Here is a 115,343-nt window from a genome sequence, read left to right as displayed (position 1 = left end):
AATTGCCTGCAATAGTACACCGGCAACCGATAAAGCAGCTCCGGCAAAGATCGCAACAATGATTCTTGGAAAACGCAAATCCTTAATCGCAGCCATATCCGCATTATCGGCATTGAAGAAATTCGTTATAAAGTCGATAAATGACATCTGTATACTGCCTGTTGTCGCTGCATAAATAATTGTCATAACAAGCAATACAGTGACAGCGATAAAGCTTATAATTTTTTTTGTCACAGAAAACATCCTTTATATGATGAAAAGCAAAACCTCCCTCAAGACTTTGCTTTTCCAACATTATTATTGAGATAGTGAAACTTCAATCAGTGGAGCAAATAATTTACTACCCGTTAATTAGGGATAAAATATTTCTACTAACTGATTGAGTGCTTCCGGTACATTCAATGCTGCTGTCGTACCAAATAGTTCTTCCTCTAAATCATATACTTGTCCATTTTTCACGGCATTAAAATGTTTCCAAACATCATTTTTTGCAAATTCCTCGTCAAACATTTTAATTACCTCATCCGGCATACCGTGCGATAAACGTAAAATGATATCAGGGTTCGATGAATATAAATGCTCTGTATTGGATGGCAAATATTCAGCATCCTGTCCAGCCATGACATTCTCCCCGCCTGCAAGACGTACTAAATCTCCCGCATAGGAATTTTCGGTCGCCACTAAATAACTGCCTGGTACACCTAGTAAAATGAGTACCCTCGGCTTCTCTTCATTATTTGCTGCAACCTCTACCGCATCAATTTCAGCCTGTAGCTCATCATTTAAAGCCTTTGCCTCGTCCACACGGCTGTAACGTTCGCCAAGTGCTGTAATTTCACCCATCATTGATTCAATACTTGTTAAATCAACAAAATCGACCGGAATTTTCAATTGTTCAAATTTATCCTTTAAATCGTATTCCAATGTTGAAACAGACAATACTTCAGTTGGATTGAGCGATTTGATTATTTCCGCATCCGGATCCATTGCATTCCCGATATTCGGCAGATCATCAAAACGAGCAGGCAAATCCTTTACCGTATCCGGAATTGCGACAGCATCAAGATTAAGTCTATCTAATATTTGTGCAATAACAACCGTTCCCGCAATAATGCGATGCTCCTCTTCAACTGCCGAAGCCTGTTCTGATGAAGTATTGTCATCGCCGGTATTGGATGACTCTGCTTTCTGTTCACTATTTCCGCATCCCGCAAGTACCGCGATACTCAGCGTGAGACCGATTAACCACTTCTTCATTTCCTTTTCCTCCTAGCTGTTTAAACTGAAGTAAAATTTCATCACATCCAGGATGGAAGTTTAGTTCAATTTAAGCGTAGCATCTCCACTTTCCTTACTTAAAAATAAGATTGGGGCTGTATTAAAAGCCGCAGCTTTCAACACAACCCTACCTAAACTCATATTAGCTAACGGCTATTTGTAATAAGCCATTTACGTTTCATTGAATTATTTCTTTAGACCATCAACAACTGTTAACGTATTGTTTAAGATTTTTGCCATTTGAGAGCGTGTTAATTTGTTTTCCGGATTGAATTTCCCTTCAAAACCAGAGATAATACCTAATTTATTTAATTCAGAAATTGCTTTTGATGCTTCAACTTCTTTTGGCATATCAGAGAATTTTGCTGCTTCTCCAGATGCTTTATAGCCGTTTTTCTCTAATAGACGGTAAATCATTAACGCCGCTTGTTTACGAGTTATATCTTGTCCAGGTGCAAATGTAGTAGCTGTTTTACCGTTAATAATACCGTAACCGTTTAATGCATTGATTGCTGTTTTTGTTTCAGCATCATATTTTGCGATATCAGAGAAATTCGCTTTTGCTGGTACATCCAATTTTAATGCACGGTTTAGCATTAATGCGAATTGAGAGCGTTTCAAGTTGTTTCCAGGGTTGAACTTGTCTGCAGCTTTGAAAATCCCTTTGTTATAAAGGTTAATGATTGCATCTTTGTTACCGTTGTTTGCGATATCTTTAAATGGAACAGTTGTTGAGATCTTATCGCTAAACTTCATTTGGAAGTCATGTGCAGTTTCATATAATACATTCCCATTAAGAACTACTTTTAAATCTGCTGTTGCTGTATAGATTTTTTCTAAATCTTTAACTGATAACGTGTAGATTTTTACTGTATTATTGCCAACTTTTTCTTCTGACTTTAATGCAACTGTTGCGCCCTCAACATCGAAGCCTAATAAGTGTTGACCTTCAGGGAATGTTAATTCTACATCATAGCCACCTTCAGTTGTTGTCACTGTTACCTCATCGTCTAAATATTTATTGTGCATAATAGACAATTCCTGAGATCCGTTCTTTAATGCTGTAACATCCATTTTTACAGATTCAACAGGCGCAGGTTTTACTTCAGCTTTTGGTAACTCCAGGTCAGCTGTTTCGATAGCGAAACCAAAGTCATACCATTTATCCATCTTCGCTGCAGGAACAACAACATGTACACCTGCTTCATGTAATTCACTAATTGAAGGAATTTCTACTGTATAAACGCCATCTTTTTCAGTTGCTTCTTTACCCGCAATTTTAAATCCAGCTACCATTTCTTTTGAAGTTGCCGCTACAGATACTTCTACAGAATATTTACCGTCTTTTACGATTAATTTCGCTTTAGGTGTGAAGTGGTTTGTAATTGCTTTGTAGTTACCTACTTTTTCTGAATTATATGCATCCCAAACAATATCGTAAGTACCATCCGCTACTGAATCGAAAGTTTTGCCTGGTGTATAAACTTTCTCTTCTTTCACTTCTTCAACCGGCTTTGTTGTTTCCGTTACTTCTTTAATTGATTTTGCATCAGGTGTTAATGTAACTTTATAATCAACTGGATCTTTGCCAACGAAAGGAATTGTCATATTAAGAGTAGCTTCTACAGGAGCATAATCTGCAGTTACTGGAATATTGATGTGCTTTTTCCCGTTATATTCAGCCATTGCAGGTTGTCCTGCTACTGTTACGCTATTTACCATTGCTAATACCGCATCTGATAATTCAATATTGATAAATTGCTGACCATTACGTTCAACTAACTTGCCTGTAGTTGGAATAAAACCTTTTAGTGCTTCATCCGCGTCAACTTTAAAGTCAATTGTTTTTGATGCTGTCGATGTTGCTGCATCCGTTGCCTTTGTTTCTGTAGTCGTGTCAGCAGATACTGCCATTGCTGGTACGATTGCTGATGTAGCAAGCAATGATGCTAATACTGCTTTAGTTGCTTTTGATTTGTTAGCCATTCTTTATTTCCCCTGTCTGTTTATATAGTTTTTGTTTTCTTTGTGCGAATGAATACAACGGCTGCTATGATAAATAAAATAACTGCCATTAACGGTAATTCATCGCTCGTCTCTGGATTTTCTACTACCTCAGAATCTTCAGCTTGCTTCGTTTCAGATGCAATTTCTTCATCTGATTTTGTAGAATCATCTGTCTCTGTAGTTTCTGTTGTCGCTTGCTGTTCGGATGAATCTGTATTCTGCTTTTCAGTTGATGGTGCTGGTGTATTTGAAGAAGTATTACTTCCTGACGACTTTGTCGGTGTTTCCTTAGGTGCTGGAGTTGTTTTTGCAGGTTCCTGCTTTACCGTTTCTTTAGGTTCCTCGATTTTTGCTTCAGGTAACCCCCCGCTATTAAATACAAAATCTACGCTATAGCTATGATGGTAATCGATATCATCAATGTCGATTTTCATCGCTACTGTCACTAAATTTGCATTGGAAACAGAAAATTGCACTGTACGGTGGTCTGAGGATTCATTTGAGCTGATTACTTTCGCTCCGCCTGGAGGATTAAACTGTGTCACCCAACTGCTGTTTTTAATCGTAATCTGCATTGTCATTTTTCCGTTGTTTACGATTAACTTGGCTGGCTTTAAAAAATAGTCATTTGCCATTGAAGCCGAATTGCTCCCGGGTTTATTTACTTGATAACTAACATCATATGTACCATCAGCAATTGCTGCAGATGAATTATTCGGTAAAGTAAACGCTACCAAAAAAAGAGCAGCAAAAAATATGAAGAAACCTTTTCTCACACTATTTCTCCTCCTTTTCTATATAATATCAAAGTTTCTAATAGAGAATATTTCTCAATTCCACTATATAGCATGCCATAAAAATGGTTGATTCTCAAATGGCAACATTCCCCTTTTCCATTAAATTTCGGCCAATCCTTTAAAAATTCATGAATTTGTCGCAATTACAGCTTGACTCTTTTTCATAGAAGTTCAGTTATTTACAGAAAAGGGGAATAATCTACAAGTACTCGTATTTTCCGACCTATCGATTACTTATTTTTATACTAAAAAGTTGTTTATGAGGAATACTAGGAAGGTTGGAGTCTTCTTCAAAAAATTAGTTAAATAAAGTATAATAGGGAGTATAATTAAAATAATTTCTAGGGGTTACGTTATGATTTTAGATAAAAAGAATGCACAAAAATTTGCTTATGAATATATACGAGAACGAATTTTAAACGGGACCTATAGTGGTGGCATGAAACTTGTGGAAGAACGCCTGGCAGATGAAATTGGCGTTAGTCGAACACCGATTCGGGAAGCAATTAAAACACTTGAACAGGAAGGTTTGATTAAAAAAAAGCAAGTTGTTAATCCGACTGTTCAAGATTTAATATACCTATATGACATACGTATATTACTTGAAGGTTTTTCCGCAAAAAGAGCAGCAAAGTATATGACTCCAGATAAGATTAAAGAGCTTGAAAGTACTATCACGAAATCCCGCAGTTCATTTCTCGAAGGGCAGTCAAAAGAAATGTACAATTCTAACCAGCATTTTCACGAATTAATTATTAATGAATGCCAAAACCCGCTGATTATTGAAAAATTAGAAGAAGCTCGTACGATTTTTCACTTGTTTAGTTTAAGGTTCGATCTATATAGTCGACCGAATATTATTGAAGAGCATGAAGAAATTTACAATGCAATTAAAGACAAAAATGAAGAACTTGCCGGCGAACTGATGGCCAACCATTTACAAAAAGATATGAATTTTACACTGGAATATATCGGTAGACGAGGTCAATATTAAGTTCAATTATATAATTGATGTCCGAACATAAACTTTTGGAATCGTCTATTCCATAACATATAAAAAGGCACTAATTCTTCCAACCGGGAATTAGTGCTAAAATGTTATGGGATTCAATTGTTTTCAATCGTTCTTACTACATCTAATACTTCATCGAACTGATTAATTACATAATCAGCTTTTGAATCTTCTTTGTAAGACGGATCTTTTATCCATACGCTAATCATCCCAACGTCATTTGAAGCTTGAACATCATTTATTAAATGATCACCAACGTAAATTGCTTCATTTGGAAGTACATTCAGTATATCCAATGCATAATTGAATATATTTGCATCGGGTTTTCTCATCCCTACTTCATCCGATACAACGATGCAGTCAAATAGCGAATCAATACCAAGCTTAATAACATTATTACGCTGATAACCAACACGGCCGTTAGTTACTAGACCTAAGAGGTATCCTTGTTCCTTTAGTTTTTTTAAAACCATCTCGATATCCGGAAAACCAACTGCGAATTTTTGGAAGTTATCTTCATACTCTTTTACGAGCTCTTCCATTGAATAGGGTAAGTTCCATTCTTTTATTAATGTTGAATAGACAACATCTTTCCAAACATATCCCTGTGCATCGAGTTCAATGAATCGATCAATGAAGGGCTGCTTCTGAATATTTTCTAATTGAAACAAACGCTCATACTGCTCATGAATATAGTTATTTAACGCTGTATCCCGATCCATTATTGTTCGATCGAAGTCAAATAAAATTGCTTTTATCATATTATCTAGTTTCTCCTTTTAAGTAGGAAATCTTAATCTTGTATTCCTGCTTTAATCCAACTGCCTACTTGAATCGTTCTCCGTGCTTGATATTCAACTGCTGCTTTTGCATCCTCAATGATCTGGCCATCTTTTCCTACCGTTACACTTGTACCGAACGGATTACCACCTGCCGTAAAAACACTTGGATCCGTATAACCTGGAGTTGCTACAATTACACCCCAGTGATACATTGTTGTGTAAATTTGCAATAATGTTTGTTCCTGACCACCATGCACATTTTGTGCAGAAGTCATTGCACTTGCTACTTTGTTAGCCAATTTCCCATTGTACCAAAGCCCGCCTGCTGTATCGATAAATTGTTTAACTTGACCCGGCACATTTCCAAAACGTGTAGGGATGCTAAATATAAATGCATCTGCCCATACTAAGTCGCTTAATTGTACTTCTGGCACATCTTTCGATTTTTCCATAAACGCTTTCCATGCCGGATTTGAATTAATTGCTTCTTGTGGAGCTGTTTCCTGAATTCTTAATAATTTCACATCTGCACCGGCTTCAATTGCAGCAGCTTCGGCCCACTTCGCCATTTGATAATTAGTCCCTGTTGAACTGTAATAAATAATAGCAAGTTTCACTGGATTTTCTTCCTTTACTTTTCCTTTAAAAAACATATATTACTTCCCTCCAATCCAACAATAAGCGACTTCTAATCAAAGAAATCGCTTATTAATCTACCCTATTTAGTTAAGTACAACCAACATTATGAATTAAAATATATAAATAATTATTTTCTTATTGCTTGTACTGCCGCCCGAATTCCTAATAAGTAGCTCTCTTCACCAAAACCGGAAATTTGACCTGTCACAATATCAGCGAATACTGATTTTTCACGGAAGCTCTCACGTGCATGAATATTTGACATGTGCATTTCAACGATTGGGCCTGTAAAAATAGCTAAAGCATCTCGAATTGCATAGCTATAGTGAGTCCATGCACCTGCATTCAGAACAATGCCGTCAACACCTGCCAGGAACGCTTCGTGAATTTTTTCTACGAATTCACCTTCATGATTCGTTTGAAAAGTTTCTACTTCTACATTTAATTCTTTTGCCAGTTCTTGAATGTTGTTGTTAATTTGATCTAAAGTAATTGTGCCATAATGTTCAGGATCACGTTTACCGAACATGTTGTGGTTAACACCATGTAACATTAATATTTTTGTCATCATCCATACTCCTTAAAATAAATTGTTATATAGAATATAGTGTTTTAGTATTTGTAAACATTTCATTATCCATACCGTATATAAAGGAGCGTGTGATATGAATATATAATAATATTGAAATTATTTATGTTCACCAAACATAATTTCTTTAATTTCCTCAATTGGCATATCTTCGCCAGTGAATAATTTAAAGCCTAAAGCACCTTGCCATAACATCATACCAAGACCGTTGATTACTGTACAACCTGCCTCTTCAGCTTGAGTTAATAATTTTGATTTTTGCGGGTTATAAACTACGTCAGTCACAACTAAATCTTTACGTAACACATCTAACGTTTCATCCACAATCGATAAATGATCAAGCGGTTTCATACCAAGGCTTGTACCGTTCGCTAAAATAGCAGATTCAGCAACTTCACGACGGAATGCTTCTTTATCTTCCAATGGGAAAATGTTCGCTTTTACGCCAAACTCTTTCATTTCATTGTTAATGTAGTTCACATTTTCTTCTGCTTGTCCGAAGAATTGGTCGTTACGTGCGAAAATTGAAATTTCACGGATACCTGATTGAGCAAATTGAATAGCGATAGGAGTTGCAGCGCCACCAGAACCCACAAGGGTAACTTTTTGACCTTTAAGCTCTACACCATGCTCGATTAAGTTGCGGATATAACCAAGACCGTCCGTGTTGTAACCGATTAATTTACCATCGCGGTTAACTACAGTGTTAGATGCACGAGAATATTTAGCTGAATCATCTAATTCATCTAGATAATCAAGAACTTTCATTTTGTTAGGCATCGATACGTTGAAGCCTGCTACACCTGCCGCTTTGAAACCTTTAACTGTTTCTTCTAATTCTTCGTTCCCTACTTCAAATGCAAGGTAAGCATAGTTTAAACCTTTTAATGAATAACCTAAGTTATGCATACGTGGTGATAGGCTATGGCCAATCGGTGTTGCAAGTAATCCTACTAATTTTGTTTTACCGTCGATTTTTTTCTCATTTACATTTGTCATTCGAAACGCTCCTTTTATTGTATAAATTCAGATGCTTTATTTCACTGTTGCTTTGTCTGTTTACCAAAGACTTTATTTAAACGACTTAGTACATAAACCGCTAAAATAACACTAATTACAGCAATCACAATATCAAAGACAAGTGTCATCGAAATACCAACTGAGTCTACAAGTGCACTAGTAATAATTGGTACTAAAATGAATGCTGAACTTGCAGCGATATTAACGTACGCTGAGAACGTTGCTTTATTTTTGGGGAAAAGCTTCATCATAACACTTAACGCTAATTGGAAAATACCCGATGTGAATAGACCAAGTAGGAATGTACTTACTAATACAAGACCGTATGATTCCACAACAAATAGTGAAAGCATCGCTACGATAGCGCCAATTGGATAAATAATCGCGACCATAATTGGTGAAATATATTTATCTAACACAACTGCAAGCAATAATACCGATACAAGTGCGCCGATACTGAAGTAAGACAGTAATTGAACTGCCTGGCTGGACTCTAAACCAATGAAATCTGTACCCAGTTTAGGTAACCATGTTTGCCAAACAACGAATAACGCCGTTGAAGTGAAACCAATTAAAATAATGGCTAAACCTTCACCAAAGATTTTTGGCTCTTGTTTAAAGTTTGTTTCAACTGTTTCTTCACCTTTTTCATCTTTAGCTGGTGCAGCTTTATGATCAGGGAATGGCATGAACATTAAGTAAATACCGCTAACTAAATATAGAGCACCTAGGCCAAAGAATGCCCAGCCCCAGAAAATATCATTAGCAATTAATACAGCTAAAATAAATGGTAATAATGTAGCACCGATTGAAACAGATGCTTTTACTAAAACGTTAGCTGAACTTGCTTTTTTCGGGAAGGATTCTGTCAACGCAGGATATGTCCCTGAATCAAGTAGTGAGTTCGCAATACCTGCAGAAATTGCAAAAATGAATGCGATTACATAACTTGTCGTTGTTGGAATACCAATTAAGAATACTAAATATAGGAAACAAGCCGTGATAATAACTGGCTTACGACCTAAGCCATCCGAAAGACGTCCTACGAAGAATAATGCCCCTAATTTACCGATACCAATAGCTGATACAAGTAAACTGATTTGTGCAATCGTTACGCCATATCGATCAGATAAGTTGTCCATGTTTGAAGCGATAATAATATTAATCATCCCAAGCATGAAATAGTTAAGATACATCCCAAGAGATGTTTTAAGAAACGGGTTTTTCATGTTTTCACTCCTCAATATTTGTGCTGGATCTAATATATTCCTAATTCATATATCTCGAATACGAGAGATTTTAGAGTGTTCTCCTCGTATTTCAAGAAGAATCTAATGCACAACTTTAATTTTTTTGTATTTTATAAAAATGTAGGTAGCAAGCAAAATACTCACTAGAGCGAGAGCGAAATCAAATACAAATACAGATGTAATATTAACGTACTCTCTTAATAATCCTGTTCCGTAGGGAATCACCATAAAAGCTACACTTGCTGCTGCACTGACGTACGCCACACTTGTTCCTTTGTTTTCAGGGAATAGCTCAACCATAACAGTCATTGCTAGTTGGAATATTCCAGACATAAATAAACCTAAGAAGAAGATTAGAAAAGCGGTTAAACCTTGAGTCGAATTTGTTAAAAAGAGAACTAGAAAAACTGCTGCCATAAACGGATATATGATCATCGCTGTAACCGGTTTAATCCAACGGTTAAGAAAAACAGTTAATAGGATTACGGATAGTAAGCCGCCAGCACTAAAAAAACTTATCAGACTCACTGCTTCAATCTCTCCATAACCTAGGACTTCTATGGCATAAGTTGGCATCCAAGTTTGTACAATCATTGAAAGAGATATAGAGGTAAAGCCAAATAAAATCAAGGCTGCTCCTTCTTTCATGAATTTCGGCTTAATAGAAAATTGTACTTTCACTGCAGAATAATCGACCAAATAATGATCGTATTCATCTTCTTTATTTTTTGGAAATGCAGATTTAAGAACAATAAATGCCACACCTAAAAATAATGCTGCTGGTACAAAGAATGCGTATCCAAAAAATAAATCCTTTGCAATAAATAAGGCAATCATCATAGGGAGAAGTATTGCGCCTATTGATACAAAGGCTTTGATTAATACAGTAGCGCTACCTGCCCGCTTAGGAAAAGCCTCATTTAATGCCGGATATGATCCCGAGTCTAATAATGAGTTACATGTCCCTGCGATAAATGCAAGCCCTATTGCAATAGAAAATGAATTTGTAAGGGGCATTCCAACTAAAAAAACAACGTAAAGAACCGCTGCAACCAGTATTAATGGTTTTCTCCCGTAGCGATCAGAAAGTTTCCCTGAAATATTGACAGTTAATAGATGTCCAATACCAATTACGGAAATTAGTAAACTAATATCTGTCCGGTCAACATGCATTTGTTCAGTTAGAAAGCCCATATTAGATGCTAGAATAATATTCACCATTCCAAGTAATAAATAGCTCATGTAAATGCCTGTACCCATTTTTAAATATGGATTTTTCATCTTTTACCTCTCTTACATATTTTCAGGATATTTATTAAAAAGTCGCTGCTAATAGAGTGATTGAAATCATCCCCAGTATTTACCTGAATATGAAAAGTTAATCTTACTAATCGGCTTCTCTTTATTATTTTATTTCTTATAGATTTTATACTTTTGATTCGAATAGCTATTACCAACCAGCTTCCTCTGGAACAACTTCATATTATCACTTTGTATACATTTTTGTCAATTTTGTATACAAAATAAGATAATTCTGTTTTTTTCCTATCTATACTGCCCTTTATAATATAAAAAAGTCCCGAATATTAATGTAAATCTAGTAGTAGTAATTGATGGGGCGTGTATATGTTCCACTTTATAAACTTCATGCTCAAACACGAAAAGCGCCCCCCCTTTTCAGGGAAGCGCTTTTCACATATTCTGCGACTATTTAATTTAACCTTAACTTTGCAGCATTTTACTGCTTTGCCGGTACAAACCCTGCATCCTTGGCATCTTCTTCTGTACAGAACATTTCCTCTGCTACAGTATTCTCAAAATCACGCTGTCCTGGCATATGGTAAATCTTATTACCTTTGGAATTTATATTTCCTTTAATTTCACAACTTGTGTCATTTTCTGGCATGTTCAATCTATCTTCATCTACAGTAGATTTTTTTTCATCGTTTACCGCAGCATAATATACCTCTTTATCGTAGCCTCGATTCGTTACATAATCCTCAACAGACCAAATGCCGATTGCATTATGTTGGGCTGTTTTTTGAATGGATTTAAACCAGTCGACATGTTTCGTATTTGGATCATAAATATAAGCTACCCTTACAAGTCCGTTTTCTAATAATTGTTCTTGAACGCTAATGCCATCTTTCGTATAAATATAGGCTAGCAAACGTTTGTATTTATCCCGGTACGTTACATCAAATTCGACATAAACAGAATCTTGTCCAGCTAATAACTGCTTTAGAAACTCTTTTGCTTCAGGTCCAAACGGTTGTTCACCTAATGTTTCATGATTTGTTTCCGGGGCGTCTATAAGAAGCAGACGTACTTTTTCTGAACTGCCGTTATATTTAATCCGTATTGTATCACCGTCAATGATGTCCTGCAGTTCGTACTCTTCGAAATCGCTTATATCATATTTTGTTGCAGTCTCTTTCGAAGAAGCTGCAATTCCTTGAATTGTATTGGTTTCACTAGTAGTAGCTGTATTCGTTTCCTCTGTACATCCACTTACTAGTAGTGCAGAAAAAAACAAAGCCATAATTATCTTTTTCAAATCTCTATCCTGCTTTCTTAACCTGCTATAAAATAAACTACGGCGGTTCAATTCATACTGTAGTCTTAACTAAATATTAAATATAGTACAACGGCTAAAATAATCGTCCCACTCGTAATCAATGTTTTAATATCTTTGTCACTCATCTTCTGTACCTCTCTTCTATTACTTATAATCCATTTTATCATTATTGAACACATAAAAAAATCTTCAGCATAAAAAACCGAAGATTGTAATTTTTTATTAAATTACTTCTTTTAGATTTCTTTATTTGCCTTTGGGTTCGGCCCCAGCACGATCGGTGGGATATCTGCAAATGTTCCTCCTTCTTCTTCCAGATCACGCATTCGGTGTGCCAGGCGAGATGCTGCACAAGCCGCGATACTTCCAACTAGATCGTCTAGAAATGTATTTACCGATTCGCCCGCTTTTGTATCAAGCTTTTCAATGATTCCAATTTTTTGCTTATCCAAATGACCGAAAGTTGTTACGGCAATACTTCCATACGTAAATACTGACCCCAATGCCAATGTTTCATCAACGCCAAACAGCCCTTCATCAGCCTCGATAATTGCTTGTAGCGGTGCCGACAGCATTCTTTTCTCTGCCAGTTCATCAAGCTCAATTCCGACTAGCACAGCATGTTGCACTTCACGTTTATTTAATACACGAACAACCGATTGAATGCAGTGTTCGATCGTTAAACCTTCATTATATGGTGACTGCATCGTAAACACGATTTCAGCAATATCTTCAATTGTTACATGACGACGTTCCAACGCGTTATAAGTAGCTTTTGTCACTTCGTCAGAGTGTACGCGAATATTTTTATTATGCATAAGAAATCCTCACTTCTATTTATTTTAAGTATTTATTTCTCGTCTTCTTTCTATATATTACACCTTTATTTTCCTATATGATACAATTTTACATACATCAAAATACAGGGGTGACAACATTGGAGAGAGGCACAGTAAAAGACGTTGCTTTTTTTAGCAATGCATTAAACGAGGAGCTGGAGTTATTAATTTATATTCCAGCAAATTATTCCCCATTATATGAATATAACATTCTAATTGCGTCCGATGGTAAAGATTACTTTCAGCTAGGAGGCATTCCGCGCCTTGCTGATGAACTGATTGATGGCTATCTAATCGAAAATACAATCATTGTTGGTGTGCCATACAAAAATTACGAAGATCGTAAGCGAAAGTATACACCAGCAGGGGATCAATTTGAAGCGTATATGCGGTTTTTGGCACATGAGCTCGTGCCTTATTTGGATGACGAATTTTCAACTACACAAGTTGGCGGCGGACGTGCATTAATAGGTGATTCTATGGCTGCAACCATTTCATTAATGACTGCAATCCATTATCCAAATATTTTCGGGAAAGCCATTTTACAATCACCTTATGTAGATGAGCTTGTATTGCAGGGAGTTAAGGTTGCGAAAAACGTCGATATTCTTACGTTGTACCATATTATCGGTCTACAGGAAGATCAGGTTTCATTAAAGGACGGCACGGTCAAAGATCTCTTAACACCGAACCGGGAGCTGCATCAACTGTTCGTTCAACATGGTATTGATACATTCTATGAAGAATTCAATGGAAATCATACATGGACTTATTGGAAACCTGATTTAAAACGTGCACTAATTGAAATTTTCGGATAATACGGTATGTTGGAAATGTTTATTCACAAATTTTTCTGTTATACTTATAACAATTACGCCTTGGTGTGGCTGTATCTAGATTTTTGTTAGTATAAATAGTTGTATAAAATCTATGCCATTTACAGGACGTCTTACCTTCATTTAGCACGGTGCTAAATGATATTATAAAATTTTTAGGGGGTAATGAATTTGAAATATGGTATTGTTGCTTTTCCATCTAAAAAATTACAAGATTTAGCGAACACTTATCGCAAACGCTACGACCCGCACTATGCTTTAATCACACCTCATATTACGCTCAAAGATGCGTTTGATGCGGATGAAGCTGAAATCGGAGAAATCTCCAAGCATTTGCAGGAAGTGGCATCAAGGTTTGCACCTTTACAAATTCACGCCTCACGAATCAGTTCATTTTATCCAACGACGAATGCCATTTACTTCCGTGTTGAGCCAACACCACAATTGGAAAATATTCAAAAGTCAATTCAGGAAAAAATTAATTTTGGTGCGCCAAAGCATGTGTTTGTGCCACATATTACAATTGCACAAAAAATGAGCGCTTCCGAGCATGATGATATTCACGGCCAGTTGCGTATGGTTGGAGTAGATGAAAAAGATTCGATCGATCGTTTCCACTTGCTTTACCAATTGGAAGACGGCTCATGGACAACCTATGAAACATACAAATTGACTGGAGCTGAGTAATACGTGTTTGAAGTAAAACTAGTTACAACCGACGAAGACCGCGAACGTGCATTTGAACTACGTAAAGAAGTATTCGTCAAAGAGCAAGGGGTTCCACTGAGTTTGGAATTAGATGAATACGATGAAACAGCCACTCATTTTTTAGTAAATGAAGGTGAAAATTCAATTGCTACAGCACGTCTTCGGGAAGTCGAACCGAAAGTCGGAAAAGTTGAGCGCGTTTGCGTATTGAACAATTATCGCGGTAAACGACTTGGCGCATTAATTATGGAAGCTGTTGAACAATATGCAAAAAAAGCTGCGTTTGAAAAGCTTAAGTTGAATGCCCAAAGCTATGCAATTCCTTTCTATGAAAAGCTGGACTACACTGTCACTTCTCCGGAATTTATGGATGCAGGGATTCCACATCGCGCTATGGAAAAGAAAATCTAATTCTTTAAAACTCATAAAAGGAGAAAAACATCCATTTTCCGCCGGAGAAAATGGATGTTTTTCGTATTATTACGCCACTTTTAACGTTCCGATTTACTTCATCATTTTCTCGATTTTTGAAAAATCCAAAGATTTACCGTCTTGAATGATTGATTGGACAATTTTGTCTTCGAGTTCACTCGTAATCGGTTTATTTGCAAGGCGGCTCACCTTTTTCACGATTTTCCGAACTTGTTTTTCATCCGAGAAATCTGCATACGTCAATGCATTGGCAAGAGTCATAATTTCATCGAAATCAACGCCGGTTTTGCGCTCCACTTTTTTAAAAAACGAACGATCCATACTGTTTGCTTACCTCCCTTAAATAAATACGCTACCAACGATGATAAGTAAAATAAATAGTACAACGATCAATACGAATGTACTACTGTTATTACCCCCGCCATAGCCTGAGGAACCATAATCGCAACCACCTTGTTGCCAACCTTGTTGCTGCCAACCATATCCAGACATACTTATACCCCCCTTTCTATTTTGTAGTGTATGCAAACACTCAAAAAAAAGGAGGGTATTCGTCTAATCTACTTTTCCTTTAGGCTTAAATATTACTGCCGCGATAAAGCCAAACAATATTGCTGCGCTAATTCCGGAGCTCGTCACCTCGAACATACCTGTCAACAGACCAATCCAGCCATGTTTTTCAACTTCAACCATTGCACCATGTGTCAATGAGTTCCCAAACGAAGTAATCGGAATTGTCGCACCGGCCCCAGCGAAACTTATTAAGGGTTCATATAAATTAAGTCCATCTAAAATTGCGCCTACTACTACTAAAATGGACAATGTATGACCAGGTGTCAGCTTTCCTACATCCAATAATAACTGACCAATTACACAAATTAATCCACCTACGACAAATGCCACTAAAAATGTAAAGCCGATTGTAATCACCCCATCCCGATTTCAATTGCATGTGCTGTGCACGGAATTGACTCACCTTGTTGAAAAGAAAGCGGCGATAAAAGTGCTCCTGTCGCCACCAATAATACGCGTTTGTAACGACCAGTTTTAAATTGTTCCATCATATAGCCGCTATAGACTGCTGCAGAACAACCTGCCCCACTCGCTCCTGCCAAAAATGCTGTATCTTCTCCGTAAAATTCAGCCCCGGCATCACGGAATCTTGATAAATCTTCTTTTTTTACACCACTTTGGGCAAACATCGCAATTAAAATTTTTAAACCAATTTTTCCTAAATCACCAGTCATAATGACATCGTAATCCTGAACCGTTTGTGAACGCTTTTTTAAATGTGCCTGAATCGTATCAAATGCTGCTGGTGCCATTGCTCCACCCATATGAAATGGATCTGTTGCTCCGTAATCAATTACTTTTCCGATTGTTGCGGCTTCTACATACGGAAGCTTCGGCTGATGTTTGCCAACCAATACAAATCCTGCTGCTGTTACGGTCCACTGAGCAGTTGCAGGCTTTTGACCTCCATAATCTACCGGATAGCGAAACTGGCGCTCGACCGAGTTGTGCTGGCTAGATGCACCGGCAATGGAAAACTCACTTGCACCCAGTTCTGTCAATAATGAAGCAATAACTATAGAAGAAACCGATGTTGCACAGGCAGAAAATAGACCGATAAACGAAATCGCCAGTTCCCGTGCGGCAAAGTTTGTAGGCGTCATTTGATTAACTAAATCCCCGCCCAATAAATAATCAACATCCAAATTGTTTAAGTTCGACTTTTTCAAAATGGTTTGACATGCTTCAGAAATAAGCATGGCATTTCCTTTCTCATTCGAAACTTTTTGCCACCGTTCGTCGGTCGATATTTTGTCAAAATACGTTTGAAAGACACTCCGCTTTTCCAAAGGTCCTACTACAACACCAGAAGAAAGAATGGATGGCTTTGACTTAAAAACTATTACCACGAAACGACACCTACCGATACCAGAATTAATTTAACCAATGTCACAAAAAAGGCCGAAACGACCCCAAACAAAATAACCGCACCTGCAAGTTTGAACATATTACTGCCGACACCTAATACAAATCCTTCCGATTTCCCTTCAATAGCTGAAGAAACAACAGCATTACCGAACCCCGTTACGGGAACGGCACTACCAGCTCCGGCAAATTGGCCAAGTTTTCGATATAGTCCGAACCCTGTCAGGAGCATGGCGAGAAATACCATTGTTGCCACTGTTGGATTGCCTACAGTTTTTTCCGTAAAATCAAAAAACATCATATAAAAAAAGGAAATTGCTTGTCCTACACAACAAATAATACCGCCAACAACAAATGCTTTTAGACAATTAATGGCAAGAGGTGTTTTCGGTGAAATTTGTTCTTTTAACGTATTGTATTGTTGCTCTTTCAAGTTACGTTTCCTCCTTAGCAAGCTTTTTAAGCTCATGCAATTCTTTCAGCATTTTTTTCTGGTTATTTTCCTCCATTAATTTGGTCGATTCCCAGAACATTTTAAAATCTGATGAAACGTTGACTTTACTATCGGAAAATTTATCTTCCAACTTTTTTTTCCAATCTTTTTCAATTTTTTCGCGATTCCATTTTTTAAATGGTTTTAATTGCATAGCGACAAATAATTCATCTTCAAATACTAAAAGATTAGCCTGTTCTATTGCATCATCTTCTTTTAAAAGCTTTTCTACTTCCTGCTGATTTTGTACATTATCTGTCATTGAATACGTTGCAACTTTCTCTCGGTCATTGCAGCCTGCAAGAATAAAAAGCAAACTCAATGCCATGAATGCCTTCCGCATAATAGTCCCCCTTTTGTCCATTTTTCTCCAAGTATAACCGTCCGTATTTTGAATTATTCATCTTGCATAGAAGTTTGGGGAAACCTGTTCATTCGCCCGATTCCTTTGACAACCGATTCATATTATTAGTAAGAGTTAAGAATACCGGAGGTGAAAAATTATGGGTTGTGGAAGAGGTAATAATGATGTAGGTGGAGCAGGTGAACATCATCACTCACGTGGTTGTGTCTGTGAGGTTGTTCGTGCAATTTTAGAAATTCAAAATGCAGCAGTACAGGATGAATGTAACCGTTGTACAACAAACTGTTTCTTAGAGCCGCTTGGTGGAATCGTTAGCCCGGCGCGATCAAATGTTGACACACGTGTATTTACATTATTAAACAAGGATGGATCACCATTCTTCGCTACATTCAATACACCAAATGGCTCTTGTCATTGTGTATCAATTTATTTCCGTGTTGAAGATGTATTTGATGGCTGCTGTGCAACACTACGTGTTCTTGTACCGCAAGATGACAATGGGCATACAGTTGATTTACTGAACGACTACGGAACTGCTATTGATTTCCGTCAAGTATGTAAAGTAACACAATTTGAAGCTTCAGATAGCTGTATCACAGTTGATTTAGATTGCTTCTGTGCTGTTCAATGTATCGATGACGTAGACCTTGGCATTTGTGACTAATTCACAGGAAAAATACATCTCGCGCATATAGCGCGAGATGGTGTATTTTCTATGAAACGTACTAAAAAAGAGGAGCCATTAACGTGGCTCCTCTTTTTTATAAAGTATGATGAATTAACACAATCTCATTAGCTTTAATCCAGCGTTTCGTATCATAGCAATTCAACAATACTTGACTACCACTGATTTTATCGATTGATCCGTGTATTTTTTCGCCAGATTTCAAAATAAACACCAACACCCTTGGCTCTTTCGTCGGCTTCGAAAAATAATGGAGCTGTCGGGCAATAAGCGCATTTTCTATTTTTTCAGTTGCAGGACGTACATATATTGATGTACTTTCTTCTTCTACTTCGACCCGCTTTTCTTGTATATAAACAGGACTTGCAATAAAAAGTAATGGGTGAATTTCCACATTCCACATCCTTTTTCATACAATATGCAAAGTCTTTTCAAATCGTTCCTTACAGAATCCGGCTAATAAACGTCGTTGCAAGGCCAAGATAAATAATAATACTTGTAACGTCATTCAATGTTGTGATAAAAGGTCCTGATGCGACGGCAGGGTCAACACCCAGCTTATGCATTAAAATCGGAATGAACGATCCAGCAAGTGTTGCGACAATAATCGAACAGCAAATCGCTGCGCCGACGAGCAGTCCGATCATTAATGTACCTTTCCAGAAGAAAATGATTCCGACAACAATAGCACCACTTACAATTCCCATAATAAGTCCTGTACTTAATTCCCGAACGATCAGCCTGAATTTACTTTTCCCGCCAATATCCCCTGTCGCAATCCCTCGAACCGCTACAGCCAATGCCTGGGTTCCACTATTACCGGATGTACCGGAAATTAAAGGTATAAATGTTGCTAGCAAGGCGACTTTATCGAGCGTTGCTTCAAAAATCCCCATAAGTCCTGATGTCAGCATTCCTAAGAACAGTAAAATAATGAGCCATGGCAAACGCTTGCCCGCTGCTCGTAAAGGACCCGCGTCATTATCATCCATATCTGCAATACCTGCCAGCTTGGAATAGTCGTCCTCTGCTTCTTCTTCAATAACGTCGATAATATCATCGACTGTAATAATCCCTTGAAGCTCACGGTTCTCGTTAACAACTGGAATTGCCAATAAGTCATAGTCCTTTATTAAGTTTGCGACATTTTCCTGGTCATCCGTTACTTTTACCGATACGACACGTTCGCTCATAATGTCGCGAATATATAAATCGCCTTCAGCAACAATCAGTTCCCTTAAAGACATGACACCGAGTAGTCGATGTGCCTGATCCACGACAAAAATATAGTAAATCGTTTCAGCTGTTTGGGCTTCCTGACGCAGTACACGCATTGCCTCACGAACCGTTGCACTTTCTACGACCGACACATATTCCGTCGTCATAATGGCGCCGGCAGTATATTCTTCATAGCCTAAAAGCTCATTAATTTCATCGACTGTTTCTTCATCCATCATTTCCAGGTAATTTTCCCGTTGCTCGGTATCCAATTCATTCAGAATATCTACCGCATTATCGGTATACATGAAGCCGAACATGGCTGCACCGTATGATGGATCCATCTCATCTAAGTAAGTTTTATATTCATCATCTTCAATTTCAGTTGTTTCAAAAATGATCGCCATTTCTTGAGGAGACAAGTAACGATAAATAATCTGTCGTATGTCCGGGCCCACCTCTTCATAAAACTGTGCTTGATCATATGGATGGAGTACTAGGAAATGTTCACGGAACGACTCGATATTTTCTTCATCAAGCAGCATTCGCAAAAACGCTTCATCGTACTGGACTTCATCATTTTTTTCCTCTATCATGCTTGCCCCCTCCTTTCAACATTTCATAACGAGTTATTTTATGATTAATTCATATCTCTCGTCAAGGCTAATTACGTTTTATCATTATTTTTTTGTATATACAAAAATTGACCAATGACTAACACAAATTCCTTCTCAACAGTATATTCCCATTTTCCCCAAAAATAAAAGATGCCAATGAAATCTTGGCATCTTACATTAGTAAATCAATGTAGAAATCTCTTCTGGCAACTTGCTTTCAAAGTGCACTCTTTCTTTCGTTAACGGATGTTCAAATTCAATGTAGCGGCAATGGAGTGCCTGACGATCAATGAATGTATGAGTACCCCCATATAATTCATCCCCCACTAATGGGTGGCCAATATAAGCCATATGAACACGTATTTGATGGGTTCTTCCAGTATGAAGCTTCAGACGAATATGTGTCATGTTATTTTTACGAGTCAGCACAGTCACATCCGTATGTGCGAATTGCCCGTCTGGCCGGACTTCACGTTCAATAATGCTCGTATCTTTCCGTCCAATCGGAGCGATGATGGATTGCTGATCTTGTACAATGATGCCTTCTGCAACTGCTTCATATTCGCGGTGAATTTGTCCCTTTTTTTGCTGTTCACTCATTAAATGATGGATATGACGGTGCTTCGCTATAAGCATCAATCCGGACGTATCACGGTCAAGCCTTGTCACAATATGAACAGTTGAAGCATGCTGCTGCTGTTCAAAATAGCCATATACAAGGTTTGCAAGCGTATTATTGGGGTGTTCCCGGGAAGGAATTGAGCTCATAAAGGCCGGTTTGTCGACAAGAAGCACTGCCTCATCTTCGTACACAACCGCTAATTCTCCTTGTACGGGAATCAGCCCTTCACTTGCTTCTTCTACCGGGAAAACAATCGTCACATCATCGCCTTCTGCCAGCCGATGCCGTACATTTCTTTCTTCGCCGTTAACCAAAATTGCCCCACCATCAAATTTGATAGCAGTCAATGCACGCTTTGAAATGCCCCATTGAGCAATTGCATCACGCAAAAGCTCTTGATCAACCTTATTCGTAAATTGTAATTGAAATCGTTTATCCATATACCCTCATTCTATTCATTTGAGATAAATGAATCGTGCACACGTTCCCAAAACGGGAATGGTCTGAAACGTGCAAACCGCACTTTTTCATTTGCCACATTAAAAGTAATCGATTTTACATCGGTTTCCGTCATGCTAATATGATCGACCGTCATATTAAATTGCTGCTCATGTACGGGTTTTAATACACAGTTATGGTGTGCCGGCAATACTAAAGAAGATCCGACCGTCCGGAAAACGCGGTTATTGATCGATGCCATTTCTGTTATTTGCAAGGCCTGCAATGTCGGATGAATAATCGCGCCGCCTAATGCTTTATTGTATGCTGTACTGCCTGACGGTGTTGAAATACATAAACCGTCTCCACGGAAACGCTCAAAATGCTCACCGTTCAGTTCCACATCCATCACAAGCGTTACGTCCGGTGATTTAATCGTTGCTTCATTCAGCGCAAGAAACGTACTGGAGTCGGAATGCAGGCGATGAACCTGAACTTCCAATAACGGGTATTCCACGACATTGTATTCCTTTTTGGCAATCGATAATACTAACTTTTCTAGCTCTGAAGGTTTCCAATCGGCATAAAAGCCTAAGTGTCCTGTGTGGATGCCGACAAAAGCTGTTTTATCCAAACGGTGCAAATAGCGGTGGAACGCATGCAATAATGTCCCATCGCCACCAATCGAAAGAACAATTTCCGGCTCTTGTTCATCAAATTGTAAACCGAAATCAATTAAATAAGATTTTGCGAGCTCCATCAATTCATTTGATTGGTCATCTCTGCGTGATTGTATTGAAAACTTCATTAGTTGTCACGCTCCTCTTTGTCAGTTGACTTATGGATAGCTGTATTCGTTGCTTCTTTTATTTCACTGAAATATGCCTGCGCCTCTTGAATTTCACTTCTAATTGAGGACATTTCCTCATCTAAACGAAATGCTGCTTCGGCTGCGCTTTGCAATCGATTTTTTATTTCTTCCGGGAAAATCCCTTTATACTTGTAGTTCATGGAATGCTCAATTGATGCCCAGAAGTTCATCGCCAATGTACGAATTTGAATTTCTGCCACGACAACGATGCGACCTTGAATCGTTTCTACCGGATATTCAATAATCATATGGTGTGAGCGATAGCCGCTCGGTTTACTATGTGTAATGTAATCTTTTTCCTCGATCACTTTCATATCATTACGCTGACGGATTAGCTCGGTTACTGTTGCAATATCATCAACGAACTGACACATAATCCGTACACCGGCGATATCTTGCAATTCATTTCCTAAACGCGCAGTCGGTTCGAATGGTAGCTCTTTATCAAGCGATTTGTCATATATACTAGCAAGTGGTTTTACACGACCTGTAACAAATTCAATCGGCGAATTGGCACTCATAATACCAAATTGCGAACGCATCCCTTTTAATTTAATTTTAAGTTCATCCACAGCTTGTCGATATGGACTCAAAAATACTTCCCACTGCCCCAATTTAAAAACCCCCCAACTAGAAATAGTTCATTTCTGTCACACTATTTCATCAACACGTTGTTTCAAACAATTATACTTCTTGTGAACGAGAAATACACATTTCACACCTAAATCGCGTGAAATGATTCTTTTTCTTGTAATAATTAAGTTAAATGCTATTTATTTAAGAATTCGGCAAATGCCTTTTCGATATTTTCAACAAATTGATCTCCATAGTTGCTGTTGCCTTCAATATTATAAAGTAATCCTTGTAATTCATCAGCAAATTGTTGTAGCGGCAGCAAACCGTCTTCCACTTTCAAGTATGCTTTCTGCTCTGCCAATAACAGCTGTAATAGTTGCGCCCATACACTTTTTGAAAAGCTTAAATAACTGTATGCCTCATTTTCTTCTATGATATATAGAAACGCCTCATTATCCGAATCGACGATAACTTGCCCTGTCGATTGCAATTGGCTAAGTTGTTTCTTTTCATTTAAAATAAAATAGATTTCATTATGTACTACTTCAACATGTTCAATTATATATACGTTTCGCAATGAATTAATCTCCTTTTTCTTTTCATAACCGGAAAATGTCCGATAATAAAATTGATGATTCATCTACCCTTCACATTTTACCATAGGACACTCGATTGGTGCAGAAACGTTTGACTTCTTTAAGCCGTTGAATTTAATTGAAAACTATTAACAAAAAGGACGATGACAATGACACAGCAAATTGAAATAGAATTTAAGAATATGCTAACAAAACGACAGTATGAACAGCTTCTTGAAGCATTCTCCATAAAAAACGAACAAATTATTCGCCAGGTTAACCATTACTTTGATACAAAAGAAAACGATTTAAAACAAATTCACAGTGCTCTTCGAATTCGTGTCGTGAAAGATTCGATTGAATTTACGTTAAAAGAAAAAGCTTCCAAGCACCAGCATTTAGAAACGACAGATTACTTAACAAGTGAGGAAGCAGATCGTATGCTGGCCGGTGAAGGAGTGCCCCCGTATTCTGTAAACGAAAGACTGGCGCTATTTAATATTCCGGTAGGGGAGCTGCACTGTTACGGATCATTGACGACCGACCGGGTAGAAATCCCATACAAAGGCGGTTTGCTCGTGTTTGACCATTCTTTCTATTTGCACTGCGACGATTATGAGGTAGAATATGAGACACATGATGAAGCAGTAGGAAAAGAAATTTTCTCTGAATTTTTAGCACATCATGCAATTGAGCCACAGCCTGCGCAAAAGAAAATTGTGCGCTTTATGATGGCTTTAAACAATCAGAAAGGCTAGGTGCTGTGATGGATATTTCATCGATGAGAACATTGCTTGAACTTCAGGCAATTCAAAATTTAAATACATCCAATCAGTCAAGCTCAAGTGTATTGTCATCATCTACGTCGACTTTATTTTCCGATTTAATGAGCGACATTTTAGACGGACAATCATTATCTAGTTCGCTAAATGGCCTAGGTGATGTGAGCACTTTCCAACAGTTAACGGATTCCGACCAAACTTCTAATTCACAGCAGCAAAAATCGGCTGCTCAAAACTATATCGCATCCTTTTTATTGAACAATTCTACAAACTTAACAAATTTACCGGGGACATTCAATACCCTTTCGGCAAGTAGTGAAACACCCACAATTGAACAGTATATGACGGATTTCACAAGAAAGACCGACGTAGTAAATTTCTTTGCCGGTGCTGAGACTTATGAAGCAGAAATTGCTGCTGCCGCAAAGAAATACAATTTACCCGAAAAACTGATTACTTCCGTTATTAAACAAGAGTCGAATTTCAATGCTTCTGCAACAAGTGCTGCCGGTGCATCCGGTTTAATGCAGCTCATGCCTGCAACAGCACGGTATTTAGGAGTTTCTGACCGCTTTGATCCTGCCCAAAATATTATGGGTGGTGCAAAATATTTACGCCAAATGCTCGACCAGTTCGATAATAATGTGGAAACAGCCCTTGCTGCGTACAATGCAGGTCCTGGAAATGTTAAAAAATATGGTGGCATTCCGCCTTTCCAAGAAACTCAAAATTATGTTAAAAAAATAATGAACTATATGAGTGTTTAATTTTTTACTGGAACCAGTGAAAATCGGAAGGCGAAAGCAAAAAGGAATTTTGAGATGAAATTGTAAATGCTCCTGAAATGCTCTAATTTGGATTTGCTGGAAAATTGATGTGGACACCTATTAAATCAACAATTCCAACATACTTTTAATAGAAGTGAAATGCCCTTCAAATTTTTTGGCAGGGCACTTTATTTGTTAAAATGGCCCTACGTTGCTAGAATGATTGTATCGCCTAAATGAAATTTACATTACTTACATGACATTCATATTTCATATACTGGCAAAGAAAGACACAAAGGAGTATAACTAATGAATCGAAAATATACGATTCCTTATGAGGAACTCGGTGCTGAAAAGCTTTCTGAATTAATTAACGCGTTCTACTCTCGAGTGGCGAAGCATCCTTTATTAATTCCTATTTTTCCTGAAGATCTGACGGAAACAATTCGTAAACAAATACAATTCCAAACGCAGTATCTTGGGGGGCCTAACCTTTTCTCTGAAGAACATGGTCATCCAATGATGCGTGCTAGACATATGCATTTTAAAATTACACCCGATCGTGCCCAGGCATGGCTTGAATGTATGGCAGAGGCGATGGACGAAGTGGGCTTGGACGGGAAATTCCGTGAAGTTTACTATAAGCGTCTCGTAATGACTGCTCACCATATGGTCAACGCCCCAAATGATGAGGAGGGATTTGAGTGAATAATATCCAACTTTTACAGCAACCTGTTGCACCATCCACATGTAATAAACCGATTGAGCTTTATATTTTTATTGACCCCCTTTGCGAAAAAGCATTATCTCTTCAAACGACAATGCGTAAACTGCAAGTAGAATATGGTCATTACTTTACATGTCGATATGTCCTTAGTACGGAACTCTCTGCTCTCAACAGCATGACGAGCCGGATGAAAGGCTGTGTTTCCGGAGCGGAATTGGATATTACACATCCAGCATTACCTTCAATTGCAATTAAAGCGGCTGAACTTCAAGGAAAGCGAGCAGGTTTCCGCTATTTAAACAAAGTTCAAGAAGTAGCGACACTTAATACACGCAATATCAATTCCCATGCGACGTTAATTGAAATCGCCCAGCAAGTTAACCTGGATATGGATGAGTTCGTGTCCGACTTTGGTTCAAAAGAAGCAGCTCGTGCCTTCCAATGTGATTTATACTTAACACGTGAAATGGAAGTTGAAGAAATTCCAAGCATCGTATTTTTCAATGAATGCATTGAAGATGAAGGCCTGAAAGTGAGCGGTTCTTATAATTATGAAGTTTACGAGCATATTTTAGCAGAATTGCTTGGGGAAGAATTAATTCGCCAACCGGTTCCCGCATTAGACGAGTTATTCGATCGATTCAGCACCTTAACAACAGCTGAAGTAGCCGAAATCTACTCAATCAATGAACAACTGGCAGAACGTGAATTAAAGAAACGCATGCTTCAGCAAAAAGTAGAACGCATCATGACTGACGAAATTACACTTTGGCGTGCAAAAGAACGCACGACCTACTAAATAATTTATAAAACGCACTTATACAATATTTTGACCAGCTATGCATTCATGCAGGGCTGGTTTTTTGTTTTCCGGAAGTTGTGCGAAGAAGGAATAAGGTAAGTGAATTCTTTTAGGGTTGTAAGAATAGATATAGGTAAATTTGCCCCTGTGCTCGTTTATACGGCTGCGAATAGAGAACTTGCTAGCATCAGTTAGGGAGAGTATAAAAGCTGTTGTGAGGGATTCAGAAGCGTTTTTGGATGAAGTACAGTAGCGCTTGTTTTATTCGCCGTTCGGATTGGAAAAGTGGCATTTTTTAGGATTAAATTAGAACGTTTGCCTTGGAATGTGGAAAGTTTCGATTGAGATGAGGAACACTTGCCTGATTAAGTAGAACGTTCTCTCTTTATTAGCCAATTCAATTGGGAAAGTAGATTCTTTTGAGGTGAAAGTTGAATATTTCCCCTCGTATGTAGAGACTTTTCATTGAAATGTGGAACACTGGTCTGATTAAGTAGAACTCCCTTTCCCCTTTAACCCGAGAGCACGAATTAGAAGAACAAAACAAAAGAGGCGCCTTATTCTCGAGAAATAAGACGCCTCTTTTTCACAAAGGGGATGGGAGAAATGTTCACGTTCAAACAAAGGGGTGTATGTTTGTTATGTGATTTATTTCACGAGTATTACTCTATCATGGAATAATATTTCTTGCAATGTATCTTTCACAATTTCACAAATTCGTCATATAGTAAGCGTTTCCATTCAAAGAAAAGTGGTTTAAAACTAAATGTCATAAATCTGTAGTCAACTCCCCGCTTCAAACGCCGATATATCAACATTTCCCAACACTTCCCCCTAAATATCAACTACAATGTTTTTCCATCAAATTCATTATCAAATAAGTAAATTTCCATTTTTTCAAGCAAAAAACGCACCTGAAACAGATGCGTTTTCACAAACTATTAATTATTTAATAATAATTTTTCAAGCTCTTCTAGCTTCTCTTCGAATACTTGACATGCCAATGCAATCGGTTCCGGAGATTCCATATCTACACCCGCAGCTTTTAATACTTCGATTGGGAAGTCCGAGCAGCCTGCTTTTAGGAAGTTATTAATATAACGCTCAACTGCCGGTTCGCCTTCTTCTAAAATTTGTTTAGATAATGCTGTTGCCGCTGATTGACCTGTTGCATATTGATATACGTAATAGTTGTAGTAGAAGTGTGGAATACGTGCCCATTCCAGACCAATTTCCTCGTCAACTGTCATTGCATCACCAAAGTATTGTTTGTTTAGATCGTAATAAATCGATGTTAATTTTTCCGATGTAATCGATTCGCCTTTTGCATCCAATTCATGAATCATATGCTCAAACTCAGCGAACATTGTTTGACGGAATACCGTACCGCGGAAACCATCCAGCCATTGATTTAATAAATAGATTTTCTGCTTATCATCATCTAATGTTTTCATTAAGTGATCAAATAATAGTTCTTCGTTACATGTTGAAGCTACTTCTGCAACGAAAATCGAGTAATCTGAATATTGATATGGCTGGTTGGCACGTGAATAATAACTGTGCATCGAGTGGCCGAATTCATGTGCCAATGTATAAAGGTTATTCACATTATTTTGCCAGTTCATTAAGACATACGGATTTGTACCGAACGTTCCCGAAGAATAGGCACCGCTGCGTTTCCCTTTGTTTTCTAGCACGTCTACCCAACGGCTTTGCAAACCTTTTTCGACGATTTCCTGATATTCTTTACCAAGTGGCGCGAAGCTTTCTACCATCGTTTTCTTCGCTTCGTCATATGTTACTTCCATTTTGACTTCTTTAACAAGCGGCGTAAATAAATCGTACATATGCAGCTCATCTACACCAAGGACTTTTTTGCGAAGCTCTACATAACGGTGTAATGCCGGTAAGTAATCATGGATTGTTGAAACAAGCTGGTCATACACTTTTTCAGGAATGAAGTTATTGCTAAGTGCTGCATGACGAGCAGAATTGTAATTACGAACTTTTGCATTTGCATTATGTGCCTTTACATTACCCGCTAATGTAGTCGCAAATGTATTTTTATATTGACCGTAAGTTTTGTAAACGGCTTTAAATGCTGCCTCGCGTACTTCGCGATTGTCGCTTTCAAGCATTGTAATGTAGTTACCGTGCGTAATTTGTACTTCTTCGCCGTCTTCCCCTTTAATTTTCGGGAATTCTAAATCAGCATTGTTTAATGCGCTGAACGTTTTGCCGGCTGTCGATGTCACTTCCGAAAATTGTGCAAGTAATTCTTCTTTTTCAGCTGATAGGATATGAGGACGGCCTAAGTTAAGTTCTTTTAAGCTTTGTTCATATAATGAAAGTGGTTCATAGCTTTCCACATAGCTGTTTAATGTTGCTTCATCCAAAGCTAAAATTTCAGGCGTAATAAATGACCACGCTGCCCCTACGTTTGTAAGAACAGAACGCACACGACCATCCAGATCCTGATATTTACTGTTCGTAGTATCCTGGTCATGTTTTAAATGTGAATATACGTACAATTTGTGTAAACGCTCATATAATGCATCGCTAAATTGTAAAGTGTTGTATAAGCTTTCCGCACTATCCGCTACTTTTCCTTTATAATTTGAAGCTTGTTTTGATAATTGCTCAACTTCCTTCAGTTCAGCTTCCCACGCTTCATCCGATTCAAAGATTGATGTTAAATCCCATGTTAATTGCTCCGGTACTTCTTCACGCGTTAAAATTTGCTTTGCCATTTATTTGCCTCCTACTATTCCGATATTCGAAATTATAAATCTATTTAAACAATTTCAACATCCAATTGCAACCAATTCGTCGTATAGAACATTAAAAAGTTGTTCTTCGGCTATATTTTCATCCAGTTGCTCAATTTTAAGATGTCTTAAAATTGTTAAATAATGTTCCACCGCTGTTTTCCGCTCATTCGTCAGCTCCAATTGACTCCATTTGAAAAAGTAAGGAATCGCTTTCACATTCATCGTTTTAGGTGTGAGCGCATGGGCGTTCATAAAATGAAAAAGCCCTACTTGCCATTCTATACAGAATCGGTTAAAAGCATGCGTATTGCAGACAGGAATCCCTAAAAAAATCGGTAAATTCGTCATAATTAGCCTTAATTCATAAATGGCTCGAAAAAATCGATCGTTAACCCCTTTTTTACTCAATAGTAGACGGTGACGGATATAGTACTCCCGATAACTCCTGTGTTTTTTTAGAAGCAGATGAAATTGTGATTTCGATATTTTCTCTGGAACTAAAAGCGGAAAACGTTGTTGGCTGAGGGGCAATGGCTTAACGACAGTGAAATACTGCAATTTATGAAGATGGATTAAATTGCTTATATAGTAGAAAGTTTTACTTTTCTCATCGTAGGTGATGAGGTATTTCTGCTTTTTATACTGTTTCATAAACTGCGCGTTTGTATGATTAATTGAAATTTTTACGATACCGGGACTTTTGAATTTTTCGGGAGTGTGCAATATCCAGATCGGTGTGATTTCAGCATTTAAATAGCCGGTTGTACGCAGTTGAAAAGATGGATGCGCGATTGGGCTGCATTGAAACTCAATAGCATATTGGCGATCATTAAATGCGATGAGAAGATCTGGTCTTTGTTGAAGCTGGGGTAAATACGGTTCAAGAACGGGACGTAGCTGAAGGCTTGTAAAAAGTTGAAAGAGGTGTTGTTTCCCGAGGAGATGCGCGGCAGATTCCCCTTCTGAAAACAAAGAATCGCATTCACTATTTTTTTGATGGGCAAAGTGCGGGATTTTTATTTGACCAGCCTTTAACAGAAGCTGTTCTTTACATAGAGGACAAAAAAAGGATTGCTGCTTTTTTAATCTTTGTAACTCATCCGGCGGCAGTTTCGACATTAAATAGAATAATTGCTGTTGTTTCGTCAAAGCGACCAGCATTCTCTCCCCCCTTTTTTATCCATCTTAATGAACTGAACATCCAATTTCAACTTATAAATAGTAACTATTGGAAACTGGTTTTTTCAAAGGATTTCTACTTTTATTGATTGCCGTTCCCTTTTATAGACGAACTTTCCACTTTTCCGTCACAAGGTTCTACTTTCTCGATGCTCTGTTCTGCTTCACACGCACTATATTCCAGTTTCCTCAACCATTATTCTACTTTTGCCCCTCTATATTCTACTTCCCTCAACCAGATATCCCTCAGCACAAACACAAAAAAGCCACCTGAAATCAGGTGGCTTTCGTACTCTGCTGTCCTAATCAAAATACGTAATGATTGTTTCGAAGCAGTCTTCAGCAATGATTGTTTCCCCGTACTCTTCAAGTCGGTGCGCTGTAATTTTGGAAGCAGCTAAATACTCAGTACATAAAGCGATGATATTTCTCGCTTCCTCGCTTTCCAAATCTTTTAAATCTACATATAAATAGTAATAATCTTCCCATTTATACAACACAGACTCTATTCCTAATGGTGCTGCGCGTTTTGCAAGAGGTACTAGTTCGTCAATATCTTTAAATCGGAATCGGGCATTTTCAAGCGATTGTTCTTCTTCTTTTGCAGCTTTGCCAATCGCATTGAAGATCGATTCTTCCATTTCATTTAATTGATCTGATATATGAAGGTCATCTTCAAAGTTGCCTGTCATTGAAGAAGTTTCGGAGTCATTACCTACAGACGCGCGTGTAACAACGACTTCCAATCCACTTTCTGAAGCGTTAATATGAATCCAAATTGGACCATCTAAATCGAAATAATCATCTGTATTTATTTCACCAATGATATCCCAGAAAAGCTCTTCACCTTTTGCGCGATTGTACCATATTTCTTCGCGAGTATAACCGCGGTCCTCGATATCACTATACGTAATAAATAATTTTAGCGTATTTTCATTAATGCGTTCGATGTCCATTAGACCTCAACCCCCTTCACAGTCATTGTATAGAACGTCGCTTTATTTCCAAGTGGCATACAATATGGCGTTCTATTGCATCGGAACTGAGATACTTTTAAATATTAGAAGTATCTATAACTCTATTGTATGATGGAATCGATTAAAATGAAAAGGAAAAACATTATTCAGCATAAATTATTTGAATAATTGAAATTGTATTGCACCACTCCATTTAAATCAAGTAATTAAGGTGTCTTTCTAATATGTTCTAAAATAAAAAAAAGATGCTACAATTGCACAATATGCATCCGTAACATCATGAGCGGTCTATTTAGTTAACCATGCGTTGGGCTTCTTGCAACTGGTATGCTCGTACTTTACGAGGCAGGAATCGACGAATTTCATCTTCGTTATAACCGACTTGCAGACGTTTTTCATCTAAAATAATCGGACGGCGTAATAATCCTGGATATTCCTGAATAAGCTCATATAATCGCTGTAATGGCAATGTTTCAACATCAACATTCAACTTTTGGAAAATTTTCGAACGCGTCGAGATAATTTCATCGGTACCATCTTCTGTCATTCGTAAAATCTCTTTGATTTCACTAATTGTAAGTGGCTCGGAAAAAATGTTGCGTTCTGTATATGGGATATCATGTTCCTCTAACCATGCTTTTGCTTTTCGACATGAAGTACAACTTGGTGAAGTAAATAATGTTACTAACATTGGCTCACTCCCTCTCTAATTGATTTCAATTCAATTGCTAGATGTTGCTTCCTTTTATGAAGAAGCACAAATGTATAAATAAAACTCAATTTAGAATTAATTTAATTTAAGATTCTGTTCCCATTATACATGAATAACCCATGTTTGAATATACAATGTCAACAAATAATTCAACTTACGTAATAAATTTTATTACGTATTTCTCTCTAATAAGCACACTTTCTAGAATTTTGCGCCATATTAAAATTTACCCATAAAATAGTAAAATAAAACGTACTGATTTTTAAAGTTTTTTCTCATTTATTAAATTGTAATTGAGAAAAAAGTCAGATAATATCATGCCATTTCTTAAAATATAATTATCTATTTACTACTATTTCCATTTTCGCTTTGTTTTATTCCTATTTCTTTAAATAAAACAATTGCTTTCTTTTCAATACTTACGTTATAATCCATTCAAGATTATGAAAAACGATGACGAAGAGTAGTACATTTAATTTGAATGCCTAGAGAGTCTGTGGTTGGTGCAAACAGATCATTCGTTAAATGGAATGGACTTCCGAGTTAGCTTGATGAACGTTTCTATTAGTAGTCCAGCTCGTCGCCTTCACGTTACGAAGTAAAGTGGCCAATTGAGGCAAGCTGGGTGGTACCGCGGATTTTAACATCATTCGTCCCTTCTATTTTCGAATAGAGGACGCATGATGTTTTTTTATTTTCATTTGATTTTTAAGGAGGAACACCCAATGAAAACCATCTTTTCAGGTGTACAACCAACAGGAACAATTACTTTAGGGAATTATATCGGTGCGATTAAACAATTCCCCGCTTTACAGGAAAACAACAACGCAATTTATTGCATCGTGGATCAGCACGCAATTACTGTGCCACAGGACCGCCTTGAGTTACGAAAAAATATTCGCTCATTGGCAGCAATGTATATCGCATGTGGCATTGATCCGAAAAAATCGATTTTATTTATTCAGTCAGAAGTCCCTGCCCATGCCCAAGCAGGCTGGATGCTTCAATGTGTCGCTTCAATCGGAGAATTAGAGCGCATGACACAGTTTAAAGACAAATCGACAGGTAAAGAATCCGTTTCTGCCGCACTTTTAACATACCCGCCGTTGATGGCTGCCGATATCCTTCTGTACAATACAGACATCGTACCAGTTGGTGAAGACCAAAAGCAGCATATTGAATTAACACGCGATTTAGCTGAACGTTTCAATAAGCGCTACAATGATGTATTAACGATTCCTGATATTCAATTGCCGAAAGAAGGCGCTCGTATCAAGTCATTGCAGGAGCCAACGAAAAAAATGTCAAAATCCGATACAAATTCAAAAGCTACGATTCGCCTGCTTGATACAGCAAAAGAAATCGAAAAGAAAATCAAATCCGCTGTAACAGATTCTGAGGGAATCGTTAAATTTGATATTGAAAACAAACCGGGTGTATCGAACTTGCTTATTATTGAATCTGCACTATCCGGTACAGCGATTGCAGATTTAGAAGCAAAGTATGAAGGCAAAGGCTATGGTGATTTTAAAGCTGGAGTAGCGCAGGCTGTTATTGACCATTTAACACCAATTCAAGAACGCTATTATGCACTGATTGACTCACCGGAACTTGATGAAATTTTGGATGAGGGTGCAGTAAAAGCGAATGCCATTGCCTCTAAAACACTCAAGAAAATGGAGAACGCGATGGGCTTAGGCCGTAAACGACGCTAATCATCCCACCAATAGCAACAATCAGCAGATACAACTCTGCTCCATGTACAATGTACAGTAATACAGCATGCCATGAATAGCCGAGCGTGCGGTAATTCAAGTATAGAATCATATTACTGATCGACATGACACTGAGCCCATAAAAAAATAAAAATAGTACGAAGCGTGTCAAAACACCATCCTTCGTACAACTATACGAAAAACGAACGTGCGATAGAAGAAGCACGTTCGTTTTTTGTCATTTATTAATCTGTATATTTTTTGAATAATAAACAAGCATTATGTCCGCCAAAGCCCAGTGAATTGCTTAACGCATATTCAACTTCCGCTTTTCGTGCGGCATTTGGTACATAGTCCAGGTCACATTCCGGATCCGGATCCTGTAAATTCATTGTCGGCGGCAAAATACCTTCCTTCAATGCAAGTACCGTAAAGATTGCCTCAATCCCGCCTGCTGCACCTAATAAATGGCCTGTCATACTTTTCGTTGAACTCATCGCCAATTTATAGGCATGGTCACCAAAAACAGTTTTGACTGCCTGTGTTTCAAATAAGTCATTATATGGTGTACTCGTACCGTGGGCATTAATATAACCAACGCGGTCAGGAGATACTTGTGCATCATCGATCGCCATTTGCATCGCACGTGCTGCACCTTCACCGTTTGGAGCCGGTGCTGTAATATGGTGGGCATCCCCTGTTGAACCATAACCAACGACTTCTCCGTAAATTTTAGCACCGCGCGCTTTCGCATGTTCATATTCTTCTAAAATTAAAATCCCTGCACCTTCACCTATAACGAAGCCGTCACGGTTTTTATCAAATGGACGTGATGCAGTAGCCGTGTCCGGATTTAACGATAACGCTGTGTTTGCACTGAAGCCTGCAACCGCCATTGTTACGATCGGCGCCTCTGCTCCACCCGTAATCATCACATCAGCGTCTCCACGTTCAATTACTTTAAACGCGTCACCAATCGAGTTAGTTCCCGATGCACAAGCCGTTACGGAACAAGAGTTGACCCCTTTTGCCCCAAGATAAATCGATACTTGACCTGAAGCCATATCTGGAATCATCATTGGTACGAAAAACGGGCTTACACGTCGAACACCGCGTTCCTGGAAAGTTAAAAACTGCTGCTCATGCGTTTCCATTCCGCCGATTCCTGACCCGATCCATACACCTACGCGTGGCGCCATTTCCTCTGAAATAGTCAAGTTGGCATCTTTTGCAGCCATCATTGAAGCAGCGATCGCATAATGTGTAAAGCGGTCCATTTTGCGTGCTTCCTTCTTTTCAATATATTCTTCTATATTAAAGTCTTTTACTTCTGCCGCTACAGACACAGTAAACTTACTCGTATCAATTCGTGTTAATGGTCCAATACCAGACTTGCCTGCAATTACATTTTCCCAGGCTTGCTCTGCACTGTTTCCTACTGGCGTAACTGCACCGATTCCTGTAACAACAACTCTTCTTTTCTCCATTATTTAACACCCTTTTCTAAGTTAAGTTCTTTCCTCTATTTAAAGGTTAATTTCCATTTCAGTCGAACGCTTTCCAAAGGGAAAAATATTGTACCATTCCCCCAGGAGCCCAAGTTTTTATTTACCCCACTTTAATGCGAGCGCTCCCCATGTAAGCCCACCGCCGAAACCGACTAAAACAACGATATCATCATCTTTGATTTTACCAGACTCCAAATCTTCTACAATCGAAATTCCGATTGAAGCAGCAGATGTATTGCCGTATTTTTGGATTGTTTTCGACATTTTTTCCTCTGGCAAGTCAAGACGCTCTCTTGCGGCTTCCATAATGCGGATGTTTGCCTGATGCGGCACTAAATAATCGACATCTTCCTTTGTCATGCCTGCCTTTTCAATGACATTTACAGCCGATTCGCCCATTTGACGAACCGCAAATTTAAATACTTCACGACCATTCATCGCAATGTGATTTTTAGGATTTAAATAAAGATGCTTTCCGCCTGTTCCGTCAGCTCCTAGTTCGAAAGCCAGAATACCGCGCCCTTCCGAAACTTTTCCGAGAACGGCCGCACTTGCACCATCTCCAAAAAGGACAGCCGTGTTGCGATCATCCCAATCCACAATTTTCGACAGTTTTTCAACACCTACTACTAACACATATTCATAACTATTACTCTCAATAAATTGTTTAGCAATAGCCGTTCCATAAATAAATCCTGAGCATGCAGCGGACACATCCATTGCGCCACATCCCGATATTCCAAGTCGCTCTTGAATCTGACAAGCTACACTCGGGAAATTCTGATCCTGTGTAACGGTTGCCACTACGATTAAACCGATTTGATCTGGCGTAATACCTGCGTTTTCAATCGCTTGCACTGCTGCTTTATATGCTAAATCCGATGTTTCTTCATTCTCAGCGATAAAACGGTTTTCAATACCTGTACGAGAACGAATCCACTCATCTGATGTATCTAAAACATTTTCAAAATCCTTATTTGGTATAGCTTTTTCCGGAACATATTTCCCCATCCCTATAATACCGGCATTCATATAATAGCCCCCTTGTTTTCTCGTGAATCAAAAAATATAACTAATTATTAGTAGTTGGTACTAATTATAGAGCATAATTATTTTGAACACAATTAAAATTTCTGGAAAACGAGGAATTGGACATTTATTCTTGTTTTTCTCCCCATTAAATTGGCTATAATAACTGAGAAACATCGTAGAGAAATTGAAATGCGGATGGACGTTTATTACGTTTAAATTTTTTAATGAAACAATTGTTAAAAACGAACATTGTTAACGAAACAAATTCGAGCTAATCTTCTCTATTTTCCTGTTAATTACTACTTAAAAAAGCGATAAAAACAGGCATTTATGACAACTTGAAGAATAATTTGATTCGCCCTTTTAATTTCATGAAGGCTTGTGGTATGATATTGAAGATGTAATTTCACAATAACGTTATAAATAAGTTCAATGAGGTGAATTTGATGCAATATATCATTACGTTCTTTTGGTCATTCTTATTAGTTTCAATGCTAAACTATGTAGTAAGTTCTGTATTAAGTGTAGATTTTAACTTCATGAATGGCGTAATCGTATCATTAGTATTCAGCGTATTAGTTATTATTATCGCTGCAATCATTCCAAACGAATCAACTCCAGAAGCAGAAGCAGAGCATCATTAATAGATAACAAGGGGCTGTCCGGTAAAATTACTGGACAGCCCCTTGTTATTTACTGCCCTATTTGTTACGGCGCTTATCAACCTCATTTTTTATTAGAACGCTTCTATACAATATTAGAAGTTACATACTTGATATTAGAAAAGTTGGCTTGTTTATTTGAACAGTAGGACCTCTTATTAGAACAACCGACATTTATATTAGAACTTCCGGCTTTTATTAGAACTTCTTCATTTTTATTAGAACTTCAGTCAGCCTTATTAGCACATTAGGACATAGCTGCTTCAATTTCTTCTAAGATTAAGTTGAGTCATATTAATTTCTCCGAATGTTTTGGTCGCACAATACATTTATCCGAGAATTGATATGACTTTTCACTTTTACTCAATTATATATACATATCCCTCGCATACAAAAAAGAGGGTGGGACATAACCCAAAAATTGATTTCCATTTCGGGACGCTTTCCGCGGGCGTGGCCTGAGCCTGTAGTCTCAGGCGTCACGCTATTCCCGCAGGAGTCGCCCTCCATTCCAATCAATTTTATAAAATATCCGTTTCTTAATAAGGTTTTTCTCCTTAGCTTATGAAATTTCTACTTCTGTCCCAGCCCCTTTCTTCACCCTTAATTTGAATTTATAACCAGCTCTTCATTTTCCAATGCAATTGACAATGTTCCACCTGCTGCGACTTCTCCTTTTAACAATTCACGAGCAACAATCGTCTCTAAATGGCGTTGGACAAAGCGTTTTAATGGACGTGCACCGAATTGCGGATCGATCCCATGCTTCACAATCCAGTCGACCACTTCAGCATCCACAGACAATGTAATTTCCTGTTCGGCAACTCTGTCTTGAAGCTGCTTTACATATTTCCAAGCAATCTTATGGAAGTGCTCGTTCGATAAGGCATGGAACATAATAATATCATCCATACGGTTTAGCAGCTCTGGCTTAAAGTGTTGGCGTAATGCCGTTTGGACAAGCTGTTCTGATTCTTCTGATCCTTCCAGTAAAAACTGCGAGCCGATATTCGATGTCAAAATAATGACGGTATTCGTAAAGTTGACGATCCGTCCTTGGCTATCAGTAATGCGGCCATCATCCAGCACTTGCAGTAAAATATTCGCGACATCCGGATGCGCCTTCTCGATTTCATCCAAGAGTACAACGGAATACGGGTTGCGGCGTACCGCTTCTGTCAGCTGACCGCCTTCTTCATAGCCAATATAGCCTGGAGGTGCTCCGACGAGTCGTGACACAGAATGTTTCTCCATATACTCGCTCATATCAATTCGGATGAAATGATCTTCTGAATCGAATAATTGTGCGGCCAATGCTTTTGCCAATTCGGTTTTTCCGACACCAGTTGGCCCTAGGAACAGGAAGCTTCCGATCGGTTTATTCGGGTCTTTAATACCTGAACGTGCACGCCATACTGCTTCTGTTACATAAGTTACCGCATCGTCCTGACCGACTACCCGTTCATGCAGCGTATCTTTTAAACGGAGCAGCTTTTCGCGTTCACCTTCAACAAGCTTCGTTACCGGAATACCTGTCCAGCGTGAAATGATTTTAGCAATTTCCTCTTCCGTCACTTCTTCACGCAGCATGCGGTTACCTTCCGACTGTTTCAGCTGCTGTTCCAGCTCGGAGATTTCCTTTTCAAGCTGTGGAATTTTACTGTATTGGAGCTCACTTGCCCGCGCTAAATTATTGCCTGAAATAAATAAGTCATCGCGTTCGGCCTCCATTTTTTTCAGTTCATCTTTTTTATCGCGCACGATTTGCAAGCCGTTTTTTTCAAGCTCCCACTGTTCTTTCATCAATTTAATCGAAGTTTCCAATGTATCAATTTCATCAGTAATTATTTCAAGGCGCTTTTTGCTCGCGTCATCTTTTTCTTTTTTCAAAGCCTGCTGCTCAATTTTAAGCTGTGTAAGACGGCGCGTTAACTGATCCAGTTCCTGTGGCATTGAATCGATTTCAATACGGATCATTGCACATGCCTCATCAACGAGATCAATCGCCTTATCCGGTAAAAAGCGGTCTGTAATATAGCGGTTTGCCAGCTGGGCCGCTGCAATAATTGCGCGGTCATGAATGCGTACGCCACGATGATGTTCTTCAAATCGATCTTTTATACCGCGTAAAATGGATACCGTATCTTCAATAGAAGGTTCCCGCACCATTACTTGCTGGAAGCGGCGTTCCAATGCAGGATCTTTTTCGATATACATGCGGTACTCGTCCAATGTTGTTGCTCCAATACAATGCAGTTCACCGCGTGCAAGCATTGGTTTCAGCATATTTCCTGCATCCATTGCTCCGTCCGTTTTCCCTGCACCGACAATTGTATGAATCTCATCGATGAATAAAATGATGCGTCCTTCTGATTCTTTCACTTGTTTTAATACAGATTTCAGTCGCTCTTCAAACTGTCCGCGATACGATGCCCCGGCAATGAGCGCACTCATATCCAGTTCATAAAGCTCCGCATCTTTCAATCCTTCAGGTACATCCCGTCTCACGATACGCTGTGCCAATCCTTCGACGATTGCTGTTTTACCAACACCTGGTTCACCGATGAGGACCGGATTGTTTTTTGTTTTACGTGACAGAATACGAATGACGTTTCGGATTTCTTCATCTCGTCCGATAACCGGATCCATCTTACCTTTTTTTACTTGTTCAATTAAATTACGTCCAAATTGTTCTAATGGCGGACGATTATCTTGAGTTTGATTAAATTGCATACAGTGCACCCTTTCATTTAGTTTGACCTTTTTTGATTAATTCAATTATAAGTCAAAATTGGTCAAACAACAAATAATTACACCCGGATTCCTTCGCATATATGTTCGTAAAAAAAATCGATCACTTTGCCTTTATGCAAAATGACCGAATTTCTACTGATTTATTTACTTTTATTAACGAATACCTAATGCCATTTTTGCATAACGGGACATATTGTCTTTAGACCATGCCGGTTGCCAAACGATGTCAACTTTTACTTCTTTTACTTCCGGTAATTCACTAAGTGCAGTTGTTACTTGGTCAACAATTACCGGAGCAAGCGGACAGCCCATTGATGTTAATGTCATTGTAACAATTGCTAAGCCCTCGTCTGTTAAATCCACTTCATATACTAAACCTAAGTTGACGATATCAATGCCTAACTCAGGGTCAATTACGTTTTCCAATGCACCTAACATACTTTCTTTCATATCGTGATCAATTGCCATTTTTAAATTTCCCCTTTCGCCATGGTGTTATTGTTAATCATAGCAGAACGTATGGTTTATGCCAAACATTGCGCCATAAATTGCGTGACTTGCAAAATCCCATTTCTCGATACGGCATGGCCTGCTTTTTGTTCTGCCAAATAAGTAATATGTTTTGCTTTTTTTTCTTTTTCTAGTTGTTCAACATAATCTCGGCTCATATGATAAGGAACGACCGTATCGCGCTCACCATGCCAGAAAATAATTGGTTTGTTTGCCCATAGATCCTCATGCAGTTCCATATCGAATTTTTGCAGCATTTGAATCAGACCAGTTTGCTGTTCTTCAGACAATGGGAAGGTTACGCCCTTTTGCTTTAATTCCTCTACTTGATGAAGAGCCAGTTTCGTATAGCTTGTCGTTCCCATGCAAATACCTGCCGTTTCAATCCATGGATAGATTGCTAAACAGCCTGATGTGACGATTCCGCCCATTGAAGTGCCGGCAATCCCAACTTTGCTCCCAGCTAAGTTTTTCAGCTTCAATTCTTCATAAATAGTATGTACTTCTTCCACCGACTTTAATACAATTTTCCAGAAGTTAAAGTTCATCTGATCTTCCGTCAATTGATTCGAGCGCTCACCATGCAATAATGCATCCGGTAGTATAACGCGTACACCTTGCTGCACAAACTGATAAGCGTAATGTAAATTATGTTCCTTTGCGCTCAAAAACCCATGAAGAAAAATAACGACCGGTGTTTGCTCATCCATCGTTTCATCATATACATGCAGTAGTGGAATGGACTTCCATTGTTCTTTATTAACTATCAAATTACTCACCTCTTTGTTTACATTAGCAAAAATTGGTCAATGTTTCAAAACTTTGACGAATGCTAAATTTGCACGTTACAATTATACCCAGGCTAAAGGAGGCTTACTCTTATGAACGAACATTTAATTGTATTAGATTTAGACGGCACTTTATTGACGGACGAGAAAAAGATTTCTTTGCTGACAAAGGAAACGTTGTTGAAAGCAAAGGAAGCCGGTCATCAGGTGATGATTGCGACAGGACGTCCGTATCGTGCGAGTCAGCTTTATTATCAGGAGTTGAGTTTAACAACCCCGATTGTCAATTTTAACGGAGCCCTCATCCACCACCCTAAAAATCCGATGTGGAAAGCGATTCATACAACAGTCGATTTAAGCGTAGTCCACGATGTTGTAGAATCTGTTCATAAATATGAATACGACAACTTAATCGCCGAAGTAATGGATGATGTATATCTTCATCGTGAAGATGAAGGTGTGCTTCAGTTGCTGCATATGGGTAACCCCAATATTTTAACAGGCGATCTGAAAAATACATTAAAGGAAGACCCGACAAGTTTACTCATTCAAGCCGACGATGTTAATACACCGATTATCCGCAAGCATTTGCAGGATGTCCACGCTGAGCTGATTGAGCATCGACGTTGGGGGGCGCCTTTCCCAATTATCGAAATTGTCCATAAAGGGTTAAGTAAAGCGGTAGGGATCGACTATATCGCAAAAGAAATGGGCATTCCGCGCGAACGCATCATTGCATTTGGCGATGAGGACAATGACTTGGAGATGATTGATTACGCTGGTGTTGGGGTTGCGATGAGTAACGGAATTGACGATTTGAAAACAATCGCCAATGAAATTACGCTATCGAACAATGAAGACGGTATTGCGAAGTTTTTGCAGGACCGCTTGAAACTGTAACAGCTAAAATATAAACAGCCTGGAAAAGCATGTGTCTGCTTCTCCAGGCTGTTTTTATTGTGCTGAATTCTCGGCACGGCGTTTTTTCCCGCGCTTCATAATAACAATCATAAATGCTGTGTATAATACAACGACCAAACCAAGTGCCACAATGTAAGAAGTGTTAATCCCCCGCGCTTCAATCACCTGGTACACTTCCACCATTTCGCGGTCTAAAATAATCGCATAATTGCCGTCCTTATTTTCACGGATAATTTCACTGTTGAACATGCCGCGAACTTCTTTTCCTTCACCTAGCTCAGCTACCGGAATATGCACACGTTTTGTCTTACTACTATTATTAATGACAACAATCCATGTTTCCTCATCGGATTTGCGTTCGAATACAAGATAGCCGTCTTCATTTTCAAGCCATTTAAATCCCCCGTTACGCAATGTCTCGGAATCATTTCTTAATGACTGGAGCTTTCCTACATAATCGGCTAATTCTGAATCCGTTTTAAAATTGTAGTATTGGTGTGCTTCAACACCCGCTTCCCCATTCATCGCAATTTCAGAACCATATTGCACTACTGGTACACCTGGAAGTAAGAGTGTGCTCGCGATGGAAATTTTACTCCGTGTCGGCGGATACATACCTTCCTCTGTTGCCGCCAATGTGAAGCGATCCGACCAGATCGTATCCGTCATCGACAAAACCGGTGTCCCTGAAAGCATTTCCTCGATATGAGGCTCTAGTACAGTCGTATTTAAATCGACATTTTTAAATGCATTTGTAAAGTTTGAAGCAGTATCACTGTAAAATTTCGCGTCAAAATTTGCATCACTTTCCGCATTCGCAATTGTATAAGCACCTGCTGCTTTTAACTGCTCGATAAAGCGATTTAAAAATGCAGTATCGGCTTGTTCAATATTCGTCAAACGAACCCCATCTAATTTATATGTACTCACAAATTGTACAGCACTGTTGATCAGTTCATTCTGTACTTCTTCATTCGTTAAGTCCCACTGTATTTTCCCATCGTTTTCAGATGCTGCAAATCCTTGTTTTTCTGAAAGTTCATGGTTTGGACTTACATTGGAAATAGGGAAATCTACCATTATTTTGATGTCACGTTTTTGATAAGCCTCGACCATTTTTTTAAATTCCTCGCCTGTACCAAATCGGTGGTCAAACATTGTGTAGCTCGTTGGCATCGATCCATCATATTTTTCAGTCTCAAATACAGAGCCAATCGAAAGCATCGTATACCCCATATTTGCGACATAATCGATTTTCTTCAGCAAACCATTGAAATCCCCGCCTGCAAACATCGTCGGGTCCTGAGTATTTACTGTATCATCATCATTTTTACCGGTACCATTAAAGAAACGGTCCACTAAAACGTCATATATACTTTCATCTGCAATCGTACGCTCTTCTTCCGCATTTGCAACAGCAGCAACTGACAATGAAGTCGAAAGCAGCACACCCGCAGCCAATGTACGAAACCATTTATTAAATCCCATTTATTTCCCTCTCTTTCATATACAGTCCAACGTCATTTTACCAAAAAAGGTACAAACGTAGCTACCTTAAAAAGTTATTTATAGGAAATTCGGCAAATACGTGACAAAAATGTGTATGGATTGTTACATAAGGTTAGAAATTGGTGGCGCGGTGTCTTTTAGTAGAAGTTTTCATAGTAACTTCCGGGGATATTAGAACTTTGGGGGGTGAAATGTAGAACGATGGGCCGGGAAAGTAGAACAATTTGGATCTAATGTGGAACATTTCTCCCTTAAAGGAGAAAGATTTGCGACGAATGTAGAAATTTCCAGAGATAATGTAGAACCTCTCACCGCTGCCCTTACGCCATACAAAAAAGCGTGTAAAAAGCCACCTCCACTTTTTACACGCTCAACCTTTATTAGAAGTTTACACCGATACCCATGCTTAAGCCTAAGTATAATGTGATTAATAGAACGATACCGAATAGTACCCAGAACATGTTGACAGATTTGCCTTTGTTTTTGCGTACTAGCACCATTTCCATAAAGCCGATTACTAAAATACCAAATAAAACTTTCATATCATAGTTCATACCGCTTTCAGAAATCTTGTCGCGCCATTCCAGGAATAAAGACAACCCTGTAACGATTACTAAAATATACATTACACGTAAGATCATGTGTACTGCTTTCATCTTTTTGCCGGATAATGCAGCGATAAAGAATAATATTAATGCTATTACCCAAGTCGTGATGTGCATATGTGTCGTACTAGTTAAGAAATCCACGAATTTTCCACCTCTTCTATTTATTCTCTACAGCCAATATCCTACCATGTAAAGCCCTATAAATTCAATTGAATCTGCCAAGTGTTCTATGAGTTGTCATAAAAAAACGAAACTTTTCCGCAAAAAAGCAGTAGATTTCCCTATACCAGAAAATCTACTGCCTATTAATAGCAAATCTAGCAATCTGCAGCTATGAATATCCTAATTTCATTAAGCAAATCGGTTTGCTAAAGTCCCGATTCCTTCAATTGCAATTTTCACTTCATCGCCTGCTTTTAAAAATTGCGGCGGGTTCATCCCTTTTCCAACTCCGGCCGGCGTACCTGTTAAAATAACATCGCCTGGCTCTAATGTGACATATTTAGAAACTGTCTCAATAATTTCGGAAACGGAAAACAGCATATCTTTTGTCGAACCGTTTTGACGTACTTCACCATTTACTTTCGTCACAATGGACAATGCATGCGGATCAGGAATCTCATCTTTTGTTACTAAATACGGCCCCATTGGACAGCTGCCTTCCAAGCTCTTGCCTAAGAAGAACTGTTTATGCTTCTCCTGTGCATCACGGGCTGTAAGATCATTGGCAATTGTATAGCCGAACACATAATCAAATGCCATTGCTTTTGGAACATTTTTTCCGCGTTTGCCGATTACGACAGCCAGCTCTCCTTCATAATCAAGAGAATCCGTCACATCTGCATGCACAGGTAATGTTGATTCATCCGGGGCAATTGCAGTTGGTGACTTTGTGAAGACAACGATATGTTCCGGTGCCTTTTCTGCACCCATTTCACGGGCATGATCACTGTAATTCTTACCAACACATAAAATATTTTTCGGTGTACGAGGAACTGGCGACAGCCATTCAATATCAGAATAAGCCAGTTTGAACTGAGCACCATCTTCATGATTCTGAGCTGCCTCTACTAATTTACGAACTTGTTCAACAAATTCATAGCCATGTGCAATCCCGTCAATAATTGTTTTCGGAAAGTCTTTTAGTACATTAAGTTGGTTTTGGATTTCGATAACATCCCAAACTGCCTCTTCTTTTTTTACTTTTGGGCCAAACTTTACTTGTTCGTTTACTTTAAATGATAACAATTTCATAACGTGGAGCACTCCTTCTGTTTTTTTACATCATACATTAAAATAAAAACAATTGCCTTACTTTTCTGACAAAAAGGGACTTAATACGTAAAACTAAGCGTTCGGCGCATAAAACTTTTTACAATTCCGTAATCTTTGTTCACGATTTACGTTCTGCGGGTTTGCCGTAAGTAAATCTTTTCAGCAACGCTTCAATCGGCCCTTGATTATATTTTGAGAAATAGATTTCCGCAAACAGTACTTGGATGACGAAAATTCCGACCGCCATATAAATCCCCATCTGCACATCTACTTTTCCATATAAACCGAATCCCCAATTGTAGAACAGTGCCGTACAAATGACGGACTGCATCAGATAGAGCGTAAGAGACATACGGCCAGCCTTTGCAATTGGCGACAGCATTTTTACAATGACCGGCAATTGTGTCAGCAATGTTATGACTGCCATATAGCCTATCGCCAGCATCGGTCCGCCAATGTAAACTTGCAAGTATTCATTGCCGAATGTTTGGTCACCGGCAATTGGCAAGCTCTTCATATAAAGTCCACCGCCCATACCAGCTAAAGCCAGAATGATCCAAACAGCGATTTTTTCTTTCGCTTGCTCGATGAGACGCCATTTCGCAAGTGCTGCGCCAAACAGCATATAAGGTAATATCGTAAATAAAGACGAAATCCACATCATGACACCCATCTGAATCGATAAATCATCCAGACGCTGCATAAATGCATCTGTCCAGTTCCCGATACCGTATGCTGTTAAGGCACTTTGAATTGCTTCAATATCGACAGAAAAACTATCCGTTGATGCCGTAAAAAAGCCTGCCGCAACATATAAACTTAAATTAAAACCATGATACAAAGCATTTACCGCAATTGCTATAAGCAGGAGCCATTTTGCCTTTAACCGAATAAGCGCGATTAAAAATACACCGCAAAACGCGTACGTCGCTAAAATATCGCCCCACCAAATAAGAACTGCATGAAACATCCCAATGCAAAACAACAAAATGAGACGCTTCGGTGCAAACCGGTAAAAATCGGCGCCCGTCTCCTTTGCTTTAATATATTGCATAGCTAGTCCATACCCGAACAGCATAGAAAATAACGGATAAAAGCTACTTTGTACATAAATATCCAAAAGCTGCTGGAGTATGATATCCTGCACTTCGTTAAACCAGCTTCCTAAATCCGCTATATGCGGCATTGGTAAGTAAAATCCAAACATATTCACTAATAGAATGCCGAGCAAACTTACCCCACGCAATATATCGAGTGTCGCAACACGCTCTTTCGTACCTACTGGGCGAAAATCCACCGTCAAATCCCCCTAATCTATTTTCACTTCTTGTCCAATACTGTATAAATATAAAATGCGTTCACTTATTTGAATACGCTTAATTGATTGGACAGCATGCTGATAATAGTTTAATTGAATTTGATACGACTTTGTCATTTTTTGTTTAATTTTCTCAAAATCGCCTAATAAATATTGTTCGATATAGTCCGTTTTATAATCAAGAAGCACCCAGTTCCCCTGTTCATCTTCAAAAATACAGTCGATGACACCTTGAATAATTTGGGCGTCCCCTTCCTGATCTTTCAAACTAAGTGTAAATGGTTCTTCACGCAGCACTTGTTTCGCTTTTTTAAAACGCCCACCTATTTCTGTTTCGAAAAAGGCAAATACCTTTTCTGCCGAAACCGCATCTGCTTCGATTTGCTGCAGAAGCTGACGTTCTACGAGTGATTGGATATACTGTTTTGTCTCTTCAATTGATGCAAATCCTTGCTGCGGGATATGCTGCATAACGGCATGGACAGCTGTACCGACTTCGGTTGCCGAAAGTTTACGTTCTTTTTTCCCTTTCAGCATAAAGTTTGGTACATCGGTTTTTACGTAGCGCTTCGCTTCCATATTGTAAAGCTGCTCTTCTTCCATTTGCTGCAAACTTTCAAGACGCTTTTGCTCAGACACCGACGTTTTCGATTTTTTCGTCACCGCATTTGCGTACGGGTATGGTGTTGTAAAACGTTTTGTCAGCAGCTCCACCAGCTCTTCATTCACAGCCTGTTCAACCACTTCCTGCTCCACCGTTTCCGCTTCATTGGCAAGCAAATAGTCGCGGTTTGGAATAATGCGGACTGTCCACTTTTCTGTTGTTGCCGCTTCATTCGAATAGCCGTAATCGGCAAACAGGAAATCATTATGTCGGGCAACAGCCGGACCGACCCAGCTTAAATAACTGTTCGCTTTTGAACGAATGTATGCAGGAAGCACCGTCTCCTCCAGCTCCTGATAAAATGCCCATTCTTCCTTCTGCTTCTCCCAATCTTTAATCGAGCCGACTAAAATAAGTCGTTCCTTTGCACGAGTCATCGCAACATATAAAACACGCATTTCCTCCGCCTTCATTTTCGCCAGCTTTTTCTCCTTCACATATAAATGCGGCAAAGAGGTCGAAATGATATTTAAATCTGGATTGACCGATTTAATCGCCAAACCGAAATCCTGATCGAAAATATAGCGGCTGCCTAAGTCTTTTGTATTGAAAGTCCGGCTCATCCCCGCTACAAACACGACCGGATATTCAAGCCCTTTTGATTTATGGATTGTAAGCAATGTCACGACATCATCGGCTTCACTTGTTGATTTCGCAATCCCTAAATCGTCTCCGCGCGAACTTATGCGGTCGATAAAACGCAGGAAGCGGAATAATCCGCGGAATGACGATTTTTCATAGCTTAATGCACGGTCATGCAGTGCCCGTAAGTTCGCCTGTCGCTGCTTGCCGTTCGCCATCGCGCCGACCATTTCATAATAATTCGTATCTAAATACACTTGCCATACTAAATCAGCCAATGCCCCATGACGGGAAAACTGGCGCCATTTCTGATGCATCGTAAAGAACTTATCAAGCTTAGCTTCAGTTTCAATTGGCATGTCACCCGTTGCCTCTTCTTTATATTGTTTTAACGCTTCATAAAAAGGGACTTTTCCATTAATTAAACGGATTTTTGCCAGTTCATTTTCAGTTAACCCGATAAACGGAGCACGTAGTACAGACGCCAGCGGAATATCCTGATACGGGTTGTCGATGACTTTTAACGTGTTAATCATAATCATGACTTCTAGCGATTCAAAATAACCGCCGTCCGTTTCGGCATATAGCGGCAGGCCGGCCAATTTGAATTCCTCCGCAAACGTCGTATACCATGTACGTGAACGCATCAATACGACAATATCGCGGTAGCTGACAGGCCGCATCGATTTCGTTTTCGGATTGTATACTTGTCCACCACGATCGACTAAATCTCGGATGCGCTGAATAATGTAACGCGCTTCCTGCTGTGCTGAGCTGATGCTCTCTTCCTCTGAACCTTCTTCACTTCCCGGAATGATTTGCGCTTTTGAATCACCTTCCAGTAAAACTAATTCAATCGGTACTTGCTGTTCATCATAGCTCGCCCCGAACTTCAGTTTTGCCTGTTCATCGTATGCAATTTCACCGACTTCTTCATCCATAATTTGCTCAAACACATAGTTCGTACCTTCAAGCACTTCCGAACGACTACGGAAATTGGCATTCAAGTCAATTTTCATTCCTGTTCCGGACGGGTCTTCTTCAAATCGCTTATATTTATCTAGGAAAAGACGTGGCTCTGCAAGACGAAACGCATAGATAGACTGCTTTACATCGCCAACCATAAACATATTCCCGTCCTGCTCCCCGCCATTTTTCACAAGCTGTAAAATTGTTTCCTGCAAAAAATTTACGTCTTGATACTCATCGACAAGCACTTCTTTGAAACGCTTCTGGAAATTCAATGCGACATCAGATGGCAGAGGGGGATTTGACGTACTTTCTTCATCCGTCAAAATTTCCAGTGCATAATGCTCTAAATCCGAAAAGTCAAGCAGGCCGCGCTCTTGCTTCGCCTTTTTAAACGCTTCACTGTATTCAATCGTCAGTTTTACGAGCGTTTCCAAAATAGGCTTTGTCGCCGCCATTTCCTGTACATACAACTTTGGATGGCGTGCAAAAAATGTTTCCTTTAAATCAGACAGCATTTCTTTTGCCGTATCACGATGATTTTTCGCCACCGCATAATATTGTTTATCTTCCTCGGTATCCTTTTTCGTCAATGGCTTGATCCGTCCGAACTCAACAGCTGGAATCAGCTCATATGCCTGTTCCCATGAACCTTCTTCCATTGCCTTGAGTACATGCATAACCCCTGTATATTCAGCTTCAAACAATGGCTTATTTTTCTCTAACGCTGGTGTAACGGACACAATTTGCAATCCTTTTTCAAGACGAGTGGCAATTTCTCTCAGGCTCCCGATAATAAACGGGCGGACTTCCTGCGCAATGACCAGTTCATCAATTGGACTTTCCGGATCAATATTATATTTTTCCGGCAATGCACGCAGCCACTCATACGGGTTTGGCTGTACGCGCGATACTTTATACATTTCCTGCAGCAACAGCTCAATCGCCTGGTCACTGCGGTCAGATGCAAAACTGTCGATTAATGTATAAAGCTCCTCTTTCGTGAACGATGCCTCCATATCACCGCGGTATGCCTTTTCAAGCACATCCATCAGCACATCATCCTGTAATAATGAAGCTTCCTCCGTACTTGCCAGACGGAAACCCGGGTCCAGATCAATCGTGTATGCATATTCACGGCAAATCGATAAACAGAATGAATGCAATGTAGAGATTTGTGCTTTGTTCAGTAAACTTAACTGACGGCGAAGAAATTGGTTGTTCGGATTTTGGGCAAGCTCCTTTTCAAGCGCTTCTGCCATACGGTTACGCATTTCCGCAGCCGAGGCATTTGTAAACGTTACGACGAGCAGCTCATCTACATCAATGCGCTTGTCTTCAGGCGCTAACATCTTTTGAATCAGTCGCTCGATCAATACGGCCGTTTTTCCCGAACCGGCCGCTGCCGAAACTAATATGTCATGACCGGATGCATAGATGGCTTTCCACTGCACATCTGTCCATTGAACATCATTCGGCTTCACTGGAATTGTCATCTGCACATACCACCTTTTTAATATTTTCGAATACTTCCTGTTCCGGCTGTTTTTTTATTTCATTATAGCTGTTGCCGGTTTCCGACTGGTCGAACTGGCAAACCGATTTAAAGCTGCAATACGTACAAGCCTTTTGATTCCCTAGGCTGTACGGTTTAATTTCCGTATTTCCGCGGTAAATCTCATTGCCCGCCTGACGGAATTTATAGTGTACAAATTCCTGCAGGTTTTCCATCTGGTCCTGTTCGATTACTTTTGATGAACGGTTGTTAAATTCCGGATTCTCGCCGCTTTTAAACGCTGCCGGCACAATAATCGATGTTTTACTCGGCTCGAGTGACTTGTCCATCAACTGTGCCACTTCCACATCTTTTACCATATAGCCGCTTAACTTGAACTTCTCCTGACGTAAACTTTCCACACGCTCATACTGCTCATAGTCCTCTGTTGGAATAAGCGGATTATGCACATGGAGATAGAACATCCCTGCCGCCTGGACAATGATATTTTCCAGCTCCGATAAGTCCTGGATGAACTTTCCTTCGCGTGCGATTATCGGGATATTTTTCATCGCTACATCCAAATACGTCAACAGCTGCAGTGAAATCCCGTTATATACTTCTGTAAAATCGAGCTTACGGCCGCTAGATTTATAATCAATGACACGCAAATACAGGTTTTCCGCATCTTTATATGCATCGATCCGGTCAATTTGCCCGCGTACATACATTTTCCGGTTATGCTCCAAATCAATTTTCAGTGCTTCCAGCGGATTGCGGTCATCCTGTTCCGTATTTTTATCGTCTCGTTTCCCAAATGGCTTTTCATGAGCAATCGCTTTAAACTTCGACAGCTCACTTTGATTAATGAGCGCATAAATCGTACGGGCAACAATTTTCACAAGCTTTGTTTTAATATATTCGAAACGGTGGCTGCTCTTCAGAATACTGTAAGAGAAATAATCCGCCAGTTTTGAAATCGTCTCATCCGCTTTTTTATAGCACGCTACATATGTTGTGAGCGGAATCGATGGCTCTTTCTCGGATAAAATCGTCCGGATCGCCTCATGGAACAGATCGCCCATCGCGAACGTTTCCAGCTTGAATTCTGTACGCTCCTGCAGTTTCAGCCCGTAGGACGCAAAATGCGAATACGGACAGCTGTAAAAGCGTTCGATACGCGACACACTCGCCAAGAAATCTTCGCCATACAATGCTGTCGCTACTTCTTCCGTTAGCGGCTCCGCTTCATTTGTCGTATATAAAGGTTTTTCCACGACATTCAGCACATCTTTCCAGCGCTGTTCCCGTTCGTAAAAAGCTTTTAATGCTGCCCATTCTTCGGTAAGTGGACGTCGCTCGTGCTGCGCCTGCTTCAGCTGGGTCATTAAGAAGCCAATTGCTGGTGATGGGTGCTGTATATAATTGAGCACATTGTCTTTTTGGAACTCATCAAGCGGGTCCATCGCAATTTTCCGATGCGGCAGTGTACGAACCGATTGTTCATCTGGTGTGCCGCGGTTTTCCGTCATTTCAAACATGCTGTGAAGGCGGTTAATATAAAGTGATGGCAGTTTGCTTTTACTTTCCTCATCTGCATTTGCATACGTAATATATAAATATTGTGTCGATGAAGAAATTGCCCGGTAAAAGAGGAAGCTTTCCTGCAGGAGCCTGCTTTTTATACCTGGTGCAAGTTCCACATCGATTTTTTCAAATGTTTCACGCTCATCATCAGACAGCAGACCTCCCGCTTCCATACGCATCGGGTACACCCCATCATTGACACCAATTACGAAAATCGCCTTTTTATTATCAAATCGTGCAAACTCGACAGTCGAAACGGTCACTTCATCCAATGTTGGCGGTACACTTGCAAATTCAAGTGTTTCAAAACCTTCATCCAAAATTTGCGCAACTTCTTCCAACGGCATAACTTTATCGCCGAACATCAGGTCAAACTGCTCCAGAATATGAATCCAGCCATTCCACGCCTGCTCATGCTCCAATGACTGATGCAATGAAGCGGACTGCTCTTCCTGCTCCTGCATTTTTAGCAGCTTTTTATAAATATCAAGCTGCTCCATAAATTCATACAGTGCAACGACAATTTCACGGCCTGTCTTTTTCCCTTTCAACCGGTTCTGCAATGCCAGTACCGGTTCACGGATTAAGTCACGTACCGATTTCAAAAGCTGTTCATGCTCCAGCTCGTCTTCTGTCTGGACCGCGTTTACTTTTTCCAGTGATTTAAAACGGCGGTAATGCCATACTTCCTCTTTCATCCAACGGTCATGAACAATCCCTTTCGCAATGACGAAGTTTTCCAAAATATCAGCTCTGTCTCTCATCGCGACTAAGTTGGCTCCATATGGGAAGAACAAATCTGTTTTTATACTTCTGAAAATCGGTTCGTATTTCCAGTTAGTTGTGATAATTTCCAGTACAGATCGACTAAATTCGATAAGCGGATGATAAAGCATCGCCCGCTTCTCATTTGAGAAAAACGGAATTTCATACTGTGTAAAGGTCGTTCCGATAATCGCATCATATACATCTGCCTGACGGTACATAATCCCGATATCTTTATAACGCAGCCCCTTTTCCAGAACGAGCTGTTTAATTTCCTGGGCAATACCTTGCACTTCTGCGCGCGGATTTACGCCTTCCAATATTTTCGTGTGTCCCGTTGATTCGACTGGTCTATCGGTAATTTTGTCGAAGCAATGTTCAATATGGAGCAAGTCCCGATTTGTCGCACGGTAGTTTACTTCTAAATGAACACGCGGCTCCTCTTCAATATCAATTCCTCGTTCGAATCGTAACTTTTGCAGCTCATTTTTTATTTTGTCATACGTCATCGCAGCTCTGTAAAATACCGAGCCTTCCAGTAGATCCATTTGCGGGTCTTCCATCGGGAGCACAATTGTGACACTCTTCGCATAAATAAGCAGCTCTTTTAAAATGGCAAATTCCTGTCCATTAAACGAAACAAACCCGTCCAGATAAATATCGGTATTGCGCAAGCTTTCCATTTTAGGAATACGTTCAATTAGCAGCGGGAAATAGCCATCGCCATCAATATAATCTGTCCCGATCCGTTCATGCAGCAGCTTTAAAATAATATTCAGGTCATGTAATTTATGAAGCAGTACTTCACTTGCACCGTTTAATCTTAATGACTCGATCAATGGCTCGATTGTTTCCACATCGATATGATATTGGCTGAATTCCTTTAAAATCTGCTCGACTTCTTTCGTAAAACCGGGTTTACCTGCCGCGCGTTTAAATAAAAGGAACTCTTCCTGATGTTCTTCCAAAATACGTCGTAACAGCATGCGGTACCCTGTGCCGTCAATACGTTCGTGGGCGATACCTCCTTCATTTTGCAGCACAAACCAGGCCAGCCGTTTGAATGTCATAACCTGTGCACGCATCATTCCTTCAATGTCATAGTTCGTCGTCAGCTCATATTCCGTTGTAAACGACATTTGGTCAGGAACTAATATAAAAATTGGATGTCCAAATATATTTGTTTTTAAATCATTGACTATTTCACGGTGTATCAAAGTAGTTTTCCCCGTGCCTGCCCGTCCTGTTATAACTCGTAACGTCACAATTCCCACCTCACTTCTATTTCTTTCTTCTATTATAATATAAGAATGCATGTTCGCGCATTAATTGCCATCATACAAAAAAGCCCTGTCTTTTCACAATTTGTTAAAAGACAAGACTGAAGCTTTTTATTTATGTTTTCGTAATTTTCCAATCTCACGCAAATCTCTTTCCACACGCTTATTTAAAATGTGTTCGATCAATTTGCCGATTCCCCAAATAATTAAAATAATCACAGCTGAAATAATAAGTTTTCCAGGAGAGGTTAAAATATCACGTAGATCACTGCCTAAATAGCTAATCAAGAAGATCAAGATCGGTTTTGAAATAAGGAGTGTCAAAAAATAATATTTCTTTTTTATATTGGATAATCCCGCGACCGTATTGACAACGACAACAGGTGTAAAAGGCAGGCACAGTAGCACAAACAATGGTGTAAATCCTCTAATGTCCACCCAGTTAATCAGTTTTTTCACTTGTTTCTGCTCTTTAATCCGACGGAAAAGGCGATACTTCCCAAACATGCGAATCATGAGAAAGAACATGTAGGAGCCTGCGACCGTTCCAAGCCATGACAGTAAAAACCCCCAAAATAACCCGTAAGCTGCAGCATTGGCAATGATGATTACAAACAGCGGCAATACAGGGATAAATGATTCCAGGAACGTTAAAAAAATGCCGAAAAACGGACCTAACAGTTTATATTTTTCTACAATTGTTTCAATATTATCGATTGTCATCCAATCTAACATAACAGCTCACCCCTACCAAAAACGATAAAAATTCCTGAAGCTACACAATGTTGTCTAGTACAATTTAATCTTAACATAATTTCTTTATACCCGTTTTTACCAAAAAAAAGAACCTCGTCTTAACGAGATTCTTTTGAAATTAACTAACAACTAATAATCCAATTTTATGGTTATCATCTCGATGGACAACATGCTGGGCTAGACGCAATTCGCCTGAATGATCAAGCACTTCCAAGCGACAATGGGCAGCATTAATCTGCAATGCTTTGTACAAATCTTCTTCTGTAAAAACATCTTGTCCATTTACACGTTTAATAATTTCACCTGCGGCAAGTCCCATTTTCTCAGCAGGCGAATCTGGTAAAATGCCGGCAATCATTACACCTTTATCACTGCGTACAACAGCATAACTGTTGCGGTCCTCTGAGCGACTATAATGAATACCGATAATTGTACGGGAAATTGCACCTAATGCTAATGCAGCTGCACCTAGTATCGGCAGGAAATAAGCGGCTAATCCGACGACCAGCACAAATTGTCCTATCATAATAATCGAACGTCCCATTTGCGGATACACATTCATCGGCAGCTTTTGGCGGACCATCTGCTGGAATCCGATAATAAACGGGAAAACAATGATCGAAAACTGTTCTGCTCCGATCGTAAATTGTGGCCAATATGGTGCAAAGTTTTGAATGCCTTCACCTGGAATAATCGTAAAGACAGGTAAAATCCAAAGCTGCTTACTGAAATAGCCTATCCCATTTAATCCACGCTTTGTTTTCTCCACAATCGGTGAAGCAAAACGGGCACCATACCGGCGAATTAAAATTCCTTCCGCCATGAGTAAGAGCCCCGTCATCATCGGAATTGTCATAACAAGATCATTTGTAACATTTCTGCCTGCCAATTCAAGTGTTCCAATTGTATATGACCAATCTTGCCATTGCATCCAAACGATTCCACAAAAAGCAACCGCCATCACAATCGCTGGCGATAATAATTGATACATATAAATGAATAAACCTACGAAACTTACAATAAAAACAATTGTCAATAATTCGAGTGATACTGTTAAGCCTATTACAAGACTAAATAAGGAAATAATAACGGACAGTATAAAACCCATCGCAAGCATATTTTTCAGCTCGGACCAGCCACCTAGTATCCGTCGGTTAAAATACCTTCGTTCGCGCTTCACTCGGCGATATCCTAAATAAACTGCGGAAATGATGGCGACATAAAACAAAGGATTTATAAAAAATCGGCCAATCCCTTTTAAAATTTCAATTAAAATTGTTCCATCCATATTCTCACCTACCGTACGAATAATTGTACCAAATCCTTTCCGTAATGCGTAGTCCCATTTGTACCGGAAATAAAATAAAGGCGTTGTCGAACTTGTATAATTCGACAACGCTCTCTTTATTAATATTGCTTTATAATGGATTCACCATTTTAATCGGGTGTTGATTTCCATTCCGGGTCGGACGCTTTCCCCGGGCACGGCTCGAGCCTGTAGTCTCTCGCTCGTGCTATTCCCGGTGGAGTCGCCTCCCCTCCATTCCAATCAACTAGCTTTAGAAATTATTTTAGTCAACTCATACTTTTATATAGGGCAATTAAATTCCTAATAGAAAAGTCCATCACTCAAACTGATGCATAATATAACTGATCGCCATCTGCAGTTGCATGTCATTTACTTTTGACTGTTTGAATGTTTGCAGTTCTTCTGTTAATTCATGGAAAAATACTTCATCCATATAGCTTCCTTCTGCAATATCATGCTTTTTTCTGAAGCTTTCCACTTCCTGTGCTGTATCCTTATCAAAGAATCCATCTGTTCGGCTGATGCTGTAGCCGAGTTCACTTAAAATACGCTGGCTGTAGGCAACTTCTTCACTGTATTCTCCCTCTTCAAAGCGGCCTTTCAGTATTTTTGTTTCTACACTATAAAGCGGATGCTGTGTCACTTCGACATCTGGTTCAATCCCTACATCATGGATCCACTTTTTCGAAGGAGTAAGCCATTTATTTGTCGACAATTTTACTTCTCCGCCATTTTGAAGATCCCATGTTTGTTGGACCGTTCCTTTACCGAAGCTCGTCACCCCAATAATGACCGAACGTTTCCAGTCTTGCAGGGCACCGGCAAACACTTCACTGGCTGATGCGCTTCCTTCATTTTGGATAAGTGTTAGAGGTGTGTCACGCAGCCAATTTACATAAGGCTGGAACTGTTCCACTTCCTTTGTTTTCAGTGGCTCTGTTACACCGTCATGATTTTGCATATACGCAAAGATTTTTTCTTTTTGCTCGAACATGCTCATCATTTGGGCAACACTATGTAAATAGCCACCTGGATTGTCCCGCACATCAATGATTAACCCTTCTACTTCCTCCTTCATCACTCCATCAAGAGCCTCTTTCCATTCTTCTGCTGTTTTTTCACCAAATAGATTGATTGTTATATAGCCGAGTTTTCTTCCTTCTACTTCGAGAACTTCAGCTTCCACCGTATCATTTTTCAAACGTTCTCTTTTCACGACCAACTTTAAATGCTGGTCCAGTTCCGGTCGATAAATGACAAGTTCCACCGCTTCTCCTTCTTTACCATACATCAGCTTACGAACTTCCCCCATAGATTTTCCGTCAAGTCTTACTTCATTAATTTGTATAAGCTCATCCAATGGTCGAATGCCCGCTTTTTCTGCAGGTGAAGCTTTAATAGGGGCCACTACGATAATCTTGCCATTCGCATCTGCCAATTCAACACCGATACCGATTCGTTCACTTGCGAGCGTCTGTTTATGTAATGCTGCTTCTTGCTCCGAATAATAAGTACTATAAGGGTCATTTATTGCATTTGCCATCCCTCGCAGTGCACCCTCCACCAATTTTTCAGAGTTGACATCATAAACTGATTCGCTCGTGATTAACTGATGCAGTTCATTGACTACCGCAAAACTCGCCTGTTCCTCCTGTGGCTGCGCCTTGATTTTCATTACACCATAAACAATTATTCCGATACACACCATCGCAACTACTAATAAAAAAATCCGACTTTTACGCACGAGTTCTCCTCCGTTCCATAAAATTTATGAAGCGAATGAAAGTTTCATACTTATAAAGTCGAATTTAAACGTCCTAAAGTGAAGATATTTTAAGGTTCCTGATCCAAATCGTCTCAATTCCTGCACTTAATCTAGTTGAATGACATTTTCCCGCAATGCATCCAAATCGAGTGGACCAATTATTTGCTTTTGTATTTTCCCTGAAGTATCAATCATGTATGTTGTTGGCATCGTCATAATTTCATATTGATAGGCAACAGCTTCAGTTTGTTCCAGTACGATTGGGAAGGTGATGTCATAACTTTTTAGAAACTGCTCTACACGCTCCAGCTTTTCGTTTGCGTACGTCATATTGACACCGACAATTTCCACATTGTCTTCTTCACGGTATTTTTCGTAGTATTTTTGCATATGCGGCATTTCCGCTTCACATGGCGGACACCAGGTTGCCCAGAAATTCAGTACGACACGCTTCCCTCTCAGCTCCGAAAGTGTCAACGGCTCGCCCTGTAAATTATATAATGTAAAATCCGGTGCAAACTGACCTTTTTCGAGGCCGACTTCTTCATCCATTTCAACTTCTTTCCCTAATGCATGCTCGTTGATTGCAGTACTTTGATCGATTTCAGCTTTTATGTAAGTGCCAAGCATCGTGATGACAAGCACTAAAATAATACCGACTCCAACATTTTTCTTCATCAACTTCACCCCACATTTCTTCCTATTAGTACATTATCATAACTTTTAGATAATTATTCAAACGAAAAAGGCAAAACTTTAATAATTAAAGTTTTGCCTTTTATATAACTTACAGTGAAATATAGTTTAATGGGTTGACGGCGTTTGAACGACTGCCGTTCCATTCACCGACATGGATCTCAAAGTGTACATGAGGTCCTGTTGAGTTCCCTGAATTCCCAAGTCTTGCAATTTGCTGACCTTTTGAAACAGATGCGCCAACACTCGTATTAAATCCGCTTAAATGGGCATACGTTGTCGTGAATAATTGTCCTTCAATCGAGTGAGTAACCATTACAACATTCCCGTAACCATTCATCGAACCAACATAGGAAACAACACCATCCGCTGCTGCAACAACCGGTGTTCCGATTGAGTTGGCAATGTCAATTCCTAAGTGATTTTTACTTCCGATTGGTCCAATATCACGCCCACCGAACCCTGATGTAAAACGGCCCGCTGCAGGTCTTGTCCAATGTCCTGAAGAAACAACCGGCAAGTTTCCGGAACTTACAGTACTATTGCTACTGCTACTGTTTTGTTGTTTCTTTTTAGCAGCCGCAGCTTCCAATGCCTTTTGACGGGCAACTTCCGCTAATCGGCGCTGTTCTTTAAGAAACTTCTCTTCCAGTTCTTTACTTAATTCTACCTTATCATCGTACTCTGCTTTTAGTTCTGTTTTCTCAGATCGTAGTTTCGCTTCTTCTTTTTCAAGCTCTGCTACTAACTGTTTCTTTTCTTTCTTTTGTTGATTTAACGAAGCCATCAAACTTTTCAATTTCGCTTTATTCGCTTCAAGCTCTTCTTTCGTCTTCACAAGCTCCAGCTTTTGAACTTCAAGTTTTTCCTGGTCTTCCTTTTGCTCACGCATAATTTGACGGTCAGCGTCCATAAGTGTGCTTACAGCAGAAAAACGATCGATAAAGTCTACGAAACTATTTGCTCCAAGCAGGACGTCAAGGTAACTAACTGTACCTGATGACTGAATCGCCCGTGCACGCTCACGCAATAGTTCATTACGTTGCTCAATCTTCTCTTTTAATTCTGCGATTTCATCTTCTAAAATAGAAATCTCTTCGTTTGCAATTTCAATATCCAATTCGACAACGGCAATACTATGATTCGTTTCATTAATTTTTGCACCCAGTTGCTCCAGCTGCGAAATAATTTTTTGCTGTCTGTTTTGATTTGTTTGAATCTCGTTTGTTTTTTGTTCGAGTGATTTATTAATTGATTTCTTTTCTGCTTCGAGTTGACTGCGCTCTTTTTTCAGTTCACTTAATGATGCTGCGGATGCTGCCGGTATTTGAACAAATAGTACTAGCGCAAGTATTGCTGCAATTGTTTTAAATGAACGCGTCGTTAGCTTCTTCAAAAACTTTTCCCCCTAAATGCATGGGTAATAGTGGCTCTTTTTGTCTCTCTAAGATGTAAAAAACGAGCCACTTCCCACTATTTTCGTCATTGTCAATGTTGCCTTGGCAATGTGTGACAGTCGCTGAAAGAAGTTATACTTTTAAAAACTTACGAACTGACATGAAACTTCCCCATATACCGATGAACATCCCGATGAAGATGATTAATCCGTTCACCTGATACATAAGTGGTGTTACTTCTAACATTTGGAACAATTCCCCTTTTAATCGAGGTGCCAATAAATCATAAATATTGTAATAAGCAATTGTAACGGCTGCGACTGGAATAATAGATCCAATTAAACCAAGCCACATTCCTTCCAATACAAATGGAATGCGGACGAAAGAATTTGTAGCCCCTACAAGCTTCATAATTTCAATTTCATCTTTACGTGCAATAATCGTAATGCGAATGGTATTAGAGATTAAGAACATCGCTGTAAACAGCAGTCCTAAAATTAATACGAGTCCAACATTACGAGCGATTTCTAAGAAGTTAAATAGTTTTTCTACTTTACCCTCGCCATATTTTACTTCAAAAGTATTGTCTAAGCTATCAATCTGCTTGGCGACATCAGCTGTTTTCAAAGGATCGACAGCCTTGACGTACAGCACATTATATAACGGGTTGTTCTGTTCGAATAAACTTAATTCATCACCAAAATCTTTGATTAACTTACTTAATTCTTGTTCTTTAGAAGAATATGTAACTTCCTCGACATCCGGCATATTATGAATCTCGTCAAGAAGCTGCTCTTCTGCCAATTTTGCTTCTTCCGCTTCCGGAATAATATCAATCATGACACGAATTTCAACATCGTTTTCCAAATCGGAAGCGACTTTGTTTAAATTCATCATAATCGCAGCAAATACACCGACCAATAATAATGTAACCGTTACAGCACTGATGGAAGCCAGTGTCATCCAGCTGTTACGGCCTAATGATTTAAAACTTTCACGGAAATGACGGGCAATTGTTCTAGTTTTCATAGCCGTAGTCACCTCCGTACTCATCACGGACGATCATTCCGCCTTCAATTGCAATAACTCTTTTACGCACAGTATTTACGATTTCACGGTTATGTGTTGCCATCAAAATCGTCGTACCTTGGCGATTAATTTCCTCAAAAATATTCATAATTTCCCACGATGTTTCCGGGTCTAAATTTCCTGTAGGCTCGTCCGCAATCATCACTTTCGGACGGTTTACAATCGAGCGGGCAATTGCTACACGCTGCTGTTCTCCACCTGACAGCTCATTCGGCAGCATTCGCACTTTATGCTTTAAGCCCACCAGTTCAAGTACTTCCATTACCCGTTTACGGATGACGCTTGGCTGTTCTTCAATTACTTCCATCGCGAACGCTACATTTTCATACACTGTTAAGCGCGGCAATAATTTAAAGTCCTGGAAGACGACACCAAGATGACGGCGTAAATGAGGTACGCGATTATTTTTTAGCGTTCTCAAATTAATGCCATTAATGATGACATCGCCGGAAGTCGGTTTTTCTTCACGGTACATCAACTTAATAAATGTCGATTTACCTGCTCCACTCGGGCCAACAATATACACAAATTCACCTTTTTTTATATGAACCGTAATCCCGTTTGCGGCGACGACCCCGTTAGGATACTTCTTCACTACATTATTCATTTCAATCATTCACGAAACCACCTAAGCTCAATATCTAGAATTTTAAATTTTAGTCTTACCCATTATAGCATTTTCAAGCTCAAATTTTATTACATTTTCTTTTCAATGTAAGCCCCGTCTCGTTTTCAGGCTCCCGGAGCGCCATGACAACATTACAAAATTTCATTTGTTCATAAAATTTCATAGAATTACACTTATTTTTTGGTTTTCGTAATATAAATGTTAAAGTATGAAATGTTCTTAATATAATAAAATACTCTACACTATTTTTAATTATTCGACGATTTTACTGAAAACCCTTCTCAACATTTGGATTATTATGGTATTTTTAGGGGGATTTTTAAAAAAATTCTTTTTCCATGTAGGAATGCGGCAATTTGTGACTTTTTATTGGAGATTTGACGGAAAACAAAAAGTTCGAATAGGAAAAGCACCCAAATTCTTTGCGAGAAAATGGATGCTTGATTTTATAAGGAATTTATTTCTTTGAAGAATTAGTCACTCGAGCTTCACGGAATCCGGAAAGCTGTAGCTAAAATCCTACGCCTATTGCAGCGTATAGCGTACCAACACTGTACCTGTGCGAGATTCTCCTACTAATTTCAAGAGTTTCGCGCCTTCCAGTTCTTTAGTGAAACGTACCGATTTTGACAGAAATTGCTCTTCTTCTTCTGTAAGCAATACATCACTTAAACCGATATCTGCTTTTCCGAAGTTCGAGTAAACCTGACCGTCCAGTGCCACTGTTTTCGGCACGTAAATTTCTACTGAACCTGCTAGAGCACGGGCCTTAATTTTATGCGCTTCCGCACTCGTTGTTGTAATGACAACATGTCCATTCATCGATTCAGCTTCTACTTCATTTAATTCGCCATCTACATATATACGTCCATTCGCTGTGCCGATTTCCAAATCTTCACCTTTAATATGACGGGCTTCTACTGCACCGTTGCTCGTTTGCAGTTCCGCATGATCAAATGTTGCATTTTCCAGACGGATTACCCCGTTATGTGTACGCGCTTTAACCAACTTTGCGTCAACCTGTTCGATTGAAACGCTACCTGTTAATAGTTTTGCGATTATTACGTCATAATGTTTCTCTGGAATAGCTACTTGTACTTTCACTTGTGCAAATTTATTTGTAGATTGTATAAATAATTTGTCATTTGTCAGCTTCGACATATTTTCCGTTGCCTGTGCAATCGTTTCTTCTTCTGTACCTCTCAACGGCGTTTTTCCTGTCACATTTACAGTAACTAATTCATCCGCAGCGCGTACGATATCGATTTTACCATTGGCGATTTCCAGCTCTACCCCTTTAACATCAGCTACAGGGTAAGCATACGTTTTAGTAAACTCAACTTTTTCTCCAAACGGTGTATCAATATCAAGTTCTTTAAACTTGGATAATGCTGCACCGACCAATCCTGTCATGCGTGTGCTGAATTGTGATAAATCCTGTTTGATATCGCCCATGAACTCGTCCATCTTTTTATTAAATTCTTTATCGTTAAATGACTTGCCGAAAATATCTTCAAATCCTGTTGTTTTACGTTTTTCTTTTTGCTCTTCAAAAACCGGTTCTGCCTTATGCGGCTCTTCCCCAAACTTTTCTTCAAAAAGCGGTTGCTCGACTGGTGCTGCTTGTGATGGAGTGGATTCCTTTTCCGACGACAATTTTTCCAGTAATACAATTGCCTCTTCTGCCGTAATTGTACCGCTTTCAACTAATTTTAAAATGCGTTTACGTTCTTCTTGCATAAAAAAATTCCTCCCTCTGCTTCGTATATAGTTATTATACGAGGAGGGAGGACGAAAAGTTTCGTTTGCGCTCTTAGTTTTTCAATCTATTTATTTTGCGCTTCTTTAATTCTTGATTCCATACGTTCACGGTCGCGCTCCAAAATCGGTTTTAAGTAGCGGCCTGTATAACTTTCCTTCACTTCGGCTATTTTCTCCGGTGTACCTGTCGCTAAAATTGTACCGCCACCTTCGCCACCTTCAGGACCTAGATCAATAATATGGTCGGCTGTTTTGATAACATCGAGATTATGCTCAATCACAAGCACGGTCTCACCGTTTTCGACTAAGCGCTGCAGGACAATCAGCAAACGGGAAATATCATCGGCATGCAAACCAGTTGTTGGTTCATCCAAAATATAAAATGACTTACCGGTTGAACGACGGTGCAATTCCGACGCCAATTTCACACGCTGTGCTTCACCGCCAGATAATGTAGTTGCAGGCTGACCAAGCTTCACATATCCAAGACCCACATCGACAATCGTTTGCAGTTTACGCTGAATTTTCGGCAAGTTCCCGAAAAACTCCAATGCATCTTCTACCGTCATTTCCAAAATATCGGAAATATTTTTATCTTTATATTTTACTTCAAGTGTTTCGCGGTTATAACGCTTCCCATGACAAACTTCACACGGCACATAAACATCCGGTAAGAAGTGCATTTCGATTTTAATAATGCCATCTCCGCGGCAAGCTTCACAACGTCCGCCTTTTACGTTGAACGAAAATCGCCCTTTTTTATAGCCGCGCACTTTCGCCTCATTCGTCATAGCAAATACATCGCGAATATCATCAAATACGCCAATATACGTTGCAGGGTTAGAACGTGGTGTACGTCCGATTGGCGATTGGTCCACATCAATAACTTTTTCAAGTTGTTCTAAACCTTCTATTGTTTTATGCTTGCCCGGTTTTACTTTTGCCCGGTTCAGTTTTGATGCGAGCGATTTATATAAAATCTCATTCACTAATGTCGATTTACCAGAACCGGACACACCTGTAACGGCGATGAACTGACCTAGCGGGATATCGACACTTACATTTTTCAAGTTATTTTCAGATGCACCTTTAATCTTTATTTTCCGGCCATCTGATTTACGGCGTTCAAGCGGCAGTGGAATAAATTTCTTCCCGCTCAAATATTGGCCGGTAATCGACTCTTTGTTTTTCATGACTTGCTTCGGTGTCCCTTGTGCAATGACTTGACCGCCATGTACACCGGCACCCGGACCGATGTCGATTAAGTGATCCGCTGCCATCATCGTGTCCTCATCATGTTCGACGATAATTAACGTATTACCGAGGTCACGCATATTTACAAGTGTATTAATTAACCGGTCATTATCACGTTGATGGAGCCCGATTGACGGCTCATCCAAAATGTATAGTACACCTGTTAAACGGGAGCCGATTTGAGTGGCCAGTCGAATACGCTGTGCTTCCCCGCCGGATAATGTTCCAGCAGATCGTGCAAGTGTTAAGTAATTTAATCCGACATCCAATAAGAACTTCAGTCGTTCAATCACTTCACGAATAATTAAATTCGCAATCTGGCGTTCTTTTTCCGTTAATTCTACTGAACTAAAGAACTCATACATTTCCTGAATGGAGTGGCGTGTCGCTTCTGAAATGTTCTGATCTTTAATTTTCACTGCAAGTGTTTCCTTTTTCAGACGGTGCCCTTTACAAGTCGCACAAGGCTGTTCGGTCATGTACTTTTGCATCGATTCACGTACATAGTCTGAAGAGGAATCTTTAAAGCGGCGTTCGATATTTGCGATGACGCCTTCAAATTCGATATTTTTCTTATGCATACTGCCATAATCATTTGTATATTCAAATAGAATTTTCTCTTTTCCAGAACCGTATAAAATTTTATCCATTTTCTCCTTAGGAATATCTTTTACCGGTACATCCATTGGAATGTTGTAATGTTTGCATACGGATGCCAACAGCTGCGGGTAGTAGTTGGACGATACGGATTCCCATGGTGCTATCGCATTTTCAAGCAACGTTAAATCCCAGTTGTGAATGACTAAGTCGATATCGGCCTTTGCTTTACTTCCAAGCCCATCACATGTAGGGCAAGCTCCGAACGGACTGTTGAATGAAAACATGCGCGGCTCGAGTTCACCAATTGAAAAGCCGCATAATGGACATGCATGATGCTCACTGAATAACAGCTCCTCATGATCGATCACATCGACTAGAACGCGGCCATCCGCAATTCTGAGTGCTGCTTCAAGGGAATCGCTTAAACGCGTTTCATTGCCCTCTTTTACGACAACACGGTCCACGACTACTTCAATTGTATGTTTTTTGTTTTTATCCAGCTCGATATTATCATCGAGATCACGCAGTTCCCCATTTATACGGATACGAACAAAGCCTTGTTTTTTCAAGTCTTCAAGCAGCTTCACGTGCGTTCCTTTTTTGCCTTCAATAACAGGGGCAAGCAGCTGCATTTTCGTGCGCTCCGGATATTCCATCAGGCGGTCAACCATTTGTTCAACTGTCTGTGATGTAATTTCAATCCCATGTGTCGGGCAATACGGTTTTCCGATACGCGCAAAAAGCAGTCGCAAGTAATCGTAAATTTCTGTTACTGTTCCAACTGTTGAGCGCGGGTTACGGCTCGTTGTCTTCTGGTCAATCGAAATCGCTGGTGACAGTCCTTCAATTGTATCGACATCCGGCTTGTCCATTTGTCCTAAAAATTGTCGTGCATATGCAGACAATGATTCGACGTAACGACGCTGCCCTTCCGCATAAATCGTATCGAATGCCAGTGAAGATTTACCGGAACCTGAAAGCCCTGTCACAACGACAATTTTATCGCGTGGAATTGTGACATCAATATTTTTTAAATTATGCGCTCGTGCACCTTGTACGACAATTTCTGTATTTTTCACATTGTTCACCCTTCTGCTTTCAATTCAAATATCATGTCACGTAGTTCAGCCGCGCGTTCAAAGTCCAGCGCTTTTGCGGCTTCTTTCATTTCAACTTGCAATGTTGCAACAAGCTTCTCCAGCTCTTTTTTCGTAAGCTTTTTACCACCTGTCACTTTTGTAATATATGTTTCTTCCTGTTCCGCAGCTTGTGTGGCGCGGATAATATCAGGAATCTTTTTAATGATTGTTTTCGGTGTAATACCATGTTCTTCATTGTAAGCCATTTGGGTTTCACGACGGCGCTTTGTTTCACTGATCGCCTTTGTCATTGAATCCGTCATATTATTGGCATACATGATGACATGACCGTTTGAGTTACGCGCAGCACGTCCGATAGTTTGAATAAGCGAACGTTCCGAACGGAGGAACCCTTCCTTGTCCGCATCCAAAATTGCGACAAGAGATACTTCGGGAATATCAAGACCTTCCCTTAATAAGTTAATGCCGATCAGCACATCATACGTCCCTTTACGAAGTTCCCGGATAATTTCGATCCGTTCCAGCGTTTTGATTTCCGAGTGCAAGTATTCGACTTTCAAGCCCATTTCTTTTAAATAGCTCGACAAATCTTCGGACATTTTCTTCGTCAATGTCGTGACGAGTGTCCGTTCATTACGACGGATTCGCTCATGAATTTCATCGATCAGATCATCAATTTGCCCTTCAATCGGACGGATATCAATCGTCGGATCAAGCAGCCCTGTCGGACGAATAATCTGTTCCACCATTTCCGGTGTATGCTCTAATTCATAAGGTCCTGGTGTTGCCGATACATAAATGGCCTGGCTTACTTTCGATTGAAACTCATCAAACATGAGCGGACGGTTATCCAGTGCGGACGGCAGACGGAAGCCATGCTCGACCAATACCCCTTTACGAGCCTGGTCTCCATTATACATACCACGTACTTGCGGTAATGTAACATGGCTTTCATCAACGACAAGCAAAAAGTCTTCCGGGAAGTAATCAAGTAATGTATACGGCGTCGCCCCTGCTTCACGCAATGTTAAATGGCGCGAATAGTTTTCGATACCTGAGCAGAAGCCCATTTCCTTCATCATTTCCAAATCGTAATTTGTCCGTTGCTCCAAGCGCTGTGCTTCCAGTAAACGGTCTTCCGAACGCAAGACGGCAAGTCGCTCCTCCAACTCTTTTTCGATATTTTCAATCGCAATTTTCATTTTCTCTTCACGGGTAACGAAGTGGGATGCCGGAAAAATGGCTACATGCTGACGGTCCCCTAAAATTTCGCCCGTCAGTGCATCCACTTCACGAATCCGGTCAACTTCATCTCCGAAAAACTCGATTCGGATACAGTGTTCATCGCGTGAAGCCGGAAAAATTTCGACAACATCCCCGCGTACACGGAACGTACCGCGTGTAAAGTTAATATCATTACGTTCATATTGAATGTCGACTAGTTTCCGCAATAGCTGATTGCGCTCGATTTCCATCCCTGTACGAATGGAAACGACCATTTCACGATATTCTTCCGGATTACCGAGACCGTAAATACACGATACGGATGCGATAATAATGACATCTTTCCGTTCAAACAAAGCAGTCGTTGCCGAGTGGCGCAATTTATCGATTTCTTCATTAATACTTGAATCCTTTTCAATGTACGTATCAGTTTGCGGTACATACGCTTCCGGCTGGAAATAGTCATAGTAGCTGACGAAATATTCAACCGCATTGTCCGGGAAAAATTCTTTAAACTCACTATATAATTGGCCGGCCAGTGTTTTATTGTGTGCCATCACAAGCGTCGGCTTATTCACTTCTTTAATTACATTGGAAATCGTAAATGTTTTACCCGTACCTGTCGCCCCAAGCAATGTCTGGTGACGCTTGCCTTCTTTAACTCCCTGTACGAGCTGTTTAATTGCTTCCGGCTGATCCCCGGCAGGCTGATAGGCGGACTTTATTGTAAAAGTTTCTGTCATATTTAGATTGTCCTTTCTGTCACTAATGGTATCTTCTATTTTAACATACCCGTTTTTAATTTACGATAAAATTGCGAACGTACATTCGAATTTAGTGTGGCGTTAGCGTTTTAGATGTTTTGTAGGATTTATTAGAACTTTTGTGGTGGATATTAGAAAAGTACGGTGACTTATTTGAAGATTAGAGCCGGTTATTTGAAAACACCGAGCACTTATTAGAAGAATTATCCTTTTTATTAGAAAATAACCAATTTATTAGAACTATTTTAATTTTATTAGAATCTTTCCATCATATATTAGAAAACAACCGGAGCCCCGATTTTGCCCATAAAAAAAACCACCTGGAATAGGGTGGCTTTTACGAAACAGTTTCCAATAACTCTTTTAACTCTGTAGTATAGCTGTAAAATGCTTGTTCGTTCTTTTGATCTAACGATGTATCGATAAGTAACTTTAATTGTTCAATACGTTGCATCCGCTGCAACCGACTAATAAATAAATCTAAATAAATTTCATTCAATAGCTTCTCTGCATGATGTTCAGTGGACTGCTGACTAACCGCTTTTAAAAAGTCTGTATACGAATAATATTTATCCATCGATATCACCTCGACCTCTTTTACCCATTATAAGTTAAAAATCATACAATTTGCAATATATTCTGAAAAATTATCATATGACAGAATTTTCTAAATATAATGTTGATTTTTAGCACTTTATGCAGTAGTTTAGATGTATAGTGAAAATTTAAGCGATTAAAAAAGTAGGAAAGATAGGGGATGCAAAATGATCAGTAATTTAACACGAAATTCCAATTACATTATTTCTAATTCCACCTTTTGTTTGAAGTCCTATCAGCATCGAGATAAAATTCACACTACTATATTGGACAAGTACGGCAAATCTACCTCTCCGTATAAGCCTCTAAAAATTATTCGCGATACATGTCGTCTGCATGGAAGCTCCTATGATGCTAGCAAATATCAGGCGAGGGGATTTTTTGGAGAGAATAAACATAAATTGCCGATCATGGTGGCCTATGATTTCGGGGACCCGTGTATTTTATTCCCGCTGTTTTCGCCGTATTCACCTCAAAATATTTGGATATCCTTGAATCCTATTATTAATATTAGTGAAGACGGGGATAAAACGCTCGTAACTTTTGTGGATAATACTGAAATTAGTCTGGACATCAATATGAAATCATTCAACCAGCAATATGTACGCGCTGCGATGTACTATAAATATCTGCTTTTACAGCGCAATAGTATCTTATAAGAGCATCAGTTTTTTTTTAAATATTCAGCAAGAAGTAACTCACTTTGATTACGAAGGCGAATATTCGAATATCTTCTACACTCCATGACTCCCCCAAAGTAAAAATGATACTCGGTAAACAAATCATCCGTTTTGCCTCTCACTAAGCGCATCTGATGAAGTTTAAAATAGTCCTTCGTTTCTTTTAAGTCATGCTCTATTTTGATACGTACAGCATCGATTAATTGCAAATAGGGATTTTTAAATTTGAACGGACTTTGCTCCACTATTGAATAATCCTTCCCAAGAATAATTAACAGCAACGGCAAATAAATCCCTGCCTCATAATACGGAATCGTTTTAGAAGGAATTTGCAGCATACCAATACCTCCAATTAATAGGAACGTTTGTTCGTATATGTATTTTCACATATTTTTTTATATTTGACAAGTGGAAAATTAATACCTAGCTTAAATTTCACTAAAAAACCGTGCCTTAGCTTTTTTACTAAGGCACGGTTTTATTTTATTACGATGTGAAAGGTATTAATATGAGATTTTTGATCGTAAATAGGCTGTAATGAGTTTGTTTAATTAATTTGTTACTCTATAAAAAGCTTACAACAAATCCTTTTTATTATGTGCGTTAGGAAGAATCGATGCCGGAATCGGATTAACATATGAACCTTTTGTTTCTGCCAAAAATTCACGTTTCGCCTCTTCAATTAATACAGGATTGGACAGTAAATCTACAGCTGTTGAAGCGAGCACCTTAGCTGCATATAAAAGTCCTTTATGTGCAATTGATGTTTTGCCCTGCGATACAAGTTGCCATGTATGTAATGGCGTGCCAAATACAAAGCATGGTGCAAAAAATTGCCCTGTTGGAACGACCCAGCTTACATCTGCAACATCAGTAGATCCAGCCATTGTAAAGTTAGATACTTCATACGGTACAATTTCATTCAAAAATACACCATCTACATATGCTTTATCAAAATCTATAGTTTGAGATCCAGCTAATGTAGTTACTTCCGCTTTTGCTGCTGCTATTTCATTTGGCTGTAGTGTATCAACCATTTCTTTTGCGTAGTTCCGTTCATCGTTACTATATTCCGGCAAACCTACTTGTTGTAAATTTTTATATAGTAAACGGTTCAATATATCATTCGGGATATAGTTAGAGCAGGCTTTATCAAACTTCACTGTTAATTTAGTTTCTGTCATTAAAGCCGCACCTTCCGCAATTTTTACGATACGCTTATAAACATCGTCAACTTGCTGAATGTCTTTCCCACGAATTAAATACAATACTTCTGCATTAGCCTGCACAACATTCGGCGAAACTCCTCCCGTATTTGTTACAGCATAATGCATGCGAACATTCGATGGAACGTGCTCTCGTAAATAGTTTACGCCAACATTCATTAATTCTACTGCATCAAGTGCACTGCGCCCTAATTCAGGCGAATTTGCAGCATGACTAGCGATTCCTTCAAACTCAAAATATACTTGATAGTTTGCAAGTGATGAGAAGCTAAAAATACTAGCAAATGAATTGGGATGCCATGTAAGGGCAATATCAACATCGTTAAACACACCTTCACGTACCATAAATGTTTTACCGGATCCCCCCTCTTCAGCAGGGCATCCGTAATACCGAATTTGTCCTTGCAGTTCACCACGTTCAATTAAATCTTTTAATGAAAGTACTGCCGCAATGCCTGCTGTACCTAGCAAGTTATGCCCACAGCCATGTCCATTCCCACCATCAACTACCGCTTGTCGGGTCGCACTATGTGGTACTTGGCTTAGACCTGGGAGGGCATCGTATTCACCTAAAATTCCGATAACAGGTCCCTTGGTTCCAAATGTAGCAACAAATGCAGTATCCATGTCAGCTATATTTTCAGTTACATGAAAACCATGCTGACGTAAAAAAGTTGTTAGCAATTCTACTGATTTCTGTTCCTGAAAACGCGTTTCAGCAATATCCCAAATTGAATTTGATAATGCTATAATTTGTTCATCATATTGTGTTATTAGTTGTTCTATTAAATTATCTTTGATGAGACTATTCATCGTGACATCTCCTATTGCAGCCTTAATAATGTATTAAGCCATATTTTTATTGCCGAAAGCATATCTTCTTCTCGAATATCAAATTTTTCATGATGATGTCCAGCCGCAAGTTCTGTACCAATAATCGAATACGTTGCTAAGCCGCCATTTTTCTGAATGCGTTCCATAAAAAATGTTGCATCTTCAGAGCCTGAATTAAAGTTACTATATTCCTCATACGGAATCTGTAAACTGCCTGCCACATCAGCCAATATCGCACTTAGAGCTTTACTTGAAGGAACGCTTATTGCTTCGCCCACTTTTTTCAATTCCACGCGAACCCCATACATAGTTTCAATACCAGAAAAAATTTGCTTGACTGCATTCTCATAAAAAGAATTAATCTCCGTTGTTTCCCCGCGCACTTCAAGCTGTATTTGCGCAGTTGAGGGAATGACATTGCGTCCAAGACCTGCATGTAATGTTCCAACATTGATTCGATGACTTCCCTTACTATGAGGCGGTAAACTATGCAATGCAACTGTTGCTTGGGCAGCTGCTAACAACGCATTTTTACCTTCTTCAGGAACGCCTCCCGCATGTGCAGCTACACCTGTAATTGTTGCATCGAATTTTGATGTAGCCAAAAAGCCTTCCGAACCTGCAATAAACTTGCCTGCTTCTACCCCTGTACCAATATGAAGCGCAAAGAAATAATCTATGTCATCGAACAATGGTGATTGAACAATAGAAGCCGCTCCACGCACACCTTCTTCAGCAGGCTGAAAAATAATTTTAATCGTGCCCGTCAACTGATTTCGATGTTGCAATATTTGTTCCGCTAATCCCAAGCCAATTGCAATATGACTATCGTGACCACATGCATGCATAAAGCCATCATTTTGTGATCGAAATGCTAAACGGTTCGGTACATGTTCTGCTTCCGTTGATTCAAAAATAGGAAGCGCGTCGATATCGACACGAAAACATACGGTCGGACCAGGTCTTCCTGTCTCCAAAACTGCTAATACCCCTGTATAGCCGCCTTCCATTTTAGACAGCCATTTCTCGTTTGCGCCGGCGTGTTTGGCTGCATCATAAAATCGCTCGATCATTGCCTGTGTCGGTAATCCCATCCGTTCTGACACATTCATCTCTTTGCCGACATAAAGTTCATATCCCCATTCTTCTAAAAAGTCTGCAATCTTGCTCGTCGTATAAAATTCAAGCCAACCCGGTTCCGGATATTGGTGAAATTCCCTACGCCAACCTATAAGCCGTTGTAAATATAAATTTGAAATATCAATCATTAGTTTCCCTCATTTGCATTTTATTTAATTTAATTTGTAATAAATGCCCGGTCCGATAGGAATATTGAAAATTACGAAAATTAACATTAATAGAATCCAGAAAATCAGGAAAATGATTGTATATGGAATCATTAAAGACATTAACGTACCAATTCCAGCTTTTTTATTGTATACCTGCATAAACCCTAAAATGATCGCAAAATAAGTATTGAGAGGTGTTACCATGTTCGTCGAAGATTCCCCGATACGATATGCCAGCTGGATGAATGCCGGATGGTACCCAAGCACTAAAAACGTCGGCACGAAAATCGGCGCAACCAAAGACCATAAAGCCGAACCGCTAATAATAAATAAACTTAATACAGCTACAAGCAACACGAATAAAATAATCGCAAAAATGTTCGTTAAATTAATTGCTGCCAGGAAATCCGCTAAATGTACAGCTGTCCACGTTGCAATGTTGGACCAGTTAAAGTAGCCGATAAACTGACCGATCATGAAAATCAAAACGATGTAGCTCGATAAATCTTTGATCGCTTCCGCCATAATGTTCGGTACATCGGCAGCTTTTTGAATTTTCTTCGTTGTGACACCGAATGTAATGCCGACGATAACAAAAAACGCTAAAATGATTGGGATAATACCAGATAAAAATGGTGAACGTAAAATCGTTCCGTCATCATTTAGTAGCGGAGAGTTTGGAATTAGCATTAACCCGACGATAAATGCAATATATAATACCGCCGCAATTCCGGCATTTCGCAACCCTTTCGCTTCAAGCACAGAAATATCCGTACTTTTTGCAATTTGATCGCCTTTATATTTGCCAAGACGTGGCTCAACAATTTTATCTGTAATAAACGCCCCTAAAAATGCCAGTAAAAACGTAGAGGCAATCATGAAGAACCAGTTATCTAACGGCGTTACAACTAATGTATCATCCAGACCTTTCACAACTTCAGTAGTAATACCCGAAAGCAATGCATCTGTTCCTGCAATTAGAATGTTGGCAGTAAAACCAATCCCTGCCCCTGCAAGACCTGCCGCTAAACCAGCTAGTGGATGGCGACCTAAAGCCAGAAACACAAGTGCAGCTAAAGGTGGAATAACTACAAACGCTGCATCTGAGGCAATATTTCCTAAAATACCGATCAGCACAACCATAAATGATACGATGCGTTTCGGAGTCTTTGAAATCGCTTTTGTCATTACAGCAGAAAACAACCCTACTTTTTCAGAAAGCCCTATCCCTAACATCATCGCCAATACTAAACCTAATGGCGCAAAGCCAGTAAAGTTTGTTAAAGTATTAGTTAATATATACCGTATCCCTTCTTTAGAAAGTAGATTTTTTACAACTACCTCTTCACCTGAAGTAGGATTGATAACTGCTGCCTGCATCGTTCCCAGCACGAATGACAAGGCGATTAAAATTAATGTTAAATAAAAGAAGAGCATGAAAGGATGTGGCAGCTTATTGCCTACCCGCTCGATAGTGTTTAAAAATTTGTTAAACGCCCCATTGTTTTTAGTTTCTACTTGTTCCATTGATTCGCCCCCTTATTTAAAGACAACTTATTTCACTGTCCTTAATTAAGAGATTATAATAAACTGATAAATATGACAATACTTTTTTTTAGAAAGAAGAGGGATTTGCTATGAAAATTTGCGTTTTTTCGACAAATTATTCTTACAGATGGCTACAAAACATTCATAAACTCGATATTGAAAATGTGGAATTCGACATTGTATTTTATAAAGATTTACAACATTTAACTGAGATTTTCAAAGAAAATTATTTAAAATATACGGCTGTATTATGTAGTGGACAAATTCCATATTTGCATATAAAGAAATCTTGCCCTGCTGAATTTGCGTCAATACCCTTCCAGTTTATTGACATTACAGAGCGAGATTTATATTTTCATATAACTAAAGTGCAATATGAGAACCCGGGTTTTCGATTTAAAGATGCATTAATTGACTTTTTATACGAGGAAAATAATTACTTAAGCTTAAAAGAATGGTTGCCTGAAGAAGATTTCCCTTACACTTTAAGCACCTCTATTCAGGTTTTTGGAGAACCGAACGCTTATGAGCTCGTAGCGAAACGTCACTTGGAATTGCTGGAAGAAGATAAAATTAAATACTGTTTTACACGTTTAACAAATTTATTTACATATTTTTCACATGTTGACGTCATGCCAATTTTAGTGACACCTTCTCTAAAAAGTATGGAAGCGGCCGTGCAAAAACTGTTAAAAGAGGTCGAAGTGTATAACTTAACGTTAAGCCAAGTTGTATGTGGTCACTTACAATTTACTTTCGCGGAAAATGATTTTTTGGAAAATGAATACCGCCAAGTAGCACTCTATAAAGCCATTTTAGATTTTAACCGCAAGTTCGGGTATTCACTTGTTATATATCGCTCATCGCTCCACAATGAAATTATTACAAACTTTTCGGACTATTTACACATTACAAACGATGAGACAAAATGCTCGCTAGCCACTTTTTTACACGAGCAGCTACCTTTTAAAGTAAAAATCGGATGGGGAATTGGTCAAACATTGGCCATTGCACAGGCGCAGGCAGAAAAAGCTTCAAGCTATTGCCTAAAGCCATTTACGGAAAGCTATCGTATTAATAAAGAAGATAAATTACTTGGACCGCTCGATGGTACAAACGCAGCGGCTATTGTGGAGCAAGCACATAGTTTCCTTGAAGAAATCGCTAAAGAAACAAATCTTTCAATTTTTTACCTGGAAAGACTATACGATATGACAAGAACTTTCGATAAAAATTCCTTTACCGCCGAAGAAGTAAGTATTCATTTATCGGTTTCAACGCGAACAGCGAACCGACTATTGAAAAAATTAACTGAATATTCCTATGCAGCAATTATCGAAACTCTGGCGACACCTTCAGGAAAGGGTCGTCCTAAAAACTTGTTTGACCTTCGTCTTGAGCAACCCGATGACACAGATTAGGCGTGTAGTGTTTAAGACCAATAAAAGGGGCTGATTTAGGGAGTTTTCACTGTTGACAAAGAATATTCTATTTTTCATGGAAAGGGTTCCACTTTTGGTGCGAACGGTTCTACTTTATGCAGGAAAGGTGCTACTTTTCATGGAATTAGTTCTACTTTTGGCATGGGAGTTTCCACTTTCGGCAAAAAAGATTCTACTTTCCAATCCGAATTAGCCAATAAAAGCTACAGATTCTATTTTCGAACGGGGACTGAAATGACCGAAGAACTGCAGGGACACCTGGACGGTGAAGATACTTTTTAAAGATTACCCACAGTGCGAAATAAAAAATTTCCTAAAAATAAAAACGAAGCCATTGGGAACAACTCAAAATTGTTCCGAATGGCTTTAAAATATTAATATGAAATTTTTGATCGTAAATAGGCAGTAATGAAAATATCGAGATCGCCGTCCATTACAGCGCCTACATTCCCTGTTTCAGCACTTGTACGGTGATCTTTTACCATAGAATACGGATGGAACACATATGAACGAATTTGCGAGCCCCAGCCGATTTCTTTCTGCTCACCGCGAATTTCATCCAGCTGTGCCTGCTGCTTTTCGATTTCCAGCTGATACAGCTTCGATTTCAGCATTTTCATTGCCGCATCACGGTTTTTAATTTGTGAACGTTCTGACTGACATTGTACAACGACACCTGTTGGAAGATGGGTAATACGTACAGCTGAGTCTGTCGTGTTAATATGCTGACCACCGGCACCCGTTGCGCGGTACGTATCAACTTTTAAATCTTCAGTTCGTATATCGATTTCGATTTCGTCATTGAACTCTGGCATAACATCACATGATACGAACGATGTATGACGGCGGCCTGATGAATCGAACGGTGAAATACGCACTAAACGGTGTACCCCTTTTTCCGCTTTTAAATAGCCATACGCATTATGACCCGAAATTTGTAATGTTACCGATTTAATGCCGGCTTCATCACCAGGTAAATAGTCGATTGTCGTTACCTTAAATCCGCGTTTCTCTGCCCAGCGTGTGTACATACGTAATAGCATCGAGCCCCAGTCCTGTGACTCGGTACCACCAGCACCTGGATGCAGTTCCAGAATGGCATTGTTTTTGTCGTATGGTTCTGACAACAGCATTTGCAGTTCGAATTCTTCCATTTTTGTCTGGAATTCGGCTAGTTCTTTGCCTAGTTCTTCCTGCAATTCTTCGTCTGGTTCTTCGCGTAATAGCTCAAGTGTCATTTCGAGATTTTCCTGTGTATCGACTAACTCATTAAATTCGTTGACAACTGCTTTAATGCCGTTGCTTTCGTTAATAATTGCCTGTGCACCGTTCTGGTCATTCCAGAACTCGGGTTCAAGCATAAGTTCATCTAGTTCCTGGATTCGTGCCTCTTTGTTTTCTAAGTCAAAGAGACCCCCTGAAGTCCGCTAGTTTTGTAGCTGTATTTTCGAGTGCATTGCGCACATCTGCTAATTCCATCATATATTTTCCTCCGTAGTGAAGCGTCAAGTAATCGTCCTTCATCACCCGTTGGTCTCCGTTCCAGGGTCGACGCTTTCCGGGGGCGTGACCTGAGCCTGTAGTCTCAGGCGTCACGCTATTCCCCCAGGAGTCGCCACCCTTCCACTCCAACCAACTAGAGTAAATTGAATAAACCATTTCTTTATTTACGCTAGTTCATTATAAATCCTTATAAAACAAACCGGGTCATTGAGCATAGTTTCAATGACCTCGGTTTTATTGCTTTTATTGGCCTACGCCGTGGCATGATTTGTATTTCTTGCCGCTGCCGCATGGGCATGGGTCGTTGCGTCCGATGTTTTCGGCTTTGCGTGTTGGCAGTTTTTTCGGTTTGGCTGCGCCTTCTTCTTTCGGGTTAACAGCCTGGCCTTTTGCTACTTCTTCACGTTGTAGGTTACTGCGGATTTCCGCTTTTAATGCGTACTTCGCCACATCTTCACGTACTGCTGCGACCATGTCTTCGAACATTGCGAAACCTTCTTGCTGGTATTCGCGTAATGGATCGTTTTGACCGTAAGCTCGTAAGTGAATCCCTTGTCGTAACTGGTCCATTGCATCGATATGATCAATCCATTTCGAGTCGATTGAACGAAGTAAAATAACCTTTTCAAATTCACGCATACGCTCCGGTGTCATCGCTTCTTCTTTTTCATTATAGCGCGCTGTCACTTTTTCAGAGATGAACGCAATCATTTCTTCAGGTGATTTATTTTCCAGTTGCTCTTTCGTAATATCGCCCTCATCTAAAAGGTTTGCCGCGATATAATCTTCCAGTGCATCCAGTGTCCAGTTTTCCTTCTCGCCTTGTGTATGAAGGGCCACTTGATTTTCGATTGCCTGAGAAATCATTGACTCTACTAATGCACGCATATTTTCCGAATCCAATACTTCTTCACGCTCTTTATAAATCACTTCACGTTGCTGACGAAGTACATCATCGTATTGTAATAGACGTTTACGTGCATCGAAGTTATTCCCTTCAACACGTTTTTGTGCTGATTCTACCGCTTTTGAAACCATGCCTGATTGGATCGGCTGTGTATCGTCCATACCAAGTCTTGTCATCATCGATTTCATTTTATCTGAACCAAAGCGACGCATTAACTCATCCTCTAAAGAAAGATAGAATTGCGTTACCCCCGGGTTCCCTTGACGACCTGAACGACCACGAAGCTGATTATCAATACGGCGTGATTCATGACGTTCCGTACCGATTACCGCTAAACCGCCGATTTCAAGTACACCTTCACCCGGTTTAATATCCGTACCACGACCAGCCATGTTCGTCGCGATTGTAACCGCACCTTTTTGACCGGCATTTAAAATAATTTCCGCTTCACGCTCATGGTTTTTCGCATTTAACACGTTATGTGGAATTTTAAATTTCGTTAAATATTTTGAAATGATTTCCGATGTTTCGATTGCAACCGTACCAACCAGTACCGGTTGACCTAAACGGTGACGCTCTGCAATGTCTTCTGCAACCGCTTTGAACTTACCTTCCATCGTTGCAAAAATAAGGTCCGGACGGTCATCACGCGCAATCGGTTTGTTCGTCGGAATCGCTACAACTTGCATATTGTAAATGTTGCGGAATTCCTCTTCTTCTGTTTTCGCTGTACCTGTCATACCAGAAAGTTTCTCGTACATACGGAAATAGTTTTGGAATGTAACGGTCGCCATTGTCATCGATTCATTTTGAATCTCAAGACCTTCTTTCGCTTCAATCGCCTGGTGTAAACCATCCGAATAGCGACGACCTTTCATTAGACGACCAGTAAAGCCGTCAACGATTACAACTTCGCCATCCTGCACAACATAGTCGACATCTTTATGCATGGATGCATGTGCTTTTAAGCTTTGGTTGATCGCATGGTTTAAGCGGACATGTGTTAAATCGAATAAATTGTCGATGCCAAATGCACGCTCCGCCTTCTCGATCCCTTGCTCTGTCAGTGTTACGCCTTTTGTTGATTCTTCATAGTTGTAGTCTTCATCCTGCTTTAACATACGGGCAAATGCATTTGACTGTACATACAGCTGTGCTGATTTCCCTGCTTGTCCGGAAATGATTAACGGTGTACGCGCCTCATCGATTAAAATCGAGTCAACCTCATCGATTACCGCATAATAAAGCGGACGCTGTACACGGTCTTCTTTGTAAAGCACCATATTGTCACGTAAATAGTCGAAACCAAGCTCATTGTTCGTCGAATATGTAATATCCGCAGCATAAGCTTCGCGCTTCTCATCTTTTGACAGGCTGTTCAAGTTCAGACCGACCGTTAAGCCTAACCAATTATATAACTCTCCCATTTCAGTTGCGTCACGGCTTGCTAAGTATTCGTTGACCGTCACGACATGAACACCTTTACCTGTAAGCGCATTTAAATAAACGGACATTGTCGACGTTAACGTTTTACCTTCACCGGTTTTCATCTCCGCGATATTTCCTTCAGTTAATGCAGCCGCCCCCATAATCTGAACGCGGAACGGGAACATACCAAGAACACGGCGGGATGCTTCACGAATTGTCGCAAATGCTTCAGGTAATAATGAGTCCACTGTTTCACCATTTTGGAAACGGTTTTTAAATTCTTCTGTTTTCGCTTTTAATGCATCATCAGAAAGGCTTTCAAACTGTCCAGCCAATGCTTCTACTTTATCTGCAATCTTTTCTAAACGCTTTACTTCTTTTTTATTGAAATCAAATAATTTATTTAATATGTTTGCCATCGAATTGGTCACTTCCCAATAAATAGTCTCAAAGTATATTTTAGCATTATATATACCGGTGGCGCAAATGGACGGTTGCAATGTGGAAAATTTAGGAACACTTCAAGAAAAAACGGACTGCCCATATCAGGCAATCCGCTTGCAGCCAATCATTTAGTTTGTTTCGATTAAACCGTATTTACCGTCTTTACGTTTGTAAACGATGTTCGTGCCATCTGTTTCAGCATCTGTGAAAATGTAGAAATCATGGCCAAGCATGTTCATTTGTAAAACGGCCTCTTCCTGATCCATCGGTTTCAGATCAAATTGTTTTGTACGAACGATTGTATATTCATCTTCTGAAGATTCTGCGTTCGCTTCCATTTGAGATGTCACATTGGCGAAGTAAACACCTGTACCTTCGCGATCACGGAATTTACGGTTAACTTTTGTTTTATGTTTACGAATTTGGCGCTCTAGCTTGTCGACAATTAAGTCAACTGCCGCATACATGTCATTATGACGCTCTTCTGCACGCAATGTTAAATTTTTCATCGGAATCGTCACTTCTACTTTTGTTTGTTTATCATTATAAACCTTTAAATTGACGTTAGCGTTCGCGTTTAGATCTTCATTGAAATAGCGTTCTACCTTTTCAATTTTGTTCTCCACGTAATCACGAATCGCTGGAGTTACCTCAATATTTTCACCACGAATGTTAAACTTTAGCATGTGAACTCCTCCTTCATTACTGCTCTACTTATCTAATTCTACATACATCATTAAAATCCTGTTACGACTTGAAACTTTTTTCAAATTTCGACAAGTTGTCCTAAATATTGATTAGAAAGACACCGCATCGTTATATAAAGTGAAACTTCAATCAGTGGGGGTTCTTCATCCCAACTGATTGTTAGTTGAACCAATCGGGCTTTTACGGGTAGTTGATCTCCCGATAAGAAGCGGGAGTCTTACTACCCGTTAATGCGGGAAAATTCAATGGTAACCAACCAATTTATTTACGTCCGACTTCTTTTCTACGGCGTACTTTCAATTCACTGACGATCAGTTCTTCAATACCGGGCTGATTTTCGAAGATCAAACCATATTGAAACTTATCGCCGTACTTCTTCTTCCATACGATGTCTCCAATGGCCTTAATCAATACCTCGTCTAAAATGAATTCCAGTTCCAACTGCACCAGGTTATTATTATTTTCACCAATTTCCCGAGAAGAAAACATTTTCATGCCATGCGGGCTCACATCGATGATTTCACACGGGTATTTTACTACTTCTAATTGTTCCTGTTTTCCATTAATCAATTCAGTGAAATTTGCTTCGATTGGGACCCCAAAAGTAAAGCGAAATCCTTCTGTGCGTTTAAACGCCATAACTGTTCCCCCTAGCCATTCAGTGCTACAATTTATATACCCACATTATGATGCAATACACGATTAAATGTCTATGTGCTTAATTGCTATTTTAAGGAGAATTTGTGACTTCAAACTCATGACCAATGAACCAGCATTTTATTTTATTGCAATAAAAGATTGTGCAATCGATAAAAAATTGAGAAACAAAAAGAGTTTCACACATTGGGATGCTCCGTTGCGTAAAACTCTATGCTTGTTAATTGATTACATACTCTTCATTTATTTCTGCGCATTTCAACATAATTTGTTGCTCGGCTTTAGAATATAAAGGATCCTTGTAAAATTGTTTTAATAAGGCAGTCGATAAGTAATCTTTCGCCTTACTCCATTGTTTTTTCAGTTTACTGTAAGGTACAAGAACTTTTATTTCTTCGTAATTCGTTAAAACGGCAATAGAACGATTTTCCATATACGGTTTAACATCTTCGACATGATGCAATGCAAAGTACATACAATGCCCACTATTGCGTATCGCCTCTGTCGGAAACCAAATATGAACAAGCGGAGACCTGGGAATCATAATCGGGTTGACCGAATTGGACTTAAGGACCGCTTTTGCAGCTTCCTTCGCCCCTTTTAAGCTTGACCCATGTTGTTTCAGCTCCATATCCAGCAATTGCATCGGTGTAAATGGGACTTTTTTATAACCATTCGGAGTAATCACAAGCGTATAAAGATTATTGAACTGATCAAATTTAGGCTTTAGTACACACGCATCTAACAAGGAATTTCTATACATTTTCTATACTCCTTCCAATTTATAGTTATTATTTTTAGTAAAAAGGAGTATACTAACTATATGTCGGTATACTCCGGCGCTCAAACCTCAGGTGATGTATATGCAGGATTTTCACTTGGGGTTTTTATTTTGCCGTTTCACATACTCACTCACCCCCTTTACCGGTTAACCTGGCATGGTAACCGCTTTCTTTGATGAATAGAAGTAATAGAATTTTTCCAGCCAAAAACAATACCGCAATGGAACAGAATTGTGAAAGATAACAAATCGATTTATTATGTATTGGGAAAACGGATGAAATTTTCGGACTCATAGGATGTAGTGGCATCTAGGGGGTTTAATATTACCGTTTTCTATTTAGTAAAAGGCGAATATTAATTTATGGATGCTGATGGTCGGATGATTTTAGATTAATGTAGGTCTATCGGTTATGTACGGTTAATTTAAACTAGATGTTTCCAAGTGAGATTTGCTAATTATTTACATTATACAAAATAGTACAATATAATCAACACTATTTTGACTATTTTAAACTTTATAAATAAAGAAGTAGAAATAGAGAAAAAAGTTACATATAAAAAGCCGATGCGAGAAGATTGTAGATTCTTCACATCGGCTTCTATATTTTATACTTGTCCAGCTGTACCATACTGCTGCTGGCGTGTAATTTTGATAACTTCTTTCCATGTGTCGCGGAATTCGGTTACTAGGCCTTCGACTTCTACAATAATAGCAGAGTCGTTGTTGATATTCGCTTCCATTAAACGGCGGTTCATATAGTCGTATAAAGGAATCATTTGCTTGGATACTTCAAGATCTTTATTTAAAGTCGACATCAGTTCCGAAATAATCGCCTGTGCCTTTTGAATGTTTGTGTTTTTTTCTTCGATATTTTTTTCTTCAATCGCTTTTTTAGCTCTCGTTAAAAATTTCAGGCAGCCATTGTAAAGCATTAATGTAAGCTCGCCCGGTGACGCTGTTGTCACACTGTTTTGTTTATATGCATTAAAAGCAGCTGCTGTTTGAACTGTCATCATACACACTCCTCTATAGTTAAAACGCGCATATCGGCACGTTGTTATTTCTTCTGATCGTAGTACTTCCCGTCCATGACACGAACGGACGCATACGGGTTATTATACTGCACTTCGCTTTTCTTTGCTGTCTGGACATTTTTCATATCCTGTCTGATTTCATTCATAATTGTTGCAAGTTTTCCCCGGATTCCTTTGTCAAGCTCTTGCAACAGCGCATGCTGGGGATTCGTTTTAGACAGTTGAATATTTTTCTGTTGAAGGGAGGCAATGAGCTGGCCACGCTCTTCCAGCAGCTCATCAACCGCTTTTAAAAGCGTCTCACGGTCTTCTGTTTGCGCCACTTCCCCAAGTTGCTTAAAAAGCTTTGCGGAAACTTGAAGTAATTGTTGTTCAACCCCCATGATTTCGCCTCCACTCTTTTAATAATACTGACTCATCAATGACGCTGATTGACTGTTTGCCTTGTTAATCATCGATTCCATCGCACCGAATTGCTTCCAATAGCGGTCTTCGATTTTGATCAGCTTGTCTTTCCACGCATCAAGACTTTGATTCACATTACGCAAGTATTTTCCTAAAGTATATTGCGTTTCTGTCATTGATCCACGACCGGCACGCTCATCGATTTTCTTTTCGATTGCGTCCATTTCATCACGGATTTTACGCATGAAACCTCGTGTATCCCCTTGTACAGTTGTACCATCCGCTTTTGTAACTGTCGCGGATTTGTCTCCGCTCATCGTCAGCAATTGCACGACCGCATCCGGATCTTCTTCCAATGCTTTTCGTAATTTTGTCTCGTCGATTTCTAGTGTACCCCCGCTGTTGTAATCTTTCGAAGTGCCGATACCGATTGTATATAAGGCATTGTATTTTTGGTTCGTAACAGCGTGATTTGTCTGATAAACAAGACCGCGTAGTGATGAAAGACCACTTGTAATAATTGAATCATTACGCAATAAACCGCTCTTTGAAAATCCTTCCCATTTCTCGATATCTTTTGCATCCATTTCTTTCTTTTGAAGTTCTGTTAATGGCTGGTAATCACGGTATTTAGGCTGTTTTGTTTGAGCGGTCAAATCTGTGATAAATCCATTGTACGTTGCAACGAATTCTTTTACTTTGTTCATGATTTCGTCGACGTTTGTAGAAGAAGTCATTGTTACAGGACTTGTTGGAACAGTTGTTGCAGGAGGCTTATTTTCTAATTCAGTAATTGTGCTTTTTGCATTATTATAATCATCTATTCTTGCAGTGAGAGAATTTTTCGCAACCTGTTCATTTTCTAATTTAGTCTTCGTTGTTGTAAGTGTATGAACTTCTTTTAATGTATTAAAATCATTCTCAGTTAAAGTTGGATCAAACAAGGCAATTTGATCATCTGTCAAATCACCATAGGTCAAGACTTGGTCTAGTACCGTTATTGCTTCTTTTGATAGTTTTTCATATACTTCTCCTGCTGTTTGCCCGTTTACATTAACATTGCGTGCATTTTCCAAATTAATATTTTCTGCGCCTAGGCTCATTTGATAAGCACTAATATTATTGTCGTTTATTGTTTTAATAGCGGATATACGTTCATTTAGATTATTTGGATTCTCTGATGCAACAGGTAATGTAACATTATAAGTTTTTGCAAGTGAATCTAACATTTGATTTAAATTATTTGTTGCGAAAGTTAGCGATTCTTTCGCTGCTTTTGTAATGGACGCTCCTTCATTAAATATCGATTTCAGTGTTATATTATAACCATTCATCGAAAAAGAATTTGTCGTACGCTCGGTAGAAATCCCGTTTACTTGAAATACTGCATTTTGGCCCTCTTCAGTAACTAAATTTGAAAGTCCTAGTTTAGCAAATAAATCTTTACCATCCTTATCAGTTGCCATCGCAGAACCACCGTTTACTTCCTTACCTGTGTTTTTAGCGGTCAAAGATAAGCGACCATTTTCAAACAGCGCAGATACGCCTGCATTACTTCCATTTATTTTTGTAATTAATTCACCGACTGTTACATTGGCATCAATTCCAATTGAAACTTTTTCACCCAATTTTCCTTGGGTGTCGATAGCATGAAGCGTAAACGTTGAGGGCATCGTCTCAGTCCCAAATAATGAACTTAATTTAGTATTGCTTGTTGCATTAATATGTGTACCAATCCCACGAGCAGCCTTAGCTAACTGTGAAACACCTTCAATAGTTAATGAACCTGAAGCCGAACCAGTTGCTACGGCCGACACTAAATCCGAATTCGAACTTGTCGCCGTTTTTGTATTTAAGCTTTTTAAAATAAAATTATCCGCAATATACGAATCCAAAGTTGTCATCTTTTTGTTTACGTCACGATAAGCATCACGCTGCCATTCATAAATCTGTTTTTGCTGCTCAAGCTTGTCCATAGGCATTCGTTCAGCCACCATTAATTTTTCTACAATACTATCTATATCCATTCCAGATGCTAAACCACCAATACGCATCGTTGACATATTATCTCCTCCAAACTAATTATCCATCAATTTTGCCCTACAATATTACAGCAGGCACTAAATTTTTTTATCCACAATCATCCCTACGAGCTTTTGCATTTCATAAAAAACGTCGAGTATTTTTTTTGAAGGAATTTCACGAATAACCTCTTCGGTTTCAGAATTTATGAGCTGTGCATAATACGTGTCCAATCCTTCATGGAATACAAATTTCAGTTCACTGTTATTAATTGTGAAAAACTCATTTAAGGAATCGATCGCCTGCTCTAGTTTTTCTTTTGTGTCTTTCTTATCTACTGTGGGTTGTTTTTGTTGCTGGGTAATGACATCCGTCTGTAAAGGACGCTCTGTTATCCCTTCTGTCATCTGCTGTTTCATATTAGGCATTGAAATACTCGTTCCATCAATTCGCATTTATACCCCTCCGTTAACTTTCTTCTTATGTATTTTATCGGCTAAAGATTCATTTTTTTTATGGTCGTTTAACAGATGATAAGTTTAATTTTTAATGTTCATTAATTGTTGCTGTATTTTTCAAAATAAAATCACCTTATTATCATTCTCTATCATTTTACTAGACTTTTTCTTACCGGATATATATTCATGCTAGCTACTCTTTGAATTAAGGTAGTTACTTAGTATTTTGGGATTTGAATACCTTTCAACTCTAAACCCTTCACCATAGGAAAAATATACATCAAATTCCAACTATAACAATTATATATATCTTTGTAGATAGATTTATTGTGTAGCAGGGCAAGTGTATGTGAGGCACAATTGATTTTCTACTTTTCCCTACAAAATTAGCAACAGCCACAACCTTAATTAATTTTGGGTTGCAGCTGCTGATCAAAGAAATAAACTTCTTGTTTTAAACTATTTAATTGTTCTTCTATCCTATATAATTCAATTGGATTTAATTCATGGTCACGAGCGTACTCTGCTAGTTCTTTCATTTCATAAAGCTTTTTCTCTATATTTTTTAAGTTGCCATTATGCCACCTACACCATTCAATTTGTTCTTCTAGGAACTTTTTTAACTCTTGTTGATCTTTTCCATTCAACATTGTTTTAAAGTATTAATTAGATTTTCTACATCTTCAATTATTCTGAGTAGCTCTTCCTCATAACTTTTAATACTTCTAAAAATTAGGTTATAGAAACTTTCATCATCTAATCTGATAAATTCTTCTAGTGTAGTTTTAGAAATAATACCTTCAATAGATAATGCTTTTAATAAATGTCTAGGATTAAAACTTATCTTTCCAAGAATAACATCATCTCTAGAAATTTCCCCAATTTTATTTCGATAAACATCAATTGCCACTATACCTATTTCGTTTCTAAGGAAATCTACAATTAATTGTAGCTCATCACGATTGTAATTCTTCTTTATTTCAAATTTTTCTTCAAGTAAACACTGAATTGTATTTGTCATTTTTATCTCCATTATATTTGCATTAAGATTTCAATTATATATCATTTATTTATTAAGTAAAAAGAGACCCTAGCATTGCTAGAGTCTCTAATATTGTAAATATTAACGTAATAATTGAAGAACACCTTGTGGTTGTTGGTTTGCTTGTGCAAGCATAGCTTGTGCTGCTTGAGAAAGAATAGAGTTTTTCGTTTGGTTCATCATTTCAGCAGCCATGTCAACGTCACGGATACGAGATTCAGCAGCAGTTAAGTTTTCTGAAGATGTACCTAAGTTGTTAATCGTGTGCTCTAAGCGGTTTTGGTAAGCACCAAGATTAGAACGTTGTGCTGAAACTTTTTCAATTGCATCATTAATTACTGTAATTGCAGCTGATGCTTTACTGTGAGAAGATACATCTAGTGCTGCTTCCACACTTGTACTGTTTGTACCATTAGTTACATTATTTGCACCTGTGAATTTATCCGTTCCAGCATCGCCAGTTAGACCAAGTGCATTCGCTCTCATGTCACCAATCTTAATTGACATGCTTTGACCTTCGTTAGCTCCAACTTGGAATGATGCAGTAAATTCTTGTTTTCTTCCACCATCAGAGAAAGCAATATTATTACCATTTGTACCAGCTTGTTTTGCTTCAATAACTAAATCTGTAGCACCAGTACCTTGTTTAAGTGTAACATTATTTAATTTATTAGCAGTTTGAGCTACTAAATCTTTTACAATATCTGCTCCACCTTGTGCATTATGGATATCTATACCGATACCATTACCTTCGTAATTTCCTTTACTTCCATCATAAAATTCAATTACTTGATTATCAATTGTAAATCCTTTTCCAACTAAACTAGCCGCATCAGTAGCAGATGCAATACTTGATAGGTCAATATCACCACTTGTTGCTTTTGTACCAGCAGTAATTGTTCCCCCAACTGCCGTACCAGCTACGCCAGCACCAGCCGCTGAAAATACTGTGTCTGCAATAGAACCTGCTGATCCATCTGCATCACTACCGGCAATTGCTGCGATTGTTAAGTTACCAGCACCATCATCTGTTGCTTCATACTGACCATCAATTCCAGCTTTTGCAAACGCCTGGTTTAATATATTTGCCATAGCAGTAGCACTACCTGCAGCATCTGTTGCATCCGATGTACCTAAAGTAATTGTCGTTCCATCCGTAGACACATTATTTGCATTAGCTGCTGTGTCAGTTTGATCTATTGTTACAGTGAAAGTTTTACCACCAACTGTAAATTCCGCAGTTGTACCGTTTGCGCCCATTTGAGATAAATCTGCTATTGCATCTGTTGTACTTGCTTGAGTTAAACTAGCAGCAGTACCGCTTGATAATTTATCCGCAGTAATAAGGTTCGTTGATTTTACAGTAGCTGTTCCATCTCCACCTTTTAGAAGTTTTTGAGTATTGAACTCAGTAGTATTACCGATACGGTTAATTTCAGAAGTTAATTCAGTAATCTCTTTTTGGATTTCTCCACGGTCTACACCTACGTTAGTGTCGTTCCCTGCTTGAGTAGCTAGTTCACGCATACGTTGTAAAATTGAGTGTGTTTCGTTTAAGGCACCCTCAGCTGTTTGGATCATAGAGATACCATCTTGAGCATTTTTAGAAGCTTGGTCTAAACCACGTACTTGTGCACGCATTTTTTCAGAGATTGCTAAACCTGCTGCGTCATCTCCAGCACGGTTAATACGTAGGCCTGAAGATAATTTCTCCATAGATTTGGATTGTCCAGCTGCTGCACTATTCAACTGACGGTGTGTATTAAGTGCTGCAATATTATGATTAATTCTCATTTTTAATTCCTCCTTGGAATGTTTCTGCCCACGTCCTTGCGAGCAATTGAATGTTATTCGAAGAAGAGATTCTATCCGGCCGGACTAGCCTCTCTTGCTTACATTACTATTATCGTACGAAATAAAGATAGTTTAATACTTTTTAAAAAATATTTTCTAGTAGATTAATACTGTTCCAATTATATAAATATAAAATACCCGCTATTTAGGCGGGAAGTTTTAAACTATTTATCCTTTAATAAATCAATTGATTTCACAACCGCTTCTTTGTTCGCATCACTTATATCATTTCTCAATTCCCCACGAATAATGTCGATAGTACGAGGGGCGCGGACACCTACTTTAACATAGTCACCTTTTACTTCAGTAATAACAAGTTCCACGTCATCGCCAATCCAAATTGTTTCGCCTACTTTTCGTGATAGTACAAGCATTTATTCACCCCGCTTCTTTCGGGTTGCTTAACGGTTGGTGTATAGTAAATGTACTATTATCTAAAATAACTTGCTTTGCTTGTTTATTTGTTGTATTCAAAATAATCGGTGCTTTTAAATTAATTGTCGAAGAGGCTAATGTTTCTTTTAAAGTTACAATACCTAGAACAGCGACTTCTCTCTCATCATTAATTTGCAATGATTCAACAGTTGCTTCATCTAATTCAAAGTTATAATCCTTTATTGTAATAAAAGGACTCGCCACAATGAATGCAATTTCTTTTGTATTTATCGATTGTAGTACTTGATAAATACTATCATTCGATATAGATAACAAAATGAATTGTCGCTCTTCTTCAAATCCGGGAAGTCCATGCTGGAAGTGAATTATGTCTGCTTCATTTATTTCGATGTCATTCATATAAGCTGTTTGTATTTTCATCGAATTCTCCTTTAAATGGTCCAATCTATTTTAAGGGACGGGTATTGTAAAATATCTATCTGAGTTTTACCTTTTGTATATTCATGCACTGGTTTTTGAATTTCTACATTTATTCTCGGCTTTTGCGTTTGTACCTGGATATCTACTTTACCGGGGTCGTACTGAATTTTGACGGATTGATAGGAAGGGATAAATTTAATATTAATTGGTCCCGGCCGTTCCGGTCCATAATTTTCCTTTGCAATGGACTGAATGGTTTGTGCGCCTTGTCCTTTTCCTGCACCTAGCATTAGCTTCCTGCCTTCTTGCGCCCGCCTCGCTATCCCACTTAACAGCTCTTCACGCCCTCGATTAGAATATTCTTCAACTAATGCACTTGTTTTTTTAAATCCTAAATCTGCCCAAAATTGATCTAAGTTAATATCTAGCGTAGGTTTTGTCGTACTTATTTCGAGAATTGCGGCGGGCTGTTCAATTTTTAGATCTGCAGGGCGCTGCTCAATTCGCTGTTCGGCAGGAATTGTTTTCATATCCAATTGAATCTGTTGTTGCGTAATTTCCATACGTGGTACTCGCATCGTAAGCCCTCCTCTTATAACGTACGATTTATTGATGTTTGCACCTGTCGCTTTGCTTTCGGCACAGAACTTTAGTAGATTTCATTAACGGATGAGAAATCTACTACTTTAATAAAACCGTTTGTACCTGCCGCTCCGCTTTCGGTACAGAACTTTAGTAGATTTCATCTAACGGATGAAATCTACTATTTCAAAAATACGTTTGCACCTGTCGCTTCGCTTTCGGCACAGAACTTTAGTAGATTTCATTAACGGATGAAATCTACTAAAGTTTGCTGGATAATTTTTGCGCCTACAGAAAGTGAAGCTTGGTGAATGGATTCGGCTGTTGCCATTTCTGTAATTGTTTTTGCATAGTCTGTGTCTTCATTTTTTGACATCAGCTTCGTTACATTTACTTCTTGAAGTTGTAAGCGGTTTTCCATCAACTCTACACGATTTTGCTTTGCACCTACTTCAGCGCGTTTTGCTAGTACATTTTCCGATAATGAATCAAGCCCTAAAATTGTTTGATTTGTTCCGTCAGTACTATTCACTCCTAATTTATCGCCAATTTCTTTACCAGACGCACCTGAAGTTAATAAATCTTCAAGTTCCCCCATAAATGTGTCGATATCATTAAACAGATCGACACCCTCTGTATTAATCGACATTTTAATTCCATCAAATACATTCACTTCAATTGACTTTTTTAGCCCTGTTAAATCTGTAGCTGTTTGGATTGTACCGTCCGCCTTAAAGAGAGGACTATTTGTATTCGTTCCAGAGAAAATATAATTTTCTCCTACTTTTGTATTTGCCAAATCTTGAAGATGCTGCTTAATTTGTGTAATTTCCTGACTTATCTTTTCACGGTCTTCCGATGTATTCGTATCACTTGCCGCTTGAACAACGAGTTCTTTTACTCGAATGAGCACACTACCCGCTTGGCCTAATGCTTCATCTGTTGAATCTAACCAAGAATGGGCTTGACCCATATTACGTTGGTACTGTTCATTTTTATCTAAATCCACACGGTAACCCATACCTTTAACTGCCACTACCGGATTGTCAGAAGGTCGGTTAATGACTTTACCTGAGTTCAGTTGTTCCTGGTATTTCGCCATTTTGTTATAGCTTGTATTTAAGTTACGAAGCATATTGCTCGATAACATCGATTGTGTAACACGCATTAGGGACTCTCCTTTCAAACTTTAAAGCTTACTATAGTCCTGCACGGCCCATACCATTAATGATTTTATCTAGCGTTTCATCGATTACTGTAATCATACGCGCATTTGCATTGTACGCTTGCTGGAATGTAATCATATTCGTCATTTCTTCATCCAATGATACGGAATTATGGGAAGCACGATTATTTTCAATCTGTAGACGGATTGTTGTTGAGTTGTATTCTAGTGTTGCGGCTTGCTGTCCTTTTACGCCTAGCTCACCGATTAAAGATTTATAAAAGGTTTGGAACGTACCGCCTTGCAGCTCACCAATTACAGTTGATTGAAGTTTCGCAAGTTCCATAATGTTTTTATTGTTACCTTCTTCATTTGGTGTATCGGATACAGCTAAATCTTCAGGACGGATACCATCTACAACTTTCATATCACGTGCAGTAGTACCTGTAAAAAATGCTTCGCCTGGATTTCCTTTTAAATCAAAAGCTCCATTACCAGTGCCATCTATTTTTCCAGTTTTATGAATCTTATTAAACTTATCAATAAAAGTTGCTGCTAAATCATCTAATTTTCCCAGCATTTCCGGATACAGGCCCTTTACATTTCCCGCTGCATCCTCAAACCCATATGCATCGATTAATGCGACTAGTTTCCCTTTACTCGATTCAAGAGAATTATGGCTAATATTTTCTTGATTACGTTGATAAATAAATTCAGGTATATTATAGTCTTCATCATAATTTACATGAGTTGGATCAGTAAAGGTAGGATCGTAGTCCGGATTTAGCTTTTTGATAGGTACGCTGGTCATCGTAATGTGACTAAAAGGAGAATAGCCAGCAGTTTGTGAGTTATCCACATCACCATCGATTTTTTTGTAAACTGGATTACCAGCTGCATCTAATACAGGTGTACCATTAGGATTTAGCTCCGGACCGACAGTTGATAGTTCCCCATACTCTTTTCCGCGCACTAAATCAATCGATTTACCATTTACATCCTTAAATGTAACTGTCATACTGCCCTCAGCAATCGCCAATGCAGCACCGCCTGATTTCTCGTATGAAATTGACACCGGTATAATATCATTCAATTTATCTAATAAAACATCACGAGCATCGTAAAGATCATTCGGCATATAACCATTCGGCTCGATTGCCTGTACTTGTTTGTTTATATCAGCAATCTGTTTAAGTAGGCTGTTTACTTCACTTGTAACAACATTAATTTCATTTCCGATATTGCCTTGAATTTGCTTAAGTTGTGTATCCATATAGTTAAATGACTCTGCTAAAGACTGACCTTTTGAAATCATTACTTGACGAGCTGCCGTATCTTTCGGATCTGCTACTACATCTTCCATTGACTTCCAAAATTCTGTGAACGCTTGGTTGATTCCGAATTCCGATGGCTCTGACATTATATCTTCCATTTGGGAGATAGATTGAGTGGTTGATTGCCAATAGCCTAATTTATTTGTTTCTTGGCGATATTGACGGTCTACAAATTCATCTCGAATCCGCTGTACAGAATGCGCTTGTACCCCTGTACCGATATGCCCTGCTGATTTACCTGTATTTAAACCCGGACTTGGAAATCCCGGTGTTGTTTCCATATTGACGCGCTGGCGAGAATAGCCGAGTGTGTTGGCATTTGAAATATTATGTCCTGTTGTGTAAAGCGCCGATTGCTGCGTGAACATACCGCGCTTGCTTGCTTCAAGTCCCATAAATGTTGAACGCATTGTAGGACCTCCCTTTTAGTGTGTTATTTCTGATAATTTTCAATAAAAAATCACATGTATTGCCTCCGCAGCATGCGGAAGCTTACATGCGATTAGGCTTTAAATTCATTGAATGAACGTTTCGTAACTTCAGCATTCCCGCGTATTTGCGCGCCGGAATAATTGAACTGCTCATTTTGCTGTGGGCGCATTGCATCCAATGTAATGTTTATAAACTGCAATGAATTCATAACCAATTTCTGATTCAAATCGTTTTGCATTTTTAATTGATTCAGCAACGTGATTAATCGTTCGCGCACACTGACCAATTTTTCTGTGGATTCGCTGTTTTCAGCGGCCGTTATTACATCGGCAACAGATGGTGTGTCAGTGAGAGCAATTCCTTTTGCTCGGAGGTAATCCGTTACCATCGACTGACGCTGTTGTTCAAGTGTATTAATCGCCGCTACATGTGCCTGCTCATTTTTGATGAGCTGATCAAGCTTTTCCATATCACCTTGCTTAATATATTCCGTTTTCGCAAGCGCTAGTTCAAGCAGACTTTTATGCATTTTCTCTAGCTTCTCCAGCGTGACGACAATCGTGGCAATTGACATGTATTTAGCGCTCCCTTGTTGTAAAATTTCAGTTATTAGTTACGGAAGAATTTCAGCATGTCTTCAGCAACCTGCTTTGCGTCTACTTTGTAGTTTCCAGAATCAATATCTTCCTTAATCTTTTTCACACGTTCTGCACGCTCATTTGCATAGGTCGAATTCGCCTGCATCTCTTTTGCTTTCGTTGAAATTTCGATCTGGTCTGCAAATGTTTTTTGAGTTTCTGCACTCTTTACAGCGCGTGCCTGTTTATTGTAAGGATTGACTGCCTGCAAACCGATTGGATTAATCTTCATCTTTATAGACCTCCTCTCAAATTAAAAGCTATGTCTATTTTATATTTCGACTGCTTTAGCCGATTGTTTATGCTTTATCGCAAAAAACTGGACTTATGTAGTATATTATTATGCTCATTTTACGAAAAATAAAAACGAAGTCCTATTCAAACGACTTCGTTTTACGAAATTATTTTTTTCCAGAGAGATACGTCCCACGATTCTGGCGATTCATCTCATCACGGAATTCCTGTGCTGCTTCCAATGTACGCAAATCTGATTTTAATTCATTTTGACATTTTTCACATAGCTTCCCGGTAGTTGTTAAACGTCCACAGTTATCACACGGGTAGCCAAGGTTTGGAAACATCGCCGGGTGCAGACGACCTTTTCGCACCCACTTATAGAGCAAGTCGCGCTCTACCCCTGTCGCCTCCACAATACGGTCAACATTTGCTGCACGGTTTTCACGCTTACGCAGGAAACGATATACCTCTTGATATTGGTCCTCTTCTTTTTGTGCACAGTTATGGCAAACTTCCCTCAAACCTGTATAGTTAAAAAAACTGTTACACGTCGGGCAATTTCTTAATTCGGCCATTTTGAGCCCTCCTCATTCGTTCTCTTTTTAAATGCTTTGGTAATCTTGATTAAAAAGGTTCTAAATTTTACCCACGGATTAATGTGAATCCGTCCACTGTTTTCGCACCGGCTTCGAGCAGTGCCTTTTTCGCATGGTTTAATGTTGTCCCTGTAGTATAAATATCGTCAACTATAAGTAAACTTTTATCTTTTATTGCAGCCGGATTGATAACTTCAAAAAGTTGTGGGGTTTGCAGCCGCTCTTCTCGTGTTTTCAGTGATTGCTGCTCAGTCGAAAGCTTTATTAAATGGTGGGCAAATGGGATATTCGCCGCCTTTAGCAATTCATCGATATGTGCAAACGTTCTTAGTCGCAAGTTTTTGGGATGCATTGGAATGGGGATAATGAGACGGGTTTCATTTTTGAGCTGTTCATGGAGGATTTTATTGAATACTTTTGCAAGCAGTATGTCATGAAGGAACTTATAACGGTGCAAGTATTCTTTCATCGCTTTATTATAGCGGAATAAAGACACGATACCTTCTTCCTGTTGCTGCTCGATTCGTTGAAAGCGTTGTTCACAGCGCGAGCAGATTGTCTGAGGCAGTGTTTTTAGCAGCAGTTCTTTCCAGCCAATGCTTTGCTGTAGCTCACTATCACATAAGAGGCAATTCAAAATTGGCTTATTCATAGCTGTTCATCTCCATTATTTTGTTGCGTGCTCTGTCCATTTCCATTGTAATACCATGATGGAAAAATACGATATCCCCTGTAGGATACTGCACATTACGTCCTACCCTTCCGCTTATTTGGATGAGAGCACTGGATGTGAAGACCGGATTATCCGCACCTACTACAGCGACTTGGACATTTTTAATCGTGATTCCGCGCTCCAATATTGTCGTCGTCAATAAACCTGTCCGCTGCTCATTGCGCAATTGCAGGACTTTTTCTTTTCGGTCTGGATCTTCCGAATGGACGCTTTCAATAGTAGATTCTATTTTTTGAAAGAGGGGTGTTGCTTGTTCCATTAATTCGATTGTTGGTAAGAAGATGAGGAATGGCTCGTTCTGCTGGAGCCTTTGCTTGACCCATGTATGGAGCTTTTGAGGCATTTTATTTTTCTGAAATGCTTTTTCGTAATTCCATAGTGACAGGAACCTAGGAACCGGTAAGGGATGGCCATGGAATCTTCTTGCGATAAATGAGTAGCCCCAGTTTTCTTTCCTTTGCTGATTGAGTAGTTTGTTTGAAGGAGTAGCTGTTACAAATGCAATCGGGGCATCCGCTTTTTTTGCTTTCATGACCGCACGCTGCAACGCTTCGTCATAGGTGTACGGGAAGGCATCTGCTTCATCGACAACCATGACATCAAATGCATTTTCAAACCGGTACAACTGATGTGTCGTCACCAGAACAAGCTGCGCAAACTCGGCGTTATTTTCCGCGCCGCCGTATAGTGCATCGATTGAAATCTTTTGGAACACCTGCTGAAAACGAGGATACAATTCCAGGACTACATCCGTTCTAGGCGTTGCCACACAAACTCTTTTATCCGCTTTCAGTGAATCGTATATCGCAGCAAAAAGAATCTCTGTTTTACCAGCACCGCAAACCGCTTCCAAAAGGTGATTTCTGTTTTGTGCAATACTTTGGGCGAGTTCATCCGCCGCTTTTTGCTGATGAGGAGTAAGGTTGCCCGTCCATGCAAACTGAACTGGCGATTTCTGTTTTCGAGTGTCCGTTCCTTTCCACAAAATTAGCTCATCACAGCTGCACATTCGCCCCATCGTAATACAGTGCCGGCAATAGTGACAGATTTTTTGACACTTGGCACAGAGAAATGACACAAATTTATGTGGTTTTTCATTTAGACAACGCCTGCAAGTAAGCTTGGGTTCTGTAATAACAGCTGGGGTGGTTTCAAAATATCCGCGGTTGATGTAGGTGTCGATTTTTTCCTGGGAAAATGGTGTATGACGGCGCGACCAGATTCGGCCAGTGAAGAAATTTACGATTGCCGGTTCGGGGATGAGTCCGGTGTATCGGGTGTGGGTTGGATAATTAAGTATATCGGAGTCGTTTGAGACGAAGGGTTTGTGAAGTCGATAACGTTTGTTTATTGAGGTTGTTGTTAACATAATTTTCGCTCCTTTATTTATTTTCAGAAGTTGTTGATAATCAATTATTGCTAATGAAGTACCTCGGACTATTCTACTTTGATACTATAGGTTCTATATTTTCCTGTTCATATTCTACTTTCAGGGGCTCACGTTCCACTTTTGCCCTGTGACTTTCTACTTTTCACGGCCCACGTTCTACTTTCCAACCACAAAATTCTAATTCCCGTCGCCCACCTCTCCACAATTCAAAAACAGCCACTAACTCCCTCAGAAGTAGTGACTGTTAAGCCTAAAAATTATTTCTTAATCCATCCCATCGCCATTGCACCTTCACCTAGGTGTGTGCCGATGACCGGACCGAAGTAGCTAAGCGTGAAATCGACTGTTGGGTAAGCCGCTTCCAGAGATTTCATCCATTCATGGGCTTCATCCTCACAGTTGGCGTGAATGACTGTTGCTTGAAGAGCGCCGTGCTTTTCGACTGCTGAAGCGAGTTGTTCTTCCACTCGGCGTAGTGCTTTTTTGCGTGTACGGATTTTTTCGAATGGCACGATGACTTTGTTCTGGAAAGTTAAAATCGGTTTTACTTGAAGCAATCCCCCGATCAATGCCGCTGCCGCTGATAAGCGACCGCCGCGCTGCAGATGTTGCAGATCATCAACAATAATGTAATCATCCATCGTGTCTTTCAGATCGTTTAAGTGTGTCATAATCTGCTCGCCTGAAGCGCCTTTCGATGCTAGTTTAGCTGCTTCTTTTACATAAAAACCTTGCAAGTAGGCAGCAACTTCCGAATCAAATGCATGAACATTGACACCTTCCACCATTGCACCGGCTTGGACCGCCCCTTGGAAAGTTCCACTAATTCCGCTTGATAAGTGAATCGTTACAATTTCATCATAATCTTTTCCTAAAGTTTCATAAAGCTCGACAAATTTTCCGACAGAGGGCTGCGTTGTTTTCGGAAACTCCGCTGCACCCCGCACACGGTCGTAAAATTCAGAAGCTGTAATATCGATTTCTTCATCGTAAAATGTTCCTTCAATGTTGACACTTAGAGGAATCATATGGACATTGTACGAATTTCGTTCTTCAAGTGTTAAATAGGCTGTACTATCTGTAACAATTGCTGTTTTCATCGCTCTCCCACTCTCCTATGTTCATTAGTTTACATGAACTCACTATAATTGTGAACGGTAAATTGCCATTCTTATAGGGAACTTCCCCCTGTCACAACCTCATCGCTATATGAAAAAAACATCTTGGCATCGATTCGCACAAGACGTTTTTACTTTATATTATAGAAGATAAGTTTTTATTCACTACCGATATAATAGATACTCGAAACTTTCCAACTGTCTTCCTTCTTAAATACCGTTACTTGGCGGCCGACACCGGATAGTTCGGCACCTGTGTCAATTTCTTTCGTTTCGGTCTTTAAATTAGAGAAAACTTGGGCTTCTTCGCCACTATATTTAACAATCGTAATATCTTCAGCCGTACGTTTTACATCATATTGATTAAACACGTCGGAAACCGCCTCGATGTCTTCATCATAATTAAAGCCTGTCGCATTTTTTGAAATTATATTTTTATAACGTTCTAAATCTTTTTCATTAAAGGCTGCAATATACTCATTAAAAGCAGAGATAATATTATTTTTTTCTTCCTCCGGGACATCTGTAGCTTCTTCAATCGAATCTCCCATCATTTCAAAACCTACAGTACCTTCGTCGATCGTTTTCTGCAGATTTTCAGGTGAAGCTTCTTGTTTATCCCCGCAAGCTGCCAGTACAAAAACCGCCAGTACAGCTACCAACCATTTTTTCATAATTTTACAACCTCCCGCAAAACATTTTAGCACACAATATTAGAAAAACACATCTTGTATTAAATAGCACGAATAATGTTTTCTTATGCCGAATTCATTGAAAACGAATACCTTCTTTAGCCCGTAAAAATTCGATGTTCGAATTATTTGCTATCGTCTTCAAAACATTAGGACGAAACTTGTTCACAGATGTTTCATAGTTAAAACGGCAAGGTCTGTTTATTAATTCTCAATAATATGCAAAAATAAAAACAGGGAGACGAATTCGAATCCCTGTTTAAACGTATAATATGTAATTAACGTACTTCTACCCAGCCGTTTTTGATTGCTGTTACAACTGCTTGTGTACGGTCATTAACATTCATTTTTTGTAAAATACTTGATACATGGTTTTTAACCGTTTTTTCCGAGATGAATAATGTCTCACCGATTGTACGGTTTGATTGGCCATCTGTTAATAGTTGAAGCACTTCGCATTCACGCTTCGTTAATAAGTGGAATGGACGGCGAATTTCTGTTTGGTGGAAATTACCTTTGTTTTCGTGCTCTGATAGACGGCGGAATTCCGCAACCAGATTTTTCGTTACTTTCGGGTGCAGATATGAACCACCATTTGAAACAACTTTGATTGCTTCAACGATTTCATCGGCATCCATTTCTTTCAGCATATAGCCAAGAGCACCTGATTTTAATGCGTGTGTTACATAAGATTCATCATCATGAATCGATAAAACCATTACTTTCGCATCCGGATATACAGCGATTAAATCAGCAGTCGCCTCAACACCGTTTTTACCTGGCATATTAATATCCATTAATACGACATCCGGTTCGTTTTGTTCATACAAGTTTACGATATCTGTACCGTCATCGCCTTCAGCAACAACCTCGAATGTGTCTTCAAAATCTAAAATACGTTTTACCCCTTCACGGAATAATTGGTGATCATCTACAATAATAATTTTCGTCATTTCGAAACCCCCTGGAATTCTGCTATCTTATCTCTTCATCTTTTGTCGGCAATGGAATTTTCATTAAAATTGTTGTTCCTTTACCGATGCTGCTGCTAATTTTCAAAGAACCTTTCAGCAGATCAATTCTTTCTTTCATTCCTATAATACCGAAAGATCCTTCACGAGCGCTTTCCGTATCAAATCCAACCCCATTATCTTTTACCACAACATTAATTTCGTCACATAACCACTCAAGTTTAACAATAATCAGGTTCGGCTTTCCGTGTTTCAATGCATTGTTTACACTTTCCTGCACTAAACGGAAAACGGCTACCTCATAATCTGAAGGGATTCTGCGCTCGTTATTATATGAAAGGAACTGAATCTCAACACCTGGATTGTATTCCATAATCGTAGATAAATACTTTTTCAATGTTGGATCAATACCTAAATCATCGAGTGCCATTGGACGTAAATCATAAATAATGCGGCGCACTTCTGATAAGGCGTTGCGAACGCTTATTTTCAAGTCATGAATTTCTTTTAAAGCGGCGTCTGCTCCTTTTTCTCGGAAAGTGCGGTCAATTAAATTCGAACGCATCAGCACATTCGCCATCATTTGTGCAGGCCCATCATGAATTTCACGCGATAAACGTTTTCGTTCTTCTTCCTGGGCTGCGATAATACGTATGCCAAAATCTTGTTTGATCTTCGCCTGTTCCAGTGCTGCTCCGACATTTTTCAGGTCGGTCGTCAAAAAATTGATAACAACATTTACTTGGTTCACGATATGATCCGCTCTTTCAATCGTATCATAAAGTGTGCGCAGGCGCCTTTCCAAATCGTCACGCTTATCTCTTAGCTGCTTTTCGCGCTCCCGGCAAAGGGAGACCTTTAATTGTAAGTTACTTGTATTTTCATAAGCTGCACGTATTTGCTCTTCTGAATGATTATTGAAACTTTTACTTACAACGACTAATCGCTGTCTAGACAATTGAAGCAACTTTTCCAAGTTATCACTTTCATCTATTATAATCTTTATTTCATGACGCACAACTTCCAGCTCTTGTTGCATTTCTTCAAAGTTTCTGCGGCTTTGTTCGCTTATAATAAATACATCATCTTTCGAACTTGTAATAGTTTCCAACATTCGATTAAATATTACATCAAGCGAGGCGATGTCTATTTGATTGTTTTCTAGCACTTTTTCCCCACCTTACTTAGTCAGAATGCGAACTACTCTATCTTTTTACTTTGCAACCTACTATTATAGTACATACATATTATATCATTAGTAAATCATTTTTTAAGTTAAATTATAACCACAAATTTGAAATCAAATTGTAATATTAAGGAGAATCGATAATGAGAAATAACTACATTACTGTAAAAGGTTACGGAGAATCAGAAATCATCATATCAAAATCACGTTTTTTAACTTATGTAGAACGCGTTGAGACAGAAGAAGAAGCGATTCTCTTTATAGATAGAATAAAAAAGATGCATGCATCGGCTACTCATAACTGTTCCTGCTATATGATCGGTGAGCATGACCATATCCAAAAAGCGAATGATGACGGGGAACCAAGCGGTACTGCAGGCGTCCCTATGTTAGAAGTACTTAAAAAACAAGGTTTAAAAGATACGGTTGTTGTCGTCACTCGCTATTTCGGCGGGATTAAGCTTGGCGGAGGCGGTTTAATCCGCGCCTATAGTAAAGCTACAACAGAAGGAATCGCAGCTGCCCAAGTTGTTGAGCGAAAATTGCATTATATAATGAAAATTGAGATTGATTATGTGTGGTTAGGGAAATTAGAAAATGAAATACGTGGTTCCCACTACCTTCTTCATGATATTCAGTATGCAGAAAATGTAGAAATTTATGTACATGTTTCAAAAGAAGAAGAGCAAAATTTTATTGACTGGATTACCGAACTGACAAACGGGCAGGCGGCAGTTACACAAGAAGATGCGCTTTTCATCGAATTTTTAAAGGAATAATGTCGAAATATTTGTCATCATAATGCAAGATAACGTTACTTTACGACAAAACTAGATTGTAGTATATTAGATAAGATTACGAATTAACTATAAAAACCAATTTAATATAGTAACCTATCCCTAACCTAGAGGAGAATCTTTATGAAAACAAGGCAAAATAAAAAGAAAGGCTCTTCGAAATTCAGATTATTTCTTAAAGTTACGATGCTTCTGACTCTTTCACTCGCAATTTGCGCAACAGCATACGGTGTCTATTTGACGAAGCAAGCCGAACATGCAGCAGACAGTGCATATGAAGTAATCAAGGACCGCAAAATGTCGGACCAGCGAGAAGTAAAAGTTGAGCCTGCCCAAGACAATGTATCTATTTTAATTTTAGGTGTCGATGATAGTGATAAGCGCGGACAAGGTGCAGACAATTCACGCACTGATGCCCTTTTGCTTGCCACTTTGAACAATAAAACAAAAACAGTTAAACTAGTAAGTATTCCACGTGATTCATATGTTTACATCCCTCACATCGGATATAACGATAAAATCAACCATGCACATGCGCGCGGTGGCACACTTGCTTCAATTGAAACGGTAGAAGAATTATTTGATATCCCAATTGATTACTATATGCGTGTAAACTTTAATGCCTTCATCGATATTGTCGATGCATTAGGTGGCATTGAAGCAGAAGTACCTTACGCAATGCTTGAAAAAGACGAGTTCGACCGCAACACAGTCAACTTGCAGCCAGGATTGCAAACATTGGACGGCCGTGAAGCACTGGCACTTGCCCGCACACGTAAACAGGACAATGACATTGAACGTGGTAAACGCCAGCAGGAGATCATTCAGGCAATCGCTTCTAAAGCAGCATCGTTTACATCACTTTCAAAATATGATGATATTTTATCCGCTGTCGGTAACAACATGAAGACAGATATGACATTCACGGAGATGAAATCTTTCTTCAGCTATTTAACAAACGGCATGCCTCGTATTGATACATTGACATTGGAAGGCTATGACGACATGTCAACAGGTGTTTACTATTACAAACTGGATGAAGAAGCGCTTGCAGAAACAAGCCATATTTTAAAAAGTCATTTAGGGCTTACTCCTGAATCGACAAACATTTCGGGCACAAGCTCTCAATCCAACAACTCAGCTTATACAACAAAAACGAATTCCGATACACAATAACCTTAACCAACCTCCGCGCGTTATGCGGGGGTTGGTTTTTTATATGGCGTCTCTACTATAGTATAGGGGGGTGTTCAACTTTACGGGCATACTGTTCCACTTTTTCCTGAGAAGGCTTCTACTTTCACTTCATTTCTTTCCACTTTTCCCCGAGACTTTGCTAATAAAATTGCGCGTTCTACTTTTTCGAGGATCCGTTCTACATTTCCACGAAAAGCTTCTACTTTAGCTTCAGAACTTTCTACTTTCACTTCATTCCGTTCCACTTTCCTCCTCGAATCTGCTAATAAATTCGCGCGTTCTACATTTCAGCCGGTCTGTTCCACATTTCCACGAAAAGTTTCTATTTTCACCTCTAAACTTTCTACATTCACTTCATCTCTTTCCACTTTAGCCACCAAACTTTCTACTTCCTCCAACAATTTGGCAAATAAATTCCCCTAAAATAAAAAACAAGCAAACGGCACAAAGCCATTTACTTGTTTCGATCTTTTCACTTATTAAATATTCTTACGAGGTTGAGCAATGGTTTGTAGTTTTTGCCGGCGAGACCGATAATTTCTACGAACAGCTCAATCGCCACCAATATAACGGCAATGAGTAAAATTGCGCCCCATACTTTTGCCATCGAGAAGATGACAGCAGCGAGACCGAACATTGCGGCCATCGCATAAATAATCATCACTGTTTGACGATGCGAGAATCCTAAATCCAATAAACGGTGGTGTAAATGCGATTTATCCGGATCTGACCACTTTTTACCACTACGTAAACGACGCACGATCGCGAAGAATGTATCAGAAATTGGAACTCCCAGCATAATAACCGGGATAACGAATGAAATAACAGCTACGTTTTTAAATCCTAATAGCGCGAGCACCGAAATCATAAATCCTAAAAACAGTGCACCTGTGTCCCCCATGAAAATTTTCGCTGGGTGGAAGTTGAAAAACAGGAAACCGATTGTTGCAGCAGCCAAAATAGCAGCCATTGCGATAACAATACCGTTACCCATGATCATTGCCATTACGGCTAATGTCATTAATGCAATTGTTGAGACACCTGCAGCTAGTCCATCAAGACCATCGATTAAGTTAATCGCATTAGTAATACCAACAATCCAAATAATTGTGAACGGAATACCTAACCAGCCGAATTCCAGTTCCCCACCAAACGGTAAGTTAATATTATCAATTTGAATACCGCCGACAAATACAACGATGCAGGCAGCAATCACTTGACCGAGCAGCTTAGCCTTTGCGGAAATTTCCCGCATATCATCAACAATACCTGTTGCTACAATAATTGTCGCGGCAATTAAAATTGCATATAAGTAGTCACTTTCGAAGTTCGTGACTAATTTTAAAAGTAATATCCCGATCATAAACGCACCAAAAATTGCTAAACCGCCTAATCGTGGCATAATGCGAGCATGCACTTTACGATAGTTCGGGGCATCTACAGCTCCAAGGCGAAAAGCCAATCGCTTCACAAGCGGAGTTAGTATAATAGCAGCAATAAAAGCTACGATTAAAGACACGTAAATCATGTCTCTCCTCCTTAATTTTTGTAGTATTAAGCATTACAATAAATCGCCTTTTGGAGATTCATTAAAAACTCTACATTTTTATTCAACATAAGTATAGCATGAACAATTCATAAAATATAGCTCAAATTCCTTCCACTATTTATTCCGCTCACATAAATTTTACATCTATCATTCTTCTAGTGTATTTCAAACTAATCAAATAATTAATATTATAAAAGAGAGGTTCATCCAATTTATTTATATTGTTCCTATGAATTCCCTTTTGTTCAGTAGTCTTTTTGTGCATTATTTGATAAAATAACGGAGTGTCTACTATATTAAAGTAGCCAATTTCAAAGGAGAGTAAAATAATGTTCTCAATTTTCAAACGTAATAAAGAGCAAACAAGTGCTCGAGAGCTAAAAAGATACTACAAAACAGTAGAGCAGATTAATAGCCTCGAAGCAACATATAGTCCTATGTCTGACGAAGAACTTCGAAATATGACATTTACATTTAAAGAGCGTTTAGAAAACGGAACACAGCTAGTTGATATTATCCCTGATGCATTTGCTGTTGTCCGTGAAGCTTCTAAACGTGTATTAAACATGCGCCACTTTGATGTACAGTTGATTGGCGGTCTAGTTCTTACTGAAGGTAATATTGCCGAAATGCCGACAGGTGAAGGTAAAACACTTGTTGCCTCACTCCCTTCTTACGTGCGTGCATTGGAAGGCAAAGGTGTACACGTTATTACGGTAAACGATTACCTTGCAAAACGTGACTTCGAGTTAATCGGACAAATTCACCGTTTCCTTGGGTTAACAGTTGGACTGAATGTTCCAATGATGGAGCCTGCAGATAAAAAGGAAGCGTACAATGCGGATATTACATATGGTGTCGGTACAGAATTCGGCTTCGACTACTTACGTGATAATATGGCACATACGATCGGCGATAAAGTACAGCGTCCATACCACTTTGCGATTATCGATGAAGTAGATTCTGTCTTAATTGACGAAGCGAAAACACCGTTAATCATCGCGGGTAAAATGGGTGCAAACGAAGAACTGCACCGTATTGCTGCAATGTTGGCGAAACGTTTCAAAGCTGAAGAAGATTACGATTTCGATGACGAAACGAAAGCGACTTCTTTAACAGATCAAGGTATCGAAAAAGTTGAAGCTGCATTCGGAGTCGACAACTTATACGATTTAGAACATCAAACTTTGTACCATTACGTAATTCAGGCAGTACGTGCACACGTTATGTTTGAGTGTGATGTTGATTACATCGTACGTGATGACAAAATCGAATTAGTCGATATGTTTACTGGCCGTATCATGGAAGGTCGTTCACTTTCTGACGGCTTACATCAGGCGATTGAAGCGAAAGAAGGCGTGACAATCACTGAGGAAAACAAAGCACAGGCACAAGTTACAATTCAAAACTACTTCCGTATGTATCCGAAATTATCAGGGATGACAGGTACTGCGAAAACTCAAGAAAAGGAAATTTTAGAAGTTTACGGTATGCGTGTTATTCAAATACCGACAAACCGTCCACGTCGACGCCTGGACCAACCGGATATCGTATTCGAAAAAATCGAGCAAAAATACGAATATGTGGCACAGGAAGTATTGCGTCGCCATGAAAAAGGACAACCGGTATTAATCGGGACAACTTCTATTTTGCAATCAGAAAAAGTAGCGGATTATTTAAAAAAACATGGATTACAATTCCAATTATTAAATGCGAAAACAGTCGAACAAGAGGTTGAATTAATCTCGGAAGCCGGACAAAAAAATCGTATTACCGTTGCGACAAACATGGCTGGACGTGGAACGGATATCGTATTAGGTAAAGGCGTTGATGAGCTTGGCGGTCTATTTGTAATCGGTACTGAAAAGCATGAAAGCCGTCGTGTCGACAACCAATTACGCGGACGTTCTGGTCGTCAAGGTGACGTAGGTGAAACTCGATTTATCCTTTCGATTGAAGACGATATGTTCAAACGTTTCGCAAAAGATGATGTCGAGAAATTCCGTAAAAAAATGACAACAGACGAAATTGGTCTTATTCAAAACAAAGAAGTGACAGAGCTAATCGAACGTACACAGCGTATCGTTGAAGGCGCACACTTCTCTATGCGTGAATATAACTTAAAACTGGATGATGTGATTAATGATCAACGTCGTGTAGTTTATGATTTACGTGATAAAGTATTACGCAATGAAAATCTTCTGGAACATTTAGTGACGATGATGAAGGAAACTGTAGATTTTGCCGTTCGTGAAAATGCCCCTGAAGATAAAGATGTGCTTGAATGGGATTTCGATAAAATGGAACGCACAGTGAACTCTTTATTCTTAACACCTGTTACTGTGAACCGTGAAGAGACGAAAGTGAAGAAAATGCTCGATGCAATGGACCCTTCTGTAAAAGAGTTAACAGAAGTTATCGAAGGCTTTGCTGAAAACGAGCAAATTATGGCCATTATTCCGCAAGTCATGTTGAGCTTCATCGATCAAATGTGGGTAAAACATTTAGAACAGATGGCGCACTTAAAAGAAGGCATCGGCTTACGTCATTACCAGCAGGAAGATCCGATGCGTATTTATCAACGTGAAGGACTAGAATTATTCGGTAAAAACTATCAGGAACTTCGCCGCAAAATAGTAGAAGAACTTGTAACATTTATGAAAAACATTACGATGAATGTGGAGGAATAGCAGATGGGTTTATTCGATTTATTTAAAAAAGGTGACAAAGTAGGTAAAGACAGTGCTGTTGATTCTTCATCAGTCGTAAAAACATCTGGTGATACTTCTAAAAAAGGTGCAAATCGCGATGTTATAACAAAATTATCGTTCCACCCTGAATGGGATGTACCGCAAGAACAAAAGTATGTATTTAATTTCTTAGCAAATGATTTGGCTCCATTGAAACCAAATCAGTTATCGTTGTCAGCAATTAATATCGAGCCTTCATTGGCAAACGGTTCTTGGAATGTTAAAGCATTTTTCCGTTCTTCATTATCAGAAGCAATCGAATTAGGCGAAATCGAGTTATTAATTTTAGATAAAGATGATAACCGAATCGCTTCACATTACTTTGATTTTAAAGAGCTAGGCGTGATCCCAGCAGAAAGTGCTCGTCCATGGATTTTCACATTCCCTGCTTCTTCAATTACTGCAGACGAAGTGCCTGAAGAAGGCTGGAAAATTTCATTCAACTTACTTTCATTACGCGGTCACCAATTAGACTTAGATGACACTTGGAAGAAACAATTACCGAAAGATCAGCAAGAAAAACTAGCTGAAATTGTGAAAACTTTACCGAAGTTAGGAAAAACAGAAGTAAACTTCACAGGACTACAAGCGAAGTTAAACGATGACGGCAGCTTCCACGCATCAATTTTCATCCGTAACGGCCATGAAAAAGCGATCAACTTGGAACAGTTACCACTTGAAATTATGGATGCACGCAATGTCTTAGTTGCTAAGGGATCGTTCAAATTAGACCCTGTATTAACAGTACAACCTAATACGACAAAGCCTTGGACCTTCATCTTCCCTAAAGAGTTAGTAACAGCTGAAGGCGCTGACTTATCTCGCTGGACAGCTCGCGTACCACAATAGGCTTATATAAACAGACAGCATTCGGAAGTCATTAACTGGCTTTCGGGTGCTTTTTTTAGTTTATGGCTCGCTACTAGAGGGCTCGCTTTTATTTGCCGATTTTTCGGGAAAAGTAGAAGGTTTCTTTGCTAATGTAGAACGGAACGCTGGTAATGTGGAAAATTGCGGGGCTTTTGTAGAAAGTTTTGCTTAAAAAGTAGAACGCTAATTCTTTATTTGCCATCCTGTCTTGAAATGTAGAATGTTTTTGGTCTATTGTGGAAACTTTCACTACTAATGTAGAACGGTTCACTCGGAATGTAGAAAGTAGCAGCACTTATGTAGAAACTTCCGCATTGAAAGTAGAACTTCGACTTTTTCTTCGCCATTCAATCAGGAAATGTGGAAAGTTTCAGCGCTAATGTAGAACGAAGCGCTCATAATGTGGAACACGTCGAAACTTATAGAGAAAATTCCCCGCTCTAAAAGTAGAACACCATTCAATCTAACTTCCCCACTCAAAATATAGAAACCCACTCTATCATTCAGCTCCACTACCAAGCCCAAACCACACTAAAAAATCCCCCACCCTATAAAAGGTGAGAGATTATAATTACGAATTATGCAGTATGTAGTAGTGTGTGTAAGCTATGTATTATTCTGCTTCTGGAGTGTTGTCTACATCTGAATCGTCTGCATCTGCTACAAGGGCTTCTTCTGTTGAGAAGTTGGCGATGCGTTTAGCACCTACGTACTTTTTACCCCAGTAATATTTGTCGTTAATGCTTGTTTTGATAACACCCTTGCTTGTAGAAGCGTGGATGAATTTTCCTGAACCAATGTAAATCCCTACATGAGAGATGCGTTTGCCTGATGTGTTGAAAAATACTAAATCGCCTGGCTCAAGGTCACTCTTCTTAACTTTCGTACCTTGCGTATACATATCTGAAGATGTGCGATTCAGTGATGTAATGCCTAGTTCTTTAAAGACATGACGTACATAGCCAGAGCAGTCAAAGCCTTTTGCTGATGTACCGCCGTATGAATAGCGAACTCCTAAATATTTTGAAGAGACTTCTTTTAACTCATCAATCGAGTAAGCAGATTCTTCTGCAGAAGCTTCCTTTTCATTCACCGGTGCGAAGAAAATTACGAAGGCAGCTGCCAAAGTTAGTACGGTATTGCGTATTAATTTTAAGTAATCCATCGTGTTCCCCCAACCAATAAATTTTCTGAAAACTTAACTGATATTAGGTTAACACGAGATTATATTTAATGACATTACAGTTATGTAACAACAAAGTTACATTTACCCGCTTTTAAATAACTTCAAACATTGCCAAAGAACCTATTTTAATTAGGATTTTTAAACTATTATCCAAACAAATACCTCTATTATTTGTAATATTAACCAATATTTAAGCTCTTTTTTGTAACATTTGTAACATTATCACGAATTTATGTAACAAAAAAGAACTAGTAAGTGATTTTCAACACCACTTATTAGCTCTTCACTATTTTATTTTAAATTATTAATACGTTTGTATGCGACAAAGCGCTCATCCCAATATTTTTCTTTGACATTCGAAACCGTAATCCCCTTAGAACCCGCATGGATAAATTCATCATTACCAATATAAATCCCCATATGTGAGACATTTGGGATAAATGTATTTTTGAAAAATACTAAATCTCCCGGTACAGGTTGCGTCACTTTTGTCGTATCTTGTTCGAAATACATAAGACTGCTTTTACGATCCATTTGGATGCCAACTGAATTAAATATGTAGTTTACAAAGCCGCTACAGTCAAATCCATCTGTTGTCGTTCCGCCGTATTTATAAGGTGTGCCTAATACTGCATTAGCCGTTTCAATAGCTTGTGCATAAAGGCGTTCTGTTTGTTGCGAAACCTTCCCAGGCATTGCAACTTCCTTCTTCAACTGTTTTTCAATCGCATCATCTGCCGTTTGATTAAAATTAATTTCCGCTTCCACTGTTTTGGCAGAAGGCGCTTCAACAGCTAAGTCTTTAGTTGATTGCTGGCTGATTGTCAGCTTTTGGCCAACTTTAATCGCATCCGTTTTCAAATTGTTCAGCTGTTTAATACTCGCTACCGATATACTATACTTTTTAGCGATCTTTGTTAAATTATCACCTTTAATAACGGTATGAGAAACGGCAATCTGCAGTGTTTCGACTTTTTCCTCTACAACTGAAACAGCTGTTGTTTTTGTTGCTACCGTTTTAGTTGCCGCCGCCGTTTTGCTCACTGCATTTTTTGCTGGTGCAACGACCAGTTTTTGCGCGATAAAAATGCGATCTTGAGATAGTTTGTTCCATTGTCTAAGCTGATTAATCGTCGTGTTATGAGCTTTCGCAATTTTTGTTAACGTATCGCCATGTTTCACCGTATAAGTGGATGCTTGGGCATCGGGTGCAATGAATAGTGCAAGTGAAAATGTGACACCTGTCAGCACTACCTTCCATTTATTATTTAATATGAAAACTCCCCCTTCTCAATGAAACTACTTTTTACTCTATTTTACTTAATTTTTAATAGAGTATACAACCCTCTTTTAATAAGAAAATTATTCGGGTAGCTATATTTTTCTTCTATTACTATACTCACATAGTAATATTATGTAATAGAAATAAACGAATATTTTATAGACACTGAATTGTTGCAAAATGATTTCTTAAAATATGCTTGTTTTTTAATAGTTTTATGATAGAATTAGTTTTTGTTAAAAGATTTAAATTTTTAGAAAACTTTGTATTTTCAAATTAAAGGAGTTAAGTCAACATGAATAGCAAGTCAAGTTTTTTCCGTGAGAATATCGCGGTAGGTTTTATGTTATTTGCATTGTTCCTAGGTGCAGGTAATATCATATTCCCACCACAACTAGGTCAAATGGCCGGGGAGAATATTGTAATATCCATGATCGGATTTTTAATAACAGGAGTAGGGTTGCCTCTATTAGGTATTATTGCCGTAGCAAAGAACGGCGGAGACTTAGAAATATTGGCAGGTCGCATTAATCCATATTTCGGAATAATTTTCACGTCGATTATATACTTGTCGATTGGACCATTCTTTGCAATTCCGCGTACTGGTGCTGTGTCATATTCAATCGGTGTGGAACCGTTTTTAACAGAAGCAATGAAAGGTAGCTGGATTCCATTATTTATTACAACACTTATCTTTTTCGGAATCACATTCTACTTAGCATATAACCCGACAAAAATCGTCGATCGTGTCGGAAAAATTTTAACACCTGCACTTTTAGTCGTTATTTGTTTACTTGCGATTAAAGCCGTTATTACTCCGTTAGGTGAAGCTGGTGAAGCGCAGGGGCCATATATTAATAACGCTTTTGGTGAATCATTCATTCAAGGTTACTTGACGATGGACGTACTGGCATCATTAGTATTCGGAATCGTTATCGTTCAATCATTAGTTGCTCGTGGCGTAACGGAGAGAGCTAAACAAGTTAAAATTACAATTTTCGCAGGTATTGTCGCTGCAATAGGTTTAGCATTTGTCTATGTATCATTAGGTTATATCGGTGTAACAAGTACATCGGCTATCGGCTTCCAAGAAGATGGCGGTACAATAATTTCTCTAGCAGCACAGCAACTATACGGACAAGCCGGTAATATCATTTTATCAGCCGTGATCATTTTAGCTTGTTTAACAACATCTGTAGGTTTATTATCTGCAAACGCAACATTTTTCCATAAGATTTTCCCGAAAGTTTCTTACCAGGTATACTTAGTTATTTTCGCACTTTTCAGCTTCGGTGTTTCAAACTTTGGATTATCGGATTTAATTAATCTATCATTACCTGTTTTGGTTGCAATTTATCCATTCGCAATTGTGCTTATGATTTTTGCATTATTCGGAAACCTTTTCAATCATGCACCGAGTGTGTATGGAATGGCTTTAATTTTCACAGGTGTTGTGGCAATTTATGACGGGATCAAACAAGCCGGATTCGAAATCGAAGCTTACGATAAGTTTTTATCAATCTTCCCGTTTTATGAGCAAGGCATCGCATGGGTTGTCCCTGCATTAGTCGGTGGTGTCATCGGCTACATCATGTATTTAGCAAAACGAAAATAAGTTTAATTACTAGTATGAGGGTAAGTTATAAGTGTAAAAACTTGTAACTTACCCTCTTTTATTGACTAAAAATAGATTAAAATAATTTTTTACACTTACCATAAATTAGTGAAGTATTCATGATAAAATATGGTAATATCGCTATTATGGCATTACGCATTACATTATAGAAAAATAAAACTAATGAGGTGGACTCATGCTAAAAAGACGTTTGTCAGCAATACTGTTTTTCATCATGTGCCTAACCGTTCCTTTGACGGTACTAGGTGCTCCTTTAGATGAAGCAAAACAGATTGTTAAGGAAAACTATGTAGGGAATATTAATGGTGATATCAACCGTGCTACAAGCATCGACCAACTGACAGAAATGCTCGATTCGTATTCCGCTTACTTTACACCGGAAGAATTCGATGAGTTTATTAATGGCGTGGACCTTACTACTGTAGGCATCGGCGTTATCATCGAAAAGGTTGAAGGCGGTATTCAAATATCCGAGCTGATCGATGGGGGCAGCGCAAAAAATGCCGGCTTAAAAGTTGGCGATATCATCACAGAGATTGATGGGAAACCGGTTGCAGAACTTACAATCGACCAGGCTTCTTCACTTATTAAAGGAGCAGCAAATACAACGGTTTCTTTAACGCTTTCACGTGAAGACGGCACAATTATAACGAAAAAATTAACACGTAAAGCTTTCTCGCTTCCTAATGTGGAAACAAAGCTTTTATACGGCAATACGGGATACATTTCATTGAATTCATTTTCAAACGACACGGCGAGCCTCGTTACAAAGGCTATTCGTGATTTGAAAAATAAAGGGGCAAAATCATTTATTTTCGATTTGCAAAATAACGGGGGCGGCTATGTAACCGCAGCAGAACAGCTTATCGGTATGTTCCCGAATGCCTCCTATGCCTATAAATTGAAAGAAACTTCGGGGACATCTATTGTCCGTTCGATGAAGCAAACAACAACATTCCCTGAAAATACGAAAATGCTTATAAATCGATATAGTGCCAGCTCGTCGGAAATGACTGCGGCAGCACTTTCCGATCAAAAAGCAGTCACACTATACGGGGAAACGACTTATGGTAAAGGCTCGATGCAGGCATTTTACGAGCTTGAAGACGGCAGCTTTCTAAAATTAACAGTTGGCCATTTTTATGGTCCAAACGGTACGAAAATAAATGAAATTGGGGTTAAACCTCATATTAAAACAGCAAGCGAGCCTCTCTTTAAAGCACATTACGATACAATTGCTTCAAACTTAAAAAACTATAAAGAACTTGCTGCCTTAAAAAATGTTCCGTTAAATAAAACATTTACGATCAAGTTTTCCGCTAAACTGGCGAAAGAGCTCAATGCTTCTTCCGTAGAACTAGTAGAGCTGGGTGCAGATACTGTAAAAACAACCCACAAATTATCGGGTCAACAGCTCGTTGTTACCCCTGCAAAAGAATTAACGGCTGGCAAAGAATATGCCCTCATCGTTCATCCTAAAGTAAAAAATGAGAAAGGCAAAAATTTAAAAGCTGGTGTTTATTTACATGTAACGACAAAACAGTAAATGAAAAAAGAGACGATTTGCGCATTGGCAATCGTCTCTTTCAATTTTATGAATGTACTAAGCTTAGTTCCGTTGCAAAATAAATCATGCAAATCTCTTTTGCTAGCTGTTCCGGACTCGTTTTATTCGTTAATAAGTTTGTCAGTGTCAGCCGTTCCACCGAACCAATAAGACTTTCTGCAAGAATAGTCGCATCCGCCTGCTTTAAAACATTCGAATCTTTTAACTGTGTATTTAGGATATGTATTAATTCAGAAACAAGCATTTCCTTTACGGCCGTTGATTGCTCTGCTTCATAAAAACCGATTTTTGTGAGGTTGGGGTTTTCGATAAAAAACTCGAAAATATGTGTCAGACTTCCTTGAATAAGGTCGATTCCAATTTTCCCGTTGTTTATGTCATTTGTTGAACTAGAAAAAATTTCAGTTAGCTCATTGTGGAACTTCTCATTTAAATCGTTAAACAATGTTTCCTTACTTTGAAAATATAAATAAAATGTCGGCTGTGTTAAATTTGCCGATTTCACAATATCACTGATTTTTGTTTGATGATAACCATATGTAGAAAATAACTCAATTGCTTTTTCCAATAATAATTTTTTACTTTTTTCACCGCATGAATTTACACGTCTTCCTCTTGCCATACTTCTCCACCCTTATCTCTATTTTAGATGTTTAGTAATTTATATTAAATTCCAATTATTCCACTTATGATTATATAGGAAAGTTTTTTTAAAATAAAGTTTTCCGCCATATAACTAACATTTCTCCTTATTATTAGCACTCCATTGACATAACTTAGCAATAATTTGAATTTCATCATCCGTTAATTGACCTGTTATAAGGATAAATTATTCTTTGCCTGAAATATCATTATATAGTAGATACAAAAAGGCGTATCCTAATCAATTTCAGGATACGCGCTTTGTCATGTTATTTTTTTCGTAAAATCTTACCTTTTACTTTACCTGTAATCTGCTGCAGCTCATCCATTTTGAACGCGAACAGTAATATCATATAGCTAATTGACGCAACGATAAATGTAGCAATTATATGAAGCCATTTTTGATCGATTGAAATCCAATGTGCAATCGCCCAGTTAATTGCGACGTATATTAGTCCAATGATGGCCAACTTAAACAGCTGACTAACGTTATTGTCCAAAAGTTTTAACTTATATTTACTTTGAAGCACAAATACAAGCAACAGGAAGTTTACGATAGCACTGATTAATGTCCCTAGGGCAACCGCATTAGCGCCCATTTCATCAATCGTCGCCATTACGACCGCAATATTCACACCGAATACTGTTAAAATACTGAATATCATCGGTAATACGGAGTTACCCTTCGCATAGTAGAAACGCGTAATATACGTGTTTGCAGCAAGGAAGAACATCGTCGTACTGAATACTTGCAGCAGTGGCGCTGTAATCGCTGTTGACTCTGCATCAAATTCTTTATATTCAAATATGATGCGGACAACACCTTCTGCCTGGAAGTAGAAGAACACCGAAACAGGCAATACGAGTAAATATAATAAACGCATCCCGCGAACATACAGTTGTTTTACCGACTCTGTGTCCCCTTCTCCTTCTTTTTTGCTGAGTAAAG

Annotated in this window: 106 protein-coding genes and 1 other annotated feature (2 of these 107 only partly in view); of the genes, 20 read left to right on the top strand and 86 right to left on the bottom strand. The window is 39.0% G+C overall.

The genetic code is table 11. From position 1 onward, the window contains the following. The 4 genes from MHH44_RS04670 to MHH44_RS04655 form a co-directional block, all read right to left on the bottom strand. Positions 1-234 carry the 5' end (the start) of a FecCD family ABC transporter permease gene (locus tag MHH44_RS04670; protein ID WP_008403539.1) on the bottom strand. 720 nt of this gene lie to the left of the window's left edge, so the window shows 234 of its 954 coding nt (coding positions 1-234); it begins with the start codon at positions 232-234; its stop codon lies off the left edge, out of view. Between the two features lie 117 nt (positions 235-351). Beyond that, positions 352-1,257, bottom strand: coding sequence for a heme ABC transporter substrate-binding protein IsdE (gene isdE, locus MHH44_RS04665; RefSeq protein ID WP_014824598.1), 906 nt, complete (start codon positions 1,255-1,257; stop codon positions 352-354). Positions 1,258-1,464: 207 nt separating this feature from the next. After that, positions 1,465-3,264: an S-layer homology domain-containing protein gene (locus MHH44_RS04660; RefSeq protein WP_340797945.1), complete on the bottom strand. Its 1,800-nt coding sequence runs from the start codon at positions 3,262-3,264 to the stop codon at positions 1,465-1,467. Positions 3,265-3,284: 20 nt separating this feature from the next. Continuing rightward, positions 3,285-4,061: an NEAT domain-containing protein gene (locus MHH44_RS04655; protein WP_008403542.1), complete on the bottom strand. Its 777-nt coding sequence runs from the start codon at positions 4,059-4,061 to the stop codon at positions 3,285-3,287. Between the two features lie 376 nt (positions 4,062-4,437). Between MHH44_RS04655 and MHH44_RS04650 the strand changes: the two genes are divergently transcribed. Beyond that, positions 4,438-5,076, top strand: coding sequence for a GntR family transcriptional regulator (locus MHH44_RS04650; RefSeq protein ID WP_340797944.1), 639 nt, complete (start codon positions 4,438-4,440; stop codon positions 5,074-5,076). Positions 5,077-5,189: 113 nt separating this feature from the next. On the opposite strand, the gene MHH44_RS04645 is transcribed toward MHH44_RS04650, so the two are convergent. The 8 genes from MHH44_RS04645 to MHH44_RS04610 form a co-directional block, all read right to left on the bottom strand. Next, positions 5,190-5,855, bottom strand: coding sequence for an HAD family hydrolase (locus tag MHH44_RS04645; RefSeq protein ID WP_340797943.1), 666 nt, complete (start codon positions 5,853-5,855; stop codon positions 5,190-5,192). Positions 5,856-5,887: 32 nt separating this feature from the next. Next, complete coding sequence (gene wrbA / locus MHH44_RS04640) at positions 5,888-6,529, bottom strand: NAD(P)H:quinone oxidoreductase type IV (RefSeq protein ID WP_008403545.1); 642 nt, start codon at positions 6,527-6,529, stop codon at positions 5,888-5,890. A gap of 113 nt (positions 6,530-6,642) precedes the next feature. Continuing rightward, positions 6,643-7,083, bottom strand: a complete 441-nt coding sequence (gene aroQ / locus MHH44_RS04635) for a type II 3-dehydroquinate dehydratase (protein WP_087615556.1) — start codon at positions 7,081-7,083, stop codon at positions 6,643-6,645. Between the two features lie 120 nt (positions 7,084-7,203). Continuing rightward, positions 7,204-8,103, bottom strand: a complete 900-nt coding sequence (locus MHH44_RS04630; RefSeq protein ID WP_087615557.1) for a quinate/shikimate dehydrogenase — start codon at positions 8,101-8,103, stop codon at positions 7,204-7,206. 41 nt (positions 8,104-8,144) lie between these two features. Beyond that, positions 8,145-9,353, bottom strand: a complete 1,209-nt coding sequence (locus MHH44_RS04625) for an MFS transporter (protein ID WP_340797942.1) — start codon at positions 9,351-9,353, stop codon at positions 8,145-8,147. A gap of 102 nt (positions 9,354-9,455) precedes the next feature. Then, positions 9,456-10,655 (bottom strand): MFS transporter, encoded by a 1,200-nt coding sequence (locus MHH44_RS04620; protein WP_340797941.1) that lies wholly within the window; start codon positions 10,653-10,655, stop codon positions 9,456-9,458. 457 nt (positions 10,656-11,112) lie between these two features. Continuing rightward, a complete protein-coding gene (locus MHH44_RS04615) occupies positions 11,113-11,931 on the bottom strand; it encodes a thermonuclease family protein (protein ID WP_340797940.1) in 819 nt (272 codons plus the stop codon). A gap of 257 nt (positions 11,932-12,188) precedes the next feature. Further along, positions 12,189-12,770, bottom strand: a complete 582-nt coding sequence (locus MHH44_RS04610; RefSeq protein ID WP_008403551.1) for a phosphatidylglycerophosphatase A family protein — start codon at positions 12,768-12,770, stop codon at positions 12,189-12,191. A gap of 119 nt (positions 12,771-12,889) precedes the next feature. Here MHH44_RS04610 and MHH44_RS04605 point away from each other — a divergent pair, with 119 nt between their 5' ends. The 3 genes from MHH44_RS04605 (at position 12,890) to MHH44_RS04595 (ending at position 14,746) form a co-directional block, all read left to right on the top strand. Then, positions 12,890-13,609, top strand: coding sequence for an alpha/beta hydrolase (locus MHH44_RS04605; RefSeq protein ID WP_008403552.1), 720 nt, complete (start codon positions 12,890-12,892; stop codon positions 13,607-13,609). Between the two features lie 189 nt (positions 13,610-13,798). Further along, entirely contained in the window at positions 13,799-14,314 is a 516-nt protein-coding gene (locus MHH44_RS04600) for a YjcG family protein (RefSeq protein WP_008403553.1), read from the top strand. A gap of 3 nt (positions 14,315-14,317) precedes the next feature. Continuing rightward, on the top strand, positions 14,318-14,746 hold the full coding sequence (locus tag MHH44_RS04595; RefSeq protein WP_008403554.1) for a GNAT family N-acetyltransferase: 429 nt from the start codon (positions 14,318-14,320) through the stop codon (positions 14,744-14,746). Positions 14,747-14,839: 93 nt separating this feature from the next. Here the strand turns inward: MHH44_RS04595 and MHH44_RS04590 are convergent, their stop codons facing one another. The 6 genes from MHH44_RS04590 to MHH44_RS04565 form a co-directional block, all read right to left on the bottom strand. Next, entirely contained in the window at positions 14,840-15,088 is a 249-nt protein-coding gene (locus MHH44_RS04590) for a stage VI sporulation protein F (RefSeq protein WP_008403555.1), read from the bottom strand. A gap of 18 nt (positions 15,089-15,106) precedes the next feature. Continuing rightward, entirely contained in the window at positions 15,107-15,259 is a 153-nt protein-coding gene (locus MHH44_RS04585) for a YjcZ family sporulation protein (protein WP_008403556.1), read from the bottom strand. A 63-nt stretch (positions 15,260-15,322) separates the two neighbouring features. Then, the gene (gene spoVAE, locus MHH44_RS04580; RefSeq protein WP_008403557.1) at positions 15,323-15,697 is read right to left on the bottom strand and encodes a stage V sporulation protein AE; all 375 of its coding nucleotides are present in this window, start codon (positions 15,695-15,697) and stop codon (positions 15,323-15,325) included. After that, positions 15,694-16,689, bottom strand: a complete 996-nt coding sequence (locus MHH44_RS04575) for a stage V sporulation protein AD (protein WP_008403558.1) — start codon at positions 16,687-16,689, stop codon at positions 15,694-15,696. Before MHH44_RS04575 ends, spoVAE begins: the two co-directional genes overlap by 4 nt. Beyond that, positions 16,683-17,138, bottom strand: a complete 456-nt coding sequence (gene spoVAC / locus MHH44_RS04570; protein WP_014824606.1) for a stage V sporulation protein AC — start codon at positions 17,136-17,138, stop codon at positions 16,683-16,685. Before spoVAC ends, MHH44_RS04575 begins: the two co-directional genes overlap by 7 nt. A gap of 1 nt (position 17,139) precedes the next feature. Next, positions 17,140-17,541 carry a YhcN/YlaJ family sporulation lipoprotein gene (locus tag MHH44_RS04565; RefSeq protein ID WP_008403560.1) on the bottom strand — a complete coding sequence of 134 codons (402 nt, stop codon included), beginning with the start codon at positions 17,539-17,541 and terminating at the stop codon, positions 17,140-17,142. Positions 17,542-17,701: 160 nt separating this feature from the next. On the opposite strand from MHH44_RS04565, the gene MHH44_RS04560 reads away from it, so the two are divergent. After that, entirely contained in the window at positions 17,702-18,226 is a 525-nt protein-coding gene (locus MHH44_RS04560) for a CotY/CotZ family spore coat protein (RefSeq protein ID WP_008403561.1), read from the top strand. 97 nt (positions 18,227-18,323) lie between these two features. Here the strand turns inward: MHH44_RS04560 and MHH44_RS04555 are convergent, their stop codons facing one another. The 6 genes from MHH44_RS04555 to MHH44_RS04530 form a co-directional block, all read right to left on the bottom strand. Continuing rightward, the gene (locus MHH44_RS04555) at positions 18,324-18,650 is read right to left on the bottom strand and encodes a 4-diphosphocytidyl-2C-methyl-D-erythritol kinase (protein ID WP_318255096.1); all 327 of its coding nucleotides are present in this window, start codon (positions 18,648-18,650) and stop codon (positions 18,324-18,326) included. A 40-nt stretch (positions 18,651-18,690) separates the two neighbouring features. Further along, positions 18,691-20,061, bottom strand: a complete 1,371-nt coding sequence (mgtE, locus tag MHH44_RS04550; protein WP_014824608.1) for a magnesium transporter — start codon at positions 20,059-20,061, stop codon at positions 18,691-18,693. A gap of 198 nt (positions 20,062-20,259) precedes the next feature. Continuing rightward, complete coding sequence (locus tag MHH44_RS04545) at positions 20,260-21,144, bottom strand: RluA family pseudouridine synthase (RefSeq protein WP_340797939.1); 885 nt, start codon at positions 21,142-21,144, stop codon at positions 20,260-20,262. Between the two features lie 11 nt (positions 21,145-21,155). Continuing rightward, on the bottom strand, positions 21,156-21,950 hold the full coding sequence (locus MHH44_RS04540; protein WP_008403565.1) for an NAD kinase: 795 nt from the start codon (positions 21,948-21,950) through the stop codon (positions 21,156-21,158). Next, positions 21,950-22,627 (bottom strand): GTP pyrophosphokinase, encoded by a 678-nt coding sequence (locus tag MHH44_RS04535; RefSeq protein ID WP_340797938.1) that lies wholly within the window; start codon positions 22,625-22,627, stop codon positions 21,950-21,952. The genes MHH44_RS04540 and MHH44_RS04535 overlap by 1 nt, the downstream gene beginning before the upstream one ends. A gap of 155 nt (positions 22,628-22,782) precedes the next feature. Next, positions 22,783-23,166, bottom strand: coding sequence for a UPF0738 family protein (locus tag MHH44_RS04530; protein ID WP_340797937.1), 384 nt, complete (start codon positions 23,164-23,166; stop codon positions 22,783-22,785). 168 nt (positions 23,167-23,334) lie between these two features. Between MHH44_RS04530 and MHH44_RS04525 the strand changes: the two genes are divergently transcribed. The 4 genes from MHH44_RS04525 to MHH44_RS04510 all read left to right on the top strand — a co-directional run bounded on the left by MHH44_RS04525 (position 23,335) and on the right by MHH44_RS04510 (position 26,239). Further along, positions 23,335-23,922, top strand: a complete 588-nt coding sequence (locus MHH44_RS04525; protein WP_340797936.1) for a CYTH domain-containing protein — start codon at positions 23,335-23,337, stop codon at positions 23,920-23,922. Between the two features lie 23 nt (positions 23,923-23,945). After that, complete coding sequence (locus MHH44_RS04520) at positions 23,946-24,713, top strand: lytic transglycosylase domain-containing protein (protein ID WP_340797935.1); 768 nt, start codon at positions 23,946-23,948, stop codon at positions 24,711-24,713. 309 nt (positions 24,714-25,022) lie between these two features. Then, complete coding sequence (locus MHH44_RS04515; protein ID WP_008403570.1) at positions 25,023-25,421, top strand: globin domain-containing protein; 399 nt, start codon at positions 25,023-25,025, stop codon at positions 25,419-25,421. After that, positions 25,418-26,239: a DsbA family protein gene (locus tag MHH44_RS04510; RefSeq protein WP_008403571.1), complete on the top strand. Its 822-nt coding sequence runs from the start codon at positions 25,418-25,420 to the stop codon at positions 26,237-26,239. Before MHH44_RS04515 ends, MHH44_RS04510 begins: the two co-directional genes overlap by 4 nt. Before the next feature lie 944 nt (positions 26,240-27,183). On the opposite strand, the gene pepF is transcribed toward MHH44_RS04510, so the two are convergent. The 4 genes from pepF to spxA all read right to left on the bottom strand — a co-directional run bounded on the left by pepF (position 27,184) and on the right by spxA (position 31,860). Next, positions 27,184-28,992, bottom strand: coding sequence for an oligoendopeptidase F (gene pepF / locus MHH44_RS04505; protein WP_340797934.1), 1,809 nt, complete (start codon positions 28,990-28,992; stop codon positions 27,184-27,186). A 54-nt stretch (positions 28,993-29,046) separates the two neighbouring features. Then, entirely contained in the window at positions 29,047-30,174 is a 1,128-nt protein-coding gene (locus tag MHH44_RS04500) for a competence protein CoiA (RefSeq protein ID WP_340797933.1), read from the bottom strand. Between the two features lie 320 nt (positions 30,175-30,494). Beyond that, on the bottom strand, positions 30,495-31,148 hold the full coding sequence (mecA, locus tag MHH44_RS04495; protein ID WP_008403574.1) for an adaptor protein MecA: 654 nt from the start codon (positions 31,146-31,148) through the stop codon (positions 30,495-30,497). A 313-nt stretch (positions 31,149-31,461) separates the two neighbouring features. Next, entirely contained in the window at positions 31,462-31,860 is a 399-nt protein-coding gene (gene spxA / locus MHH44_RS04490; protein WP_008403575.1) for a transcriptional regulator SpxA, read from the bottom strand. 465 nt (positions 31,861-32,325) lie between these two features. Beyond that, positions 32,326-32,542, top strand: a binding site (T-box leader). 64 nt (positions 32,543-32,606) lie between these two features. Between spxA and trpS the strand changes: the two genes are divergently transcribed. Beyond that, positions 32,607-33,596 (top strand): tryptophan--tRNA ligase, encoded by a 990-nt coding sequence (gene trpS, locus MHH44_RS04485; protein WP_014824616.1) that lies wholly within the window; start codon positions 32,607-32,609, stop codon positions 33,594-33,596. 245 nt (positions 33,597-33,841) lie between these two features. Here trpS and fabF read toward each other — a convergent pair whose 3' ends face one another. Beyond that, complete coding sequence (gene fabF / locus MHH44_RS04480; RefSeq protein ID WP_065216517.1) at positions 33,842-35,083, bottom strand: beta-ketoacyl-ACP synthase II; 1,242 nt, start codon at positions 35,081-35,083, stop codon at positions 33,842-33,844. A gap of 117 nt (positions 35,084-35,200) precedes the next feature. Continuing rightward, positions 35,201-36,136: a beta-ketoacyl-ACP synthase III gene (locus MHH44_RS04475; RefSeq protein ID WP_008403578.1), complete on the bottom strand. Its 936-nt coding sequence runs from the start codon at positions 36,134-36,136 to the stop codon at positions 35,201-35,203. Positions 36,137-36,582: 446 nt separating this feature from the next. On the opposite strand from MHH44_RS04475, the gene MHH44_RS04470 reads away from it, so the two are divergent. Next, positions 36,583-36,780 (top strand): YjzD family protein, encoded by a 198-nt coding sequence (locus MHH44_RS04470; protein ID WP_008403579.1) that lies wholly within the window; start codon positions 36,583-36,585, stop codon positions 36,778-36,780. 621 nt (positions 36,781-37,401) lie between these two features. Here MHH44_RS04470 and MHH44_RS04465 read toward each other — a convergent pair. From MHH44_RS04465 to MHH44_RS04455, 3 genes are all read right to left on the bottom strand, one after another. After that, positions 37,402-39,531 (bottom strand): ATP-dependent Clp protease ATP-binding subunit, encoded by a 2,130-nt coding sequence (locus MHH44_RS04465; RefSeq protein ID WP_340797932.1) that lies wholly within the window; start codon positions 39,529-39,531, stop codon positions 37,402-37,404. Positions 39,532-39,705: 174 nt separating this feature from the next. After that, a complete protein-coding gene (locus MHH44_RS04460) occupies positions 39,706-40,014 on the bottom strand; it encodes a metal-sulfur cluster assembly factor (protein ID WP_039966323.1) in 309 nt (102 codons plus the stop codon). A gap of 62 nt (positions 40,015-40,076) precedes the next feature. Beyond that, complete coding sequence (locus tag MHH44_RS04455; protein ID WP_340797931.1) at positions 40,077-40,841, bottom strand: prolyl oligopeptidase family serine peptidase; 765 nt, start codon at positions 40,839-40,841, stop codon at positions 40,077-40,079. 102 nt (positions 40,842-40,943) lie between these two features. On the opposite strand from MHH44_RS04455, the gene MHH44_RS04450 reads away from it, so the two are divergent. Then, positions 40,944-41,750, top strand: coding sequence for a Cof-type HAD-IIB family hydrolase (locus tag MHH44_RS04450; RefSeq protein WP_008403583.1), 807 nt, complete (start codon positions 40,944-40,946; stop codon positions 41,748-41,750). A 54-nt stretch (positions 41,751-41,804) separates the two neighbouring features. Here the strand turns inward: MHH44_RS04450 and MHH44_RS04445 are convergent, their stop codons facing one another. The 17 genes from MHH44_RS04445 to MHH44_RS04365 all read right to left on the bottom strand — a co-directional run bounded on the left by MHH44_RS04445 (position 41,805) and on the right by MHH44_RS04365 (position 68,743). Further along, the gene (locus MHH44_RS04445) at positions 41,805-43,259 is read right to left on the bottom strand and encodes an alpha-amylase family glycosyl hydrolase (RefSeq protein ID WP_340797930.1); all 1,455 of its coding nucleotides are present in this window, start codon (positions 43,257-43,259) and stop codon (positions 41,805-41,807) included. Positions 43,260-43,660: 401 nt separating this feature from the next. After that, positions 43,661-44,029, bottom strand: coding sequence for a YisL family protein (locus MHH44_RS04440; RefSeq protein ID WP_014824620.1), 369 nt, complete (start codon positions 44,027-44,029; stop codon positions 43,661-43,663). 210 nt (positions 44,030-44,239) lie between these two features. Further along, entirely contained in the window at positions 44,240-45,142 is a 903-nt protein-coding gene (locus MHH44_RS04435) for a fumarylacetoacetate hydrolase family protein (protein WP_340734739.1), read from the bottom strand. 139 nt (positions 45,143-45,281) lie between these two features. Further along, positions 45,282-46,460, bottom strand: coding sequence for a DUF418 domain-containing protein (locus tag MHH44_RS04430; RefSeq protein ID WP_340797929.1), 1,179 nt, complete (start codon positions 46,458-46,460; stop codon positions 45,282-45,284). 12 nt (positions 46,461-46,472) lie between these two features. Continuing rightward, on the bottom strand, positions 46,473-50,192 hold the full coding sequence (addA, locus tag MHH44_RS04425) for a helicase-exonuclease AddAB subunit AddA (RefSeq protein WP_340797928.1): 3,720 nt from the start codon (positions 50,190-50,192) through the stop codon (positions 46,473-46,475). Next, positions 50,167-53,808 carry a helicase-exonuclease AddAB subunit AddB gene (gene addB / locus MHH44_RS04420; RefSeq protein WP_340797927.1) on the bottom strand — a complete coding sequence of 1,214 codons (3,642 nt, stop codon included), beginning with the start codon at positions 53,806-53,808 and terminating at the stop codon, positions 50,167-50,169. Before addB ends, addA begins: the two co-directional genes overlap by 26 nt. Before the next feature lie 126 nt (positions 53,809-53,934). Further along, positions 53,935-54,558, bottom strand: a complete 624-nt coding sequence (locus MHH44_RS04415) for a TVP38/TMEM64 family protein (protein WP_014824625.1) — start codon at positions 54,556-54,558, stop codon at positions 53,935-53,937. Positions 54,559-54,697: 139 nt separating this feature from the next. Next, positions 54,698-55,867, bottom strand: coding sequence for a PDZ domain-containing protein (locus MHH44_RS04410; RefSeq protein ID WP_340797926.1), 1,170 nt, complete (start codon positions 55,865-55,867; stop codon positions 54,698-54,700). A gap of 337 nt (positions 55,868-56,204) precedes the next feature. Continuing rightward, positions 56,205-57,632: a S41 family peptidase gene (locus tag MHH44_RS04405; protein ID WP_008403592.1), complete on the bottom strand. Its 1,428-nt coding sequence runs from the start codon at positions 57,630-57,632 to the stop codon at positions 56,205-56,207. A 126-nt stretch (positions 57,633-57,758) separates the two neighbouring features. Then, positions 57,759-58,331, bottom strand: coding sequence for a peroxiredoxin family protein (locus MHH44_RS04400; RefSeq protein WP_340797925.1), 573 nt, complete (start codon positions 58,329-58,331; stop codon positions 57,759-57,761). Positions 58,332-58,440: 109 nt separating this feature from the next. Then, positions 58,441-59,745, bottom strand: a complete 1,305-nt coding sequence (locus MHH44_RS04395; RefSeq protein ID WP_008403594.1) for a murein hydrolase activator EnvC family protein — start codon at positions 59,743-59,745, stop codon at positions 58,441-58,443. Between the two features lie 133 nt (positions 59,746-59,878). Next, the gene (ftsX, locus tag MHH44_RS04390) at positions 59,879-60,775 is read right to left on the bottom strand and encodes a permease-like cell division protein FtsX (RefSeq protein ID WP_014824629.1); all 897 of its coding nucleotides are present in this window, start codon (positions 60,773-60,775) and stop codon (positions 59,879-59,881) included. Then, positions 60,765-61,451 (bottom strand): cell division ATP-binding protein FtsE, encoded by a 687-nt coding sequence (gene ftsE / locus MHH44_RS04385; RefSeq protein WP_008403596.1) that lies wholly within the window; start codon positions 61,449-61,451, stop codon positions 60,765-60,767. Before ftsE ends, ftsX begins: the two co-directional genes overlap by 11 nt. A 537-nt stretch (positions 61,452-61,988) precedes the next feature. Next, a complete protein-coding gene (locus MHH44_RS04380; RefSeq protein ID WP_008403597.1) occupies positions 61,989-63,203 on the bottom strand; it encodes a DUF4097 family beta strand repeat-containing protein in 1,215 nt (404 codons plus the stop codon). 86 nt (positions 63,204-63,289) lie between these two features. Continuing rightward, positions 63,290-66,157 (bottom strand): excinuclease ABC subunit UvrA, encoded by a 2,868-nt coding sequence (gene uvrA, locus MHH44_RS04375; RefSeq protein ID WP_340797924.1) that lies wholly within the window; start codon positions 66,155-66,157, stop codon positions 63,290-63,292. 5 nt (positions 66,158-66,162) lie between these two features. Next, on the bottom strand, positions 66,163-68,145 hold the full coding sequence (gene uvrB / locus MHH44_RS04370) for an excinuclease ABC subunit UvrB (protein WP_008407310.1): 1,983 nt from the start codon (positions 68,143-68,145) through the stop codon (positions 66,163-66,165). Positions 68,146-68,503: 358 nt separating this feature from the next. Further along, positions 68,504-68,743 (bottom strand): IDEAL domain-containing protein, encoded by a 240-nt coding sequence (locus tag MHH44_RS04365; protein WP_008407312.1) that lies wholly within the window; start codon positions 68,741-68,743, stop codon positions 68,504-68,506. A 187-nt stretch (positions 68,744-68,930) separates the two neighbouring features. Here MHH44_RS04365 and MHH44_RS04360 point away from each other — a divergent pair, with 187 nt between their 5' ends. Then, the gene (locus tag MHH44_RS04360; RefSeq protein WP_008407314.1) at positions 68,931-69,422 is read left to right on the top strand and encodes a competence protein ComK; all 492 of its coding nucleotides are present in this window, start codon (positions 68,931-68,933) and stop codon (positions 69,420-69,422) included. A 5-nt stretch (positions 69,423-69,427) separates the two neighbouring features. Here the strand turns inward: MHH44_RS04360 and MHH44_RS04355 are convergent, their stop codons facing one another. From MHH44_RS04355 to MHH44_RS04340, 4 genes are all read right to left on the bottom strand, one after another. Further along, on the bottom strand, positions 69,428-69,781 hold the full coding sequence (locus MHH44_RS04355) for a hypothetical protein (RefSeq protein WP_340734727.1): 354 nt from the start codon (positions 69,779-69,781) through the stop codon (positions 69,428-69,430). A gap of 237 nt (positions 69,782-70,018) precedes the next feature. Next, positions 70,019-71,482: a M20 family metallopeptidase gene (locus MHH44_RS04350; protein WP_340797923.1), complete on the bottom strand. Its 1,464-nt coding sequence runs from the start codon at positions 71,480-71,482 to the stop codon at positions 70,019-70,021. A gap of 11 nt (positions 71,483-71,493) precedes the next feature. Next, entirely contained in the window at positions 71,494-72,771 is a 1,278-nt protein-coding gene (locus tag MHH44_RS04345; protein WP_340797922.1) for an amidohydrolase, read from the bottom strand. Positions 72,772-72,795: 24 nt separating this feature from the next. After that, positions 72,796-74,319 (bottom strand): AbgT family transporter, encoded by a 1,524-nt coding sequence (locus MHH44_RS04340; RefSeq protein ID WP_340797921.1) that lies wholly within the window; start codon positions 74,317-74,319, stop codon positions 72,796-72,798. A 110-nt stretch (positions 74,320-74,429) separates the two neighbouring features. Between MHH44_RS04340 and MHH44_RS04335 the strand changes: the two genes are divergently transcribed. After that, positions 74,430-75,761 (top strand): hypothetical protein, encoded by a 1,332-nt coding sequence (locus MHH44_RS04335; protein ID WP_340797920.1) that lies wholly within the window; start codon positions 74,430-74,432, stop codon positions 75,759-75,761. A 395-nt stretch (positions 75,762-76,156) separates the two neighbouring features. Here the strand turns inward: MHH44_RS04335 and prfB are convergent. The 26 genes from prfB to MHH44_RS04205 form a co-directional block, all read right to left on the bottom strand. Continuing rightward, positions 76,157-77,261, bottom strand: a protein-coding gene (prfB, locus tag MHH44_RS04330; protein ID WP_140405549.1) for a peptide chain release factor 2 whose coding sequence is annotated in 2 segments (ribosomal slippage) — positions 76,157-77,188 and positions 77,190-77,261 — 1,104 coding nt in all. Because the reading frame shifts where the segments join, the coding sequence is not laid out codon by codon here. Between the two features lie 267 nt (positions 77,262-77,528). After that, complete coding sequence (gene secA / locus MHH44_RS04325) at positions 77,529-80,039, bottom strand: preprotein translocase subunit SecA (protein ID WP_340797919.1); 2,511 nt, start codon at positions 80,037-80,039, stop codon at positions 77,529-77,531. A 153-nt stretch (positions 80,040-80,192) separates the two neighbouring features. Then, positions 80,193-80,750 carry a ribosome hibernation-promoting factor, HPF/YfiA family gene (gene hpf, locus MHH44_RS04320; RefSeq protein ID WP_008407321.1) on the bottom strand — a complete coding sequence of 186 codons (558 nt, stop codon included), beginning with the start codon at positions 80,748-80,750 and terminating at the stop codon, positions 80,193-80,195. 283 nt (positions 80,751-81,033) lie between these two features. After that, positions 81,034-81,411: a PilZ domain-containing protein gene (locus tag MHH44_RS04315; protein WP_340797918.1), complete on the bottom strand. Its 378-nt coding sequence runs from the start codon at positions 81,409-81,411 to the stop codon at positions 81,034-81,036. Positions 81,412-81,649: 238 nt separating this feature from the next. Then, entirely contained in the window at positions 81,650-82,192 is a 543-nt protein-coding gene (locus MHH44_RS04310; RefSeq protein ID WP_340797917.1) for a competence protein ComK, read from the bottom strand. A gap of 626 nt (positions 82,193-82,818) precedes the next feature. Further along, entirely contained in the window at positions 82,819-83,226 is a 408-nt protein-coding gene (fliS, locus tag MHH44_RS04305) for a flagellar export chaperone FliS (RefSeq protein ID WP_340797916.1), read from the bottom strand. Positions 83,227-83,270: 44 nt separating this feature from the next. Further along, complete coding sequence (locus tag MHH44_RS04300; protein WP_340797915.1) at positions 83,271-83,630, bottom strand: flagellar protein FliT; 360 nt, start codon at positions 83,628-83,630, stop codon at positions 83,271-83,273. Between the two features lie 18 nt (positions 83,631-83,648). Beyond that, positions 83,649-85,715, bottom strand: coding sequence for a flagellar filament capping protein FliD (fliD, locus tag MHH44_RS04295; protein WP_340797914.1), 2,067 nt, complete (start codon positions 85,713-85,715; stop codon positions 83,649-83,651). A 57-nt stretch (positions 85,716-85,772) separates the two neighbouring features. Beyond that, on the bottom strand, positions 85,773-86,129 hold the full coding sequence (locus MHH44_RS04290; RefSeq protein ID WP_340797913.1) for a flagellar protein FlaG: 357 nt from the start codon (positions 86,127-86,129) through the stop codon (positions 85,773-85,775). A 407-nt stretch (positions 86,130-86,536) separates the two neighbouring features. Further along, positions 86,537-86,782, bottom strand: a complete 246-nt coding sequence (locus MHH44_RS04285; RefSeq protein WP_340797912.1) for a hypothetical protein — start codon at positions 86,780-86,782, stop codon at positions 86,537-86,539. Then, the gene (locus MHH44_RS04280) at positions 86,776-87,153 is read right to left on the bottom strand and encodes a hypothetical protein (protein ID WP_340797911.1); all 378 of its coding nucleotides are present in this window, start codon (positions 87,151-87,153) and stop codon (positions 86,776-86,778) included. The genes MHH44_RS04285 and MHH44_RS04280 overlap by 7 nt, the downstream gene beginning before the upstream one ends. A gap of 102 nt (positions 87,154-87,255) precedes the next feature. Beyond that, a complete protein-coding gene (locus MHH44_RS04275) occupies positions 87,256-88,968 on the bottom strand; it encodes a flagellin N-terminal helical domain-containing protein (protein ID WP_340797910.1) in 1,713 nt (570 codons plus the stop codon). Positions 88,969-89,192: 224 nt separating this feature from the next. Next, the gene (csrA, locus tag MHH44_RS04270; RefSeq protein ID WP_340797909.1) at positions 89,193-89,402 is read right to left on the bottom strand and encodes a carbon storage regulator CsrA; all 210 of its coding nucleotides are present in this window, start codon (positions 89,400-89,402) and stop codon (positions 89,193-89,195) included. A 4-nt stretch (positions 89,403-89,406) separates the two neighbouring features. Beyond that, positions 89,407-89,844: a flagellar assembly protein FliW gene (gene fliW / locus MHH44_RS04265; RefSeq protein WP_340797908.1), complete on the bottom strand. Its 438-nt coding sequence runs from the start codon at positions 89,842-89,844 to the stop codon at positions 89,407-89,409. Between the two features lie 11 nt (positions 89,845-89,855). After that, a complete protein-coding gene (locus tag MHH44_RS04260; RefSeq protein WP_340797907.1) occupies positions 89,856-90,422 on the bottom strand; it encodes a DUF6470 family protein in 567 nt (188 codons plus the stop codon). Positions 90,423-90,670: 248 nt separating this feature from the next. Next, positions 90,671-91,594: a flagellar hook-associated protein FlgL gene (gene flgL, locus MHH44_RS04255; RefSeq protein ID WP_340797906.1), complete on the bottom strand. Its 924-nt coding sequence runs from the start codon at positions 91,592-91,594 to the stop codon at positions 90,671-90,673. A gap of 31 nt (positions 91,595-91,625) precedes the next feature. Then, positions 91,626-93,335: a flagellar hook-associated protein FlgK gene (gene flgK / locus MHH44_RS04250; protein WP_340797905.1), complete on the bottom strand. Its 1,710-nt coding sequence runs from the start codon at positions 93,333-93,335 to the stop codon at positions 91,626-91,628. Between the two features lie 92 nt (positions 93,336-93,427). Continuing rightward, positions 93,428-93,931 carry a flagellar protein FlgN gene (locus MHH44_RS04245; protein WP_340797904.1) on the bottom strand — a complete coding sequence of 168 codons (504 nt, stop codon included), beginning with the start codon at positions 93,929-93,931 and terminating at the stop codon, positions 93,428-93,430. Between the two features lie 35 nt (positions 93,932-93,966). Next, on the bottom strand, positions 93,967-94,227 hold the full coding sequence (flgM, locus tag MHH44_RS04240) for a flagellar biosynthesis anti-sigma factor FlgM (RefSeq protein ID WP_340797903.1): 261 nt from the start codon (positions 94,225-94,227) through the stop codon (positions 93,967-93,969). A gap of 169 nt (positions 94,228-94,396) precedes the next feature. Continuing rightward, entirely contained in the window at positions 94,397-94,807 is a 411-nt protein-coding gene (locus MHH44_RS04235; protein ID WP_340797902.1) for a TIGR03826 family flagellar region protein, read from the bottom strand. Between the two features lie 67 nt (positions 94,808-94,874). Continuing rightward, positions 94,875-95,480, bottom strand: coding sequence for a ComF family protein (locus tag MHH44_RS04230; protein ID WP_340797900.1), 606 nt, complete (start codon positions 95,478-95,480; stop codon positions 94,875-94,877). Then, positions 95,473-96,546: a DEAD/DEAH box helicase gene (locus MHH44_RS04225; RefSeq protein WP_340797899.1), complete on the bottom strand. Its 1,074-nt coding sequence runs from the start codon at positions 96,544-96,546 to the stop codon at positions 95,473-95,475. The genes MHH44_RS04230 and MHH44_RS04225 overlap by 8 nt, the downstream gene beginning before the upstream one ends. Before the next feature lie 662 nt (positions 96,547-97,208). Then, positions 97,209-98,051 carry a DegV family protein gene (locus MHH44_RS04220; RefSeq protein WP_340797898.1) on the bottom strand — a complete coding sequence of 281 codons (843 nt, stop codon included), beginning with the start codon at positions 98,049-98,051 and terminating at the stop codon, positions 97,209-97,211. 176 nt (positions 98,052-98,227) lie between these two features. Beyond that, the gene (locus tag MHH44_RS04215; protein ID WP_087615612.1) at positions 98,228-98,743 is read right to left on the bottom strand and encodes a nuclear transport factor 2 family protein; all 516 of its coding nucleotides are present in this window, start codon (positions 98,741-98,743) and stop codon (positions 98,228-98,230) included. Between the two features lie 296 nt (positions 98,744-99,039). Continuing rightward, complete coding sequence (locus MHH44_RS04210) at positions 99,040-99,714, bottom strand: response regulator (protein ID WP_008407366.1); 675 nt, start codon at positions 99,712-99,714, stop codon at positions 99,040-99,042. 22 nt (positions 99,715-99,736) lie between these two features. Next, on the bottom strand, positions 99,737-100,900 hold the full coding sequence (locus MHH44_RS04205; RefSeq protein ID WP_087615613.1) for a sensor histidine kinase: 1,164 nt from the start codon (positions 100,898-100,900) through the stop codon (positions 99,737-99,739). 161 nt (positions 100,901-101,061) lie between these two features. Here MHH44_RS04205 and MHH44_RS04200 point away from each other — a divergent pair, with 161 nt between their 5' ends. Both MHH44_RS04200 and MHH44_RS04195 read left to right on the top strand, forming a co-directional pair. Continuing rightward, positions 101,062-101,697, top strand: coding sequence for a YigZ family protein (locus MHH44_RS04200; RefSeq protein ID WP_340797897.1), 636 nt, complete (start codon positions 101,062-101,064; stop codon positions 101,695-101,697). Between the two features lie 141 nt (positions 101,698-101,838). Next, positions 101,839-102,891 (top strand): LCP family protein, encoded by a 1,053-nt coding sequence (locus MHH44_RS04195; protein WP_340797896.1) that lies wholly within the window; start codon positions 101,839-101,841, stop codon positions 102,889-102,891. 80 nt (positions 102,892-102,971) lie between these two features. On the opposite strand, the gene MHH44_RS04190 is transcribed toward MHH44_RS04195, so the two are convergent. Together MHH44_RS04190 and MHH44_RS04185 are read right to left on the bottom strand one after the other, a co-directional pair. Then, positions 102,972-103,157 carry a hypothetical protein gene (locus MHH44_RS04190; protein WP_340797895.1) on the bottom strand — a complete coding sequence of 62 codons (186 nt, stop codon included), beginning with the start codon at positions 103,155-103,157 and terminating at the stop codon, positions 102,972-102,974. Between the two features lie 227 nt (positions 103,158-103,384). After that, complete coding sequence (locus tag MHH44_RS04185) at positions 103,385-104,440, bottom strand: glycosyltransferase family 4 protein (RefSeq protein ID WP_014824666.1); 1,056 nt, start codon at positions 104,438-104,440, stop codon at positions 103,385-103,387. Positions 104,441-104,790: 350 nt separating this feature from the next. Between MHH44_RS04185 and secA2 the strand changes: the two genes are divergently transcribed. Together secA2 and MHH44_RS04175 are read left to right on the top strand one after the other, a co-directional pair. Then, positions 104,791-107,151, top strand: a complete 2,361-nt coding sequence (gene secA2 / locus MHH44_RS04180; RefSeq protein WP_340797894.1) for an accessory Sec system translocase SecA2 — start codon at positions 104,791-104,793, stop codon at positions 107,149-107,151. A 3-nt stretch (positions 107,152-107,154) separates the two neighbouring features. After that, positions 107,155-108,060: an accessory Sec system S-layer assembly protein gene (locus tag MHH44_RS04175; protein ID WP_008407373.1), complete on the top strand. Its 906-nt coding sequence runs from the start codon at positions 107,155-107,157 to the stop codon at positions 108,058-108,060. A gap of 634 nt (positions 108,061-108,694) precedes the next feature. Here MHH44_RS04175 and MHH44_RS04170 read toward each other — a convergent pair. Beyond that, entirely contained in the window at positions 108,695-109,246 is a 552-nt protein-coding gene (locus MHH44_RS04170) for a C40 family peptidase (RefSeq protein WP_008407374.1), read from the bottom strand. Between the two features lie 312 nt (positions 109,247-109,558). Next, complete coding sequence (locus tag MHH44_RS04165; protein ID WP_340797893.1) at positions 109,559-110,518, bottom strand: C40 family peptidase; 960 nt, start codon at positions 110,516-110,518, stop codon at positions 109,559-109,561. Positions 110,519-110,844: 326 nt separating this feature from the next. Here MHH44_RS04165 and brnQ point away from each other — a divergent pair, with 326 nt between their 5' ends. Together brnQ and MHH44_RS04155 are read left to right on the top strand one after the other, a co-directional pair. After that, positions 110,845-112,164: a branched-chain amino acid transport system II carrier protein gene (gene brnQ / locus MHH44_RS04160; protein WP_340797892.1), complete on the top strand. Its 1,320-nt coding sequence runs from the start codon at positions 110,845-110,847 to the stop codon at positions 112,162-112,164. 196 nt (positions 112,165-112,360) lie between these two features. After that, on the top strand, positions 112,361-113,731 hold the full coding sequence (locus MHH44_RS04155; protein ID WP_340797891.1) for a S41 family peptidase: 1,371 nt from the start codon (positions 112,361-112,363) through the stop codon (positions 113,729-113,731). A gap of 46 nt (positions 113,732-113,777) precedes the next feature. On the opposite strand, the gene MHH44_RS04150 is transcribed toward MHH44_RS04155, so the two are convergent. Next, positions 113,778-114,374, bottom strand: a complete 597-nt coding sequence (locus MHH44_RS04150; RefSeq protein WP_008407380.1) for a TetR/AcrR family transcriptional regulator — start codon at positions 114,372-114,374, stop codon at positions 113,778-113,780. A 289-nt stretch (positions 114,375-114,663) separates the two neighbouring features. Further along, positions 114,664-115,343, bottom strand: the 3' end of a protein-coding gene (gene murJ, locus MHH44_RS04145) for a murein biosynthesis integral membrane protein MurJ (protein WP_340797890.1). It continues 838 nt past the right edge of the window; 680 of the gene's 1,518 nt are visible here — the last part of the coding sequence; its start codon lies beyond the right edge, outside the window; the stop codon is at positions 114,664-114,666.

This window comes from Solibacillus sp. FSL K6-1126, from assembly GCF_038003445.1.
Lineage (GTDB): Bacteria > Bacillota > Bacilli > Bacillales_A > Planococcaceae > Solibacillus > Solibacillus silvestris.
Note: the sequence above shows the minus strand (reverse complement) of the source record. Positions and strands in the feature narration are given on the sequence as shown.

Coding starts and splice junctions, on each gene's coding strand:
- ftsX (WP_014824629.1), bottom strand. CDS start 60,775: ATGAAAACTAGAACAATTGCCCGTCATTTCCGTGAAAGTTTTAAATCA.
- trpS (WP_014824616.1), top strand. CDS start 32,607: ATGAAAACCATCTTTTCAGGTGTACAACCAACAGGAACAATTACTTTA.
- wrbA (WP_008403545.1), bottom strand. CDS start 6,529: ATGTTTTTTAAAGGAAAAGTAAAGGAAGAAAATCCAGTGAAACTTGCT.
- MHH44_RS04565 (WP_008403560.1), bottom strand. CDS start 17,541: ATGCGGAAGGCATTCATGGCATTGAGTTTGCTTTTTATTCTTGCAGGC.
- MHH44_RS04340 (WP_340797921.1), bottom strand. CDS start 74,319: ATGGAACAAGTAGAAACTAAAAACAATGGGGCGTTTAACAAATTTTTA.
- MHH44_RS04350 (WP_340797923.1), bottom strand. CDS start 71,482: ATGAATAGTCTCATCAAAGATAATTTAATAGAACAACTAATAACACAA.
- hpf (WP_008407321.1), bottom strand. CDS start 80,750: ATGCTAAAGTTTAACATTCGTGGTGAAAATATTGAGGTAACTCCAGCG.
- ftsE (WP_008403596.1), bottom strand. CDS start 61,451: ATGATTGAAATGAATAATGTAGTGAAGAAGTATCCTAACGGGGTCGTC.
- MHH44_RS04170 (WP_008407374.1), bottom strand. CDS start 109,246: ATGGATTACTTAAAATTAATACGCAATACCGTACTAACTTTGGCAGCT.
- MHH44_RS04470 (WP_008403579.1), top strand. CDS start 36,583: ATGCAATATATCATTACGTTCTTTTGGTCATTCTTATTAGTTTCAATG.
- MHH44_RS04450 (WP_008403583.1), top strand. CDS start 40,944: ATGAACGAACATTTAATTGTATTAGATTTAGACGGCACTTTATTGACG.
- MHH44_RS04235 (WP_340797902.1), bottom strand. CDS start 94,807: ATGGCCGAATTAAGAAATTGCCCGACGTGTAACAGTTTTTTTAACTAT.
- flgM (WP_340797903.1), bottom strand. CDS start 94,227: ATGAAGATTAATCCAATCGGTTTGCAGGCAGTCAATCCTTACAATAAA.
- addA (WP_340797928.1), bottom strand. CDS start 50,192: ATGACAATTCCAGTGAAGCCGAATGATGTTCAATGGACAGATGTGCAG.
- MHH44_RS04620 (WP_340797941.1), bottom strand. CDS start 10,655: ATGAAAAATCCATATTTAAAAATGGGTACAGGCATTTACATGAGCTAT.
- MHH44_RS04410 (WP_340797926.1), bottom strand. CDS start 55,867: ATGGATGGAACAATTTTAATTGAAATTTTAAAAGGGATTGGCCGATTT.
- MHH44_RS04260 (WP_340797907.1), bottom strand. CDS start 90,422: ATGCGAGTACCACGTATGGAAATTACGCAACAACAGATTCAATTGGAT.
- MHH44_RS04315 (WP_340797918.1), bottom strand. CDS start 81,411: ATGGCGTTTAAACGCACAGAAGGATTTCGCTTTACTTTTGGGGTCCCA.
- MHH44_RS04525 (WP_340797936.1), top strand. CDS start 23,335: ATGACACAGCAAATTGAAATAGAATTTAAGAATATGCTAACAAAACGA.
- MHH44_RS04150 (WP_008407380.1), bottom strand. CDS start 114,374: ATGGCAAGAGGAAGACGTGTAAATTCATGCGGTGAAAAAAGTAAAAAA.
- secA2 (WP_340797894.1), top strand. CDS start 104,791: ATGTTCTCAATTTTCAAACGTAATAAAGAGCAAACAAGTGCTCGAGAG.
- MHH44_RS04585 (WP_008403556.1), bottom strand. CDS start 15,259: ATGTCTGGATATGGTTGGCAGCAACAAGGTTGGCAACAAGGTGGTTGC.
- secA (WP_340797919.1), bottom strand. CDS start 80,039: ATGGCAAACATATTAAATAAATTATTTGATTTCAATAAAAAAGAAGTA.
- MHH44_RS04200 (WP_340797897.1), top strand. CDS start 101,062: ATGAGAAATAACTACATTACTGTAAAAGGTTACGGAGAATCAGAAATC.
- MHH44_RS04195 (WP_340797896.1), top strand. CDS start 101,839: ATGAAAACAAGGCAAAATAAAAAGAAAGGCTCTTCGAAATTCAGATTA.
- MHH44_RS04400 (WP_340797925.1), bottom strand. CDS start 58,331: ATGAAGAAAAATGTTGGAGTCGGTATTATTTTAGTGCTTGTCATCACG.
- MHH44_RS04285 (WP_340797912.1), bottom strand. CDS start 86,782: ATGTTGAATGGAAAAGATCAACAAGAGTTAAAAAAGTTCCTAGAAGAA.
- pepF (WP_340797934.1), bottom strand. CDS start 28,992: ATGGCAAAGCAAATTTTAACGCGTGAAGAAGTACCGGAGCAATTAACA.
- MHH44_RS04555 (WP_318255096.1), bottom strand. CDS start 18,650: ATGTGGAATGTGGAAATTCACCCATTACTTTTTATTGCAAGTCCTGTT.
- brnQ (WP_340797892.1), top strand. CDS start 110,845: ATGAATAGCAAGTCAAGTTTTTTCCGTGAGAATATCGCGGTAGGTTTT.
- MHH44_RS04520 (WP_340797935.1), top strand. CDS start 23,946: ATGAGAACATTGCTTGAACTTCAGGCAATTCAAAATTTAAATACATCC.
- MHH44_RS04300 (WP_340797915.1), bottom strand. CDS start 83,630: ATGGGGGTTGAACAACAATTACTTCAAGTTTCCGCAAAGCTTTTTAAG.
- MHH44_RS04185 (WP_014824666.1), bottom strand. CDS start 104,440: ATGATTTACGTGTCTTTAATCGTAGCTTTTATTGCTGCTATTATACTA.
- flgL (WP_340797906.1), bottom strand. CDS start 91,594: ATGCGTGTTACACAATCGATGTTATCGAGCAATATGCTTCGTAACTTA.
- MHH44_RS04545 (WP_340797939.1), bottom strand. CDS start 21,144: ATGGATAAACGATTTCAATTACAATTTACGAATAAGGTTGATCAAGAG.
- MHH44_RS04280 (WP_340797911.1), bottom strand. CDS start 87,153: ATGACAAATACAATTCAGTGTTTACTTGAAGAAAAATTTGAAATAAAG.
- MHH44_RS04290 (WP_340797913.1), bottom strand. CDS start 86,129: ATGCGAATTGATGGAACGAGTATTTCAATGCCTAATATGAAACAGCAG.
- MHH44_RS04500 (WP_340797933.1), bottom strand. CDS start 30,174: ATGCTGGTCGCTTTGACGAAACAACAGCAATTATTCTATTTAATGTCG.
- MHH44_RS04540 (WP_008403565.1), bottom strand. CDS start 21,950: ATGAAGTTTTCAATACAATCACGCAGAGATGACCAATCAAATGAATTG.
- MHH44_RS04590 (WP_008403555.1), bottom strand. CDS start 15,088: ATGGATCGTTCGTTTTTTAAAAAAGTGGAGCGCAAAACCGGCGTTGAT.
- MHH44_RS04610 (WP_008403551.1), bottom strand. CDS start 12,770: ATGCATAATAAAAATATTCGCGTACACTCTGACGAAGTGACAAAAGCT.
- isdE (WP_014824598.1), bottom strand. CDS start 1,257: ATGAAGAAGTGGTTAATCGGTCTCACGCTGAGTATCGCGGTACTTGCG.
- MHH44_RS04415 (WP_014824625.1), bottom strand. CDS start 54,558: ATGTTAGATTGGATGACAATCGATAATATTGAAACAATTGTAGAAAAA.
- MHH44_RS04345 (WP_340797922.1), bottom strand. CDS start 72,771: ATGATTGATATTTCAAATTTATATTTACAACGGCTTATAGGTTGGCGT.
- MHH44_RS04445 (WP_340797930.1), bottom strand. CDS start 43,259: ATGGGATTTAATAAATGGTTTCGTACATTGGCTGCGGGTGTGCTGCTT.
- uvrB (WP_008407310.1), bottom strand. CDS start 68,145: ATGACAGAAACTTTTACAATAAAGTCCGCCTATCAGCCTGCCGGGGAT.
- MHH44_RS04220 (WP_340797898.1), bottom strand. CDS start 98,051: ATGAAAACAGCAATTGTTACAGATAGTACAGCCTATTTAACACTTGAA.
- MHH44_RS04625 (WP_340797942.1), bottom strand. CDS start 9,353: ATGAAAAACCCGTTTCTTAAAACATCTCTTGGGATGTATCTTAACTAT.
- MHH44_RS04515 (WP_008403570.1), top strand. CDS start 25,023: ATGAATCGAAAATATACGATTCCTTATGAGGAACTCGGTGCTGAAAAG.
- fliD (WP_340797914.1), bottom strand. CDS start 85,715: ATGTCAACGATGCGTATTGGTGGTTTAGCATCTGGAATGGATATAGAT.
- flgK (WP_340797905.1), bottom strand. CDS start 93,335: ATGCGTTCAACATTTATGGGACTTGAAGCAAGCAAGCGCGGTATGTTC.
- MHH44_RS04630 (WP_087615557.1), bottom strand. CDS start 8,103: ATGACAAATGTAAATGAGAAAAAAATCGACGGTAAAACAAAATTAGTA.
- MHH44_RS04355 (WP_340734727.1), bottom strand. CDS start 69,781: ATGCTGCAAATTCCTTCTAAAACGATTCCGTATTATGAGGCAGGGATT.
- mecA (WP_008403574.1), bottom strand. CDS start 31,148: ATGGACATCGAACGCATTAATGAAAATACGCTAAAATTATTTATTACG.
- MHH44_RS04310 (WP_340797917.1), bottom strand. CDS start 82,192: ATGTATAGAAATTCCTTGTTAGATGCGTGTGTACTAAAGCCTAAATTT.
- MHH44_RS04335 (WP_340797920.1), top strand. CDS start 74,430: ATGAAAATTTGCGTTTTTTCGACAAATTATTCTTACAGATGGCTACAA.
- MHH44_RS04560 (WP_008403561.1), top strand. CDS start 17,702: ATGGGTTGTGGAAGAGGTAATAATGATGTAGGTGGAGCAGGTGAACAT.
- MHH44_RS04245 (WP_340797904.1), bottom strand. CDS start 93,931: ATGTCAATTGCCACGATTGTCGTCACGCTGGAGAAGCTAGAGAAAATG.
- MHH44_RS04365 (WP_008407312.1), bottom strand. CDS start 68,743: ATGGATAAATATTATTCGTATACAGACTTTTTAAAAGCGGTTAGTCAG.
- csrA (WP_340797909.1), bottom strand. CDS start 89,402: ATGCTTGTACTATCACGAAAAGTAGGCGAAACAATTTGGATTGGCGAT.
- fliW (WP_340797908.1), bottom strand. CDS start 89,844: ATGAAAATACAAACAGCTTATATGAATGACATCGAAATAAATGAAGCA.
- MHH44_RS04645 (WP_340797943.1), bottom strand. CDS start 5,855: ATGATAAAAGCAATTTTATTTGACTTCGATCGAACAATAATGGATCGG.
- MHH44_RS04360 (WP_008407314.1), top strand. CDS start 68,931: ATGATCAGTAATTTAACACGAAATTCCAATTACATTATTTCTAATTCC.
- MHH44_RS04275 (WP_340797910.1), bottom strand. CDS start 88,968: ATGAGAATTAATCATAATATTGCAGCACTTAATACACACCGTCAGTTG.
- MHH44_RS04435 (WP_340734739.1), bottom strand. CDS start 45,142: ATGAAATTGTTATCATTTAAAGTAAACGAACAAGTAAAGTTTGGCCCA.
- fliS (WP_340797916.1), bottom strand. CDS start 83,226: ATGACAGTTCAAACAGCAGCTGCTTTTAATGCATATAAACAAAACAGT.
- MHH44_RS04175 (WP_008407373.1), top strand. CDS start 107,155: ATGGGTTTATTCGATTTATTTAAAAAAGGTGACAAAGTAGGTAAAGAC.
- MHH44_RS04380 (WP_008403597.1), bottom strand. CDS start 63,203: ATGCAAGAAGAACGTAAACGCATTTTAAAATTAGTTGAAAGCGGTACA.
- MHH44_RS04215 (WP_087615612.1), bottom strand. CDS start 98,743: ATGAAAAAATGGTTGGTAGCTGTACTGGCGGTTTTTGTACTGGCAGCT.
- MHH44_RS04660 (WP_340797945.1), bottom strand. CDS start 3,264: ATGGCTAACAAATCAAAAGCAACTAAAGCAGTATTAGCATCATTGCTT.
- fabF (WP_065216517.1), bottom strand. CDS start 35,083: ATGGAGAAAAGAAGAGTTGTTGTTACAGGAATCGGTGCAGTTACGCCA.
- MHH44_RS04230 (WP_340797900.1), bottom strand. CDS start 95,480: ATGAATAAGCCAATTTTGAATTGCCTCTTATGTGATAGTGAGCTACAG.
- MHH44_RS04475 (WP_008403578.1), bottom strand. CDS start 36,136: ATGAATGCCGGTATTATAGGGATGGGGAAATATGTTCCGGAAAAAGCT.
- MHH44_RS04465 (WP_340797932.1), bottom strand. CDS start 39,531: ATGCAATTTAATCAAACTCAAGATAATCGTCCGCCATTAGAACAATTT.
- mgtE (WP_014824608.1), bottom strand. CDS start 20,061: ATGATAGAGGAAAAAAATGATGAAGTCCAGTACGATGAAGCGTTTTTG.
- MHH44_RS04210 (WP_008407366.1), bottom strand. CDS start 99,714: ATGACGAAAATTATTATTGTAGATGATCACCAATTATTCCGTGAAGGG.
- MHH44_RS04155 (WP_340797891.1), top strand. CDS start 112,361: ATGCTAAAAAGACGTTTGTCAGCAATACTGTTTTTCATCATGTGCCTA.
- MHH44_RS04650 (WP_340797944.1), top strand. CDS start 4,438: ATGATTTTAGATAAAAAGAATGCACAAAAATTTGCTTATGAATATATA.
- spxA (WP_008403575.1), bottom strand. CDS start 31,860: ATGTTAGTAACATTATTTACTTCACCAAGTTGTACTTCATGTCGAAAA.
- aroQ (WP_087615556.1), bottom strand. CDS start 7,083: ATGACAAAAATATTAATGTTACATGGTGTTAACCACAACATGTTCGGT.